Here is a 115,343-nt window from a genome sequence, read left to right on the forward strand (position 1 = left end):
GCGCAGCAACCGCGCGCGGCGGGGCAAGAGCGGAAGACGGCTGAACAGCGCGTCTTCATCAAGATCACGGCGGCGACGGAGAACGCCGGCCTGCTCGTGCAGCTGAAGCAGCTGCTTCAGCTGCATCCTGGCCCACTGGCCACGGTGCTGTTCTACGAAAGCACCGGGAAGCTGCTCGCGCTTTCAGATCGCTACAGCATCAAACCAACGCCTGACTTGCTCCATGAGATGGAGCAAATGCTGGGGCAGGATACGGTGAGGATCAGATAAACTCGATTATAAATAAAGAGAAAAACTGCAAAAGTGCAGTTTTTCTCTTCGAAAACGCTTGGTTTTGAATAAAAGGCCTGCTAAAATGCAGGCTTTTTCTTTAACACGCCAAATCCCTCATTTTTACTGAAATGCATTAATGCAGGAGCTCCATATTCTTATGCCGTTTTTATCTCGTATCGAACAGCAAAAACTCATAATCTCGTTATAGCGGGCCTATTTTGTTAATAAATAAATCCCAATGAGCCTTCTCCAATCCTTTGTCATTTTAACCTCCTTAATTAATAGAAATAAACGCCCCGATTCCATAGCGATATGGATGGGGCGTTTTTCGTAAGATGATCATCAGTTATCAGTATATTAGTAATGGGATCGTTTATCCAATCCCAGTGAGGCTGCTGCTATAATGATTGGCTGTTTCAAAATCGCCATTTTGCCTGTCGGATTTCAGCTTTTTAGGGTTAGAGAATATATTGGTGCCTGGATGAGATGATAAAATTCCGTATTGCAAAAAAACCAACATTTAGGTTTTGATTATTCATTCTTGAATTGCCTTATTAGAGGTTTTTTTATGAACATTTTATGTGACACCTGCATACACTTAGGAACACGAGAGGACAGGGAGCGGGGGCAAGGGAGGTTATCGTTGAGACGTTTACAAAATACTGACTCGCTGCTGGGCGATAAACACGCGTGTACAGCCTTAAAATTGATATTAAGCGCAGGAAGGCTGGAGGATATAACCGGCCAGGCAGCTTTTAAGAACTTATAAATGTTGAACATGGTGCAAGACGCCAGTAAAATTTTCGGCATAAAAGAGAACGCGCTGCGAACATTTGAAATCCGTAATTTCGCGCAGAAATGCGGAGGATAAATGTGCATTTTACATTTTTTAAATAGGGTCAACACGAAGCTCTTGGGAGGGAAAACGATGTCATTTGAATTAGCGGAAGCGCAGTTGTTGAAACGGGGAGTAAAACTTGAGGAGATTGCCCAAATTGTTTATAAGCTTCAATTGCCGTATCATGATGATTTGACGGTAGAACAATGCTATGATAGCGTGAAGGCGGTATTGCAAAAACGCGAGGTTCAGTATACGCTTTTTACGGGAATTGCACTTGATGAACTGGCGGAGCGAAAGCTGCTCCCTGAGCCTTTGCAATCGATTATGGAAGCGGATGAGCCGCTCTATGGCGTGGATGAGACGATGGCGCTGGGCATCACTAGCGTGTTTGGAATGATTGGGCTGACGAGCTTTGGTTATCTGGACAAGGTTAAGCCGGATTTGATCGGCAGACTGAATAATCAGGGAGATCATATTCATGTTTATTTGGATGATCTGGTCGCGGGGCTTGCTGCCGCTGCTTCGGCACGGATCGCCCATAAAAGTCAAAAGGCAACAAACTACTCCAAGGGCTGATTTATTGGTCTATAATGCGTGTTCAACAACTCTGCCCGACTTGTTGAACTTCCTCTAATTAAGTCATAAAATGCCGGAGTTTATGCGGACTCCGGCTTGTTTTTAACTCCCTTGCTCTGTTGCGGGACTTTTGAACATTATGTTATCATTACTCTATTATACGGGCTTTAGTTGAGAGGTTAGGGGGCTTTGAGTAGGGCATGTGGACCGTAATGTATATTGCTCCTACCGCTAAGATTGCGGAAATGATCAAGTCAAAACTCACAGAGGAAGGCTTTCTAGTCCAAACACGTCCTGTTAATTTATCCAAACAGCAGTTTGAAATATTGGTTCCTTCAGGGGAACTGGAAGAAGTTCAAGAAGTGTTGAATTCAATATTGCATCCATAAATGACAAGGAGACAACATTACATGTTATGTCCTTGTTTTCAGGTGCAATAGAGGATGTTCAGAAAGTCGGCTTTGTATAAAGACACCGATTGAAGTCATTCAAGGAGGAGCGACCGCGACTCAAAGACAAGCTTTCCTGCGGTATAGATTTCATCAGCTTCCGCTGATAAGAAATAGATACTATACCGACACGAAGTAGCACTGAAAGGTGCATTTCGGCATCGAAGCCGAACCTAAGCTGATGCTTACAAAGTCATGATTTGAGAGGGACGTCCCGGATACTCACGTACCCCAGGCGTACGTTGTGCTTCTCATGCAAAGCCTTGTCCAATCTTCTCGGTGCTGAAAATTGGCCTTTTTGAACACATACTAATAATAAATTAACGGCTGAAGAGGTGTAGCTGTGTTTAAAGACTTATTTCAGAAAAAAAGAAAATACGCGACCATTCCTTCAGAACGTTTGGGGAGCGACGCGAATGCTACGTCGGCGGAACGGCCGAAGCGTGAAATCCCGGAAGGTCTGATGAATAAGTGCAGCCGCTGCGGCAGCATACAATACAGCAAGGAGCTTGAAAAGAACCTTAAGGTATGTCCTTCTTGCGGCTATCATATGCGCCTCAACGCGATGGAACGGATCCGTATGACGATGGATGAAGATAGCTTCATCGAATATGATCGGGATCTGGTATCCGAAGACCCGCTTGAGTTCCCGGGATATGCGACGAAGCTTGAGCAGCAGGCCCTGAAGTCGGGATTGCGTGAAGCGGTCGTGACCGGTGAAGGAACGATTGGAGGATTTCCGGTCGTGGTTGCTGTAATGAGTTTTGATTTCTTTACGGGGAGCATGGGCTCGGCTGTAGGCGAGAAAATTACGCGCGCCATTGAAGCGGCTACAGAAAAACGCCTCCCTATCATTATTTTCTCAACATCGGGTGGGGCCCGTATGCAGGAGAGTATCCTCAGTCTGATGCAAATGGCGAAGACAAGTGCGGCTTTAGCCCGTCATCATGAGCAGGGTGGATTTTATATCTCGGTCATTACCGATCCGACTACCGGTGGGGTATCGGCCAGCTTTGCTATGCTTGGTGATATTATCATCGCTGAGCCGGGAGCTGTGTTCGGATTTGCCGGCAGAATTGTGATTGAGCAGACGATTCGTCAGAAGCTGCCGGAGGATTTCCAGACCGCGGAATTTAACCTGCAGCACGGTCAGCTGGACCTTGTTGTTCATCGGAAAGAGCTTAAGGCAATGCTGACCAAATTGATCGACTTGCACAGCGTGAAGGGAGGAGCATAAATGGCTGGAGAATTGCCTTTTGAGACACCTCTTGTGAAACTGCGCGAGAAAATTAATGAACTGAAGCAGTTTGGTCAGGAGAAGGGAATCGATTTCAGCGAAGAAGTTGCACGGCTGGAGGAACGTTACAAGCAGCTGGAGGAAGAAATATACAGCTACATATCGCCATCGCAGAAGATGCATCTGGCCAGACATCATCAGCGTCCAACCTCGTTGGACCTGATTAATCTGATCTTTGAAGATTTTATTGAACTGCATGGGGACCGTCTATTTGGGGACGATTTAGCCATAGTGGGGGGGCTGGCTAAACTGGATGGAAAAGCTGTTACGGTCGTCGGCCAGCAGCGCGGCAAGGATACGAAGGACAATATCGCCCGATTCTTCGGCAGCCCGCATCCGGAAGGGTTCCGCAAGGCGCTGAGACTGATGCATCAGGCGGAAAAGTTCGGCAGACCTGTGATCACCTTTATCGATACCAAAGGCGCTTATCCGGGCAGTACAGCGGAGGAGAGGGGACAATCCGAGGCGATCGCCCGCAACCTGCTGGAGATGGCCGGGCTTCGCGTACCTGTTATTTGCGTAGTGATTGGCGAAGGCGGCAGCGGAGGTGCTCTGGCACTGGGGGTCGGCAACCGGGTCCTGATGCTGGAGAATGCTATATATTCTGCGATCTCGCCAAACGGAGCGGCCTCGATCCTGTGGAAGGATGCCTCCAAGGCGGATATGGCTGCCGAAGCAATGAGGATTACTGCCCAGGACCTGCTGGAGATGGAAGTCATCGAAGGGATTATTCCTGAACCGCGCGGTGGTGCTCATCGTGATTATGAGACGACTGCAGCAGCGATCAAACAGGAATTGCTTGTTCAATTGCAGGAACTGTCCGTTATGAATTCGGACGAGCTGCTGGAGGATCGCTACAGAAAGTTTCGTAAAATCGGCAAATTTACGGAGCAGGCAAGAATGGAAGTCGAGCTTTCCGACTCCGATGAAGCGGCAACCGCAGAGCCTGTGCCGGAAGTCAAGCCAGAGCCGGATGAGAAACATGCCGAAGATAAGGATAAAGTTGTTATAGAATCTTCCGGTTCAGGAAATGAATAGGACAGTTATATTGTTAATATGACAAATTCCCTATACAAATCGGTTAAACTGTAGTAAATTTAGTTGTTGGAAAAGATGAATCAAAAAAGTATAGAGAGAACATTAAAACGGAGGAAACCCAAAATGCGCAAAACAAAAATCGTATGTACTATCGGTCCTTCCAGTGAATCGTTAGAAAACACCAAGAAATTAATCATGGCCGGAATGAACGTTGCTCGCCTGAACTTCTCGCATGGTGATTTCGAGGAGCATGGCAACAGAATCAAGACGATTCGCCAAGCGAGCCAAGAGTTGGGGAAAACGATCGCCATACTGCTGGACACCAAAGGTCCTGAAATTCGTACCGGTAAATTGAAAGAAGAACCAATTGAACTTGTACAAGACGAGTTCATCACTTTGACCACCGAAGAAATCCTCGGTGACAAGAACCGTATCTCCGTCACTTACAAAGAGCTTCCTGGAGATGTGAAAGTGGGTTCGACTATTCTGATCGACGATGGTCTGATCGGATTGGCCGTTGAAGAAGTTCAAGGTACGGAAATCAAATGCCGCATTGTTAATGGCGGTACGATCAAGAGCAAGAAGGGTGTTAACGTTCCAGGCGTGAACATCTCTTTGCCAGGTATTACAGAGAAAGACGCTAACGATATCAAGTTTGGGATTGAACAAGGCATCGATTTCATTGCGGCTTCCTTCGTTCGTAAAGCAAGCGACGTACTTGAAATTCGTAAACTGCTCGAAAGCTCGAACGCAGCACACATCCAGATTATCTCCAAAATTGAGAACCAGCAAGGTGTGGACAACCTGGATGAAATCCTTGAAGTGTCCGACGGCTTGATGGTAGCACGTGGTGACCTTGGCGTGGAAATTCCTGCTGAAGATGTGCCGCTCGTGCAAAAATTGATGATCGAGAAATGTAACCGCGTTGGCAAGCCAGTTATTACGGCAACGCAAATGCTCGACTCCATGCAACGCAACCCAAGACCTACTCGCGCTGAAGCAAGTGACGTAGCGAATGCAATCCTTGACGGTACAGATGCAATCATGCTTTCCGGTGAGACAGCTGCTGGTAAATATCCGGTTGAGTCTGTTCAGACGATGTCCCGCATCGCTGAGAAGGCTGAATCTGCGCTTGATTATCATGGTATTCTCGTGAAGCAAAGAATCGCTCAAGAGACTACTGTTACCGAAGCAATCAGCCAAGCTGTTACAACTTCTGCGCTTGAACTGAACGCTAAGGCAATCATTACTTCGACTGAAACGGGTTATACAGCTCGCATGGTATCGAAGTATCGTCCGCAAGCACCGATCATTGCTGTAACGACCCAAGAACAAACCTTGCGTCGCCTTGCTTTGAACTGGGGCGTTATTCCGGTTAAAGGCCATACAGCTACATCAACGGATGAAATGTTCGACAATGCTATGAAGGGCGGACTTGAATCCGGTGTCGTTGTTGATGGAGATCTCGTAGTCATTACTGCTGGAATTCCTCTGGGAAGCTCCGGTTCGACGAACCTGATCAAGGTTGGCCAAGTTCATAATTAATGGATAAGATGCACGGATATAGTGCATGGAGATAAGAAGCAATGGGACAACCGGCAACGGTGTGCCATTGCTTTTTTTTCAATAGATATCGATATATTTAAGCACAAGAGGAGGAATTATAGAGCATGTATGTAAGCGAGCTCGGCATCACGCCTAAATATTTTGAATATGATATGATGGGGATTATTTATCACTCGCATTATTTGGAGTGGTTTGAGGCCGGCCGGTTGAAATTAATCCAGGACCTGGGCTTGAGTTATTTCGAGATGGAGCAGTCCGGTTATATCTCCCCGGTTCAGGAGATGAAGGTCGAATATAAGCGGGGAGTCCGTTATGGTGAAGAGGTGCTGCTTCGCACCTGGATCAAGCAGAACGGGGGAGTTAAGACCGAATATGCTTATGAAGTGTTTAACGGTGAGGGGACATTATGCGTTGTAGGTACATCGGTCCATTATGTCGTTAGGCGCGAGGACTTTAAGCCTGTGCAATTCAAAAAAGTGTTTCCTGAATGGTATGCTGCATTTGAGAAAGCAAGCAAGTCCTGAACAATTTTGATTCTGGAGTCTCAAAACGGTAAAATATGATTCATAGGTATTTTTTGCTGAAGAAACTTGCTGGTGAAAAGGAGTTATTTATGCGCAAATGGATTGCCGTTTTGATTGTATTATTTCCAATTGTAGAGTTTTGGGGATATGCTGAGGTTGGTGGAAGGCTGGGCGTAGGCAAGACGATCTTCCTGACCGTTGCGACTTCGATCATCGGCGGCTTGATGATGCAGTTCGAAGGCAGCAAAGTGATGGCAGATGCGAAATCGCAAATGAATGGCGGACAGATTCCCGGACGCACGATGTTGGATGGAATGTGTGTGTTCTTTGGGGGGATTCTGCTGCTGATTCCCGGCTTCGTTACGGACATTATCGGGTTTACGATGGTGTTCCCGCTCACCCGTATGATCTACCGGAAGCTGCTCTTGAAATGGATAGAGAAGAAGATGAAGGATGGTTCGATCACCTTTTATCGCCGTTGACTTATCTCGGTTTCATGTATACAATATTTTAAATTGAATGTTCAAAAGTCCGGTTTTCAGCACCAAAGCGGATGAGATTCTATATCGCCAGAAAAGCTGCTGCTGAATTATAGCCGCTTATCCATGAATTTGGATGGATTGGTTTTCTTATCGAAGGCGGACTTTTTAACTATCTATATAAAATTCTACGATCGGGAGAGTAGCTTATACTAACCTGCAATTAGCGAGCCGGGAGGGTGCAAGCCGGTGCAGAACAGGATGAGCGAAGCGCACCCGGGAGATGGTCTTCTGAAGCTAAGGTGAGTAGGGAGATCCGGCTGCTGGACGTTAACCAGCCTTAAGCAGGTTGGATCAGCAGGTCCGGCACGTAGAGTGGTACCGCGGGAATATAAGTCTCTCGTCTCTTCAATAGAGATGAGGGGCTTTTTTATTTGTTATTTTGGATATAGAAATAAGGAGCTGAAGATTATGGATATGGCAAAATCAAAAGTTGCACAATGGATCTCGGAGCTGCTGGCCGATACTCCTGCACAGGAGATACTGGCGTTGCTGGAGTATCCGAAGGAGGGGGCGCTGGGGGATCTGTCCCTGCCCTGCTTCAAACTTAGCAAGAAGCTGCGGAAATCTCCGCTGCAGATTGCTGCTGAGCTGAAAGAAGCGCTGGAGCCGAAGGCAGCGGAAGGTGATTTTATCGACCGGATCGAGTCGGTGTCCGGATACTTGAATTTCTTCCTGAAGCAGAGCTACCTCGCCGGGAGCGTCGTGCATACGATTCTTAACGCAGGAGAGCGTTACGGATCTAAAGACATCGGCGCCGGGAAGACGATCGTGATCGATTTCTCCTCGCCCAATATCGCCAAGCCATTTCACGTTGGCCATCTGCGTTCAACGGTTATCGGCAATGCGCTCTATCGGATTCATTCCTTCTTAGGCTATCAATCCATCGGGATTAACCATCTGGGCGATTGGGGCACTCAGTTCGGGAAATTGATTGTCGCCTATCGGCTATGGGGCGATGAAGCACGGCTGGAGCAAGGCGCGATTGATGAGCTGCTGGGTCTGTATGTAAAGTTCCATGAGGAAGCAGAGCGTGATCCTGGTCTGGAGGATGAAGCGAGAGCCTGCTTCCTGAAGATGGAGCAAGGTGACGAGGAAGTGCTGGCCCTTTGGCAGCGCTTTGTCGATATCAGTCTGGCGGAATTCCAGAAAATATATGACCTGCTCGGTGTGGAATTCGATTATTTTACAGGGGAGAGCTTCTATAACGATAAGATGGAGCCGGTGATCCAGGAGCTGAAGGATAAACAGCTTCTGGAGGAGGATGAAGGGGCCTGGCTTGTTCGTCTCGATCAATACAACATGGCTCCGGCTTTGATGCTAAAGAAGGATGGAAGCACCCTTTACCATACTCGGGATGTGACGGCGGCGCTCTACCGTAAGCAGACCTATTCATTCGACAAGGTGTTGTATGTCACGGACTACGCCCAGAATCTGCATTTTGCCCAGTTGTTCAAGGTTGTAGGGCTGATGGGCTATGACTGGGCAGAGGACGAGATGATCCATGTTCCCTTTGGCCGAGTGACTCTGGAGGGGATGAGCTTATCGACCCGTAAAGGCAATGTCGTGAAGCTGGAGGAAGTGCTGGAGCAGACGATTAAGAAGGTTGAGGAAATTATCGAAGTCAAAAATCCGCAGCTGCAAAATAAAGATGAGGTAGCCCGTCAGGTCGGAGTTGGCGCTGTCATCTTTAATGATTTGAGTGCGAACCGGATTAAGGATATCGTCTTCTCCTGGGATAATGCGCTTAGCTTCGAGGGCGAGACGGGGCCATATGTGCAGTATTGCTATGCGAGAACCTGCAGTGTATTGCGTAAAGCGGCTGCGGATCTCCTTCCCGGCAAGAAGATGGTCGAGGCCTCACTACTGGCCGAGCAATTCGATCCCGGCAAGCTGCAGTATTCTACGGAGATTGCTATATTAAAGGAATTGGCCTTGTTCCCGGAACGGATCGTACAAGCCGCAGTCAAGCTAGAGCCGTCGATCGTTACTCGCTATTTAATTGACCTTGCCCAGGCTTTCAACCGCTTTTATCATGATTGCCCGATTCTTGTGGAAGATGAGAAGCTAAGAGCGGCTCGTCTTGCTTTGGTCAAGTGCGTGCAAATTACACTTCAAAATGGATTCCGTCTGATCGGATTGCAAGCACCGGAGGAAATGTAGCTGTATAGGGGAGACGCGCGGCATTATTGCGTTCTTCCGTTCATGATATAGTCCCTCAGCTCATGGAAGACGCCGGCTTTAATAACGGCATTAATGACGACGAGGGCGACGGGCCCGATAATAAGCCCGAGTACGCCGAACAGCTGCAAGCCGACGAACAAAGAGATCATAGTAGGCAATGGATCGAGCCCGACGCTAGTCGCCAGCACCTTGGGCTCGATCAGTTGTCTGGATACAAGAACAACTCCGTATAAAATAGAAAGCCCGATGCCCAGCGCGATGTTGCCTGTCATGAAGGCATAGACGAGCCACGGGATGAGAATCGTGCCGACGCCTAAGTAAGGCAGCAAATCGACCAGTCCGATCAGAATAGCATAAGTTACCGGTGAATCGACTCGCAGGATGAGAAGTCCGATGCAGACGACGAAGGCGGTAATCGAGATCATAATAAACTGGGCCCGCAGGTACCCGAATAACGCCATTTGCAAATTGTTCCGTATAACCCCTCCCATTTTGAACCATCCCTTAGGCATAATTCCGAGGATCATCCGCTTGTTCTTATCCCAACCGTTGCTAATGAAGAAGGCAGACAGCAGGATAATTAATAAAATCAGGCCCAGGCTGGGCAATGAGGTAATCACGTTAATGACTCCATTAAGGAAGCTGGTAATGATTCGGGAAATGGCGTTGCTAATCGTTAGCGCAGCATTATCAATATTTTTAGTGAAGGTGTCGCCGTAGCCTGGATTCCGTACGATAAAAGAATTTATTTCATTAAACAGTCTTTGCAGCTCCTCGTTCTGGCCCCAAGAGATGAACTGATCGCGCCACTCCCCGATATGCTCATTAGCGGTGTCCGCAAGATGAATCATTTCCTTAACCATACGGGTGACGGCTGCTGTAATGACGATGGCTCCGGCTGAGAAGTAGACAAGTATGGCCAGTATGACGGAAGCCCAGCGCGGCAGCTTTAAGGTCTCTTGCATCCACTGGACAAATGGATTCATGGCATAGGCGATAATCCATGCGATCAGAAAAGGGTAGATGAGCGGCAGTACCCAATAAAATGTAAGGCAAACTGCCAGCATCGCAAGACATACCCAGGCACCGCGCAGTACTCGTTTTACAACCATGTAATCCATTCGTATCCCCCCTTTTTTGGATTGGACAGGTTTTACTCTATTTCTATTTCTCTTTCAAAATTAGTATTACAGAAACAAAATTTATTGGATGATGTGACTTTTGTCGTTGCAATTCGGAAAAGATTACAAAAATTTCTTTATATGTGTGAAAAAATAATTTGATGTGTCTATAACGACTCAAGTTGTTCCCTTGCTCCTAGAAATCCAGTATGATTATTTAAAAGAGTTTTAGTGTCAGTTCCTCCCTAATATTTCATCCGCGATGCTATATTACGAAAATTTTAAACTTCAAAATTGAAAATGTTTTCAATGGTTTATTTTCCCAATTTCGTATTTGAAGGAGAGATGTACATGACAGCTACCAAAGGACTTGAGGGCATTGTCGCTGCGACTTCCTCAATCAGCTCCATACATGATGGCGTGCTGGCTTATCGAGGCATTAATATCGATGATCTGGCGGAACGGGCAAGTTTCGAAGAGACTGCTTATTTGCTCTGGTATGGGAAGCTGCCAACTCAGACCCAGCTTGCTTTTCTGCAGCAGCAGTTGAGTGATTTTGCGGCTATTCCGGAGCCATTGCTGGCTCAATTGAAGTTGTTCCCGTCCGATGCCAACACGATGGCTGTTTTGCGTACGGCCGTATCGGCACTAGCTCTATATGATGAAAATGCGAATGACATCTCCAGAGAAAGCAATCAGATTAAGGCAATTAAATTACAAGCGCAGATTCCTACAATTATTGCCGCTTTTGCCCGGATTCGCGAAGGCAAGGAGCCGCTCGCTCCATTGAAGAATGTATCGATCGCGCACAATTTTCTGTATATGATGACGGGTGAAGAACCGGATGTTGTAGCCGTCAAAGCTCTGGACCAGGCGCTTGTGCTGCACGCGGACCATGAGCTGAATGCATCAACCTTCTCGGCTCGCGTGACCATTGCGACACTCTCGGATATTTATTCGGGGATCACGGCTGCGATTGGAACCCTGAAGGGACCGCTGCACGGTGGAGCCAATGAAGCGGTGATGAAGATGCTGTCCGAAATCGGCAGCCTTGATAATGTAGAGCCTTATATTCTAAATAAGATTGCGAACAGAGAGAAGATTATGGGCTTTGGACATCGCGTATACAAGAATGGCGATCCGCGTGCCAAGCATCTACAGAAGATGTCTCGACAGCTCGGCTTGCTTAAGGGAGATTCCACCTTATTCGAGATGTCAGCAAGAATTGAAGAATTGGTAACGGGCCAAAAGGGTCTTAGACCCAATGTCGATTTCTATTCTGCTTCGGTATATACCATGCTTGGAATTCCATCCGATTTGTTTACTCCGATCTTCGCGATCAGCCGCTTGTCCGGTTGGTCTGCGCATATTCTCGAACAGCTTGACGATAACCGGATTATTCGTCCGCGCGCTGAATACACGGGTCTTATCAATCAGAAATATATTCCAATTGATCTCAGATAATGGTCTGGCGGGAAATCTTCCCGCCAGTAGTTAATACATGCCTAAATTTGGCTTCGGGAAGGTTGGATAAAGCAGGAGCAGGAGAAGTGCAGCGTATATAGTTAGTACGTGAGCACTTAAGATGTTTCCTCAGGAAACATCACTTCGTAAGCATCCGCTTAGGCCTGCGGGTTCAAGCTTCAATGCCGATATGCACCTTTTAGTGCTGCTTCCTGTTAGATATAAAATTTATTCCTTATCAACGGAAGCTGATGAAATTTTATATCGCAAGAAAACCCGCCTTTTTCATCTCGCGATCGCTTAAGCCTTGAATTGGCCAAGATTGGTTTTTTTATCAAAGAGGGACTTTTTAAACAACCTTTGTTAGAATGAGAATCAGGTGAATAGCCTGTTCATTAAATATATACGAGGAGGAACCTATAAACATGCTGCAACTTACTAAGTTTGACCTTCCAACAGAAGGAGAAAAAATCGTAATCGATAACGGCAAATTGCAAGTTCCTAACAACCCAGTTATCCCGTTCATTGAAGGGGATGGAACAGGCCGTGACATTTGGAGAGCGTCCAAGCGCGTATTGGATGCTGCGGTTGAGAAAGCATACAAAGGCGAGAAGAAGATCGCCTGGTATGAAGTTTTTGCAGGGGAAAAAGCTTTTAATACATACGGAGAATGGCTGCCGGCTGATACGCTGACTGCAATCCGTGAGTATATTGTAGCGATCAAAGGGCCGCTTACTACGCCGATCGGTGGGGGGATTCGCTCCTTGAACGTGGCGCTGCGCCAAGAGCTTGACCTGTATGTATGTCTGCGTCCTGTACGTTATTTTGACGGCGTACCTTCTCCGGTGAAGCGTCCGGAGCTGGTAGATATGGTTATTTTCCGCGAGAATACAGAGGATATTTATGCAGGCATCGAATACAAGGAAGGCTCTGAAGAAGTGAAGAAGGTGCTGAGCTTCCTGCAAAATGAGATGGGCGTTAATAAAATTCGCTTCCCTCAGACTTCGGGTATCGGTATTAAGCCGGTGTCAGAGGAAGGCTCGAAGCGATTGGTTCGCGCGGCAGTTGAATATGCGATCAAGCATAGCCGCAAGAGCGTAACGCTCGTTCACAAAGGGAACATTATGAAGTTCACAGAAGGCGCCTTTAAAAATTGGGGCTATGAAGTGGCTGAAGCCGAGTTCGGCGATAAAGTGTTCACATGGGCGGAGTATGACCGCATTAAGGAGCAATCCGGTGCAGATGCTGCCAACAAGGCGCAGGAGGATGCGCTTGCAGCTGGCAAGATCCTCATTAAGGATGCGATTGCTGATATTGCCTTGCAACAGGTATTGACGCGTCCGACTGATTTTGATGTGATCGCTACGCTGAACTTGAACGGCGACTACTTGTCCGACGCTCTGGCAGCGCAAGTAGGCGGGATTGGTATTGCTCCGGGAGCGAATATCAACTATGTAACAGGACACGCCATCTTTGAAGCTACGCACGGTACGGCTCCGAAATATGCGGATCTGGACGTGGTAAATCCGGGTTCGGTTATTTTGTCTGGCGTTATGCTGCTTGAGCATTTGGGCTGGCAGGAAGCGGCTGACCTGATCTATAACGGACTGGAGGCCTCGATCAACAACAAGACGGTAACTTATGACTTTGCCCGTCTGATGGAAGGCGCAACAGAAGTGAAATGCTCGGAATTTGCCGATCACGTCATTAAAAATATGTAATAGAATTAGGTCTGTTCAAAAAGGCCGATTTTCAACACCGTGAAGGTTGGGTAAATCCAGGGACTGGGGAAGCGGAGCGCAGGAAAAGGCTGCGTGAGCAACGGAAGGGCCCGGCTGAATTCAGGATTCGATGCCGAGCCTGCTCCCTGCTTCACTTCGGGTTAGATATAGAATTTATGAGTGAGTGATCAGCTCGGCTGATGAAAATTCTATATGGCAGAAAACCTACCTTAAGTCGCTTGTTCGCTCAACTTTAAATTAGCCCTGCTGAGGTTTTCTTATCAAAAGCGGACTTTTTGAACAACCTCTAATAAGGAGCCTGGAAGAACGCTCGTTATTCTAGTTGGTAGTCTTCAAGAGGAAGGAGTCTCCTTTGGCAGGAGGCTCCTTTTAATTATTGGCAATGATAGGTATAATAGATTGTAATAAATCTAATTTATTTTGGAAGGATGATCAAGTTGTATAAGTTTATGCTATTTCTGCATATCGTAGGCACCTTGGCGTTAGGGTTCTATCTGGTGCTGCCTTTTGTAATGGCCAAAGTTAATAAATTGTCCTCTGCCGCGCAGGAAGGGACCATGAGCGCTGTGAAATCGCTGAACACCTTCGCACAGATTGGCCTTGTCATTCAATTATTAAGTGGCGGGTATATGATCAGCAAGGGAGAATATTCCGTACCTTGGATGATCATTATTGTTATCTTGTTCCTCGGCATCGGCGCTGTAGGCGGTATTATGGGCAAACCGCTGCGTCTGGCGATCGAAGGGATCCGTGCAAATCGCAGCATTTCCGCTGAGAGCAGCAAGCTGGCTACGTTAAGCTATGTGGTAGCGCTGCTTGTACTCCTGATCAGCTTCTTCATGGTATTTAGCTCTATCATTTAATCTATCGTATTAAAATAAATTCAGTAGCTCCTGATCATCATCTACTCGATGGTGGTCGGGAGTTTTTTGTATTGTCATGCGCATAACCGCATAACCTGCTTTCCTCAGGCCATCTTAATAAAGATGGACCATAACTGAACAGAAAGGAAGCGACATATCAATATGGCTAGTAGTGGGCAGAGTAAACCAACGATGCCGCCGCAGCATCAGAATCAACAGCCTGGGTTGGAGCATAAGATGAAACCCTTGCCGGACTATGAGGGACCCTATAAAGCGGCGGGGAAGCTGATGAATAAAGTCGCCCTGATCACTGGCGCTGATAGCGGCATAGGAAGGGCGGTTGCCGTTGCTTATGCAAAAGAAGGAGCAGATATCGCCGTTGTCTATTTAAGTGAGCATGAGGATGCTGCGAAGACGAAGCGAGAGGTTGAGCAGGAAGGCAGAAAATGTTTGCTGATCCCGGGAGATATCGGCAATGAGAGCTTTGCGAAGCAGGCTGTTCTGCAAACCGTAGAGCAGCTGGGAGGACTGGACATTCTCGTAAACAATGCCGGTGAGCAGCACCCGCAGCAGGATATAGCGGCTATTACCTCCCAGCAGCTTGAGAAGACCTTCCGCACGAATGTTTTTGGCATGTTTTATCTGACACAGGCGGCGTTACCGCATATGAAAAAAGGCAGTGCGATTATTAACACGGCTTCTATAACCGCTTACAGGGGCAACCCCACGTTAATTGACTATTCGGCATCCAAGGGGGCGATCGTCAGTTTCACCCGCGCCCTGTCGATGAACATCGTGGGCAAGACCGGGGTTCGTGTCAATGCTGTGGCCCCAGGCCCGATCTGGACGCCGCTGATCCCTTCGACCTTCGATGAACAGCAAGTATCCAAGTTCGGCGGGGACACGCCGATGCAGCGCCCTGGCCAGCCGGAGGAACTCGCCCCGGCGTACGTCTATCTGGCTTGCGACGACTCCTCCTACATGAGCGGGCAAGTGCTCCACATCAACGGCGGAGAGATCGTCAACGGCTAACCGAGTGTGAAGCGAAGTAGTGAGCGTGGAGAAGAGTAATGAGTGTGGATGAGAGTAATGAGTGTGGATGAGAGTAATGAGTGTGGATGAGAGTAATGAGTTGTGGAGAAGAGTAATGAGTTGTGGAGAAGAGTAATGATTTGTGGAGAAGGCTAATGAGTGAGAGCAGAATAATGAGTAAGAGTAGAGTAATGAGCGTGAAGTAGAGTAATGAGTGTGAAGCAGAGTAATGTGTATGAAGCAAAGTAATGAGCATGAAGCAGAGTAATTGAGCGTGGAGGAGAGTAAGCGCTAGGAATTCAAAAGCCCTCTTGATAGGCTTCCGTTAAAAGAAGCTGGGTCAAGGGGGCTTAATCTTACTCGGAACAAACTCTAACGAAACAGGGTATCGCTATTTGAGCAAAAACAGGCGATTTGAAATTCTAACGAAACAGAGTATCGTTATTAAGCCAAATATACAAAATAAACCCTCGATTTGGCCTAAATAACGATATGGTGTTTCGTTAGATTAAAATCGTCACGGATTTCGAGGTAATAACGTGTTGTAGTTTCGTTAGAGGTACACCTGTCCGAGGCTGAGCTAGCGATAGAGCTTGAGCCAATTTGGGCAGAAGTGGGCCGGAAGCTGGATAGCAGCCGTGGCATCACGGAGTTGCGGCGCCGCCCCCGAGCCCGACTGCGACCCGATGCTAATTATTGTTCCGGTTGCTCGGATAGCTCATCCAGCGTCATTTCGAATCCGGGGGCAAAATGCTCCAGGAAATAGCCGATTTCCGGCAGGTTCAGCACATCCAGCTTGTCATAGAGCTGTTCCTTCGCGACGGCGAACTCCCGGTTGCCGCAGGTGAGCTCCCAGGTGCATTTTAAATAGGCATCAAGGCTGTCGGCCGCTTTGACATATTTTAATAGCTCAGCATCCGCCGGGTTCGTGTCTGTTCCATTGGGGAACAGCATGATCTGGTAGCTGCTGCGAAGCTCCGGCGGCACCATGGACAGCAAGCGCTCGCCGGCAATGCTCTCCATCTCGCGGAAGCTGCCGAGCAGCTTTGGATTATGATGCTTTACCGGGGTTGGAATATCGCCGGTGAATACCTCGGTGGCATCATGGAATAAGGCCAGTGTGGCAGCACGTTCCGCATTCAGCTGACGCTGGAACAGCTTATTGCCGATCTCACAGAGCAGGTGGGCAAGCAGGGCGACATGGAAGGAATGCTCAGCTACATTTTCTTCCGTGGTGCTTCGCATTAGGCTCCATCGTTTGATCGAGCGCAGGCGATACATATAAGCGGAAAAATGATAATTCATCAGTGATAAACCTCTCTTTTTTCAGGGAAAAGTCTGTATAATTTTGTAACCTGAAGCATGGTACTATGTTATTATAAAGCTATTGAAGAGGATAAAGCTATCGGCAGTATGCAATGATTGTAATGCTTTTGTGTCATTTTGGACAATCGAGAGGAGAGCATGGTCTATGCAACAAATTCAAGAGAGTATTTATGAATTGATTGTTGAAACTTCGACGAATTTACCCGGCGATGTACGACGGGCGATTAATCGCGGAAAAGCGCGGGAGAATCAGGCGACACGGGCCGGGCTGGCTCTGTCGACGATCTCGAAGAACATTACGATGGCCGAAGAACAAGTGTCTCCGATCTGTCAGGATACAGGGATGCCTACCTTTATTATTCATACACCGATAGGCGTCAATCAGCTTGAAATTAAAAGAGCGATCCAGGCAGCGCTGCAAAAGGCGACCAAGGAGGGCAAGCTGCGTCCGAATTCTGTGGATTCGCTGACAGGGGAAAATAGCGGCGATAATCTCGGTCCGGGCACGCCGGTGGTTCATTTTGAACAGTGGGAGAATGATTATATAGATATGCGTCTGATCCTCAAAGGCGGCGGCTGTGAGAATAAGAACATCCAATACTCGCTGCCGACAGAGCTTGAAGGACTTGGACGTGCTGGTCGAGACCTGGACGGTATCCGTAAGTGTATTTTGCACGCCGTATATCAGGCACAAGGACAAGGATGCAGCGCCGGATTCATTGGCGTTGGCATCGGTGGGGACAGAACGACGGGCTATGAACTGGCCAAACAGCAATTGTTCCGTCAAGTAGAAGATGTGAATCCGAACTCCGAACTGCAACGGTTGGAGGACTATATTTTGGATAAAGCGAATGAGCTGGGGATTGGGACAATGGGCTTTGGCGGGGAGGTTACCTTATTAGGCTGCAAGATTGGCGCGGCTAATCGCTTGCCGGCGAGCTTCTTCGTCTCGGTAGCCTACAATTGCTGGGCTTTCCGCCGTCAAGGCGTGGAGATCGATCCGGCTACAGGCGGCATCGATAAATGGATCTATGAACGGGGGAATGAGGAACCGTCTGCACCACAGACCACCGCTCAAGCAGCTGATCACGCCACAGAACAGACCGCGGCATCTCAGTCTCGTGAGATCGTGCTGCAGACTCCGATTACTGAGGAGCAAATCCGCAGCTTGCGGGTCGGCGATGTTGTTATTATTCAAGGCGAGATGCATACCGGTCGGGATGCGCTGCATAAATACTTGCTTGATCATGATGCACCGGTGGATCTTAACGGAGCGGTTATATATCACTGCGGACCGGTAATGCTTAAGGATGAAGAAGGCTGGCATGTGAAGGCGGCAGGACCGACGACAAGTATCCGTGAGGAGCCTTACCAAGCGGAGATTATCAAGAAATTTGGCATTCGCGCAGTGATCGGCAAAGGCGGAATGGGGCCGAGAACGCTCGCAGCATTGAAGGAGCATGGGGGCGTTTATTTAAATGCGATCGGCGGAGCGGCGCAATATTATGCGGAATGCTTCAAGAAGGTGAACGGTGTCGACTTCCTTGAATTTGGTGTTCCGGAAGCGATGTGGCATTTGGGAGTCGAAGGATTTGCCGCGATCGTGACGATGGACTCGCATGGTGACAGCCTGCATGCAGGTGTAGAACAAGCATCGAAGGAGAAGCTGGCTACTTTTCAAGAAGCCGTATTTAAATAGATGAAGACTTTTCGAACACGATTAACCATCATATTAATGAGTCTGATCGGCATATCGATGCTTGCGGCAGGATTGACGATGGCCCAACTTTTTAGAGACTCACATATCCGGGCGCTAGAGGAGAATATGTCCCGGGAAATTGACCTGCTGCAGAGCACATTCCAATTCAAACCCGTTGACTCGAATGAAATAGAGGAATATTACTCGGAGCAGTCGAGAAAGATCGAGAAGCTGATTGATTCCAGGGTAACCTTTATCGCTTTGGATGGAACAGTGATTGGAGATTCGGAAATGCTTCCTTTCGGGATGGACAATCATTTACAGCGTAAGGAAATCATTTCGGCGACCCAGGGAGACATTGGCAGCTCGATCCGTTACAGCGAATCAATCCGTGAGAATATGCTCTATGTTGCCAAGCATGTCACGTCCGAGGACAAAAGCTTTGATGGCTATATTCGCCTGTCGATGAGTTTGCGAACGGTGGAGCGGGATCTGAATAAAGGCTGGCTCATGATGGTGGGCGGTTTGCTGTTGTTATTCTTGGCCGCAGCTCTGGTCAGTTACCGGATATCCAAAGGATTAACGAAGCCGCTGGAGCATATTACTGTAGTGGCGAACCGGATCTCACGGCTTGATTATGATGCGAGGGTCCAATTATCGCGGCGGGATGAGATTGGGCAGCTGGGGCTGGCTATCAATCGAATGGCTGGAAGCCTGCAAGAGCAGATGAAAGTGATCCGCGATAACGAGGACTTGCTGCAGAGCGTTCTCACGAATATGGTCGGCGGTATTCTGATGGTCGAAGCGGATGGACGTGTCGCTCTTATGAACCGGGAAGCAGAGGACTTCCTGCATGTGAAGCAGGAGAAGTTCATTGGCAAGTCGTGTTTGGAGCTGAAGCGGAATCATGATTTTCAGCAGTTTATGGCTGAGGGCATAGACACGAAGGAGTACCTCAAGGAAGAACGAAACGTATATGATCCCGAACAGCGCACGCTCCAGTTCGAGCGGGTGCCGATGTTCGAGGATGATGGCAAATACCGGGGGATGCTCTTCCTGCTGCAGGATGTAACGGAAATTCGCCGACTGGAGACGATGCGAAGCCAATTTGTCGCGAACGTCTCGCATGAATTGAAGACTCCTATCGCCGCGGTGAAGGGCTTTGCTGAGACACTGCTTGCCGGTGGTGTGGAGGATAAGGAGACAGAACGATCCTTCCTGCAGATTATTTATGACGAAGGAGATCGGTTGAATCGGCTGATCGGTGATATTCTTGATCTGTCGAAGATTGAGTCCAAGCTGATTCCGCTTGAATATTCACCGATTCAGCTGAAGGAATTGATTAACCGCATATACGAGGTTTTGCTTCCAACCGCTTCGCGCAAGTCGATTACGATGAGCAACCATGTTCCCGAGCATCTGTTCCTTGAAGGGGACGAGGATCGGCTCCGGCAAATATTTATGAATCTGTTATCAAATGCGATCAGCTACACATTGGAAGGCGGCAGGATTAAGGTTGAAGCCGAAATCGTTAACGCAGCGGATGACCATGAGGAGGAGCGGGTGAGGATCTCCGTGAGCGATACGGGCATCGGGATTCCGAAGAAGGACTTGCCACGTATTTTCGAGCGCTTCTATCGCGTGGATAAGGCGAGATCGCGCAGCTCAGGCGGTACCGGACTCGGGTTATCCATCGTCAAGCATCTGGTTGATCTCCATCATGGGACGATTATGGTGGAGAGCCGGGTTGGCGAGGGAACGACCTTTATCGTCGAGCTGCCGATTACACAAAATTTAGCATAAATCTGGTACGTCGTTAATTTTTATCATTATTTTACACTGCGTTAACATTGCGGTGCTATGCTGGGCTTGTCAGGAGGAATGGAGCGGGTATGGAGCCGTTTCTCCTGGCTTTATCAGTCCGTGTGTGGGCATGTTAAGTTGTATAGTCATTTTACGAATCGATAGTAGACAGGCATTCTTGAAATATGGGGGTTAATATGACTCAACGACTGCTAGTAATTGAAGATGAACCGACGTTATCAAGGCTTCTTTCCTATAATCTGACCAATGAGGGTTATCAGGTGACAGTTGCAGAAAATGGACAACTTGGCTTTGATATTGCGGCACAAGGAGAATTTGATCTGATTCTGCTTGATCTGATGCTGCCGGGGATGAATGGGTTCGAGGTACTGGCCAAGCTGCGGCAGATGGGTGTGAAGACACCGATTATTATCCTGACCGCGAAGAACGCGGAGGAAGAGGTAGTACAAGGCTTGAAGTCTGGCGCTGACGATTATATTACCAAACCCTTTGGCGTGGCTGAGCTGCTAGCCAGGGTAGCGGCGGTGCTGAGAAGATCGACGGGAATTGAGGAGAGGGAACCGCAGCAAGATCAGGACGAAGCGAAGATCTCGCTCGGACCGTTAGCGATCTTCCCGGATAAATACGAAGTCGTATTAAATGGCGAAGCGATTACGCTAAGGCCGAAGGAATTCGAGGTTTTGCTCTACTTGGCTCGTAAGCCGGGGGTTGTGCTTACGCGGGACGATCTGATGAACTCGGTATGGGGCTTTGATTATATCGGTGGACAGCGCACGGTGGACGTTCATGTCAGCTCGTTGCGGAAGAAGCTGGAGCTTGATCCGGAATCGGTGCATATCGACTCGATTCGCGGCGTTGGATATAAGCTGGTTGTCAATAAGAAGAAGGGTGCTCTGCATGGGTAATCATTCCATGGGGCACCTCTTTTTTTGAGTCTTGAATCCTGGTTCGAGCAATTTTACATAGTTCTTAAGGATCAGTAACACTCTGCGAATTAAAGTTTATTAAAATGTAAAAAAACATGTATATACATACCATTGAGGAGTGGTTGAGCATGGGATACGATACGTTGGTAATGGAACCGCAAGTACAGGAGAGCAAGCCTGCCGAATTGCAGGGTACAAAAAATGACCAGCCAGAGGCAGCTGCGGCTGAGAAAAGTCAGATCGAGATCGCTTCGTACACGAGGAATGTTCCAGCTATATCCGATAGTACATCATGCCAGCAAGTTCTGCATATATTTCAAAATAATCCTGCTGTTCCGTGTGTAGTCCCTTGTGACGATAGTAACGTACCCACCGGATTGATCATGCGCGACAAATTCTACAAGCATCTTGCCAGCCGGTTTGCAGCAGATTTGTTCTATGATCGCCCTGCCGTTATGTTCGCGGAGAAGGAGCCGCTTATTCGCGAGAGATCCACACCTGCACGTACGCTGCTGGATGCAGCCCTGGAACGTCAGGATGCCGAATTCTACGATTGTCTGATTGTGACGAAGCAGAGGAAACTGTTCGGGGTGTTGACGACCCAGGATCTGATGCTAATCTCACGAGAATTGGAACGTATGACGGATCAGCTTCGCAGCAGTGTAATTCAGGAAAGCCAAAGTCATGTGTTGGAAATTGCCAGCTCGGTGCAGCAAGTATCTACGATCTCTCACTTAAGCCTGAGCGAATCGCAGAAGATGAGCCATCTGGCCAAGACGGGGCGTTCCGAGCTAGAGGAGTTGAAGTCTTCATTCTCTCATGTGCTGGAGATGATGAAGCAGCAGCAAGGTCTTGTAACCGAGCTGCTTGAGCAGACGGATAAAATCTCATCTTTTACAGCTTCAATCCGGGAACTTTCGGAACGCAGCAAAATACTTGCTATCAATGCATCGATCGAATCTGCACGGGCAGGTGCATATGGCCAAGGTTTTTCTGTCGTGGCAAATGAGATGCGGCAGCTAGCCCAATCGACCAAGCAATTCTCGGAGGATATCGGACATGGTCTGGATATTATTCATACCCTGATCGAGCAGACAGCATCTGCCGTGTCGTCAACTTCCTACGAGATGAGCGTAAGTAACGAGCGTGTGGGCAAGGCGGATGAGACCTTCCGTGAGCTGGCGGACTCAGCCGATGTTGCTAAGGACCGCGGCAGGGAGATGTCCGATTCCTCCGCGGAAGCGACAAGAATTACTGGGGATGTACTTCATAATCTGACCTCCCTGATGTAGAGAAAAGCCTAATTTTGATTACGAAGGATGAACAGGAATTTTTTGCGCCCATATGGATCACACTCTTTAATAATCCTGCAAAGCAGTTTTTACATTGCGTTTACATTTCCGATCATTCTCCTTTACATAAGTGAGATACAATGAAGCAATGTGAAGGTTAACTAAAGAAGGTGGATGAGATGGCAACGATAACAGCACCAAAAGCAGTATCGACAACAACAGCTATTCAAATCGAACAATTAAATTTATTTTATAATCAGTTTCAAGCTCTCAAGAATATGTCACTTGATATTCCGGAGAAGGCGATTACGGCTTTTATCGGACCGTCGGGCTGTGGGAAGTCCACGCTGCTCCGGACGTTGAACCGAATGAATGATATGATTCCCGGAACCCGGGTTGAAGGAATCGTGCGCATCGGTGGCAAAGATATATACGGTGAGGACGTAGAAGTCGAGACGCTCAGGAAGCAGGTTGGGATGGTATTTCAGCAACCGAATCCTTTTCCAAAATCGATATATGATAATGTAGCCTACGGTCCGCGTCTGCACGGAATTACGAATAAAGCCGAGCTGGATGAAATTGTGGAACAGAGCCTGCGCCAGTCTGTTTTGTGGGAAGAGGTTAAGGATTTCTTAAAGAAATCGGCCATGAGCCTGTCCGGCGGACAGCAGCAGCGTTTGTGCATCGCCAGAGCGATTGCCGTGCATCCTGACATTCTTTTGATGGATGAAGCGACTGCCGCGCTCGATCCGATCTCTACACTCAAAATTGAGGAACTGGTGCAACAGCTGAAAGATAAATACACGATAGTGATGGTCACACACAATATGCATCAGGCGGCCAGGGTATCGGATAAGACGGTATTTTTCCTGAATGGTGAGATTATTGAAGCTGATGAGACGAGCAAACTGTTCTCAACGCCGCAGGATTCTCGTACTGAGGATTACATTTCCGGCCGCTTCGGTTGACATAAGGAGGATTATGAATGATACAAAGACGAGAGTTTGATCAGAATTTGAATGAGCTCCGTGAATTGCTGCAGAAGATGGGGGAGCATGTGGAGCATGCGCTGGTTGAAGCCGTTGCTGCCTTAAAAAGTCTGGATTCCAAGCGGGCCAAGGAAATCATTGATCGCGACCGCGAGCTGAACCAGATGGAGGAGCAGGTAATGGAGATCGGCTCGCGTCTTATCGTTACGCAGCAGCCGGTAGCTAAGGATTTGCGCAGAATTTTAGTTGCTTTCCGGATCTCCAGCGATTTGGAGCGGATGGGGGATCTGGCGATTGATATCGCCAAGGTGACGATTCGTCTTGAAGGTCAGACCTTGATCAAGCCGCTTGTGGACATTCCGAAGCTTGCTGAGCTCGTTGTAGCCATGATCCAAGAGTCGCTGCAATCCTATCTGGACGAGAATACAGACCTGGCTTATAAAATGGCCAAAGACGATGATGAAGTCGATCATTTGTACAGTCAGACCATGACAGACCTATACAAGATTATTATCGATCACCCTGACTCATTGCATCAGGCTATGTCCTTGACCCTGGTTGGTCGTTATATCGAACGGATTGCCGACCATGCTACGAATATCGGAGAGAGTGCCGTATTCTTGGTGACAGGGCATCGTCCAGACCTTAATCACTAATTGTATACCATTTTTGTCGAAAAGTGCCGGATATTTCTCCGGTGCTTTCTTTTTTATTATAGGGATGCCATGTGTTAGAATATAAGGAAGGAGTATCTTGAAGGGATTGTTTATGAACACGGACTATAATGACGAGGTGTCAAATGGAAAAATTGATTCTTATTGATGGGAATAGTATTATATATCGTGCTTTCTTTGCGATGCCGCCTCTGACCAGCTCCAGTGGCGTGCATACGAATGCGGTTTATGGCTTCACGAATATGTTATTGCGCCTGCTCCAGGAGGAGCAGCCCAGCCATATTCTGGTCGCTTTTGATGCGGGCAAGGAGACGTTCCGCCACGAAGGCTATCAGGACTATAAGGGCGGTCGCGAGAAAACTCCGCCGGAGTTGTCTGAGCAATTTCCAATTATGCGCGAACTGCTGGAGAGCTTCGGAATTGCTTGGTTCGAGCTGCCGGGTTATGAGGCCGACGATATTATAGGCACGATGAGTAAGCAAGCCGAAGAAGCCGGGCACAATGTGCTGGTTGTTACCGGCGATAAGGACATGCTTCAGCTTGTCTCGGATAAAGTGAAGGTGGCGTTGACTCGTAAAGGTATCACCGAGGTTGAGCCTTACGGTGTTCAGGAGATCGAGGAGAGATATGGTCTGCGTCCGGAGCAGATTATTGATTTGAAAGGCCTCATGGGCGACGCATCGGATAACATCCCCGGGGTACCGGGCATCGGTGAGAAGACTGCTCTGAAGCTGCTTCATCAATTCGGATCCGTAGAGGAAGTCTTGGCCCGTACGGATGAATTGAAGGGGAAGATGAAGGAAAATCTGGTGAGCCATGCGGAAGATGCCCGGATGAGCAAGCAGCTGGCCACGATATTCCGCGAAGTGCCCGTCGAGCGTTCCTGGGAGGATATGGCCTTCAGCAGTGTATTAGGAGAACCGGCAGCGCAAATGCTGCGCAAGCTGGAATTCAAATCACTGCTTGAGCGTCTATCCTTTGCGCACGGCAATGAAGAAGAGGCTAAAAACGAAGGCCAGAGCCTGAAGGAAGTGCAGGTTACGATCATCAATGCTGAGACGATACAGCAGCTTGTTGGAGCGTTGCCGCAGGTACAGAATATGATGGTGGAGTCCTATGGGGAGAACCCGCATCATGCGGTATTGATGGGTGTTATTTTATCGACCGAGGATCACCATTTTTACCTGAGCCCGGAAATACTGCAGGCTGACTATGCGTCGCCAGTCATTAAATGGCTTGGAGATGAGAGCATCAAGAAGCATGGCTATGATTTGCATCGGGCAGATCTCACCTTGCATTGGCAGGGGGTTGCCTTCGGTGGAGCCGAGCATGATATTCAGCTCGCTGCCTACCTGCTGGACCCGACAAATAATGACCAGACCGTAAGCGGCCTGGCTGCGAAGTACGGTATTGGTACCGTTGCAGCAGATGAAGAGGTATACGGAAAAGGCGCCAAGTTTAAGGTTCCCGATCAAGACCGGCTTAGTCAGCATTTAGCGCGCAAGAGTGCGGCTCTATTGCAGATTTTGCCGCTGCAGAAGCAAGAACTCGAACAGGTTGAAATGAATCGCTTGTTCTATGAGCTGGAGATGCCGCTATCACGGATCCTGGCCGACATGGAGAAGCAGGGCGTAGCTGTGAACCGCGATACCCTGCTCGACTTAGGGGCCGAGTTCGAGGCACAGATTAGTACACTTATTGCCGAGATTTATGCAAGTGCGGGGTTGGAATTTAATTTGAACTCGCCGAAGCAATTAGGTGAGGTTCTGTTCGATAAGCTTCAGCTTCCAGTGATCAAGAAGACGAAGACCGGATACTCTACAGATGCCGAGGTGTTGGAGAAGCTAGCGCCTTATCATGATATCGTGCAGTATATCCTGGAATATCGTCAGCTTGCCAAGTTGCAGTCTACTTACATCGAAGGATTGCTTAAGGAAATTCATCCGAAGACGGGAAAGGTGCATACTTATTTCCGTCAGACGATCGCGGCAACCGGCCGGTTGAGCAGTCAGTTCCCGAATTTGCAGAACATTCCGATTCGTCTGGAGGAAGGGCGCAAGATCCGCAAAGCATTTGTTCCTTCAGAGGAAGGCTGGTTCATGTTATCTGCCGACTATTCTCAGATCGAGCTGCGCGTTCTTGCCCATATTTCAGGGGATAAGGGCTTGCAGGAGGCTTTCCTGCATGATATGGACATCCACACGAAAACTGCGATGGATGTATTCGGGGTATCTGCCGATCAGGTAGATGCGAATATGCGCCGTTCTGCCAAAGCGGTGAATTTCGGGATTGTGTATGGGATTAGCGATTATGGCCTCTCTCAGAATTTGAATATAACACGTAAGGAAGCGGCAAGGTTTATCGATCAATATTTTGACGCTTTCGAGGGTGTGCGTGCTTATATGGATGACATTGTGAAGGAAGCGAAGCATAATGGCTATGTAAAAACCTTGCTGGAACGCCGACGTTATTTGCCGGAGATTAATGCTTCCAACTTCAATCTGCGTTCGTTCGCAGAGCGTACAGCGATGAATACGCCAATCCAGGGAACGGCCGCGGATATTATCAAGCTGGCTATGATTCTGATGGATAATGCGCTGCGGGAACATAACTTAAAGAGCCGCATGCTGCTTCAGGTACACGATGAATTGGTATTTGAGGTTCCGCCAGACGAGGTGGAGCTAATGACAACGCTTGTCCCGGAGACGATGGAACGGGCGCTTGTCTTGTCCGTGCCGCTTAAGGCTGAGGTTAGCAGCGGTGTGAATTGGTATGAAGCAAAATGACCAGGAACCTGTTGAAATAGATGAGGTGAAATAGATTATGCCGGAATTGCCGGAGGTAGAGACGGTTAGAAGAACATTGTCGGATCTTGTTGTGGGCAAGACCATTCAGTCGGTGACGGTATCGTTGCCGCGAATTATTCAAAAGCCCGATGATATTAGACAGTTTGAGCTTGATCTTGAAGGGCATTGTATTTTGGAAATGGGTCGCCGAGGGAAGTTTTTGCGCTTTATTATGGACGGAGTGGTTCTCGTCTCTCATTTGAGAATGGAAGGACGTTACGGCTTGTATCATAGCAGCGATCCGGTTGAGAAGCACACGCATGTTATTTTCCAATTTACAGATGGAACGGAGCTTAGATATAAGGATGTGCGCCAGTTCGGAACGATGCATTTATTTGCGGCCGGAGATGAGTTTAATCACAAGCCTTTGTCTAAGCTGGGACTTGAACCGCTCGATGAGTCGTTTACGTATGAGGCTTTTCACAAGGTGATGGCTAAACGGTCGACCAAAATTAAGGTGGCGCTATTGAATCAGGAATATGTGGTCGGGCTTGGCAATATTTATGTAGATGAGGCGTTGTTCCGCGCCGGAATTCACCCTGAGACTCCCGCTTGCGAACTAAGTGATGATCTGCTTTGCAAGCTTCATACTATGATCTTGGAAACATTAAATGAAGCGGTTGAAGCTGGCGGGTCCTCCATAAAGTCCTATGTGAACGGACAGGGAGAGATGGGAATGTTCCAGCAATCGCTGCGTATTTATGGACGGAAGGATGAGTCATGCGTAGTTTGTGGTCACCCTGTCGAAAAGATGGTCGTTGGAGGCCGCGGAACGCATTATTGCCCGAAGTGTCAGCCTTTGAAGCGGACAAGCGTTAAAAAGACTAAACTCAAACATTCCACAGCTTCTTCGAATTTTAAAGTCGACGGCGAGGTGAGAGGATGAATATTGGACTAACCGGTGGGATAGCAACCGGAAAGAGCACGGTCTCTCGCATGCTTGTGTCGTTAGGAGCAGCGCTGATTGATGCCGATGTCATCGCCAGAGAAATCATGGAGCCGGGGCATCCGGTTCTGGCTAAAGTCGCAGAGCATTTTGGAGAGGATATTTTGAATCCGGACGGAACTTTGAACCGCAAGCGGCTTGGGGCAGTTGTATTCTCGAACCCGGAGCAGCGTAAAGTGCTGAATGAATTAACTCATCCGGCCATCCGCAACGAGATGGCGGCGAGAATGAAAGCGCTGGAAGCGGCTGATCCTCATCGTCTGGTCGTTTGTGATATTCCTCTCCTATATGAGTCCGGACAGGAAGGGCTTTACGAGCAGATTATGGTCGTATATGTTCCAAAGGAAGTCCAGCTGGAACGATTGATGGAACGCGATAATCTGACTATGGAACAGGCGAGTTCAAGGCTGGCAGCACAGATGGATATAGAATGGAAGAAGAGCAAAGCCGATGTTCTGATCAACAATAGTTACGGATTGGATGAGACGAAGCGTCAAATCGAGACATTTTGGCGGGAAAAGGTTTCTATATGAGGCTGCTGCGGAAGAAGAGAGTGCTGCTTTTGCTGTTTCTTGGTTTTGTTGTCATTCTGTTTTTTAATTCTGCATGGTTGTCTATGTTCTATCCGATCTATTATAAAGAAGAAATTAAGCAGCATGCGCGGGAGAATGGTCTGGATCCCTTGATTGTGGCTGCGATTATTCGAGTGGAGACGAATTTTAAAGCGGGTGCTGAATCAAAGAAGGGTGCCCTCGGAATTATGCAAATTATGCCGGATACGGCGGAGTGGGTTATTTTAAAAGCGAAGTATGACAAGGTGCCTCTTGATAAAGTCAAGAACGAGATTGATGCGAATATTCAGATCGGAACGTGGTATTTGAAGTCGTTGTCGGAGCAATTTGATGGAAATCCAATCGCTATGATTGCGGCCTATAACGCGGGACCGACCAATGTAAAAAATTGGATCAAGAGTGGAAGATGGGACGGTCAATTAGAGTCGGTGAAGGATATCCCGTTTGGAGAGACCAGGCATTATGTACAGAGGGTGACTCATTACTACAAACAATATTCCGAGATATATGATGATTTTTAAGGAAAGCCTCGGTTACAATAGATATAAGGAAAGCACTAAAAGGCTTTAGAGCCTTTCAATGCTTTCCTGAGAGCTTACTTATTTGAATTGGCCTGCCAATTGTTGTTCGGCGATAGTTACCAGACGTTTAGTAATGTAACCACCGATCGAACCGTTTTCGTAAGAAGTCAGGTTACCAGCGTATCCATCTTGTGGAAAATTAATGCCAAGCTCTTGAGCAACTTCATATTTCATTTGCTCGAGTGCGCCAGTAGCTTGTTTTACTACCAGGTTGTTAGAAGAATTTTGCGCCATTGTTGTTCACCTCCTTGCGGTTGGTAACAGTATTATGCTCCGGTATTTGAAACTTCATTACAGATTTTTTTAGTTATTTATTGGCAGTCTTTTTTGTCAGTCTTACTTGCAGGAATAACAGTTAACAGAAGCAGAAGGGAGACATTTTTGCGTGAGATGTCCGTATTGTGACTATATGGGGACGAAGGTGCTTGATTCGAGGCCAGCTAACGAGAATCGCTCGATCCGCCGCCGTCGTGAATGTGAGAAATGCAGCCGACGTTTTACTACATTTGAGATGGTGGAGGAGATGCCGCTCATCGTCATTAAGAAAGATGGCAGCCGCGAGGAATTCAATCGCGAGAAGCTGCTAAGAGGACTGATGCGTGCTTGTGAGAAAAGGCCGGTATCTGTCGAGCAATTGGAGTCAGTCGTATCCGCGGTAGAGCGTCAGATGCGCCACTCTGCGAACGCGGAAGTGGAGAGCCGTGAAATCGGCGAACTGGTCATGGAACAGCTATATCCGGTTGATGAGGTGGCTTATGTCCGATTCGCCTCGGTATATCGTCAATTCAAGGACATTAACATGTTCATGAAAGAATTGAACAGCTTGCTCTCCAAGCCTGCGAGCGAGGAGTAAGCGCAACGGGGTGCCCTCTGGCGGGAGTGGCATCGCAGGCTGGTTCGTTTCAGCTCATATTGCCGGTTCGTACATTGCTCGTACATCGGTTCGTGCTGGCGGCCGGCTACATTTTAGATGTAAAAGAGTGCAGCCTTTAAGTTCAGGCAGCACTCTTTCTTTGTGGATTTGAGTCAAGAGGCTAACGGAAATCAGTGCCGCTATTTGGTCTGAAAGGGCCGTTTTTGAATTCTAACGGAAATGGAGTCCCTTATTTGAAGTTTTTCAGCAGAATAAGGGTAGACTATACCCAAATAGGGGATCAGATTTCCGTTACAATTACAGAATCGTTGAATTCGCCAAAATAGCGGAACTAATTTCCGTTAGAGCTGGTGCATCAATGAGATACACACCACCGACGATACCAAGCGACCACACCAAGATATGACGACTCTAATCGCACCAACAATACTAATAACACAACGCTACGCCACAACGATACCAACAGCACTAACGCACTAACGGCCCTAGAGCCCCAAGGGCACAAAAAAACTAACAACCAATAAGCCCCAAGTCACTAACACCAAACAATGCCACTAACGCTACACAATGCCACTAATAGCATAGAAGCACTAAGAACACAGAAGCAGTAAGAACACAGAAGCAGTAAGAACACAGAAGCACTAAGAGCACAGAAGCACTAAGAGCACAGAAGCACTAAGAGCATAGAAGCACTAAGACACAAAAACACCTGGAGCACACAAGCCCCAAGAGCATAACAACATCAACAGCACCAACAGCCAATGGCTCCCAAGTCACTAACGCCACACAATGCCACTAATAGCTCCAAGAAGAACACAGAAGCACTAAATCACAGAAGCACCAATAGCACTAGCAACATGACTAACGACACCGCCAGCAACCAACAAGCGACCGACAAGCAACCAACAGCCCCAATAGCCCCAACAATCCGCCGCTACTAACTACACCAGCTAGACTAACCCGTATGTTCGATAACGCTGAGCCGCTGGTGAAGGCGAGCGGGTTTTGGTCCACTAATCGATGCAGAAAGATCTAACGGAAACCAGTGCCGCTATTTGGTCTAAAAGAGCCGTTTTTGAATTCTAACGGAAATGGAGTCCCTTAATTGAAGTTTTTCAGCAGAATAAGGGTAGACGTTCCCCAAATAGAGGATCAGATTTCCGTTACAATTGCAGAATCGTCGAATTTGCCAAAATAGCGGATTCAATTTCCGTTAGAGTCTGGCGCATCAATGACATCAACGGTCAACTACCCCAACTCCACTAACCCGTATGTTTGATACGCTGAGTCGCTGGTGATAACGGGACCGACAGCGCTAATAACACGACACTACCAACGAACCCTAACTAACACACCAACCCCATCTAACCCAACCTGTATGTTCGATAACGCTGAGCTCCGCTGGCGATCGCGAGCCGGTTTTCGTCAACCAATCGATGCAAAATCGATCTCGTATGCCGTCTTCTGCTTGAAAAAAAAAAAAAAATTTCTCTAGGAGTCAACGGTCCCGGTATTCGAATCGCACATATNTGTAGATCGCGAGCCCGTTTTCGTCAACCAATAGATGCAAAATCGATCTCGTATGCCGCTCGGATAGCCGTAAATGAGCTGCAAGTTCTCTAGGAGTGAACGGTCGCGGTGTTCGACGAGCGAATCGTATTATTTCTGCTTCCACCCAGTCAAGCTGTGGTGAGACCTCCAATGAAAGAAATTTGCCTACGAAAGAAAGCACCAGTTGCTTGCAGACGCCGGGATCGTCACGGATAGACAGATAAGCAATCGGAAGGAAGTACCAATCATCAAGGACAAGCAATGCCTGTTTCATGCAGAGATCCTTAAACCGGGCAACCTCCACATCTCTGGCATGGGATCGATAACCATGAATCTCGATGCAGCCCTTAACTCCTCCACCGGGCATGTACGCAAGATCCAAATAGCGATACCCGTTATTGAAGTCGCGTAGTTCATATTCAGGGTACAGGTGATCCAGATTGCCGATAGCAGGAAACCAGATCGAGCGTAAAAATTCAACAGTTCCATGTCCTAGCCCATTTTGCAATAGTTCTCTTCTTCTCGCCCCCTTCTCCTCGTGAATCTGCTGTTGTAGCCACGCCTCATAAACTGGTTCAAATAAACTCATCTTCTTTCCCCTCACCTCAAAAGTAATAAAAAAACCGCCTTAACACATGGGCTCCTAAGAGCTTTGTGTCAAAGCGGCATGTGCTTCATGTCCGACACGTATAAATTACCCTATTTTTACAGATGAATCAAGAACCTTAAGGAGCGGAAAGAAGCAGCTGGAAGAGGAACGCTCATGAGACCTGTCAAGTCCAGCGCGGTCTCTCCTTAGTCCACAATAGGCCGTGAATTGATACCAAATTATCGGCAGATTATTACGAGGCGATATCTCACTGTGCAATAACATGAATCTATCCTACAGAGAAATGGGAGGGGCTGAGCTAAGAATGCAGGACCGAATTCCGGAAGTATACCGATTAGTGGAGTTCGAGTGGCTATAATCCACCATATTTATTAATGATAAGCGAATAAAGATATCAGTTATGCAAATAATGCAGCCAGAGGGCTGTATTATTTTTTTTGCGGCAGGATGACCGCGTCTAAAGATCTAGTATAGATCCATAATTTTTACACTCCGTTTACAAAACGAAAACATGGCTTTGATAATAGGCTTCTATAATCAGAGTATACAAACAAATGAGGGGGAAACCTGAATCATGAAAAAGAGTATGTTACTGGTTTTAACGATGATATTGACTTTAACGCTGGCTGCTTGTGGTCAAGGAAGCAGTTCTAATAATAAGACAGCGAATTCTTCGGACAACTCGTCTACAGGAAATACCACGAACAGCGGCAACAAGACGGAGCTCTCCGGTTCTATCCTGGCAGTAGGCTCATCGGCATTGCAGCCACTTGTTGAACAAGCTAGCCAAAGCTTCATGGATCTGAATCCGAAGGTATCGATTCAAGTGCAAGGCGGGGGTAGTGGAACAGGGTTGACGCAAGTATCCGGAGGACAAGCGGATATCGGGAACTCCGACGTATTTGCTGCTGAGAAGTTGGAAGCAGGTCCTGCGGCAGAACTGGTTGACCATCAAGTCGCTGTAGTGGGCATGGCAACTGTAGTTAATCCGGATATTACAGTAGATAATCTGACTAAAGATCAGTTGGTTAAAATCTTCAAAGGCGAAATTACAAACTGGAAGGACCTTGGCGGCGCAGACCAAAAAATCCAAATCATCAACCGTCCATCCAGCTCCGGTACACGGGCAACCTTCGAGAAATATGCATTAGGCACGAAGACAGAAGATTTGGCTGGCGCGATTCAAGAGGATTCCTCGGGTACAGTTAAGAAGCTGGTTAAAGAAACACCAGGAGCGATCGGCTACCTTGCGCTTTCCTATCTTGACGATTCCATCAAAGCTGTGAAATACGAAGGTGTAGATCCGACTGAAGATAATGTTGCAAATGGGACTTATCCGGTATGGGCTTACGAGCACATGTACACAAAGGGTGAGCCAAATGAAATCGTGAAGGCTTTCCTGGACTACATGACTTCCGATGAAATACAAAATAAAGATGTTGTCGAGCTTGGATATATCCCGGCCAGCAAAATGCAAGTAACACGCGATATCGATGGCAACATCACTAAGTAATAATTGACAACATAATTAAAGTACTTAAGGAGGCGGATATCCTGCCTCTTTAAGTGCTGTGTAAAGGGAGAGGTCTATGAGTCAGTCCGGTGGAAAACAAAAAGTCAAACAGCATGTTATCGAAGAATGGACCGGAAAAATATTAACCTCCTTTTGTATCGTCCTGCTCGTTGTAATTATTTTCTCCATGGTATACTTTGTGGCGACAAAAGGATTAAGTGCATTTTTTCAAAATGGAATTAAAATCAGCGAAATATTCGGAACGACCTGGAAACCGGATGGAGAGCCACCTCTTTTCGGTGCTTTGCCGTTTATCATAGGCTCATTCAGCACTTCCCTGCTGGCTGCTGTCATCGCTGCTCCGCTTGGCGTCAGCGCGGCATTATTTATGGTCGAAATTATGCCTAATATCGGGAGAAAATATTTGCAGCCCGTAATCGAGCTGTTGGCTGGAATTCCTTCGGTAGTATACGGCTTCGTCGGCCTTAGCGTTATCGTCCCGTTCTACCGTACTATTTTCCCGGGTCAGGGCCTTGGCATTGCTGCGGGTGCAACGGTTTTGTCAATTATGATACTGCCTACCATTACGTCGATCGCGACCGATGCGCTCGCTTCTCTTCCGGCCGGACTGAAGGAGGGCTCTTATGCGCTTGGAGCAACCAGATGGCAGACGCTGTCGCGTACGGTCATTCCAACGACGATGCCTGCGCTTATGACAGGGATCGTGCTTGGAATGGCGCGTGCCTTCGGTGAGGCTTTGGCCGTCCAGATGGTTATCGGCAACGCACCGCATATCCCTAAATCCCTATTTGAATCGACCTCGACATTAACGAGTGTTATCACGCTCAGTATGGGCAATACAGTAATGGGCTCAATGCAAAATAATGTACTGTGGACGCTGGCGTTGATTCTGATGCTGATGACCTTCGTCTTCGTCTTTATTGTCCGTCGGCTTGAAAGGAGAGCACAGCGATGAGTGCAAGAACAAAAGATAAAGTAGCTACCGCCGTAATCGTCACTCTGGCTGGGGTTATCGTCCTTGTCATGGCCGGTTTGCTCGGCTTCATTCTGGTCCGGGGACTCGGACATGTCAGCTTCCACTTCTTGACCTCTGCACCGCAGACGATCAAGGAGGGCGGGGGGATCGGGCCGCAATTGTTCAATTCCTTATTCCTGCTTGTATTAACTATGATCATTACAGTTCCTTTAGGTCTTGGCGCAGGTATCTATATGAGTGAATACGCCAAGCCGGGGAAAATTACAGATACGATTCGTCTGATTGTTGAGGTGCTGTCTTCTTTCCCTTCGATCGTAGTTGGTTTGTTCGGTTTGCTCGTCATTGTAAATACATTTGGACTCGGCTTCTCGCTGTTCTCCGGCGCGCTGGCTCTAACCGTCTTCAATTTGCCGCTGATGGTTCGGATTACGGAACAGGGCATGTCCGGTGTCCCTGCTGCACAGAAGGAAGCAAGCCTTGCGCTTGGGGTTTCCAAATGGAAGACGATTAAATCCATTATGATGCCGATTTCGATGCCCGTGATACTGACCGGAACGATCCTTGCAGCTGGCCGGGTATTTGGCGAAGCCGCAGCTTTGTTATTTACGGCGGGAATGAGTAGTCCAAGACTGGATTTCACCAATTGGAATCCGCTGAGCCCCACTTCGCCGCTGAATCCATTCCGTCCGGCGGAGACGCTGGCTGTACACATCTGGAAGATCAATTCCGAGGGACTGGCTCCGGATGCTCCACAGATTGCTGCCGGCGCTTCCGCGGTGCTGATATTAACCGTGCTGATCTTCAACTTGCTGGCACGCTGGGTTGGTCGTCTCATGCTGAAGAAATTTACGGCTGCGAAATAGGAGGGCTTCCATGCAAAATATTGAATTGTCCACAAAAGATCTGAATGTATTCTATGGTGAGAAACATGCGGTTAAGCAAATCTCGCTCGACTTTGCCTCCAAGCAGGTTACGGCTCTGATCGGCCCTTCCGGTTGCGGTAAATCGACTTTTCTGCGCAGTCTGAACCGAATGAACGATCTGATCGAAGGATCGCGCATCACCGGCGAAATCTGGATCGGCGATGAGAATATCAATGATCCGAAGACCGACGTGGTACTGCTGCGGCAGAGGATCGGGATGGTCTGGCAGCGCCCGAATCCGTTCCACAAATCGATCTATGAGAATATCGCTTTTGGTCCGCGCTATCATGGCATTCGCGACCGCAAGAAGCTGGATCAGATTGTGGAGGAATCATTGGTTAAGGCAGCGCTGTGGGAGGAGACCAAGGATCGTCTGCATCAGTCGGCCTTGTCCTTGTCAGGCGGCCAGCAGCAGCGTCTGTGCATCGCCAGATCGATAGCGGTGAGTCCCAGCATCATCCTGATGGATGAGCCTTCCTCTGCCCTGGACCCGGTATCTTCGGCCAAGATCGAAGAATTGATCGCGGAGCTGAAGGAGGAATACTGCATTATCATCGTTACCCATAATATGCAGCAGGCCGCTCGTGTATCGGATAAGACCGCATTTTTTCTGATGGGAGAGCTCGTGGAGTATGATGAGACAAGTATGATCTTTACGAATCCATCGGACCAGCGGACGGATGATTATATATCTGGTAGATTCGGCTAATTTCGAGAACGGATAAAAGAACCCTTATTCCCGCTTAATAGCGTGGATAAGGGTTCTTTTACGGATGTGGCCTCTTTTTTGTTTTAAATGGTTAGAGTACAATAGTGATTAGGCTCTGAATGCTAGAGCAGAGAAATAACCAACAATTCATATAAGACTAATGGGAGAATAACATTGTTGTAATAGGGGCCTCCGTAAAGTCCACGCGGCTGCGGATACCCATAGTTAGCCCCGTGTCCATCCCAGTTCCAAGGATGCCCATCATGATGCCCTTGGCCTTGGCCAAGCTCATGTCCCGACCATGGATTATTGCCTTGCCATTGTCCGTCACCTGGAGAGCCGGGAAGGCTGAGGAACAATAATCCGCCATCAAGGTGGATTAGTTGGCCTTCATATGTTACGCCGTCGATCGTTTGTACCCGTACGTTGTGATTGACATATTTTTGGCCGACGCGATGCATCTGGTCTCTGAAATCTTTGACGGATTTGACAGTGTTGGGATGAGCCTCATAAATCACTTGATTTTGCCCTAATGCCATAACTAATAACCTCCACTTGGTCGTATTTCCTTCTGGCTCATCATATGTGGGAAGGACTAGGGAGGTGCCTATACATTTTAGACTATGGTCCAGTATATATTTACGACCTGAGACTGTTTAGAATAGCCGCATTTAAGTTCATACTAAGGTCTAACTCTATTGAACGAGCAGGAGATTGGATTCACATGAATGTATTGAATTGGATAGAACGAATGTTTGAACAATATGGATATTTTGTGTTATTGCTTGGGTTGCCGGTTGATTTCATCGCCTTACCGTTGCCGCCCGGTCAGACGACGTTAACGTATACAGGATACCTGGTCTACAAAGGGGTACTGGACCTGCTGCCTGCCATATTTATGGCCTATGCGGGCTCTGTCATTGGGATTACAGTGACCTATGTGCTTGGGCATCAGATTGGGGCTCCGATTATAGAACGATTCGGGAAGTGGGTGCTGGTTAAGCCAGCTCATTTGGAGAGAACGAGAAGAATCTACGAGAAATACGGCAATAAAATGCTGTTCATTAGCTTTTTTGTCCCTGGGGTCAGACAATTTTTTGGCTATTTTGTAGGCATCATTCGTATTCCGTTCCGAACCTTTGCTCTGTTTGCCTACCCTGGAGCGGCGATATGGGTGCTTGCGTTTATTGGCATCGGCAACCTGTTTGGCGAGCAGTGGCAGCGGATTTTTATGCTGGTTCAGCGCTATCTGGGCTTTTTCTTCGCCGCTCTTGGCATTATTGTGCTGACGATCCTGATCGTCCGCTGGCGTAAATGGTGGCTGAAGAAGCCTGATAATAAACCGATGCAATGATTAGCTCCGCACTAAAAATTGAAGCGTCAGACATTGTCTGGCGCTTTTTTGCGTGAGCTTGCTGTTCCCTTGGTTGGACCTGATCCCTCTTCCTTGGCTTTCACGAGTGCCAGAAATGCGAAAAGACTTGCCAAGGTTTCAAATCCTGCTCCAATAATTTCTAAATCATCAGACGTGAGCTCTTCTTCATTCATTATATTTTGCAGTCCAATCTGATTAAGAAGTTGTGTCTGCCTCCTTCTTGGCAAGCCTATCACCTGCTTTAATGGTTTTACTGTATGTTATGCAGCAGAAGCCAGGTTTGAATAGGCGGGTCAGCAAGCCATCGATCGTCTAAAGTCAAAAATATACATAAACATTTAAGTAGCCCGTTCGTTTAAGCTCATCGCTTCATAAGATGTTCTATACTCGAAAAGGGAGGTATAGACATGTCAGGTTGTGGAGAGGTTGGCGGTATCGGCGGTGTAGGCCTGTGGGGATCTACAGGCGCTATTCTGGTTTTGTTTATTCTGCTCGTCATTATTACTAGAACTTTCTTATACTAAACCTTAGCCTGGAAAACTGGTAAAGCAGGTCCTGTTGAGACAGGGCCTGCTTTTTTTAGAAATTGGACTATGGGAGTGCAGATTAGCCGTGTGAAGGGAAAATGGCTTCTAAAGCCGGACAAGGTTGTCTTTCCAAGAAGTCGGCAAGTTGATCCGGCATGTTCTTATAAATATCTTTTAGTACGGTGCCCTTATAAATATTACCGATGATCACCGGGTAGCATAGCTCTGAGATCAGTACATCGCCGTTGCCGTGCAAATGCAGTTGCTTCTTTCCTTCAATGCAGTTGGAGAAGTATACTCCGGGTTGTTCCTCAAAGCCGAGCTTCTGAGCGAAGCGGTCCATGCAAGTAAAATAAATGGTGCTGTCCTCTCTCCGATGGGCAATAAGCTCCTGAACCGCCTTCTTCAAATCTTCGCGGGCTGCAATCGCTGACCAGCCGCTATGACCCATGCTAATGCTGTTCTGGATTTCATGCGTACGAATACCAAGTGCGTATACATGGTCCGCTATCTCCGTCAGATGGTGAGTCGTCTCTTCAAACAGTAGTGTCTCCAGTACTGTATCGAAGGAAGCTTGAGCGCACAGAGCGATATTTTCTCTTATTTTCGTATATACGCTTGGATGCAGCTTGTAATAGCGAGAGAACTCTTCGGCAGTTGTGAAGTTGAAGGAGATATGGATCGTGGTTACTCCAGCCTCCTCTAATTGCTGCACACGCGTGGCGTTAAGCAGGCTGGCATTGGTGTTAAGCTGGGTCTCGATGCCATGTGCCGAGCAATAGGTGACGATGTCCAGACAGTCCTGATATTTCAAAGTTACTTCACCGCCGGACAGTCGCACTCTACGAATCGTAGGGATATCCCGGAGAATGGAGATAACCTCCTTGGCGCCAATGCATTGATTGTCATCCCGGCTATATGCGCAGCAGTAGCTGCACTTAAAATTGCAGTTGGATGTGACGCCAACCTCAAGGGCTTCCAGATCATAATGGTGCGGATTTTCTAATTCAAGGAATTTATATTTCACTCTTACCGGCTCCTAAATAGATAGATTTGGTGTCGTTAGTATAACTAACCAACCTAAGTGATTATATAGCTTATGGAGCGGATATATGTATGAGGTTTTTAATAGGGGGGACTGGGTGAAAACCCCATCTTTCAACCTATTGCGACAGGGCTAGATAAGTATAACGGATGGAGAAATATAGTTCAAATATATTATTTTTCAAAAAAATAACACATTTTCCCTGAAATCAGCTATAATAAACATGTCATCAAAATTAAAAACATTATAACCTAATACTCGTTACTGTCTTCTTTTTCCCTCTTTTTTTTCATTTAATGTCTTTTCTTCGGTTTTTTTGCGTGTTTTATTCCTATCATCTCTCTATTTATGGTTTTAGTAGGTTTAAGGGGTATATAAATCCGTATTTCGGGTTTATATAGAATTTTTGTGTCTGTGAAGAGCCGAGTTGCAAGCATCAGGAATGCAGGCATTTATTAACTATGCGCAAAAGGAGGGATCGAGCTCTTTTTAGCAAGCGAGGCAGTATGTCGGTTCGAGTCATGATTTATCCAATTTAAAAGGAGGTATTAGAATGATCAGTTCAATTCGTTTATCTCGCTCTATGACAATGAAGGCGCTTACAACACTAGGGGTTATGCTGCTCACACTAATCGTTGTATTTCTGATTGCAGACAAGGCTTCTGCCCACGGTTATATCGATGGTCCGGCGAGCCGGGGATATCTGTGTAAGACAGGACAAAATACGAATTGCGGAGCGATTCAGTATGAGCCGCAAAGTCTTGAAGCTCCAAAAGGCTTTCCGGCAGCCGGCCCAGCCGACGGGAAAATCGCCAGTGCGAATGGCGCCTTCCCTGAACTGGACCAGCAATCCGCTACACGTTGGACAAAAGTAAATATGTCTGCCGGAACAAACACTTTCCATTGGACACTGACTGCAGCCCATGCTACAACCAGTTGGAAGTATTATATCACAAAGGAGAACTGGAATCCGAATGCGGCGCTCACACGTGATTCATTCGATCTGACTCCATTCTGCTCCGTGAGTTATAATGGCACACAGCCACCGAATAGTTATTCCGACACTTGTAATGTTCCGCAACGTTCGGGATATCATGTCATCCTCGCTGTTTGGGAGATCGCCGATACGCCTAATGCATTCTATAACGTGATCGATGTTAATTTCAGCGGAACAAACCCTGGCGACAGCCAGCCGCCAACCGCTCCGGCATCTCTCACAGCTGGTAACGTTACAGCCAACACAGTAACGCTCTCCTGGGGAGCCTCCTCCGATAATGTCGGTGTAACTGGCTATAATGTATATAACGGAAACACGCTGGTAGGCTCGGTGCCTGCTTCGACGCTGAGTTATACGGTAACTGGATTGACCGCGAACACGTCCTATACGTTTAATGTGAAGGCGGTTGATGCCGCAGGCAACCAGTCGAGCGCCAGCTCCGTTACTGTGAAGACGGGTCAGGCTGCAGCCGATAAAGAAGCGCCTACTGCGCCGGGCAATTTGCACGTAATGGGGACGCCCACTGCATCCAGCGTAGATCTGATGTGGAGTGCGTCCACGGACAATGTGGGTGTTACAGGCTATCGTGTATACCAAGGGTCGAACCTGGTTGCTACCGTCTCTGGTTCGACAACTGATTATAAAGTGACCGGTCTGAATGCTAATACGTCTTATACATTCACCGTATATGCTGTAGATGCCGCAGGCAATGTATCCGCGGCCAGCAATTCGGTTCAGGCAACTACAGCAGCAGCACCTGCCGCTCAGCCGTGGGCTGCAGGTGTCTCTTATGCAACAGGAGATCTGGTAAGCTATAACGGTTCGGTCTATGAATGCCGCCAACCGCATACTTCATTGGTTGGTTGGGAGCCTACCAACGTTCCTGCTCTCTGGCTGCTGAAGGCCTAATTTCATAGATTCATATCGCATTTTGGGTTTTGGGCTGTCTTCCTTTGAGGAATCTCATAAGGAAGGCAGCTTTTTTTAGGTTGCCGAAAAATGAATGATTCAAAATTGAATATTTCAATTGTTCATAATCCGTTGTATGATGTAAAAGTTGAATTTAGGAATGGTTCAATAAAGAGCCATTTTATCATCAAAGGGGTGAGCATCATGTCGTCATTATCGCGCTCTCGTACGATTTCATATCTGATCTTTCTCGTAATTATGTGGGGGGTTAACTGGCCGTTATCCAAATTTGCCCTGGAGTACACGCCACCGCTGCTATTCGCCGGTCTTCGGACCTTAATCGGGGGTGTTCTGCTTATACTGGTAGCTATTCCTAACTACAAGAAGCTGAATCTGCGCAGGAATTGGCCGCTGTATCTGCTCTCCTCGGTGCTGAACATCGTGCTGTACTATGGATTGCAGACGATCGGGCTGCAATATTTACCGGCTGGATTATTTTCCGCCATCGTATTTCTGCAGCCTGTATTGCTTGGTGTCTTCTCGTGGTTCTGGCTGGGAGAGTCTATGTATGGGATGAAAATGGCTGGGCTGTTCCTTGGCTTCCTCGGTGTGTTCGAGATCAGCGCCGGCGGATTGGCCGGACATCCGTCGATCACCGGTGTACTGCTTGCACTGGGCAGTGCATTAAGCTGGGCTTTTGGCACCGTGTATATGAAGAAAACGACAGAACGGGTGGATATGGTCTGGATGGTGGCCTCGCAACTAACGCTGGGAGGACTGCTGCTGCTCGGAACGGGCAGTTATTTGGAGAAATGGAGCGATATTACGTGGAACATTCCTTTTATCAGCGTAATGCTCTTTATCGCTGTCTTCGTCATAGCTCTGGGCTGGCTCGTTTACTTTAAACTAATTGGTTCTGGGGAAGCGGGGAAGGTTGGTGCATTTACGTTCCTGATTCCGGTCATAGCCATTATTTGCAGTGTTATTTTCCTAGGAGAGAATGTAACTTGGAACCTGGTCGCGGGATTAGGCATGATTGTCGTCAGCATCCTGCTGGTTAATATCAGGCCCGGTGCGCTTCGGCGGACAAGCGAATAATCTCTATCCTTTGGACATTACTGGGGTTGTGGCCGATTCCAGTAGTGCCCTCCCGGTCATTCGGGGCTATATGGGGGAAGAACCTGACACAAAAGTCGGGATTGCTTTGAGGCTTGAAATTGTGCTAGAATATGCACATTAAGATGCAGGCAAGGGCAGGAGGAAGCAATGGCACAGTTAAAACGGTTTGGCTTCGGGTTGCAAGCGCTGATTGTACTTGCTGCAAACAATTCGGAACAATGCTCCAGCGCAGAGATCGCCGAACAGATTCAATGCGAACCAACTGTACTACGCAAAATTTTGGCTCAATTGGCTGAGCAGGGTATTGTAGAGGCCAGGCAGGGGCGTTCCGGAGGTTATCAATTAACGCGCAGTCCGGAACAAATTACGCTGGCTGAAGTCTATAAATCGCTCCATGAGAAGGAGCCGCAATGGGACCGGATGCTGGATACGACCGGGAACCATCTGTTTGGACAGAAGATGCATGAATCGTTCTCGAAAATTATGACCGATATCAATACACAAGTGAACCAGGTGCTGGGAACGTATACGGTAGGGGATTTCTTAGACTAAATTTTTTTGGACTAAATTGTGCTATAAATAGCACATATAGTATTCTCCTCCGGTTCTGGATGCTTTTGATATAGAGAGACTAGAAGAATTGAGATGGAGGTGAGTGCATGATGAAACTTGTCGGCCGGAGCCGTTATGCCCGTATTATAGCATCGCTGGTCACAGCGCTAATCGGAGGGATTTTGTTCAAGCTGCTGCATCTGCCTGTGCCTTGGCTGCTGGGTCCGATGCTGGCGGTGTTAGTCGGTTCTAATCTCATGGAGGACCGCTATGAATGGCCACAGCAGTTCAGAAGTATAGGCATGGTCATCGTCGGCTACACGATCGGTCTGTCTATGACGCTGACCGCGCTAAGACAGATGTCCCACCAGCTTCCCTATATGCTGCTCATGACAGTCCTGTTGCTGCTGTTATGCTCAGGTATTGCTTATATAAATTCCAGATTATCAGGCATCGACTACAATTCTGCGCTGCTTGGAAGCATTCCCGGGGGGCTTACTCAAGTGATCTCTCTCGCCGAGGAGACGGAGGGAATTAATCTTCTTGCGGTTATGATAACGCAGGTGATTCGTCTAATTATGATTATCGTCATTATTCCGCTGCTCGTGTTCAGTCCCTTCTTCGCTCACGGACATGGGGATACGACCGCTGCAATTCCTTCAACAATAGCGACAGCGACCCATAGCAGCAATCCGCTTATTATGCTCTTGTTTGCTGTTGTCTGTATTGCGGGAGCATTTTTGGGCAAGAGGATTCATTTGCCGACTCCGCTATTACTGGGGCCCGTTATTGCAACAGCCACCTTGCAGCTGCTCGGTATAACCGGTATGGCTCTGCCGGGCTGGATCATTAACACCGCACAGCTGCTAATTGGCGTAAATGTCGGTTTGATGCTGAAACCGGGCCGCATGGAGCATAAGTTCAGAACCATATCCATCGCCATAGGCTGCGGGCTCTTGCTGGTAGTTGGAGCCTGGGGCCTCAGCTTGCTGCTTGTCTATGTTCAATCCGTCTCCGGAGCGACGGCTCTCTTAAGCCTGGCTCCAGGGGGAATGGACCAGATGGGGATTATAGCTCATGAGATTGGTGCAGATTTGGCTATAGTTGCCGGATATCAATTATTTAGAACATTCTTTATTATGTTTGCCATACCGCCTTTAGTTCGTCTATTGTTCCGGATTCAGAAGAAGAAAAAAACGATTAAACAAGGAGAGATTGTATGAGCGCGTTAAACGTTGATTTCAGTAAAACGGCATTGGTTCTGATCGACTTGCAGAAGGGGATCACGAAGATGTTTGACGGTACCCAAGAGGTCGTGGATCAGGCGGCGAGACTGGTCGAGCTGTTCCGCCAAAAGGGCGGCTTTATCGCATTTGTAAAGGTGGCGTTCCATGACGGCCGCGACGCCTTGAAGCCGACGACCGATATGCCGCCGGCTCCTGCCAGGCCTATTCCGGCGGATTGGGCAGAACTTGCTCCTGAATTGGGCGTAAGCGGACAGGACTATGTCGTCACCAAACGCCAATGGGGAGCCTTTTTTGGTACAGACCTGGATCTGCAGCTTCGTCGCCGGGGTGTCGACACAATTGTCCTGTGCGGAGTATCCACAAACATCGGTGTCGAAGGAACAGCAAGAGAAGCATACCAGCATGGGTATAACCAAATCTTGATTACTGATGCGATGGCCGCTGCTTCCGAGGAAGAACATCAATTGAGCTGTAAATATATTTTCCCAAGAATCGGCAAATTGAGAACGACAGAGGAATTTATTGCGGAAGCCGGGCGTGGGGATTAATTAGTGGGTAAAGAAAATCACCGCGGATATGGAAAATGCATATCCGCGTAAGTGATTTTAATGTAAGATTTCCGGGGAAATTATTGCGCTCCAAGTAGAGCGGATTTCACAGAGCTGCCATCTGAAGTTAAGCGATACATGCCTATTACAACGGGATTAACCTGAACCAACCCTTTGCTTGCCAAATCTTTAAGGGGCTGATTTACCGAAGAAGTATCCTCACTTGCATTTGATAGTTGGGCAGCAAGCTGTATCGGAGTCTGCCACTCCGTGGTTAAGACGAGCAACACTTCCTGTTGCAGGGGAGTTAAATTCACACTGATAACCTCCTCGATCAAAGTTTTTATCTTAAATGGATAATAAATAAGTTTTATTGTATCAAAAAATAGTTTGAATTTCGAAGATTAACCGTAATCGGGCAGGATAAATCGGGTCAAAGGACTAAAACCGAAAACCGGGCAAATGACTTTATCCAGATTGAAACAAAGTATATAGTTTATGGAAGTAGAAGCAAGAGGGACAGAGGAACAATTTTTCGAAAGAAAATATTGACAGAGGAAACCCTGTTTGTTATTCTATAATAGTCTTTTACAATTATTGCGGGGAATTAGCTCAGCTGGGAGAGCGCTTCGCTGGCAGCGAAGAGGTCAGGGGTTCGAGCCCCCTATTCTCCACCAAACATCTAACACAAGCGGCGGGTAGTGCCGCCTTTTTTTATCCAATAAATATGATTCCAGAAGAAGATGTCGATCATTCGGCATCTTCTTTTTTTGTCTCTCTTAGAAAGTTGGCAGACCGGGCGACCTTTTTATCCCGAAATTGCTTAGGCGTCACGCCGGTTCTCGCATCTTCGAGCTGGAAAGTACTAGATCCGAGTAAGCAAAGGTTGTATAGCTTAGGCCATATCCGAATGGAAACAGCGGGGCAATCTCTTTTGTATCATAATAACGGTCTGATTCGTTGGCTGATGGATCAAGCGGTATCCGCAGCGCGAAATCCTTCCCATCCCAACTTTGTTCGGGATACGGAGAGTTCCGTGATACGTCCGGAGAAAGAGTTGAAAGGGTTCGATAAGGTAGCACTGCAGCCTGGCGAGAGTCAAACGGTACATTTTGAGCTCGATAAACGAGCCTTTGCATATTACAATGTTGAATTGCAGGACTGGTATGTGGAGACGGGCCGATTTGAGATTCTGGTCGGCAAATCGTCACGCGAAGTGATGCTCCAGGAATCGGTCCATATCACTTCAACCTCGGTCTGGAAACGGACTTACACTCGGGACACAACGATAGGGGATTTGCTCGAGGCCCCCAAAGGGAAGGAATTACTCGCAAAGCTTCTGCATAGTAACCCGTTAGCAGAGGGCAGAGATGCTGAATATGCGTTAAGTCTTCTCAAAGCCGCGCCGGTTCGTGGATTGATCTGGTTCAGCAATGGCGCATTCTCTGAGCGGGATCTGGAAGATTTGCTGAGGAAGCTGAATGGGAATTGATACCTGAGCATTGAACCCGAATTTACTAATATTATATAAAGGTTGCTCCTGTAACTAAACTGGTTATAGGGGCAGCTTTTTTGCCGTGGTGCATATGATCAATGTTGTTGGCAAGTTGACATGTTTTTGAGAAGAGTGTAAGAAACTTTATATCGTAAAATCCCGGGTTGTAAGAAATTAATGATTAAATATACAATAGAACATAATTTGATACTCGAAAGGATAGAAGACGATGAGAGCTGTTATTACGGTTACTGGAAAAGATACGGTAGGAATTCTAGCGCGCGTAAGCACGATGTGCGCCAAGTACAATGCGAATGTCATTGAAGTGAGCCAGACCGTGCTTCAAGATATGTTCGCCATGATAATGATGGTGGATATTGATCAAATTAATTGCGAATTGCATGAGCTGGTGGATATTATGCGCACTGAAGGTGAGCGACACGGTCTCGTCATCCAGTTGATGCATGAGGACCTGTTCAACTCCATGCACCGCATTTAGAGGAAATTCGAAAAGTCAACCGGACCTTTTGAACATGAGCTAATCCGAACTTGGAACTTAGCAGTTAGCGATATTCTAATCAAGGCTGAAGGGAATGTACCTGATGATAAACTCGAAAGAAGTATTAGAGACGATTCATATGATCCAGGATCAGCATCTGGATATCCGCACGATTACGATGGGAATTTCCCTGCTGGATTGCGCGGACCCGGATATTGAGAAGAGCTGTGACAAAGTGTATGCCAAAATAACACGACTGGCCCGCGATCTGGTCAAGACGGGGGAGGATATTGAGAAGGAATACGGGATTCCGATTATTAACAAACGCATCTCGGTAACGCCGATTTCCGTTCTGGTTGCAGCAAGCGGCGGTGATCCGGTGCTGTACGCGAAGACGCTGGACCGTGCGGCGAAGACCGTTGGCGTCAACTTTATCGGCGGATATTCGGCCCTGGTACAGAAGGGCTTTGCAGCGGGTGACCGCGCTCTGATCGAATCTATTCCACGGGCCCTGAAAGAGACGGAGCATGTATGCTCCTCTGTGAATGTCGGTTCGACCAAAGCGGGGATTAATATGGATGCGGTGGCTCTCATGGGCGATATTGTCCGGCAGTGTGCCGAACTGACCGCAGACCAGGACTGCTTCGGAGCCGCGAAGCTGGTTGTGTTTTGCAACGCGGTTGATGATAATCCGTTCATGGCGGGGGCATTCCACGGCGTCGGCGAGGGTGATGTCGTGCTTAACGTCGGCGTATCCGGCCCGGGTGTTGTACGAGCTGCGGTAGCTAATGCACCCGACGATTTCGATTTGACCCAAATCGCCGAGATTATTAAGAAGACGGCGTTCAAGATTACGCGGATGGGTCAGCTTGTAGGTACCGTGGCAAGTGAACGGCTGGGCGTTCCGTTTGGCATCGTGGATCTCTCCTTGGCTCCGACGCCGGCGATCGGTGATTCGGTGGCCCATATTCTTGAAGAGATCGGCCTGGAGTCCTGCGGCGCTTACGGAACGACAGCAGCGTTGGCGCTGCTGAACGATGCCGTGAAGAAAGGCGGCGTTATGGCTTCCTCTCGGGTCGGCGGCTTGTCGGGCGCATTTATCCCGGTGTCCGAGGATGCAGGGATGATCTCGGCGGTGCGCGAGGGGGCGCTTGGTCTGGAGAAGCTGGAGGCGATGACTGCGGTATGTTCGGTCGGACTGGATATGATCGTAATTCCTGGCGATACGCCAAGTGAAGTCATTGCTGCGCTGATTGCCGACGAAGCGGCGATTGGCATGGTCAACTCGAAGACGACGGCAGTGCGGGTAATCCCGGCGATCGGCAAAAAAGAGGGAGAAGATCTGGAATTCGGCGGACTGTTCGGAACCGGTCCGGTGATGAAGGTGAATACCTTCTCACCCTTCAAGTTCATCAAGCGCGGAGGTCAAATTCCGGCACCGCTGCAAAGCTTGAAGAATTAAACGGGTTCAGCAGACGATTTACGGATATAAAGAAGCAGGACAGGAGCAAATTTCGCTCTTGTCCTGCTATTTTTTTACTCTGATGAATCATGATCCTCCACTCTCGTACGAGACGCTAATAATTTTGGAGGTTGGAATAAGAATGCGCCGCTGCTGGTCATCTTCAATCTCTAGCAAGTCGTCAGCGACAGCAATCAAAGTGCCGCGCACAAGGGTATCATGAAGACGGATCGTCATATACTGCCCGATGACATCGTTCAACCGGTTTCTAGTATCCTGATTCGGGAAGGTAGCGAAAGCCAGGGCCTGCTCCAGGTGATCGATTCTAACGCTCAGAAGGGATAGTGAAGCTTCCAATATCTGAATGCGTTTTCGGTCCGGTAAATTGAACAATAAGCGTAGAATCCCCATCGTATATTCACCCCCTTGTCCAGAAGTATCTCTTTAATAGGAGACAAAATATCATATGTTCATAGTTTGATAGAGTTCGAACAAGCGTATATGAAAAATAAATAATTGCTGATTATACTCAGGGATTATTGTGCTTGACAGATAGATATGATTCAATCAAGTAAAGAGTTCTACTTGACCGGATGAGTGTATAAGAAATCTATTAAGCTTTCAAAAGGAGGGATATTCAATGAAACCGACATCCTCGCTCTCTATTAAACCTGATGAGATCGTCTTGCCTGCGCGTCTGCCGCTTTCCGTCTCGACCTCGCTTGGGGTTTCTCCATCATTTCAACGGCTGCATTGGCACCGGGCTTTGGAGATCAACTGGATTACAAAGGGCAGCGGCACCTATATCATAAATGGGCAGGATTATCCTTTTATTGAAGGGGATCTATTCCTGATTGATTCTCATGACCTGCACCGGGCGTATGAAGGGACCGATCTGGAGATGGTGATCATCATGTTTGAGCCTGTATTTCTCGGTTCGGAATACAAATACGATCATGATATCCTCCTTCCTTTCCGCCAAATGGGCAACCCGCTCTCCAATCATATCTCCCAGGAACACCCGGCTGCGCAGCAGCTTGGACAATATGTGATGAGAATGTATCAGGAGTACGAGGGGAAGAAGCGTTCCTATGCCTCGGCGATCCGCGGCTGGCTGCTGCTCTTCCTGACAGAGATGAATCGTTCCATCCATACCGGACAAGGCGAACAGAGCCGGGCGGTCGTGAAGCATCTGGAACAGATCAGACATGTTGTTCAGGTGATGGAAGCGAAATTGGCTCACCCATGGACCTTGAAGGAATTGGCGGATGAGGCGCATTTAAGCCCCTCGCGGTTCAGTGCCCTATTTTGCCAAATCGTAGGTACGTCGCCGATGAAATACCTGGTGCAACTGCGGATTGATCACGCCGTGGGTTTGCTGGAGCAGGATGATCTTAGCATTCTCGAAATTGCTGAAGCTAGCGGGTTCCGCAACCTTTCCAACTTCAATCGCCTGTTCCTGGGACAGACAGGAACGACGCCTTCGGTGCTGAAGCGACGGCTGCATGGCGAGGAAGGGGAATAAGCTTTTATCGCATGAGTTTATGTTTTAGTAAGATAGTATTAAAAATGAGGACTATTGCAGAAGAATGCGACAGTCCTTTTTAGTATGCTTAAGAGGAAGGAGAGATGCCAGATGAACTACTACTTGGGCGTTGACGCCGGGGGCAGCAAGACGCATGGCCTGCTCGTCAATGCGAAGGGGGAGACCCTTGGCAGAGGAGCAAGCGGGAATGGCAACCATCAGACCAATCCCCGGAATGCGGGCCGTAACATCGCATCTGCCTGCAACCAGGCGCTGCGTGAAGCAGGATTATCTGTTCACGACATTACTCATGCTTTTTTTGGATTGGCAGGAGCGGATCGGGAGGCGGATTATCGCATTCTTCGTCCCATGATCGCCGAATTGAATTTTCCCGATTACTCTATCGCGTGCGATACGATGATTGCCATGCGTGCGGGGAGTGAGCATCCCTACGGAGCGGTTATTATTAGCGGTACAGGCTTTAATGCAGCGGCCAGGAACCGCGCCGGTGAAGAATTGCAGTACGGAGGGTTTGGCTTCCTGTTCGGAGACGGACAAGGCTCCGGGCGGGATCTGGCTAACTTCGCGTTCCGTTCAGCCATCCGCGCCTGGGATCGCCGCGGCAAATCAACGCTGTTAACGGAGCTGGTATTACAGGCGAGCGGGTTTGCCAGCGTGCCGCAAATGCTGGATGCGGTTCTGGATGGGGAGTATACTCCTCCATTAGAGCTTGCCAAGCTGATGTTCGAGGCGGCGGAGCAGGGAGATGATATAGCGGCTTCTATTCTCGTGGAACAGGGTGTTGAGCTCGGCAATGCTGCGGCCGCTCTGATTGTCAGACTGGGAATGGAGCAAGAGGAATTTAATGTTGTGCTGGGAGGGAGCATCCTCTCTAAAGTGCGCACGGATATTATGCGTGATGCGATCAAGCGGCGAATCACCCTTACCGCGCCGCGGGCGACGATCACACGGATTACGATGGATCCGGTCGCCGGCGCTGTGCTTAGTGCCATGGATCGGGATGGGCAAGAGATCAGCCCGCAGGTGAAGCATAATTTAAGCCTGGTTTCTTTTTCTGATATGAAAGGAGAGGTACAGTGATGAAGACACAACATGGAATTAAGGTGGCAGTCATTGGCGGAGGTTCGTCCTATACACCTGAATTGGTGGAGGGACTGCTGAAGAGCTACGAGGAAATGCCGATTGCTGAGCTATGGCTCGTTGATATTGAGGAAGGCAAGCATAAATTAGAGATTGTTGGTAATTTGGCCAAACGGATGGTTAAGAAATCGGGCCTGCCGATTGAGGTGCATTTGACGCTGGATCGGCGTGCGGCAATTAAAGATGCTGATTTCGTCTCAACTCAGATCCGCGTAGGGTTGCTGGAAGCTAGAAAGCTTGATGAGCATATTCCGATTTCACACGGGGTGATCGGCCAGGAGACGACCGGCCCGGGAGGCATGTTCAAAGCGCTGCGTACGGTACCGGTTATTCTCGATATTTGCCGTGATATTGAAGAGCTCGCACCGAATGCCTGGATGCTCAATTTTACGAATCCGGCGGGCATGATTACGGAGGCCGTTACTAAATATTCGCGAGTGCGCTCCGTAGGTTTATGTAATTCTCCGATCAATTTCAAGAAATTTCTGGCGGAAGCCTATCAAGTGGATGAGAATCAGGTGCTGCCTGAATTCGTTGGCATTAATCATCTGCACTGGGTAACCTCGGCATTGGTTAACGGCAAGGAACGGATGCCGGAATTGTTGGCAGGCAAGGACGAGTACTCGGCTAAGAACGTGCCAACGCTGGGCTGGGATCCGGAGTTCCTGCAATCGTTGGGTGCGGTCCCAACCTACTACCTCAAGTATTATTACATGATGAATGAAATGTTCGATGAGATGAAGGAATCACTGGAGAAGAACGGAACCCGGGCCGATGTGGTCAGCCGTGTAGAGAAAGAATTGTTCGAGCTGTATGCTAACGAAGAATTGGAAGAGAAGCCGAAGCAACTGGAGCAAAGAGGCGGGGCATTCTACTCGGAAGCCGCTGTACATCTCATGAGATCACTCTATACAGGCCGCAATGATATTCAGACTTTGAACGTGGCGAACCATGGAATATTTGACTTCTTGCCGGATAACGCCAGCATTGAAGTGAACTGCGTCGTAACCTCTGAGGGACCGATTCCGCTTGTGCCGCAGAATATTCCAGAACATGTCAAAGGGCTACTGCATGCGGTGAAGACCTACGAAAGCCTGGCGATCGACGCGGCGGTCAGCGGGGATCGCGGTCTGGCTTTGCAGGCGCTGGTTCATCATCCGTTGGTACCGTCCGTCTCCGTAGCCAAGGTGCTGCTTGATGAAATGCTGGAGGCGCATCGCCGATATCTACCGAATTTCTTCTGATCCGAAAAATAAGAGAAACTGGTTTGGTTCATGGGAAGAGCCTTTTGCAGAAATTCCGCTTCAGGTATGAAGCGGTAATTAAATAAATATAGGTCGGCATCAAAAACCTGGTTGCATGATAAAGACCAGGTTTTTTCCTATTCGAAAGATACATCGACGTGAAACTTTCCCAGGAGGGAATTGACAAAAGAAGGAGGAAAAGATTATTATGAGTTAAAAGTCAATGAGTGGTGAGTCAATGAAATGACTAAGACGCGTCGCCAGCTCCAAAAGGAGCAAACGAGAAAACATTTAATAGAGACTGCCTTCAGGCAATTTGCACAGCGCGGCTTCATGACGGTCAGAACTGCCGATATTGCCCAAGCTGCGCGAGTATCCCATGGCACCGTTTTTGCCCATTTTGCAACACAGGAAGCGTTGTTTAATGCTGTCATTGAAGAATTTGGTCTGCGGATTTCAAGAAGACTTCATGAACTGGCAGTAGGCAACCATGGATTGCGGGAGGTGCTGGAAGCCCATCTCAAGGGCTTAAGGGAATTTGAAGCCCTTTATACCCGATGGGTGGTTGAGAGCCGGGTGCTTCCCGATAGCACAAGGGACACCTTTACCATGGTTCAATCGACTATCTCCTTCCACATCAGCCAGGCGGCTGAGCGGGAAATGGATACGGGCGAGCAGATCCGGTTCCCTGTACACCTGCTGTTTAATACCTGGATCGGATTGCTTCACTACTATCTGGCAAACGACGATCTTTTTGCTCCCGGAGGATCTGTATTGGATCGGTACGGCCAGGAACTGCTGGAACATTTTATGCGTTTAATCAAAGCCTGTTAGCTGGAGAAAAAGCAAGAAACCATTCAAAAGAATTCAACCCGTTTGCTTCCTTGCAGAGCAAGGCAATATTCATGGTCGTTAACAATAAGGTCTAATCCCATCTCTGACGGATGGGTGAGAGGGTGGACAGAATGAAAATCTGTGTTGCTTGCGGTATGCCAATGACAGAAGTTGCTGATTTTGCATTGAGGGATGTCGAAAAAGATTATTGCGTGCATTGTATGAGGCCCGATGGAACTATGCAGTCTTATGAAGAAAAGCTGGATTCCTTGTCCGCTTTCATCGTTAAAACTCAGGGGCTGGATCAAGGGGTCGCCCGCAATACGGCCAGAAATATGATGGCCCGGCTGCCCGCATGGAAGGTGGACGAAGCTGATGAAGGAACGGACTGATATCCTTGAAGAAATAATCCCTATGCTGGACATTGAGACGAAATTTAGAGAAATTGAGGAGTTGCTGTGTGCGAATTCCAATTTGCCGGGTCCGCGGGGAAATCTGACGCTGGCCTATAAATTTGCCGCCTGTTTTCAAAGGGAAAATCTCTCAGATGATTTACTGGACTTGCTCATGCGCTGGGTGAATATCCCGGCAGCGGAAGCTCCGGCTAATCATCCGCGGGAATATCTGCCTTTCTGCGGTATTCTGTCGCTGGGTGCCCATTACTGTTATGCCGATAAGGAGACCCAACGGCTGATCCTGCACCAGTTCAAGACCGCTATGAATGACGGGCGGTGGAGGACCAGGGAGGGGGCGGCAATGGGGCTTCAGCTTATTGCGGAGAATAATTTTCCTGCCGTAAAAGAGTACTTTATACGGTGTTATCCCGATGCAAGCGACCTTGAGAAAAGGGCGTTTGTTGCCGCTTTGGCGCATCCTCCCATTCTTCATCATCAAGAAATCGCCCGCTTCAGCTTAAAGATGAGCAGCGATATTCTGGCCGATTTTGCTGCTTCAGATCGGTTAGATCGTCGCTCAGAGCAGTTCGCTGTGTTGTCCAAAGGACTTCAGTATGCACTCAGCGTATTCGTCGCGGCGTTGCCGGAGGAAGGTTTTGCTTTATTGAAAGAGTATGCCGTCGTAAAGCATCCGGAAGTGGATAAAATTCTCCGCACCAATTTGAGCAAATCCCGGTTAACCAAAAAATACGCCCCACAGGTGGCGGAGGTTCTGGCGATCATGGAATCGCGGGGGCGTTGTTGATTTCCGTGCGATGAGCTTCCTTCATATTTCTTGATATGACGAGTAGCCTTTCATGTAGCTGGGGGTTATGTTATATTTTGTGAAGAAGTGTTTCTATCACGAACAAGGGAATTCACTAGATTTTACATTTATAAATGGGCTAGTAGGATTCGTTTGTTCAACTTATAGCACGGGTTCAGGAAGGGCGGTTGTTTCATCAAAGCGAACTTTTTGAATGACCTCTGATAGAGCAGGCAAAGGAGGGTTTACATGATCAAGCATATTGTTCTGTTCAAATTGAAAGACTCTTCACCGGAGAGCATTCGGGTGACGGAAGGAGTGCTGCGTGGATTGGAAGGAAAGGTAGAGCAATTAAGGTCGCTGGAAGTGGGAGTGGACGTTGTGAAGTCGCCTCGTTCTTACGATATTGCGTTGATTGCAACCTTTGATTCACTGGAGGATTTGCAGGGCTATCAGGTGCATCCGGAGCATAAAAAGGTGATCGAGCATATGAACGAAGTCCGCGAGAGCCAGGTAGCTGTAGATTTTGAATTCTAACAAATCGATAAGGCATGGAGGTTAGCGCATGTATTATGTGAACCGGGAGCAAATCGAACGGAGATTGGATGTTATCCCTGAGATTTTACAGGTCTGCACACTAGCGAATACGAATTCGGGAGAGCACTTGCTGGCCCGTTATGCGGAGGAGAGGGCCATTCATTTGGCCATTGAGGTTGTGACGGATGTCGGCAGTTATTTGATCGACGGCTTTATCATGAGGGATGCAAGCAGCTATGAAGATATCGTTGATATTATGATGGACGAGCAGGTCGTTGACAAGGAACTGGGCAGCATCCTGACGAAGCTGGTACGCTTGCGCCGTCCTCTCGTACAGAGTTATTTCGATTGGGACAGATCTGGCGGTCATGAGCTGGTTCAATACCTTGATGAAGCATTAACTTCATTTGCGGATAAGGTTCGCAGTTATCTGGATCGGGAAGCGATTCCTTCTTGACAGGTCGGCAAAAAAATAGGCAGTAAATTGTGACAGGCCAAGCTGCATCTGCTTATAATGACATTAATTATATAGGCATTCGCCCTTATAGCTGAAAGGAGGCTGCCTTCTGCGGGAGGAAAACGCCATATCGGTTGTTAGTGCGGGTGTACGATAAGGAGAGATGGACTATGAGTAAAGGGAACAAAGGCTGGATTTGGGGCGCTGCTATCGGTACGATCGTAGGTTCAGTTGCAGCACTGCTGTTTGCTCCGAAGGCAGGACGGGAAATGCGCAAGGATATCGCGGACGGCGCGCGTCAAGTTGGCGAGAAGACGCAAGAGGTGGCCAGCAAGGTGTCCGAGCAAGGGGCTCAATTGGTTGATAAGGTGAAGAAAACAACGGGCGATCTCATCGAAGATTTCCAGGAATGGCGTGGGAGCAAATCTGACGGGACCGTTGAAGTGCGTGTGTCATCTGTAGCGGATGACGAAGATCCTCTGCTGCTGGAGACCGCTGTAATCGGCGTGGCCGAGGATGCAGAGCAAGCGTCAGCCGCTGTAGAAGAGATTGCCGAATCCGTTGCTGAAGAAGCAGGAGATGCGGTTGAGGAAGTTGTTCAAGCAGTCAAAGATGAAGTTGAGGAAGCCTAATTTATAGCAAGCTTGAATCGAAAGTGCTTAGCGAGGATGATTGATACTTAGAAGAAGGCCTTATCACCCGACTTTGGGCAAGAGGCCTTCTTCTTTATTTTATGAAAAGGCTGTGTTGTTGATAATTCATTTACTTAATCACTACATATTCCAAATCAACCAGTCTCGCATAAGTAACAACTTGATCTGTTGTTAAGTGAAGTGATACAACGGTATGATGACCGCCACCGTTCTCGATCCAGGCCTTAACCCCATCCTGGAAGTTAGGCTTAACGTTCCAAAGAACACGGGCTACGGGAAGTTTCGGTGCCGGAATCGTCGGTTCAAATGCAGAAACCTCATTGATCAACAGTTTAAAGTGAGTGCCAAAATCAGCCATGGATACGACTACTCCGTCTCCGCTTCTACCGTCAAACACCAAACGTGCCGGAGCTTCGCGATCGCCAATGGCTAATGGAGACACGATAATTTTGGGTCTGTTGCTGGCCAGAGTCGGATCTACTTCAAGCATATGTGATTGGAGGATGGATTCTTGACCTGCCATTAATTCATAAGTGTAATCTTCCATAAAGCCGGTAGCCTTATTGTGACTCATCACTTTGAGCAGGCGATCGAGCGCTGCCGTCTTCCAATCTCCTTCACCAGCAAAGCCGTATCCGCTCGCCATCAAGCGTTGAACCGCCAGTCCGGGAAGCTGCTTCATACCATGCAGATCTTCGAAGTTTGTTGTGAAAGCATTGTAGCCGCCATGATCTAGAAATCGCTTGATAGCTATTTCATAGCTCGCCTGTACTTTGACACTTGCTTCCCAAGCATCCCTGCTGTAAGGACCGTAATCAAATTCATATAGCGCTGCATATTCCGCAAACAAAGCATCGACTTCTTCATCCGTAACTTCATTTATGTATTGCACAAGGTCGCCAATCCCATAGTAGTCGACGGTCCAACCCAATTGGATTTGCGCCTCAATCTTATCCCCTTCGGTAACGCCAACATTGCGCATGTTGTCACCAAAGCGAGCGACTTTTATGTTGAAGCTTTCGTTGAAAGCCACAGCGACGTCCATCCAATCGGCAATTTGCCGTTGTACTTCCGGGCGTTCCCAGTAACCCACTACTATTTTGTTCTGTTTCTTTAAGCGAGCATTTATAAAACCGTATTCACGATCCCCATGAGCTGCTTGGTTTAGATTCATGAAGTCCATATCCATCGTTGCCCAAGGGATGCTTTCATTATATTGCGTGGCTAAATGAAGCAGAGGCTTTTGCAAGAGCTTTGTTCCACGGATCCACATTTTAGCAGGCGAAAAGGTATGCATCCAAGTGATGACTCCGGCCACCTCGTCCCGATAATTGACTTCTTTCATGAGGCTTGTAATTTTATCCGCGCTGACAGCCAAATCCTGCAATATAAGCGGATAGGGCAGCATTCCGCTTTTATTCAAAATATCCGTCATAGTTTGAGCGTGAGTTTTAACCTCGGATAATGCTGCTTCTCCATATAAATGCTGTGATCCGACAACAAACCAGAACTGTTTTTTTGCTGCAACTGTTGACATACTCATCCTCTTTTCTAATAAATAGATGGATTCATTACTTCTGTCCGTAGTAAGCGTTTTGGCCATGTTTGCGTAAATAATGCTTATCCAGAATAGGCTGCGGCAATTCCTCCGCATATTGGTTTAGCTCTCTGGCAAATAAGTTCATTTTCGAAACCTCTTCCAACACAACACTGTTCATCAGCGCTGATTTTGCATCTTTTCCCCAGGTGAACGGGCCATGTCCCTTGAGTAAAATGCCGGGAACCGCTAAAATATCCAAGCCCCGCTGCTCGAAGGTTTCGATGATAACGCGACCTGTCTCCGCCTCGTAATCGCGTTGTATTTCCTCTTGTGTGAGGTAACGGGCACAGGGGATGGTGCCATAAAAGGTATCGGCATGTGTCGTTCCCATTACAGGAATATCAAGTCCTGCCTGAGCCCAAACCGTTGCCCAAGTGGAATGCGTGTGCACGATCGCTCCGATCTCCGGGTAATTTTTATATAATACGGCGTGAGTGGGGGTATCGGATGAAGGTCTTAAATCTCCCTCAATCACACGGCCATCCAAATCGACAACGACCATATCGCTGGCTTTCATCGTGTCATAGCTTATACCGCTGGGTTTAATCACGAACAAACCGCGCGCCCGATCGATAGCGCTTACATTTCCCCATGTATATTTAATAAGTCCATGCTTCGGCAATTCCAGATTGGCTTGAAAAACTTCCTCTTTAAGTTGCTCTAACACGTCGCTCCCTCCATTTCCTAAAATAAGCTGTCGACCGCGGCCCGCTCAATGACCAGACCTTTTTTGTATCTATCCATAAAGGTTTCGAACCCTTTTACATCGACTGGATCAGGAGGAATCTCTTGTCCATGAATCTCTTTGAACACCTTGTGATCGAGAAAATCCTCCAATCTTTCTCCATGCGCCTTGTTCACCATGTAAGAGGCCAGAATAGCCATCCCCCAAGCCCCGCCTTCACCCGCTGTCGATAAGACGGAGACAGGGACATTCATGGCGGCGGCCATTATTTTTTGGACGACTACCGGGGTCTTAAACAAGCCGCCATGACCATAAATCCGCTCAATGACCACATTTTCTTCCTTCGTCATCAGATCCATTCCGATTTTTAGGGCTCCAAAGGAAGTGAACAGTTGAATTCGCATAAAATTAGCCAAATTAAATTTGCTCTCCGGTGTGCGGACAAATAGCGGGCGGCCCTGCTCCAATCCTGTAATATGTTCTCCCGAGAAATAACCGTAGCTGAGCAAGCCGCCGCCATCCGGATCTGCTTCCAGCGCTTGATTCAGCATCAGGCTGTACAATTGGTTGGTCTCTACCTTTTGCCCGATGAGATCGGAGAACTCGCGGAATAATCCGAGCCAGGCGTTAATATCACTGGAACAGTTATTAGCATGAACCATGCCAACGGGATATCCGTTCGGAGTGGTGACTATATCGATTTCCGGGTATACCTTTGACAGCTGGTTCTCCAGTACGATCATTGCAAAAACAGATGTTCCTACAGATACATTCCCTGTGCGCTTCTTCACGCTATTCGTAGCAACCATTCCTGTTCCGGCATCCCCTTCCGGGGGACATAGCGGAATGCCTGCTTGCAGCTGGTTTGATGGGTCGATCATTTTCGCTCCCGCTGCGGATAAGACCCCAGCCTTTTCACCAGCCGTATAAACCTGGGGCAGCAGGTTTCTGAGCTTCCAAGCGTATCCCTGGCCAGCTACCAGTTCATCAAATTGTTTGATCATGGATTCCTGATAGTCGCCTATAGACTTGTCAATCGGAAACATACCCGAAGCGTCTCCGACACCCAGAGCTTTGTTTCCGGTCAACAGCCAGTGAATATATCCTGCTAACGTCGTAACAAACCGGATTTGTGCCACATGCTCTTCCTGGTTTAATATCGCCTGATAAAGATGAGCAATACTCCAGCGTTCAGGGATATTGAATTGGAACAGTTCGGTCAATTGTCTGGCTGCCCTGCCTGTTGTTGTATTACGCCAAGTCCGGAACGGAACGAGCAATTCGTGCTTGTCGTTCATAGCCATATATCCGTGCATCATGGCAGAAAAACCGATTGAACCGATGGTTCGGAGCGGGATGCCGTAGATGTGTTCGACTTGGTGCTTCATTTCGGCGTACGCCTGTTGCAGACCTGTGATAATATCCTCCAAGCTATACGTCCAATAGCCGTCCTGCAGCCGATTTTCCCATTCATAGCTTCCTGAAGCGATCGTCTGAAAGCGATGATCAATCAGTACTGCTTTGATACGTGTGGATCCGAATTCAATACCAAGCGAGGTGTCTCCTTTATCGATCGCTTGGGTAATACTGCTCCATCGATTTGAAATCAATTGGTTCACCTCTCTGACAGCGTTTTATTAAATGAATAAACGGTCCTTGTTAATTTACAGTTATAGTATGTTTTTGTACGTACATTTGTCAATATAATAATTGATATGTACATACAAGTTAAAAGATCAGATGGTCTTTATACTGCAAGTCATAGGTTTGTTGAAGGCTGGAAATACGTTTGGCTTTTTATATATTTCATAGATCATGCTATAATTTGTACATACAAATAGACCCTAGTTTTAGAAACGAAATAGCGAGCTAATGAGGAAAAAGGAGTTCATATGAAACCGAAATATCAAGCGATCATTGATGATATAAAGAGTAGAATCCTCTCAGGGGATTTCAACGTAGGTGAGCAAATTCCGACAGAGTCTGCCCTGCAGTCGATGTATTCTGTTAGCAGGCAGACGGTCCGGAAAGCTATTCTGGAGCTGACAAACGAAGGATTTTTACGCAGTGAGAAGGGATCTGGCACATATGTCAGCAGCCAATATAGATCAAAAACAGGCGGAAGCAGCAAGAAAACCATCGGTGTCATTACGACTTATATTTCCGATTACATATTTCCCTCCATCATTAGGGGGATAGAAAGCAGGATTAATGAGGATGATTATTCATTGCTCCTGGCGAGTACCAATAACAACCTTGATCGGGAGAAAAAGGCCCTGGAAATGATGCTGTCCTACGGTGTGGACGGCTTAATTGTCGAGCCCACGAAGAGTAATCTGTACAACCCCAATATTGCCTACTATTTATCGTTCAAGGAATTAGATATCCCCTACCTGATGATCAATGCTTATTATGAAGAATTGGAGGCGCCTTTTCTTTGTCTCGATGACGTGCAGTCCAGCTATCTGGCAACTAAAGAGTTAATTGCCAAGGGACATACTCAAATTGGGATTATCGCCAAGATGGATGATTTGCAAGGGAAGCATCGGATGAAGGGATATATAAAAGCGCTTGGCGAGGCTAAATTGCGTTTTGAGCCGGAGCGGGTTTTGTCGTTTGACACGGAAACGAAGCAGGGGCTCTCCATGAATCTGAAACAATATTTAATGAATAATAGAGGTGTACTTACAGCCCTTGTTTGCTATAACGACGAGGTGGGCCTGGAGGTACTCCATGTTTGCCGAGAGTTGGGGATTTCGATCCCGGAGGAGTATTCGATTATTGGTCAAGATAATTCCTATATCGCCAAAAATGCAAATATCAAGCTAACTACGTTGACCCATCCCCAAGAACAAATGGGACGTGATGCAGCTGATTGGATTATAAGCAAGCTGCAAGGGAAGAAAGAATTGCCAGACCATATTTACTATCAACCTTTGTTAATCGAAGGTGAAACCGTCTTAGAGAGATAGTACTCCATAATCCTGCTTCATCGGCTCTTTTTCTTGTGTAGAGGTGCTTTAATGCGGTCATTTGCATCCTTGTACCATCCTTGAAATTACGCTAATATTTAGGTACGCTTTATGCAAGGCAGTCATAAAGTAACGAGTAGAGAAATAATACTAATAAACAAAGGAAGCGGTATGTTCGTGCAGCAAGCCATCGCAATATTAGACTCGGGCGTCGGAGGACTCACCGTCGTCAAGGAAGTCATGAGACAGCTTCCTAGAGAAAAAATTATCTATTTTGGGGACACCGAGCGTGCTCCCTATGGTCCGCGTACACCTGAAGAAGTAAGCTCCTTCACGGAGCAGATTGTTGATTTTCTAATTCAATTTGATCCTAAAATGATTGTTATCGCCTGTAATACCGCTACTGCGGCGGCTCTGGAATATATCAAGGGAAAGGTGAATATTCCTGTAATCGGTGTAATTCATCCTGGAGCCCGCGCCGCTATCAGCGCCACCAAGACAGGGCAGATTGGAGTCATTGGTACAATAGGTACGATTCGAAGCGGAGCCTATATAACGGCTCTTAAGGAATTAAATCCAGGTGTAGAAATCGTAAGCAAGGCGTGTCCAACGCTGGCGCCTCTGGTTGAGCAGGGACGGTATAATACGCCAGAAGCCCTCGAGCTAGTGCAGGACTCTCTTACGGAGATCAGACATTATTCACTGGATTGTCTCATCCTCGGCTGTACCCATTACCCGTTCCTCAAGAAGGAGATCAGACAGGTGATGGGGCCGAGCGTCAAGCTGATCAGTTCCGCCGATGAGACGGCGCGGGAGATCAGTACTATTCTGTATCAAAAAGACAGCCTGGCGAAAGGGAATGAAATCCCGATTCATCAGTTCTTTTGCAGCGGAGACCCGGGAATTTTCCGTAAAATAGCTTTACAATGGTTGGGAGAACAAATTGAGTTAACGCCGATTGTATGGCAAGTATCGAATCCTTCTTAAACTAACAAAAAAACCTTTGGGTGGTTATAGCCATCCAAAGGTTTTTTGCTCAAAGCACCTTCAAAATCCTCAAAAAGCTATTTTGGGAGTGGGCACATTACCATCAGGGCTCCGGGATCAGCCGAGACGGAGAGGGGAGTAGAAGCAATCTGCTCTCCATCTCCAAGCGCCAGCCGGGAAAGCGAGCTGTGGACCGAAATATGCCTGCCGCGCATCATCGTCACGAAGGGAAGCCGTGTATGCTTGCCGAACAGCAGCGTTGGAAACAGCATCAGAAGCTTCAGCTTAGAGCAGTCATGAACGATGCAAATGTCCAGCATGCCGTCATCGGGTTTCGCTTCCGGGCAGATCGTCAGCCCTCCGCCATAGCTGATTACATTGTTGACCGCGGTCAGCCAGGCCGAAGAATAGTGATGAATAACCCCGTCACATTCCACAGTCAGGTCGGCTGGGCGGAAGGTGAGCAGGGTATGAAATACACCAATGACATAGGCCAATCTTCCAAAGCCTATAGCGTTGCATATCTTTTTATAACGGCTCTTATTGACATTGTCGGCCACCTCGGCATCAAAGCCGACGGCCAGTGCAGTTAATGTGCTGCGGCCCGTCGTTGAGATAAGGTCGGCAATTCTTGGCAAGCCCTGCAGCATGGTATCAACAGCAGCCGGTATCTTCTTGGGAATACCGAATCCTCGGGCGGTATCATTGCCGGAACCAGCCGGGAAGACAGCGAGCGGAATTCCGGTTGCGCGCAGCGCAGGCAAGAGACTGTGAATGGTACCGTCTCCACCCACAACACCAACTGCTTTCCATTCTACCGGAGCAGCCAGCTGCTCCTTAAGATAAGCTTGGGCTCCTTCAGCACTCTCGGTAAATTGATATTCGTAAGCTATTCCTTTATGATCAAGAATCTGACTGATTTCTCGCCAGACCCGTCTTCCTCCCCCATTGCCTGAGCGTTGATTCACGATAAATAAGTACATGATAGTTCCTCCATACGCAGGTCGTTCGATTCAGGTAGTTTCGGTTTCCCACTAGAATAGATGCGTTCCCCAAAGTTCTTATGCATTCTATGAATAATTGGCACTCGGACTTTTGAATGCGGATACATTTCATAAGTTTAAGTAGTTTAAGTGTAACAAATTAAGATTAAAAAGGAACCATTAAATTTTGAGGAGAGAGCCTATGCAATGGATCGCGATCATCACGATGCTGCTCGATCATATCGGAGCGGCGTTCTTTCCCGGAGAATTAATATGGCGTATAATTGGCCGCATCGCTTTCCCGATCTATGCCTATGCATTGGTGCAAGGCTTCCGGTATACGAAGAGCTACGGAAAGTATATGCTGCGGCTCACGATCATTGCGGTCCTGTCCCAGCTCCCTTATCAGATCGCCCTAAGCCGAAGTGGAATAAATGTCGTAGCGACGCTCCTAGTGGCTGCTTTGCTGCTGCGCTTGCTAGATCGTACGCGCCCGGGGATACGATCGATCCTGCTAATTGCAGGCTGCAGCTTGCTGGTAGAGGTTCTCCCGTTTGATTATGGGGCATATGGACTGCTTCTGGTGCTTATATTCAGATATGCGGAGAAATATCAACTGCTGTTCATGCATGTATTGCTGAACGTGATTTATTTGCTGGCATATGGCTGGGTTGTGCAAATGACGAGTATTATACCAACGCTATTCATCGTGCTTGGTCCTGCTTTATGGCACAGGCTGGAGTCGATTCGAATGCCGCGCTGGCTGTGGCGCTCTTATTATCCGCTCCATCTTCTAGTGCTGGCGGCAATTAGCTACTGGCATGTTTAACATCGGAATAGAAACGGAAAGGGGAGGAGAAAACATGGATTTATGGTCATTCGCGGATCGGATTGAACCCGCGATTGTAGAGGTGTGTGGCGGTTATCGCTATGCCGATTTCCAAGCTCAAAGCATGGAATTGATGCGGAAATATCCGCAGCTATGCCGACGAAGCATTGGCAGAAGTGTTCTTGGGCGATCGATCGACTGTTTTATCATCGGCAATGGTTCGGAACACCTGCATATGAACGGGGCGGTGCACGCGAATGAATGGATTACTACTCCGCTCCTGCTGCGATTTATGGAGGAGCTGCTGGAACACGCTGGTTCGCAGCGCTCAGAGGCGATTGCCTGTTTACTGGAGCGGGCGACGTTGTGGATCGTACCGATGGTTAATCCGGACGGGGTTGATCTGGCCCAGGACGGTGCTGCCATGGCCGACGATAGCTGGAGAAGCTGTTTGCTTGCATGGAATGAGGGCAGCGATGATTTTACAGCATGGAAGGCAAATATTCGTGGGGTCGACCTGAATGATCAGTTCCCGGCTTGCTGGGAGATAGAGCGTGAGCGCCGTCAGGTTTGCGGGCCAGCTTCCCAGGATTACAGCGGTCCTTGCCCGCTAAGTGAGCCAGAAGCCCAGGCTTTGGCGGAGCTGACGGAGACTGTGGAGTTCAGCCGTGTTCTCTCGCTCCATACTCAAGGCCGAGAGATATACTGGAACTACCGGAATCAGGAGCCGCCGGAGGCGGAGGTCTTGGCAGAGAAATTGGCAGCGGTGAGCGGTTACCGTGCTGTGAAGCTAAGTGGAAGTGATGCGGGGTATAAGGACTGGTTCATTATGCAATTCCGTCGCCCGGGCTACACAGTGGAGGCGGGAGAGGGTAAAAATCCATTGCCGCCGGAACAATTCGATTCCATCTATAAAGACCTGGCGCCACTGCTGTTTGAGTTTATCCGGGGATAGAATTCTCCCCGGATGGCCGTCAGGCCTGATTTGCATTTGTTCCTGCCAAGGCAATAAACTGGTGTAGAAGAGAGCAAACAGGGTATTCTACATAGAGGTGGTAGTCCCTGAATCCGCAGGCTAAGGAGAGCTCGCAATGAAATGGTCGAAATTGTGGTCGCTGCGGCATTGGACACATATTTTTCGGCGGGTGCCCAGGCTGCTTCAATCCCCGCAGATTCCATTGCTGGACAAGCTTCTGCTTACTGTTCCGGCACTGCTGTATTGGGTGCTGCCGGATTTTCTCCCATTTATTCCGATTGATGATCTGGCGGTCACAATGTTGTTGATGAACTGGTTCGTAGCCCGGGCAGAACGTAAATACCCATCTGTTTAAGATAAGCTCGTATCTGGCCAGAGGGTGCCCAATTACAGAAGATATATGCAGGACCCTTGCATCCAGGCCAAGGTTTCTTTACAATAGGAATATTGGCAGTATAGATAGAACATATTTGCTGAACAGGAGATGTCCCATATGAAAGTGAAAATTACCCGCAACGCGGCCAAAGTGATAAAGAAAGAAATGGACAAGGAAGAGAATAAGGATTTGGTCTTGAAGGTATTCATTACCCATGCTCATGGAGACCATGCTCATTATGGCCTCGATTTGGTCAAGCCTGACGATAAACTGACATTAGTATCGACCGATAAAGAAATTGATGTTCTTGTCGATGCGAACGAGCCGATGCTTGATGGCGTAAAGATCGACTACTTGTACCTGCCTGAAGAAGGATTCGTGATTACGAACCCGTCCATGGGCAACCACGGGGATCATTAAACCGAGTTGCTTCATGGATTCACTCTGTGATCCAAAGTGAGCTTTTTGAACTTTCTCTAAGCCATAGTTATTGAAGAAAAGAAGGGAATACATGATGGCGAATGACATTCGCATTTGCGATAAATGCAATCATATCCGCATGAAGACATTTCTGCCGAAGCTGAATAAGATGGCACCTGATGCCGACATCAAGGTCGGCTGCAAGTCTTACTGCGGGCCATGCGGCAAAAGAGCCTTCATTTACATTAACGGCCGTTATGTCAGCGGTTCGACGGAGGATGAAGTGCTGGAGAAGGCGGCACCTTTTGTGAAGAAGCCGAAAAATTAAAAGATGCTATTATTAATCTAATATGAATTTTGAAGGAGCGTCCATGGTATGATGGGCGCTCTTTTTTGCGTATCGGTAGGGGGTATCTTGCTTGTAATCAACAGAATTATCAAGTAATTTGACAGCAGTGGAGGTTGGTAGTATATTATCTTTAAATAAAGATTCTTTATTATGAGACAAATTAAATCGTACGATTTGAGTTTGTATAACAAGAATAGAAGGATTACACAACAGGAGGTTATCGCATGAACCATTTAAAAGGAATCCACCACGTTACAGCGATTACGAGCAGTGCGGAGAAGAATTATGAATTTTTCACTTATATTTTAGGGATGCGTCTCGTGAAGAAGACGGTGAACCAGGATGATATTCAGACCTACCACTTGTTCTTTGCCGATGATAAAGGAAGCGCGGGCACCGATATGACGTTCTTTGACTTCCCGGGGATCGGGCAAGGGGTGCATGGTACCGAAGAGATCTGGAAGACATCCTTCCGCGTACCGGATGACGCTGCGTTGAATTATTGGGAGCAACGGTTCAACCGCTTGCAGGTTGAGCATAGCGGCATTGAGGAGTTATTTGGCAAGAAGACTTTGTCATTCGTGGATTTTGACGATCAGAAGTATATGCTTATCTCGGATGAACATAACGTTGGGATCGGGTCCGGAACTCCTTGGCAGAAAGGGCCAATTCCGCTTGAGCATGCGATTACCGGCCTTGGGCCGATCTTCGTGCGCGTCAGTGACTTCAAATTTTTCAAAGAAGTGATGGAGAAGGTGTTATTGTTCAAAGAGATTGCAGAGGAAAATAAACTTCACTTGTTCGAAGTGGGGGAGGGCGGCAATGGCGCCCAAGTTATCGTAGAGCCTAATGATACGCTCCCTCGTTCCATCCAAGGCTATGGCACGGTTCACCACGCTGCGTTCCGCGTGGAAGACCGTGCGGTGCTGGAAGAATGGATTGAGCGTATGGCCAGCTTCAACTTCCCGACATCCGGTTACGTTAACCGCCATTTCTTTGAATCGTTGTACGCGCGAGTCGCGCCGCAAATCTTGTTCGAATTCGCTACGGACGGTCCTGGATTCATGGGTGACGAGCCATATGAGACATTAGGGGAAATTCTGTCGCTTCCGCCGTTTTTGGAGGGACGCCGCGCACAAATTGAACAACGGGTTCGACCGATTGATACGATGCGCAGCGATAAGGAATTTGTAAAGGAATAATCGCATGACGCCCTGAAAATTAAAACAAGCGGCAGCTTTGAGTAAATCAGAGCCGCCGCTTGTTGTTATAATTCAATCCTTTGTTCGCAGCCATTTGATTAAATCCTCCGTAATCACCCGGTCAGATATAGATAGGCGCTTATTTGCTTCTTCATATGGAATCCTGCACTTCTCTACGTCGGCAAGCTTGCGCGTTGCAAGATCATAGCAGGAGCCGTTATCGAAGCGGCTATCGGGGGACGGAATGTAATATAGCTTGCCATCTGTGAAAGCGCCGGAGCGAAGCACGACAAAGCGTTCCTGACCGGACAATAGGTTGTTGCCCATCATATAGTAATTTTTGGTCGTGATACCGAGTAAATGCAATAATGAAGGCGCCATATCGAGCTGACCCGCAGGCTCGTCGTAAACCGCGGCATGTTGTCCATCAGGCAGATGAATCAATAGCGGAACCTGGTTCATGATTTGACTCATATCAAGACCGGTTAAGGATTTGCCGAGAAATTGCTCATAAGGTTCCTTGTCCTGGAGCGAGTTGTCATGATCTCCATAGAAAACAAGGATCGTATCGTCCCAAATTCCTTGCTGCTTCATTCCTTCTACCAGCTCGCCCAGCGCTGCATCCACGTAATGGACAGACTGCAGATAGTCGCCAAATATTGTGCCCTTGAAATCACCGGTATCCAGCTCTTGTATGTTGGCGGGAAGCGTGTAGGGATGATGACTTGATAAAGTAATCAGGAACGAATAGAAGGGATGCGTTTCCTTGGACATCAGCTCCAGGGATTGGCGGAAGAAGGACTTGTCGCCAAGCGACCAGCCAATGGCCTCATCCATTTTGTAATCCGCTTGGCTGTAGAAATGATCATAATTCATCGCTTTATACATATTCAGACGGTTCCAAAAACTGCTTTCATAGGCGTGAAAGGCTCCGGTTTCATAGCCGTAATCCTTCAGAATACTGGGCAGTACATCATATTTATGGTCTGGAAAGCGAACAAATACCGATCCAGTAGGCAGCGGGTGCAGAGAGCTTTGCGATGAGAAATCGGCATCCGAGGTTCTGCCCTGTCCGGTTTGATGATAGAAATTGGAGTAGTACATGCTCTCCTGCATCAGACGATTGAAATTCGGCGTAATCTCCTGATCGCCGATCTTCTTGCCGATCATGAAATTCATGAAGGCCTCGGCCTGAACGACAATGATATTGCTGTCCCGGTAGGCACCGAAGGTCTCATTTGAAACAACGCGTCCTAATTTTGCCTGCTCGAACCACTGCTGTAATTCCTGCTGATCTTCAGCGCTAAGCTCCGGCTTGCCGCCAAGATGCTCCTTGGCATAGCGATAGACATCATAGTAATGGAATCCTAGCAGACCGGTAACATTATAGAGGGAAATATTCCACCAGCCGCCCTCAAATAAACCTGCGGCCCATGTCTTGGTATAATGACGGATGGGGCCGAGCGTCATAGCGAAACCCAGGATGAATATAATGAGCCCGCTGGCCAATCGGCGGACCAACACGCGTCCCCAAGACGGCTTCTTCGAATATGAATAGGTTCGAGGCTGAGTATAGAGGGAACCCGATCGCAACGGATTGCGCAGTGTATGTCGCAGTCGCCATCGGCGTATCCCGAAGAATATCCCGGCAATCAACCCCAGCAGCAGATCAGCGCACAACCAAAGATCGGATGGATGGATAAGCGAGCGGATGCTGTCCCCAAGCTCGCCGACTTGACCCGCCTGCAGCAGAACCGGGATCGTAATGAAATCACCGAAGTAACGGTAATAGATCAGATCGGCAAAGATGAGGAAGCTAAGGATAAGGTCGAGGATCCAAAGGGCGGCCAAGCGTCCGCGCCGCGGCAGCCAGAATACCCAGAACGAGATCAGCATGACCGAGCCGATAGCAATCACGTCATCCAGCCGGCTCATATCGATATATCTGGCGTGCAGGTTATTATGAAGCAGAACTAGCTTATAGAAGATTAGAAATAAAAAGACGATATAGGCAAAAAAACGGGCACGATACAAGCGTGTTAACAGGGCGCGTGGCCCCCTGTCCCGTGAATGACTCGGCATGAAATGCCAGCCTCCTTTCTAAATCGAACAAGCGGCCGCAGCAGCGTTGTCCGATCCATATTTAACAAGGAAAACCCTTCCCCCAGATTAATGTCTGGGTGGAAGGGGGCCGAGGTATTGCAGGTATTGGCACTCGATCCGACCGTTGAACAGCTTGCGGCGCTTGTCCGCCTTGCGGCCAAACTCATGCTCGAATTGCTTGGTCGGGGTAATCGCGAAGAAGGACCATGTCGGATGTTCCGCGCAAATTCGGCCGAGCTGGGAAATCAAGCGGCGGATTTCTTTCTCCTCCCCAATCCGTTCGCCGTAAGGAGGGTTCGTGATCATACATCCATAGTCGCCTTGAAGCTCGATCCTCGCCGCGGGAAGCCCCTGGAAAGTGACCTCTTTGGCAAGTCCAGCACTTTTGGCCGCCGCTTGGGCTACTTCAATCGCTTTCGGATCGATATCACTGCCGCTGATATTCAGCGGAATGTCATCGCGTACCAAGTCGATCGCTTCGTCCCGGGCGTCCTGCCACAGCTCCTGCGGAATGGCCGGCCAATTCTCTGAATTGAACGAGCGACGTAGTCCGGGAGCGATATTCCAGGCGATCATTGCCGCTTCAATCGGCAGCGTTCCTGATCCGCAGCAAGGATCATAGAAGGGGCGAGCCGGATTCTGATTCCAACGGCTGAGCAGAATAAGAGCTGCCGCCATCGTCTCCTTGAGGGGAGCTTCTGTAATCAGCTTGCGGTAACCGCGTTTATGCAGCGCAGGTCCCGTCGTGTCCAATGTCAACAGTGCAATATCATTTAGCAGGTTAACCTCAATCACATAACGGGGTCCATTCTCCTGGAACCATTCCGTGTGGTAGGATTGCTTCAGCTTCTCGACGATCGCTTTCTTGACGATGCCTTGGCTGGCAGGGACGCTGCTCAGCTGCGATTTATGGGATCTGCCCTCTACCGGGAATTCTCCATGCGCGGGAATCCAGTCCTGCCAAGGCAATGCCTTCGTGCCTTCGAACAATTCGTCAAAGGTGCGGGCCGGAAATTCTCCCATCTTGATGAGTACGCGGTCCGAGGTGCGCAGCCAGAGGTTGCAGCGGCAGATATCGATCAGGTCGCCTTTAAAAGTGACGCGCCCGTTCTCTACCTTCGTATCGGTGTAGCCCAAGTCTTTTAACTCGCGTGCCACGACGGCTTCCAGTCCCATCGGTGCAGTTGCGATCAATTCTAATTGTCTCGACATTCTCGTTAATCAACTCCGTATAAAGCTTGTAATTCCTGAACTATTTCTTGTAGGAAATGTGCAAAAACCATACAATTCAGTATAGGACAATGTCTCTCAAGTTACAAACTATTGTTGTCTGATAACAGCAATTTAACCTAGTTCGTTCAGAAGGGAGTGTGGATATATGATTACGCCTGAGCAGTACGGCGATGAATTGTATGCGGAAGACGAGGTATTAAGCAGAGTCACGCGTTCGCTTGAGGAACACGGAATTCAGGATGTCTCGATTGCGCCTGGCTATGGCAGGTTGCTGACTTTGCTGGCGAAGCTGGGCGGTGCGAAGCATGCGTTGGAGATCGGTGCCCTTGGCGGTTATAGCGGAATATGTCTGGCGAGAGGGCTTGGAGCAGATGGGCGTCTGGTGTCGCTGGAGATTAGCGAGGAGAATGCCAAGCTGGCTGGAAGCAATATGGAGATAGCCGGATATCGTCAAATAGCGGAATATATGGTTGGGCCCGCACTGGACAGTTTGGAGGTTCTGAAGCAGCGTGGAGAGAAGTTCGATTTTTTCCTGATCGATGCGGACAAAGGGAATTACCCGGCTTATCTCGAGTATGCAATTTCGCTGGCGTCACCGGGAGCGCTCATTGCCGGAGACAATACCCTGCTTAGAGGGAGAACGCTAAATACCGACAAGAACGGACCTTCGGTGATGGCCATGCGGAAATTTAATGAGCTGATCGCAACGGATGAACGCTTGATCAGCACGATGCTGCCGGCCTATGACGGCCTGGCGCTGGCGCTGGTGAAATAATCTCTATGCATGAGCCTTCGGCTTGGAATACAGCTTGGTTCTCACCCAGAGGGTATTCAACAGCAATAAAATACCGGAAATAATAAATAGCCCTTCAATGCCAATGAAGCCGGACAAAGTACCTCCGATCAGAGCGCCGAACATGTTGCCCAGAGCCAACGTACTGCTGTTGAAGCCAAAGGCCCGGCTCTCCATTCCGTCGGGGGTATAGAACCGGATCAGAGCGTTTACGCTCGGCAGAAGTCCTCCCATGAAGATACCCATCAGGAAGCGTACGATGACCAACTGCCAGACGCTCTGCACAAAGGCTTGAGGAATCAGCATCGCCGCGGCGCCAATCAGACAGAACGTCAATATGCGGTGTGCCCCGATCTTATCGCTGACCCGACCGAGTATCGGCGAGGTGATCATATTGGACATCCCGGTTACCGCGCTGACGAAGCCCGCCCAGAACGAGGCGTTCACCACGGTTCCATGTAGTTTCTCTACATATAGCGGCAGTAAAGTCATCGGGCTGATCATGGCGAACTGCAGCAGAAATGTTACAGCAAATAGAGCGGTTAGCTGCTGTGTCTTCGTTAATTCGCGCAGGCCTGCAAGCACGGAAATTTGCGGTGCTTGGGCCGCAGCTTCTTTATTGAAATTTTCGCGCACGAACAGCAGGCAAGCCAGAGAGGCAAGGAATAACAAGCTGCCGGTAATATAGAAAATCGGGCGGAATCCCACCCAATCGGCCAAAAGTCCGCCAATCAGCGGGCCAAGAATCGTACCTGCTACATTGCCGGACTGGATCGTTCCCATTGCGAAGCCCATTCTCTCCTTTGGCGCCGTTCCGGATATGAGCGATACCGCAGCCGGATTGAAGCCGGAGATCGTGCCGTTGAGCAGCCGGAGCAGGAGCAGATGCCAGGGCTGAGTAGCCAAGCCCATAAGGGCAATAACGATGGACATGCCGAATCCGGAGCGAAGGAGCATGACTTTTCTTCCATATTTATCAGCCAGCTTGCCCCACACCGGCTGAAAGATGAAGGAGGTCGCAAAGTTGGCTGCAAAGATGCTTCCGGCCCATAAGCCGATCGCATGCTCTCCGTGAACATTCAGATCTCTGGATAGGTAGAGAGACAGAAACGGAGTGATCATGGTCATTCCGGCATTAACGAGGAATGATCCAACCCAAAGCACAATGAGGTTTAATTTCCAGGTTTTCAGTTGTGCTTCACTTCCTTTCTGACTGTATTCTGGGTGTAATAAGATCATGAGCCCCAAAAGATTGTTTATCTAGTATACCACAATTGTCCAAAATCATCGGAGCAGTTGTCATATGATTGTCATGAGTTTTCCGAGTGTGATAGTTGTTACATCTAGGGAAAGAAGTCATAATGTATAATATAGAATTTTGATAATAGGAGGAGAAGTTGGTTGGCATATAACGATCGGTTTATTCGCGCATGCCGCAGGCAGGAGATCGATACGCTTCCCGTCTGGTACATGCGACAAGCAGGCAGGTATGACCCGGAATATCGCAAGATCAAAGAGAAGTACAGCTTGCTGGAGATTTGCCGTCAACCGGAGCTTGCCGCGGAGGTAACGATGATGCCAGTGCGCAAGCTTGGCGTGGATGCGGCTATTTTGTATTCGGATATTATGAACCCGGTTGCATCGTTGGGTATCGATTTTGATATCGTCAAGAATATTGGGCCGGTCATTGACAATCCGATTCGTTCAGAAGCGGATATCGACCGTCTGACTCCGATTGATGTCGAGCGTGATCTATCCCATATTTTAGAGACAATACGGATCCTTGACCGGGAGCTGGAGGTCCCGCTTATTACTTTTGCCGGGGCTCCATTTACGATTGCCAGCTACTTGATTGAAGGGCGTCCGTCCAAGAGCTACATACGTACCAAAAGTATGATGTATGGCGAGCCTGAGCTATGGGACAAGCTGATGTATAAGCTTGGAGATATGGTCATCGCCTATTTGAGAGCACATATTAATAATGGCGGCAAAGCGTTCCAGTTGTTTGATAGCTGGGTTGGCGCGCTGGCCAGACGGGATTTTGAACGATATGTATTGCCTACTATCACTCGTATTTTTGCCGAACTGTCCGATCTGGAGGTTCCAAAGATTTATTTTCCGGGCGTAAGTTCGGGGGAATTGCTGCCGGCTCTGACCGAGCTTCAGGCGGATGTAATTGGTCTTGACTGGCGCATATCAATTGAAGAGGGAAGACGCAGAACCGGAAGGAATTTTGCTGTACAAGGCAATTTGGATCCGTATGTTCTTACTGCGCCTATGCCTGTGATCAAGCAGTATGCCAAGGATATTATCGACCAGGGCATTCAGCAGCCGGGGTTTGTATTCAATCTCGGACACGGACTATTTCCTGAGGCATCGTTGGATAAGCTGCGGGAATTGACGGAATATGTACATGAATACTCACACCAGGCTATTGCCCAGCAAGAATAGATATTGGCTGTCTCAATTTAATGGATGAGGTGAACAAAAGCGTGAGTACAAAAATCGGCGTATTGGTGATGTCTTATGGCACACCGGAAAGTATGGATCAAGTAGAGACTTATTACACACATATACGGCGCGGGCATCCCCCGACTCCGGAGCAGCTTCAGGAACTGACAGAACGTTATGAGGCAATTGTTGGCGGCGTGTTCCCCCTGCGTGCGAATACAGATAAGCAGGTAGCCGCCTTGCAGGAGACGCTGGCTCAGCTGAACCAAGGTTCGGATCAGCAATTTGTCTGTTATCAGGGATTGAAGCATGCCCGTCCTTTTATCGAGGATGGCGTAGAGCAAATGGCTCGCGATGGTATTAAGCAGGCGGTCGGCATTGTACTCGCTCCGCATTATTCGGTGATGAGCATTGGCGGGTATATTAAGCGGGCTGAGGAGAAGGCGGCTGAGCTGGGCGTAAAGATGAGTTTCGTACATAGTTATCATCTGCATCCGAAGCTGATTAAGGCGTTCGCAGACCGGGTGTGTGCCAAGCTGGATCAGTTCAAAGAAGGCGGCGCTGACCGGGATCAGGTTAAAGTATTGTTCAGCGCGCATAGTCTGCCTGAACGCATCCTGAAGATGGGAGATCCGTATCAGGATCAACTGTTGGAGACAGCGGGGGCCGTAGCAGCGGAAGCCGGCGTGAATAACTGGCAATTCACATGGCAGAGTGCGGGTCGTACAGCCGATCCATGGCTGGGGCCTGACATTCTCGATACGCTTCGCAGCTTAAGCCAAGAACAGGTAGAGGATATTCTTGTGGCTCCGGTAGGATTCGTATCGGATCACCTGGAAGTGTTATATGATCTTGATATTGAAGCGAAGACGATTGCCAAGGAGTTGGATATGCGCCTCGAGCGTATCGAATCTTTGGGAACCGATCCGCTTTATATGGAGACGTTGGCTGAGTGCGTGATGAAACAAGCAACAGATTTGAAATAGATTCCTAAATCTATTGCCAAAGTAGTTTCATTAATGTAACAAACGTGAAATTATGAACCCTTCCCTGTAAAATAGGCGAAGGGTTCTATTTATTTGTAGTGCCCTGATATAATAAAATCAATGATGTCTTGAACAAATCATGTTTTCAAAGGAGTCTCATGGATGTATCCACCAAGATCTGAAAAAAATAAAAAACGAAAACAAGAGCAGGAACGCCGCTTAAGCCGTTTTTGGCTGGCGGTGAACGGCCTTCTGATCTTTATTATTATTGTGCTAGGGACTTATTACTATCTTGATTATCGTACGGTCCAGGGAAATAGCAGGAATGTAGAGCAGCAGGAGCAGACCGATCCGGGTCTGTATGAGATGCCGGATGTTTCCCAGCATGAGAATGAGCCGTCAAATGAAGGCGAGGATAGTTCCGCTCAGGCTGATTCCGCTTTGAATGCGGATGGGCAGAATGACTCATCCACGGACGGATTGCTGGACGATACGGAGCAGGGATCCGGCAACACAGTCGATGCTGATCTGAACGGCGATCTGGAGCCGACACCAGAGGAGACGGTCTCTGGCGATCAGGTATTGATCCATTTTGCCGGAGACACGATCTTCTCCGGAAATGTGGCCAAAGTCCTAGAGAAGCAGGGGTATGATTATCCTTATCAGTATGTTAAGGAGCTGTTCCAGAGTGACGACCTCACCGTGCTCAACCTGGAGACGCCAGTGACGTATGGAGGAACCGCTGCTGAAGACAAGACATTCGTATTTAAGTCCTCGCCGAAGGCGCTTGAAGAGATGGTCAAGGCCGGTGTTGATGCGGTTAATCTGGCCAACAACCATACCCTTGATCAAGGGGTGGAAGGGCTGCTGGATACGATTCAGCATTTGAAGGACAATAAGATCCGATATGTCGGTGCGGGCAGAAATAGCGATGAGGCATATGCGCCGATCTACTTCGAACGCAAAGGGATGAAGATTGCGCTTTGCGGATTTAGCCGTGTGATCCCGCAGGCAGACTGGGCTGCTACTAAGAAGAACGCCGGAGTTGCAGCCGTATATGATTCCACTCTCGCGGTGAAAGCCATTAAGGAGGCTCGCAAGAAGGCGGATCTGGTGCTAGTCGTCACTCATTGGGGCAAGGAGAGGGTGACCAAGCTGGAGGAACATCAGACGAATCTGTCCCACACCTTCATCGATGCCGGCGCTGATCTGGTCATCGGCGGTCATCCCCATGTAATGCAAGGAATTGAGAATTATAAGGGCAAATGGGTAGTGTACAGCACGGGGAATTTTATTTTTACGAAATCGAATGATCCGAAGACCTGGGAAACAGCGGTATTCTCGGCGAAATGCAGCAAGAATGGAGACTGCAAATTAAAGCTGACCCCTTATCTCACGGAGATTGGCCAGCCGGTTCCGATGAATGAGCAGGATGGGGCCAAAATGCTGAAGGACATAGAGGTTTTATCGCCGGGAATTAAGATCGATGCTTCCGGGGAAGTAAGAAAGAAATCTTGATGAGTGAACGAACATAGTGCTTATTGAAATTATCCGCCGATCTGTTTATGGGTCGGCATTTTTAATTGGAGATTTCTAGGGCTTGTAAACGGAGCGTTGACATAAGTCACAGATACTTGCAAAAAGGTAGGTTTCTATGTCACAATCGACATAGGTACGCTGAATTCCGCTCTGGATATTCGTGCGAAAGATGACAACGGGTACGAAAAGGGGCTGACAACCATTTCCTCAGGGTACAGGCCGCCTGGCGCTCGTTGTTTTTTGCTTATTTTCTGCAAATATATTTGTACATAGATTTAACCATATCAACAAATGAAAGTTCAACGGAAACGGTTTTCAGCACCGAAGCTTACGGTTCCAAGGTGCGTTTTTGCAAAATACTTTTGTGAAATGAAGCTGGAGCGAAGAGCTGAGCTGCTAAAATTCCATATTGCAAGAAAATCTTCCTTTTGATTCACGGACTCGGGGCTGCTCTTTAATTGAACGGCTGCGATCGGTTTTCTTATCAAAAGTGGACTTCCTGAACTACCTCTTAATCTAAAGGAGAAATCTATAGTGAATAAAACAATCGCTAATGTATATTGCGTAGGACGCAACTATCAACTGCATGCTGAGGAATTAGGCAATGCTGTGCCCAAGGAACCGATGATATTTATGAAGCCGTCCCATGCGGTCGTGCCAATGACGGGTGCTCGGCTTGATCTGCCACCAGATCAGGGGGAGGTTCATTATGAGACAGAACTCGTATTGCGCATCGCACGGGAATATAAGCCGGGGATGTCCGTCGATGAACTCGTTGATGTGATGGCGCTCGGCATTGATTTCACATTGCGTGATGTCCAGACTGAGCTGAAGGCCAAAGGACATCCCTGGACGGCGGCTAAGGCATTCCGCGGCTCCGCTCCGATGACCCCTTACATCGCCTTTCCGGGTACGGAAGAGACGGCGAAGGAGGACTTTATTCTGCGCAAGAATGGTGAGATTGTTCAGCGCGGCAATATCGCTAATATGATCTTTCCGCTGCAGCGAATTATCGATTTCGTGGCTGAACGTTATGGTCTGGGCGAAGGTGACCATATCTTTACGGGGACTCCGGAGGGAGTTGGCCCGGTATATCAGGGTGACCAACTTGAAATCTCCTATGGCTCCCAAGTACTTGGCAGCTGTGTGATCGGGAGCGGGCCGACAGCTTCGGGACGGTCGTAATGATAGATTGGATTATTGGGGCATTATGCGCCCTATTGATTGCCGGAGCTGCTTATTGGAAGAAGTCCTTATCTCTATCAGGGGCTGTGGCTGCTGTCATGATGGGCACGGTATATTATGCAGCCGGTAATTTATTTTGGTTCGGGATATTGATCCTCTTCTTCGTGACCTCCTCCATATTCTCCAAGCTTCGCGGCGATCGCAAGGCTGAGCTGGAGAAATCCTATGCCAAGAGCGGACGGCGTGACGCTGGCCAAGTCTTGGCAAATGGCGGGCTTGGGATGGCTGCTTGCATATTAAATGCGCTGTGGCCGAATCCGGTCTGGGGATACTTTTTTATCGGTACGATGGCTGCTGTAACAGCGGATACATGGGCTACAGAGTGGGGTGGACTAAGCAAAAGACCTCCTCGTTCCGTAGTGAACTGGAGGGTTGTTCCACCGGGAACATCCGGCGGGGTCTCTTCATTAGGCAGTATGGCAGCGCTGATTGGCGCCGGGGTTATTGGGGGGGCCGCTTGGGTGCTGCTGAGATGGACCGGAGGTATGCAGGGCGCGATGCAAGGCTTAATATCGATCGGGTTATGGAAATGGATTGTTATCGGCGGAGCGTCGGGATTTGCCGGCGCGATGGCGGATTCATTGCTGGGGGCAACGGTACAGAAGATGTTCCGCTGTGAAGTATGCGGCAAGATCGTCGAGGTTGGTGAGCATTGCGGGCGACCGACCGCAGCGGCGCGTGGATGGAGCTGGATGAATAATGATGCGGTAAATCTGATCAGCTCAGTGGCAGCTGGATTCATTGCCTGGGGATTGGGAGCTTTTTTGGCCTAGCTAGGCGTTTACCTATCAGTAATCTCGAATTAATCGAACAGAAAAGTAGGGAAATCACTTATGAATATCATGACAGTAGAGCATTTGACGAAAACCTATGGCGAGAAGGTCCTGTTCCAGGACGCTTCCTTCGGAATGGATGAGCACGATAAAATCGGTGTAATCGGGGTAAATGGGACGGGGAAATCAACATTCCTGCGCATCATTGCCGGACTTGATCAGGCCGATGAGGGCAAGGTTGCTATCAATCGGGATGTCCGGGTTGCCTATCTGGCCCAGAACCCGGAATTTGACCCTGAGCTTACGGTGCTTAGAGCGGTATTTCAGGGGGAGGATGCGCAGCTGCAGGTCGTATCAGAATATATGGAGGCCATGGAGCTGCTGGAAATGCTGCCAGGTGACCAGGGGCTTGCGGAGCGTGTAACCCGATTAACGCAGGAGATGGATCGGACCTCGGCTTGGAATCTGGAGAATGAGGCCAAGACAGTTCTATCCAAGCTTGGGATTACCGATTTCAGCCAGAAGATCGGTAGTATGTCCGGCGGCCAGCGGAAGCGGGTAGCCTTAGCGTCCGCGTTAATCATTCCTTCGGAGCTGCTGATTATGGATGAGCCTACGAACCATCTCGATAATGATACGGTCGGCTGGCTAGAATCCTTCTTGCAGAAGCGCCGCGGTGCTCTTTTGCTGATTACGCATGATCGGTATTTCCTTGATCGGGTCTGCAATGTCATGCTGGAGCTGGATCATGGGCGTCTGTTCCGTTATGAAGCGAACTACAGCCGTTTTCTGGAGCTGAAGAGCGAACGGGAGGAGCGGGAGGCAGCATCGGAGCAGAAGCGGCAAAATCTGCTGCGCACCGAGCTGGCCTGGATTCGCCGCGGTGCGAAGGCACGCTCCACGAAGCAGCGGGCGAGAATTGAGCGCTTTGAGAAGCTGCAGTCGCAGGTGACGGAATATAAGAGTGACTCTGTAGATATTTCCGTCGCTTCCACCCGGCTGGGGCGCAAAATTCTCGAGATCAGCGATTTGAGCAAATCCTTCGGGGAGCGCCAGTTAATCTACGGCTTGAATTATACGGCAGTGCCCGGAGACCGTGTCGGGATTATCGGTCTGAACGGAAGCGGCAAATCGACGCTGCTCAACATGATTGCCGGGCGTATTCAGCCTGATGCGGGTGAGATTGAGCTTGGTACGACGGTCAAGCTGGGCTACTATACACAGGAGCATCAGGAAATGGACGGTAAGATGCGTGTCCTTGATTATATTAAGGAAGAAGCAGAGCTTGTAACTACGGCGGATGGTTCGCGCATTAGCGCCAGCCAAATGCTGGAGCGCTTCCTATTCACGGGCGCGATGCAATGGACGCCGATCGAGAAGCTGTCCGGCGGAGAGAGAAGGCGGCTCTATCTGCTACGCGTGCTGATGAGCGCGCCAAACGTTCTGCTGCTGGACGAACCCACCAATGATTTGGATATTCAGACCTTGACTGTATTGGAAGCCTATCTGGATGAATTCCCGGGTGCTGTATTCACAGTATCTCATGACCGTTATTTCCTTGACCGTACCGTAGATAAGATTATGGCCTTTGAAGGCGATGGAAAAGTAGCTGTTCACGTTGGGGATTATAGTGACTATCAGGAGCGTGTACAGCGTGGTGACCTTGGCGGCGGCCACGATGCGGAGCCGGAGCGTGGCGGATCAGGCAAAGGCGGCAATCAAGGCAGCGGCAGCGGTGGGAATGTGAGCCGGAATGGCAGCGGCAGCCTAAACGGAGCGGCTGCTCAGGATGAGGCTGCTGGAACCGATGGCCGTGCTGCGCGCACGGAGCGGCTCAAGTTCAGCTACAACGAACAGCGCGAGTATGAAGCGATCGATGGGAAGATCGAGGCGACAGAAGCGCGGCTGACTGAGATTAGCGTGGAAATGGAGCAAGCCGCTAGTGATGCAGCAAGGCTTCAGGAACTGATGCAGGAGCAACAGACGGCAGAAGCAGAGCTGGAGCATTTGATCGAGCGTTGGACCTATCTGAACGAGCTTGCTGAGAAGATCGAGAGCCAGCGTAATCAATAGATTAAGCCTGGCGTTGCTTGGCTTGTAACCTAGGCCCTGTAAACCGCGCAATTCGTAGTAAAAAATATAACTTCGCGATTGTGATGGTGGGTTGCTGTCCAGCGAGGGCATTGCCTTTACCAGCTCAAAACTTGCATTTTTGCAGGTTTTGAGCTGTTTTGCTATGGATGAATACGCACCGGGTAAAAAGACGCCCCTGTCCCATTTATACTGGGGTTAGAGGCGTCTTATTTATATCTATCGCTATAGATCGCGGCGCAATCACGCTTACTCTGTAACGTAGGCAGCGAGCAGTTTGGCTGTATTAATAACCGCTTGTTTATGCGTCCGTTCCATGGCATGGGAGGCATGAACGCCCGGCCCGATCAGAGCGGCGCGGATGTTATTGCCGGCGCGCAGGGCAGCGGAAGCGTCCGAGCCGTAATGCGGATAAATATCAACCGCGTACGGGATTTCAAGCTGCTTGGCCAGCTCGATCAATCGGCCAGTCATATCGTAATCATAAGGGCCGCTGGAATCCTTGGCGCAGATCGACACATCGGTCTCCTTGCAGCTGAGATCATCGCCCATTGCCCCCATATCAACGGCAACCATCTCATTGATGCCCTCCGGCAGCCAAGCTGCACCATGACCGACTTCTTCATAATTGGAGAGGAGGAATACGAGGTCGTGCTTTGGCATCCAGCCTTCGCGCCTGCTCGATTCGATCAGTCCAAACAGAGCGGCAACGCTGGCTTTGTCATCCAGATGACGGGATTTTACATATCCGCTTGGCGTAATGACGGCCCGGGAATCGAAGGAGATGAAGTCTCCCACGGAAATCCCAAGCTTCAAAACATCCTCTTTATTCTCCACCCGTTCATCGATGCGAACCTCCATATTGGCTTCTTCCCGCTTGTAGGTACGGGCATCATCGTATACATGTACGGAAGGGTGCTGGGATAGAATCGTTCCGGTATATTTCTTGCCATCACGAGTATGAATGATACAGTATTCGTTCTCGATGCTGTTCATCAAGAAGCCGCCAACCGAGGTTAGCTTCAGCGTTCCGGTCGAGGTAATCGAGCGGACCATTGCTCCAAGCGTGTCAATATGCGCGCTCAGCGCGATGCGGCGGGACGAATCGCTGCCCTTCAAGGTGAGCAAAGCGCCGCCTTTCTCATTCAGGGAGAAAGGGACACCTAACGATTCGGCTTCAGCGCGGACAAGCCCGATGGCTTCATGTGTATACCCGGTCGGGCTTGGCGTATCTAGCAATCTTTTTAAGAGATCCAAAATATAAGCTTCATTGGGCTTTATATTCATATTTACAATCCTCCATCGTTCAATCAAGTGCTGTCAGCTTGAGACTGTGCGATTCAGTTCGCAAGTCTACTTATGGTTCATTTCCCAGATGAGAGAAATGGCCGATTAGCTGTTGGTTGTAGGCTGTTCTTCAGCAGGCAATTCTTCCGGCTTTGCTTCCGGAAAAACATAGCCTGTAGCTTCCTGAATATGTACAAGCTTGGCATTCAGTGTTTTGACTTGCTTCTGCAGGCGGTAGCCGCGGAAAATGCCGAAGGAACCAACGATTATGCCGCCGAGCAGCGTACAACCAAGGATAAGCAGAATTTTCGGCAGGCTTACCGTTCCAAACAGTAGGTTCACATCGACCATGTCCACATTAATTACAGCAAAGACAGCAGTAATCAACGCAAATATCAAAGCGAGAATAAGAGACCATTGGATTTTCATGAGGGAACACCTCCTTCTTATTGACAGTATAAAATCCCTCTCCCACAAGGGGCAAGGGATTTTTTGGCGATGTTATGTGAGGAGGGGCCAAACGGCTATTATTTCGTCAGCTCTTCCATTTGTTTGATAACATCTTCGAACACGCTCATCGCTTCGCGGATTGGCTGAGGAGACGACATGTCGACTCCGGCTTTGCTCAGAATGTTAATGGAGTAATCGCTGCCCCCGCTCTTCAGGAAGCCGAGATACTTATCGACCGCAGGCTTGCCTTCATCAAGAATTTTCTTGGAAAAGCTGGTAGCTGCGGAGAAGCCGGTCGCATATTTGTACACATAGAAGCTGGTGTAGAAATGCGGAATCCGTGCCCATTCCATCTCGATATCTTGATCGACCTTCATTTCATTGCCATGATATTTCACATTGAGATCGTAGTAGATGGACGACAATTCTTGCGGTGTCAATGACTCACCAGCCTCAGCACGCTCATGCACAATCTTCTCGAACTCGGCGAACATGGTCTGACGGAAGATCGTCGTACGGAACTGATCCGCATAATAGGTCAGCAGATAGAGCTTTTGCTTCGGATCGGTGGACTTCTTCAGCAAGTAATCCATCAGTAATGCTTCATTCGTCGTCGAAGCCACTTCGGCCAGGAAGATGGTGTACTGCGCATCCCGGTATTTCAGAGCTTCGTCTGAGAAATAGGAGTGTAGGGCATGACCCATCTCATGCGCCAGGGTGAACATGCTGTTCAGGTTGTCCTTGTGGTTAAGCAGAACATATGGATGTGTGCCGTAGGCGCCCCAACTATACGCGCCGGTCCGTTTGCCTTCGTTCTCATATACATCGATCCAGCGGTGCTCAAAGCCTTGGCGCAGCACTTGAAGGTATTCCTCGCCAAGCGGCTTCAACCCATCAAGAACGGTCTGCTTGGCCTCATCATAAGTGATATCCCATTTATATTCTTCGACTAGTGGAGCGAACAAATCGTACATATGCAGTTCATCCACGCCCAGCAGCTTCTTGCGCAGCTTCATGTAACGGTGCAGAAGCGGAAGGCTCTCATGGATGGTGTCGATAAGATTGGTGTAAACCTCTTTGGGAATATTGTCACCATGCAGATACATTTCCAGCACGGAAGGGTATTTGCGAACGCGGGAATAGAACATATTCTTGTTCACATTCGCACTAAGGGTAGCGGCAATCGTATTCTTTTGCTTGGCATAAGTCTCATAGACGGCCTTAAAGGCACGGCGGCGGACATCCCGGTTCGGGTTCTCCAAATATTGAATATAGCTGCCATGGGTAAGCGGAACTTCCTTGCCGTTCTCATCCTCGATGTTCGGGAATTTCATATCGGCGTTGTTGATCATGCCAAAAATGCTTTGCGGCGCCTGAGACAGATTGCCAACCTGAGCAAGCAGCGCTTCTTCAGTCTTGCTAAGAACATGGGCTTTCTCGCGTTTGATCTCTTGGAGCGTGAACTTATAGTCGGCCAGCTCAGGGCTATCGATTAGCGCATCTAGCTCCTTCTCAGGAAGGGACAGAATTTCAGGAGTGATGAAGGATAATGCCTCGCTCACCTCAACGCTTAATTTCTTGGCTTTTTGCAGCAGTGCCTGATATGTAGGATTGGTAGTGTCTTCATCGTGATGAAGATGAGCATACACGTATAGACGCTCAAGCTTGAGAGAAATGTCATCCTCGAGTACGAACACTTCCTTGATGACTTGCGGAGTGTTTAATTTGCCTTCGTATTCCGACGTCTTCTTCTTTAATTCCTTTAATTCATTGTAGGATGCGTCCCAGGACTGCTGGCCTGTGAACAGGTCATTAAGCTCCCAAGTATTGTTTGCCTCAACTGCGGATCGTTTTGGTAATGTGCTCATTGGTATCCTCCTCTGTTTTGGATGAGATGAAGTTGCAGATGCTGGTTGTTGAAAAGCGGTGTTAGCGAAAATTCCGGAGAACAGCAGGCAGCCGGATAGCAAGAGAGGAAGTATGGAATGTTGGTTCAAGTTGGGAGTACCCTCCTATTCAGAGGTAGTTCAAAAGAGTGCTGAAAATCGGGCTTTTTGAACATACACTGTTAATTTATAGGAGTTAGTATATCCTCACTTGGTGAGTTCTATTTGCCGGCAGCTATCCTTCGGAACTTTGAATCAACCCAGATTCCAAAAACTGTAAACGATTAAAATAAAGGCTGCCACGATCATGAATATAGAGGTGATGGCAAGTCCGCGTTTCAGTTTGGGCGGGATGGAATTTTTGTTTAAAATCACTACAAGCCCAAGACAGAATGCGCAAATAATGAAGATTAGATAAGTGCTCTCCATGAAAATACTCGCTTTCTACATATTTTAGAATCGCAGCCGCCAGTTGGGGGCCGCGATTGCATACCAGTTAAAAGTGTCTTCGGACAGGCCTTCTAGACGAGCTTGAAAGCGTCCATAATCTCTTTCCATTCCTCTTCCCGGTCTACGAAGTCCTCCTTCGGGAACCGGTCAGCAGCCCATTTCATGAGGGCGGGGCGGCTTAGAAATGTATGTGTTTCCTCGCCCCATTGGTCCGAAATCTCACGCAGAATAATATACTTGCCTTGCACCTCTACAGTCATCATATTCCATTTGTCGCGTTTGTATATTTGATGTTTTTTTATCATTATGACTCTCCGATCTGTACATCATTTGTGACGATAAATTGCTTATGATTTTTATCATCTTGAAGTGGAACATTTTTATGAAAATGATAACGTACTATATGAAGGAAAGCAAATAAAAAAGGGGCTTGTCCGGATAGAATTAAAAGATTTTTTAGCAAAATGACACGTTGCATTGTTTATGGGCATAGAGTATAATATGGTTATTCGTCAATGATGGCGATTATTTTTAGGAGGTTGTTCATTTGAAAGGTACAGTTAAATGGTTTAACGCAGAGAAAGGCTATGGCTTTATTCAAGTAGAAGGCGGCGAAGACGTATTCGTACATTTCTCCGCAATCCAAGGCGACGGATTCAAAACTTTGGACGAAGGCCAAGCCGTTGAGTTCGAAATCACTGAGGGCAACCGTGGTCCTCAAGCTGCTAACGTAATCAAATTATAAGATCTATTCCGTTTAACGGATCACTTATAAAGTTTGGTTCCAAGCGCGATAATGAAAGACACAGCTCTAATTAGGGCTGTGTTTTTTTGCGTTTGAAGCCTGGTGAAGATGCTGGCAATTTGCCTGCTTCCTTACAGCAGCAAGCGGCGCCTCGATATCGACACTTGTAACATGCCTCCGATGGCGAGGCGCCGGGTTTTGTGTATAATGCGCAGTTGCGCAGATAATCTCAAGTGGACTATGTTTCTAACCGAAACTACAGGGCGCTGTTGAGATGAAATCACGGGCACTTCAAGTTTAACGAAAACGTGGGCGTGATTGACTCAGACCCGGGCACTTCAAGTTTAACGAAACTACAGAGCGTTATTGGCCTAAAATCAAGGGCATTTTAAATCTAGCGAAACTACAGAACGTTATTTACTCAAAAAACAGGCTTTTGGTCGGTTTTTAGCCCAAATAGCGATACACAGTTTCGTTACAATTTTCAGGAGCTCTTTTTAGCTCGAATAGCGATACTACGTTTCGTTAGAGAACGGCGGGGTACGAAGGGGAGCAGGAAAATAGCTAAGCGAGTTGAATTCCCGGAAATTACTGGGGAAAGCCCAATGTCAGAAATACCAGCAGGAACAGAAGGACCGGGGATATCAGCAAGGTCGGCAGTAACGGCAGCAACGGCACATCAGCAGAACAGTAATATCGTCAAATCGGCAGTATCGGCAAGATCAGCAAACCCCCAATATCAGCGATCGGAATTTCGGCAACATCAGTAATATCAGGTAGACCCGGAATATCAGCAGCAACGGCTCATCAACAGAACGGTAATATCGTCGAATCGGCAGTATCGGCCAAATCAGCAAGATTCCCAATATCAGCGACCGGAATATCAGCAACATCAGTAATATCAGCTAGACTCGGAATATCGACAATACAGCAGTAACGGCAAAGTCCAGCAATACCAGCAACATAAGCAACATGGGCCAGCCCAACTGAACTGCACAAAACAATTGTTAAACCGATACAGAATAATGTACCGGATAATGTTTTTATATACATACAGTAACTTTTAAAATTGGCGACAAGCTGTTGTCACCAATGGTTTGATATATTTGGATGGAACGGGGGACAGGATCAGCGATGAAACGGATGGATCGAATGATGGCTATTGTGCTGGCGCTGCAGCATCAGACGGAAACGGCGCAATCGCTTGCCGATAAGCTGGAGGTGTCAAAGCGGACGATTCTGCGCGATGTACAGGCCTTGTCTGAGATCGGGGTCCCGATCTGCGCGGTGAGCGGTCCTGGCGGTGGATACCGCTTGATGGAAGGGTACAGACTGCCCCCGCTGCAGCTGGATACGGAGGAAGCGCTGGTCCTGCTGCTTGCTTTGAACGGGATGACGAAGTACAGCGACAGCTCGTTTCAACAAGCCAGATGGACAGTGAGGGACAAGATCCGTTCCGTATTGCCGGAGCATACTTTAGGACAAATTACTCCTTTGCTGGGGCATGTAGAAATGGAGGTGCCGGATCGGCGTTATAAAACGCCATATTTAAGCGAGCTGATGAAGTATGCGGCGGAAGGGCGATGGTTATTAACGCTGTATCGTTCGCAGAATCACAGTCGGCAACTGAATATTCGTCCGCTGCGAGTGTATGCAGCTCACGGGTTCTGGTACTGTGAAGCGTACTCTTCCCAGCATGGGGAAGTGCGTACCTTTCGGGTGGACCGCTTCGTAGAAGTGGAGGCCTCCAACATGCCGGAGTCTGAAGTGGAACAAGAGCTTGATTCGCTGAGTTCGTCTAAGGGGGCGGCAGTGCTTGAGCAGTCTGTACATATATATGCGAAGCTCACCTATCGCGGGGCGTTGTTGGCAGAGCAAGATCCTCATATGGGGCATCTGGTCAAGCAGACTGGGGATGAGGAATGGGAGGTTGCCTTTGATTGCCCGGCATCGGAATGGAACTGGGCGGTGGATTTTTTCTATTATATCGGGCTTGATGCCGAAGTGTTGGAGCCTATACGGCTTCAGGAAGAGCTCCGTGTGAGAGCGGAGCAGCTGGTACGAAAATATTCAGGCAATGACTGACTGCCGGGAAATCTCAAAGGAATAAAAGAAATAGAGGAGGCTGGTAATTTGAAAAATGAAAGCAGATCTGTATTGGAGCGCAGCAAGGATTTTATCTATAAAAATGCAAGATTGCTGGATCGGGTGCGGTTCGCGTATCATTTCGAAAATGGCTCCAAGGCGGATATATTGTGTGCTTTACAGGCTTATCAGAACGAGGATGGCGGCTTTGGGAACGCCCTGGAGCCGGATATGCGCTGTCCGCATAGTCAGCCTGTGACCACGGAGACAGCTCTGCTAATCATCCAGGAGGTCGGCGGGTTTGACAGCAATGTAATGCTGGACGGTATCCTGTCCTATTTGCAGGGAATAAGCCTATCTGGAGGCGGTCTGCCGCGGGCTACAATGGCTGTGAACGATTATCCGCATGCTCCTTGGTGGACAACAGAACAAGACGATATTCCGTCGCTAAATCCTACAGGAAGCATTATGGGCCTCCTGCTCGGACAATCCGCGCGCACTGCATTTCAAACAGAACGATGGTTCCAGGAGCATGTGAGCTTTATATGGCGCTGTCTGGAGGAATCTTCGGCAGGCCCCGGTGATTATCATGATGCAATGCAATGGATTTCCTTCCTGGAGACGGTACCAGGAGAGCGGGAGCGGACGGCAAAATACAAAGGAATCCTTGATGAGTGGTTAACCGGATCGAAAGGTATAGAGAAGAACGTCGATGCCGAAGGATACGTCCATAAGATTCTCGATTACGCGAAAACGCCGGACAGTTATGCTTACCGGCTTCTCCAGCCCGCTGATATCGAGCGGCATCTGGATTGGTTAATGGCCGATCAGCAAGCTGACGGGGGCTGGAATATCAACTTTCCGGCAGTCAGTCCGGCCGGCGAGCAGGAATGGCGCGGTTCGATAACCGTAGACCGATTAATCACGTTAAAGTCGTATGGGCGATTGGTGTAAAGCAATAAGACAAGGCAAGCTATCTAATAATTGTGCTGGACCGAGCATCGGGTATCGAGTATCGAGCTAAGCTGTGCTGAGGAGTAAGTAGGGAATCGACAGTTTTACATTCAGTTTTAAGCGGAAACGCTCGGTGCTTTCGTAGCCCGATGTCTGCGGTTACGGATTTTTGGGTGTCATCGGAACCGAACACCGGAGAGTGTAATCTCGGTAAACCGTGGATTATTTACGAATCACATCGATATTAGCCCGGGTGAACCAAGCGTATTTTCCCCCTATGCCCGGCTCATCTCCCTCAGGAAGATCTATAAAGTACGGATGATCTATCCCTTCAACAATCATGAATCCTAAAAAGCAGTCTGTTCTCCCACAGGGAGCGCAGGCTGCTTTTTTCAATGTAAAAGAGTTAACCCTTCTTTGAAGAGCCGATAGACTGATTTGCACGGATGGCGGCCGGATCGCGGTGAAGATAGCGGGTTGCAAATCCGACGCAAGCGATGAGAGCAAATGTCATGGCAATCAGGTAGAAGCGCTGGCGGCCGAACTGCTCAAATACGATTCCGCCCAAGGTGCCGCTGAGCAGACCGGAAGCGCTGGACCATGCAATTGTGAACAAGGCCATCCCGGTCGCCCGGTATTCATCGGGAATCAGGCGGGTAAGCATCCGAATCGCTGTAACATAGAAAATGCCAAAGGAGAAGCTATGCATGAATTGGATCGCGATAATCGCATAGGCCGATCCCGTTAGGCTGACGAGCAGGAATCGGGTTGCAAATACTAGACTGGCAAAAATAAGCAGCGGCAGCTCCTTAAATCGGTCACCATAAATGCTTAGAAACAGAAAGATCGGTATTTCCGAGCAGGATGAAGCGAGCTGAGCCCAGCCGATTAAATTTTCTCCGGCTCCCAGATCTTTCAGCGTAATAGTTAGGAAGGCATCGTTCATACGTGCCGAGATAGCCAGGCAGAAGACGCAGCCAAAGAACCATAGCAGCTCCTTCTGGCGCAGGATAGACCAGATTCCGGACATGTTCATTTTTGCCACGGGGCTGCTCTGATCCTGAATGAACAACGTAATAAGCAGTGCAATGCCAGCTATAGCCATAGTAACCCACATCGTCCTGGAGGCGCCGATTACCGATAGCACATACCCGATGACGAGAGCAAAGCAGGCGTAGCCGATAGAGCCGAAGATGCGAACGGTAATAAAGCTCTTGCCATGCTGCTTGGCAGCATTAATCGCAATCGTATCGGACAGTGGGAAGACAGGATAGAAGAAGAAATAGAACATCGTAATCATCAGCATAATCATAGAAAAAGAGGTTGAAATCGAAAGGATGTAAGACATGATGATTTGACCTATTAACAGAATGCACATGATTTTTTTGACGGTTCTATATTTATCACTGGCGATACTCCATAGGAGATTGGCTATGAGAGAAATCATGGGTCCCAGTGCGTACAAGACCCCGATTTGGCTGTTCGAAAATCCGAGCTTGGCATAGAAGAGCGGAAAATAGGTGCTGACCAGCACCATCGTTCCATATATGGTAAAGGAGAAAGCGCGCATCGATGACAGATTGGGCCGAGATAATGAAGACGATTCCATATAGTGATGACGACCTCGTTTCGGTGGTGTTATACAGCAGCCTGATGATGCCAGCCAAGTCTGCAATATAGTCAACGCTAGTATATCATAACCCGTCGGAAAAAGAGGGGAGATTATTATCTCCGTTCATTTTTAAAATAAATCGTTAACATGTAATATTAAGCAGGATATTCGGTTGGTCGGTTGGGTGCTGTCGGCTCTAAGACTGACTGAACAGAACATCGGCATATTCAGCAGAGACTGTGAAGGAGGATTGCTGCCGCTCAGGAAAGCCACGCACGTGGAAACAGCGGTCATACTTTACAGACTTATACAGCAGCCGTAACCTCATCCCGAACGAAATCACTGAATAGATAATAGGGTTCAACAGGAAGAGACGGCTTGGAGCGATCCAGCTGTCTTTTTTATGATATGTATTTTTTGAGCTTAGCTAAGAGAATGCTCAGGGGGAGCAGCTTGTACCCGCAACCGAAGTACAGGATTGACAAACCCAAATCATTGGTTAAATTTGATATTTGGATGTAAACGCTGTCTTTTGGCGCAAAAAAAACACATTCAGGTGTTGTCACCAGTCAGTGTCGAAAAGCACCGAGGCTTATGCGGCGCGGAATGAGAAGGCTCATAAACCACATATTTACGTTTGCCTCCCTCCTCGTTATCGTTAAATTCGTAAGCGCTAGCAATCCTGCAGGATTCGCAAACGACATCATGATGAGCAGCACTCGAAACGCATCTAAGAAATCATACTGAAAGGGGTGATCCTATGCAAAACACCAAAGCTGCTGTTTCAGGAGAGATTATGTTAAAGCCCGGGAAGAACGGCGCCGGCAAGAGCCTTTGGAAGAGAATCATCCAGAACTGGGAGCTGTACATCTTTATTGCGCCCGCATTTTTATACTTTCTTATTTTTTCATACGGGCCGATGTATGGCATTCAGATTGCGTTTAAAAACTTCATTCCTACCAAAGGCATTACGGGAAGTCCGTGGGTTGGATTCGATCATTTTGAACGATTCTTCCATTCATACTATTTTTGGGATTTGCTGTGGAACACACTGAGTATCAGCTTGTATGAACTGGCCGTCGGATTTCCAATCCCGATCATTTTGGCTTTAGCCTTTAATGAGATCAGAAACGGCTTTTTCAAAAAGCTGGCCCAGACGGTGACTTATGCGCCGCACTTCATTTCTGTCGTGGTAATGGCCGGGATGATTATTGCATTTCTGTCTCCGTCCACGGGGATTATCATCCATCTGATCGAAGGGCTCGGGCTGCAAGCGCCAGCTTTTCTGACGGATCCACGATGGTTCAAGACGATATATGTCCTGTCGGGCGTATGGCAGAGTACGGGCTGGGGAACAATCATTTACTTGGCAGCGCTGTCCGGCGTGGACCCCGGGCTCCATGAAGCAGCGATTATCGACGGAGCTTCGCGGTTTCAACGCATCCGTCACATTAATATACCAACATTGCTCCCAACGATGACCATTTTGCTTATTTTGAACATGGGAAGCTTGCTGGGGGTAGGCTTCGAGAAGATCCTGCTGCTGCAAAATCCGTTGAATATGACATCTTCGGACGTAATTTCCACCTTCGTGTACCGCTCCGGGCTCGTGGATGCGCAGTACAGCTTCTCAACAGCGATCGGCTTATTCAACTCGGTGATCAACTGCATACTGCTGATTACTGTGAATCAGATTGTACGCCGTACCAGCGAGAACAGTTTGTGGTAGGAGGAGGGGCATGAATGCTATCAGGTGTAAGAGAGACGAAAAGAGACAAAATATTTGTGGTCTGCAACTACTTATTTGTAATCTTTGCTTTTTTAATTGTGCTGTATCCTTTGGTCTATATGCTCAGCGCCTCAATCAGCGATCCGAAATTTGTTGCTTCCGGGGAGATGTGGCTGTGGCCTAGAGGAATTACTTTTGACGGTTATAAACGCGTATTCCAGAATTCGAGCATCTGGATCGGCTATAAAAATACCATCTTATATACTCTAGTGGGCACGACGATTAATCTGATTGTTACGCTGCCCGCCGCATACGCCTTAAGCCGCAAGGATTTTATCGGACGCAACTTCTTTATGGGGATGTTCATGGTCACCATGTTCTTCAGTGGAGGTTTGGTGCCTTCATACCTGCTGGTTAAACAGCTTGGCATGATCAATTCGATGTGGGCCATCCTTATCCCGGCATCCGCATCGATCTGGAATATTATTGTCTCACGGACCTTCTTCCAGAGCTCTATTCCCAAAGAGCTGCAGGATGCGGCTCAAGTTGACGGGTGTACGAATATGCGGCTGTTTCTGAAAATTATCCTGCCGTTATCGATGCCGATCGTAGCTGTTATGGCTCTGTTCTACGGTGTTGGTCACTGGAACAGCTATTTCTCGGCGATGATCTATCTGAATGATTCAGCGAAATATCCGCTTCAGCTTGTCTTGCGGCAGATCCTGGTGCTCCAGGAGATGTCTGCACAGGGCGGCGGAGTGATCGACTCTTCCACAGCTACAGCGATGAATACCAAGGCGGAGATTGCCGCTCTGGTTAAATATGCAGTCATCATTGTAGCTACGCTGCCCGTAATTGTTGTCTATCCATTCTTACAGCGTTATTTCGTTCAGGGGGTTATGATTGGCTCCGTCAAGGGCTGATCTTGGTAAATGAAATAATATTATAGAAGGAGCAATGACATAATGAAAAAAAATGCAAGGTTATCATCCATCATTCTTTGCCTCGCTTTATTTGCTGGTTTACTGGCGGCCTGTGGCGGTTCATCCAAAGATCCATCCAATGGCGCGTCCAATAATAAAACGGATTCGGCTAATCAAAATGCAACTGCTGCTAATGGAGTCAAAAAAGAGGGGTTCCCGATCGTGGATGAACCGCTCACGCTCTCATTGATGTCGCAGGATGCAGGGGTGGCCGATTGGAATAACATGCCTGTCCTGCAAGAGATGGAAAAGCTGACCGGAATCAAACTAACCTATCAGCTTGCGCCGATCGATAGCTTTGCGACCAAGAAGAATCTTGTGTTTGCCAGCGCAGACCTGCCGGATGTATTCTACGCTGCGGACCTTAAGCCAGCGGAGCAAGTCACCTATGGATCGCAAGGGGTACTTATTCCTCTGGAAAAATATATCGATGAAGGGTACGCGCCTAACATCAAGGCGATATTTGATGAGCATCCCGAGATTCGCAGATCGTTCACCACACCGGACGGGCATATCTACGCACTCCCTTATGTTGATTTGGCCGCAGTGTGGTACCGCAGCCCGATGTGGTATAACGGTAAATTTCTGGAAGCTCTCAATGTAACCGAGTTGCCGAAGACTACGGAAGAACTATATAACTACTTGAAGCGCGTTAAGGAAGAAGATCCTAACGGCAATGGAAAGAAGGATGAAATTCCGCTGACCTCTGTTAAACTGGATGATTTGCGCATGTATTTCCTCGGTTTCTGGGGGATGTATGATGAGAAAATCTATAACGATGATAACGGCAAGGTTCACTATTCACCGCAGGAAGAAGGCTACAAGGGCTATTTAACGTTCCTGAACCGTCTCTGGAATGAAGAACTGCTGGATCATGAGACATTCTCCCAAACGCCGGATCAGAAGAAAGCCAAGGGAGTGAACAATCAGATAGCGGTGTTCAATGATTATTTCCCTTACTTTACGCTCGGCGGAGAGCCTAGCGGCGATAACCCGTTGATGACTCCGGTGAAGAGCGAGATCGAAGGTTCGCCGGTATACGGCAAGCACCCGGGGATTTCTACCAACGGTACGTTTGCAATTACGAGCAAGAACCCGAATCCGGAAGCCACGATGCGCTGGATCGATTACCAATACAGCTATGAAGGTGCTACCTTGTTCTCTCAAGGCCCTGAGGATCTGCTGTGGAAATATACAAACAAGGATACACATGAGAAAGAATGGCTGCCTGTTCCAGGAGGCAAGGATCGCGAGGAATACCGCGGCACGCTGACTCCAAACTTTGGCATTCTGACGCCGGGGATGAACTCAAGTGAGTTGACAAAAGGATTAAAGAGCGATTTTGATACCTGGATTGATAATGAAAATGCCGAGAAGCTGGTTCCGATCGGCAGAGCCCCGTTCCCTAACGTATATTTGACGAATGAGGAGCAGAGCGAAGCGACCGCCTTGTTCTCTGATCTGGATACGTACGTACAGCAGATGGAGGCGAAGTTCGTAACAGGGCAGGAGCCGCTGTCCAACTGGGATAAGTATGTGCAACAAATCAAGAAGATGGGCGCAGACCGCATCGTTGAATTGTATCAGGCTGCCTATGACCGTTAATCGGTGCGAAAAACCGCTTAATCAATAACAAAGAGTATATGGAGCAGGACGGAATTGGCAGCTAAAAAACATGAAAGCCAACATATCCCGGTGTAATAACCGGATGTTGGCTTTCACCATTATTTGGCGTCTAATTCGGGCTCCGGCGGAAGATCCTCAAGATCTGAAAACAGTTTGCGGTATTGGCCCGGTGTGTAGCCTGTCTCTTTTTTAAACTTGCGGATGAAGTTCGGCGAATCAAGGTAACCGACCCTTTGAATTATACTTTTGATCGGATCATTGGTCATCTTGAGCTGATATTTTACTTCTTCAATCCTTTTTTGCCACACATATTGGATAAAGTTGAGTCCGACCTTCTCTTTGAAGGTGCGGCTGGCATGCGAAGGTGAAATGCCGAATTCAAAGGCGACCGTCTCCAGGCTCAGGGTATTGTCCATATAATGCTGATCAATATAGGCAACGATGCGGTCCATGATCGACTGCTCTTCCTTATGATGCTTCTGCTCGACCTGTTGGCAGATCTCTGAAGCGAGTTCCAGCAGACCGTCCTCGAGCTCGCCCAAGGAGTTGCTGTACAGCAGATTAGGTGCAAGCTCCTGCATCAGGTTGTAGTGATAACCCGGTTCAGTAGCTGTTCTAAGGATTGTATTCAGCAGATCAAAGCAGATGCAGCGGATATACAATGCCGAGAGCCCGGATGATTGCAGGCTGGCGAAGGAAGAGCGGATGATTTGCGACGCAACATCATAGCTGCCTTGCTTGAGGCTCTGCGATAGCTTGAGCAGATTGTTGCTCGGAATCCAGAACGTATGATCTGGCGTATCGGATAGTTTATCGAAATAGTTAACCGAGCCGCGATCGGTGGACACCCGCATTTCAAAGGCCGAGCAAGCTTCAATATAGGACTGATTCAGCTGGTCCGGACCGGAATAAGAGGTGCCGACCCCGATTGTTGGAACGATATCGAAGCTGTCCAGCAGGTTGCTGCGTACCGCCTCGCTGATCAGTCGTATATGGGCGAACTCGGCGGACTCATCGTCAAGATCGAAATTGATGATCAGACCGATCTGATCCATCCGTGACAGTTCAACGCCATATCCGTGGGCAGCCAGTTCCGGGAATTCAATTTGTGTCAGCAGTCCGATCATTTCCTGATGCTCCTGTATGCCGTTTTGCTCGTCTTCATCCCAGCCGATCACCATTACGAAGAAATGGGAGCGGTTGAATTCAAGATCAAAAGCCTCGCGCAGCTCTGGGGTAAGGCTTTGAGCGCTTCCATATTTGAGCAGCATCGACAGAAAATGATGGCGGGCGAAAGGTTCCTGCAGATCAACTCTAGAACTGTATTCCTGCAAGGCCGTGCGGATTCGATCCAGCTCGTTGCCAAAGCTGCTGTTGCCCAAGGTGGAACTGGAATTGGCGGCGGCAAAATGGGCCAGCACTGAGATGGGCTGATACTGCATTCTGGCCAGGACGAGTGCGATCGCTATGCCAACGATAACAACGATGGAGAAGAGCATGCCCATGAAGCTGCGCACATGCAGGACACTGCTGAAGAATTGGGAGCTTGGCATGATCGTTACATAGGTCCATCCGTTGGCTTCGGATTTGACGGATACAATCGAATGGGCTTGGCCGTTGACGATGCGGTCCTCAATCCCAGGTGTCAGATCGCTAAGCAGCGCCCTTGTATCAGAGTTGGTCAGGTCTTCTCCTTGACGGTTATTGACGAGAATATTTCCTTCATTATCAAGAATGTATGTTTGGCCTTTGTAGCTTCCCAGGATCGAGTCTACCAGGCTGGTCAGTTCGGATTCATTGATTAAATACATGACTGTGGCATGCGGAGTAGGACTGTTAGGCGTAATTGGGATTAAATAAGCCAGCATCGATTTCTCCATCCCGTTGGGATTGCTGACGATGTCGGCCGGCCGGATCGTTGGATATTTAGTCATATTCAGGTCATAAAAGAGGGTCGTCTCATCCCAGCTTGTGAAACGGAGGTTGTCGGTGAATACATTCAGGTCATTCAAGCCTTTGCTGGAGTATATTTTATCATCCTTGTGAAAATACAAATATATTTCTCCGATGATAGAGCTCGTTGCTTTGTATTGATCAAGGGCCTGAATGGATTCACGGCTGGTGACCGGATCATGAACCTGATAGTTGGTAAGTCTTCTGTCATAAGAGATGCGGGTAGCAATTTCGCCCAGTTCTTTCATCCGGCCATCGATAACTACATTGGCTTGAGTTAATTGGGCAAGGCGGGATTGTTCGATTTCCATGCGCAGACTGGTGACCGCATTTCTATAAATCAGTACGGTCATAAATATTAAGGGAATCAGCAGTATGAACAAATAAGACCAGATGTACTTCAGAAATAGCTTGGATTTAAAATAGTTGACTCTCAAGGATTCCGCCCCCTAATAGCTGATCACTCACTATGTCTCTGTATTGATAACAATGATACCAACAAATTCTTTATTTGGACATAGAGGAGGTTACAAAAACAACAGCCTTAGCGGCGGCGGACCTGGATGGCATAGCACTAAAAGTAGAAGGACGGAGGAATAACATGAGTGATAACAAAGGGTCAGCAGATGAATTCGAATCCGTTGTAGAACAAGGAGTTCATAACTACAGCAGCGAAGCAAGCTGGGTGAAGCCTGAGGACCCGCTGCTGCTTGAACGTCTGGAGTGGTTCAAGGATCAGAAGCTTGGCCTGATGATGCATTGGGGTCCTTATTCCCAGCTTGGTCTGGTAGAATCCTGGGCGCTGAGCGATGAGGATCAGGAATGGTCGCGCAATGAGATTGACTGGGATTTTGATGCAGAAGAGCTTAAGCGGGAGTATTTCGCCTTGAACAAGACGTTTAATCCGCTGCGATTTCAGCCTGAACAGTGGGCGAGCCTCGCTGCTGATAACGGATTCAAATATTTGAATTTTACGACGAAGCATCATGACGGGTTCTGTATGTGGGATACGCGTACGACCGGATACCGTATTACAGGTCCGGATTGTCCGTTCCATACTCATAAGTATGCCGATATTACGAAGCAACTGTTTAATGCCTTCCGCGCTAGAGGGCTAGGCATCTCCGCTTATTTCTCCAAAGCGGATTGGCATACGCCGTATTACTGGGCGCCAGGTATACGCCCGGGAACGACCACATCGCGCGGTCCAACCTACGATCCGAAGGAATATCCGTGGTTGTGGGAACAGTTTGTCCGGTTCACGCATGAGCAAATTATGGAGCTGGTGACGAATTACGGTCGAATAGACGTGTTATGGCTTGATGCCGGATGGGTGAATGATTACCGCGATCAGAATATCCGTTTGGGCGAGGTCGTGGAGAAGGCGCGGCAGATTCAACCGTGGCTGCTATCCGCGGATCGCACGGTGGGAGGTCCTTATGAGAATCTGATTACACCGGAGCAGACCCTGCCGGAACAAGCGCTTCATGTACCTTGGGAGAGCTGCATCACGATGGGGTCGGCCTTCTCATTCCGCTATGAAGATCATTATAAATCGGTGCGAGAGTTGATCCATCTGCTGGTAGAGATCGTGGCCAAAGGCGGCAATTTGGCTCTAAATGTCGGCCCTCAGCCGGATGGAAGGATATCGAAAACGGCGATTTCCCGTATTCGGGGAATGGGGGACTGGCTGAAGGTATACGGTGAAGCGATTTATGGAACGCGCATTTGTGAGCCTTATTCGATCGGGAACCTTCAGTTTACGCAAAAGGCAGATCAAGTGTATGCCTTCCACCTGTACAAGGATGAAGCGGCGGCGGTACCGCAGGAGATTGTGCTTCCGCTGCGTAAAGAGGTCAACCGGATCGACTTGCTGGGCAGCTGTGACAAGCTGGAGTTCCGCCGTACTGAGCAGGGTGTCGCGGTCCGTCTGCCGGATGCGGAGGCAGGCGGCAAGGCCCCGATCGCCCATGTTTTTCGGATTCAATAATAGAAACCGGATGGATGTTCATAAATTTGATAATGGAATGAATCGGAAGGGTGATGACCTAATGCAGCAATGGTTTGAGGATGCTAAGCTGGGCATTTTTATCCACTATGGCATTTACGCGGTAGAGGGTGTAGCGGAATCATGGTCTTTTTATAACGGGAGAATATCGTATGAGCAATATATGAAGCAGTTGGGGGGCTTCACCGCCTCGCGTTTTAATGCTGAGGAGTGGGTGGATCTGATTGAGAAGTCCGGCGCCAAATATGCCGTATTAACGACCAAGCATCATGACGGGGTAGCGCTGTTCGATACGCAATATAGCGATCTGAATGTGGTGAAGCGCACACCGGCGGGGCGCGACTTGATCAAGGAGTATGCGGAGGCGATGCATAAGAAGGGGCTGCGGGTCGGAATGTACTATTCGCTGATCGACTGGTCGCATCCGGATTATCCAAGCGTATATGAAGGCGGCAAGATGCCGGAGGATTTGAGCAAGGTCAATCGCTTCTCCAGCCCGCTGGACGGTGTGCAGGATGCAGAGAAATGGCAGAAGTTCCTCGAATTTAATAATAATCAGCTCAAAGAAATATTAACGAATTATGGAAAGGTGGATTTGCTCTGGTTCGATGGGGACTGGGAACGTAGCGCCGCGCAGTGGAACCTGCCGGAATTCAAGCATTATCTGAAGTCCTTTAACCCGGATTTGATCATCAATTCACGGCTTCAAGGCCACGGCGATTATAAGACACCGGAGCAGGGACTGCCGATCACGAGACCCGAAGGGCCATGGGAGTTTTGCACGACGATCAACAGCTCCTGGGGGTATGTGCCGACAGACAATAACTATAAGACATTGAGCCAGATTATTCGCATGTTCTGCGATTGCATCTCCATGGGCGGAAATATGCTGCTGGATATTGGTCCTCGAGAGGATGGGACGATCGACCAGAGACAGGTGGATGTATTGCTTGGCCTTGGCGAATGGATACGCACGCATGAGGAGGCGGTCTATGGTACCGTAGAAGGCATTATGACGCGATATTACCTGGGAGGGAGCACGTTGTCCAAGGACAGGAAGACGTTGTACCTGTTTGTGTACGATGAGCCGAGGGAAAATGTATGCTTGAAGGGGCTGTGCAACAAGATCAGGAAAATTACGGTGCTCCATTCGGGAAAAGAGCTGACGCATGACATTCATGGCGGTGTGCCTTGGTTCAACATCCCGGGAACGACCTGGATTCATCTGACGCCGGAGGATACCCATGAGCAGGTAACTGTGCTGAAGCTGGAATTTGATGAGGCAATTGAAATGTACGGGGGCTCCGGAGCTGTCGTTACACATAACTGAGGAGGGAATAGGTATGAATCTTAGTGGAGTACCGGAGCCGAGGATCGAATATGCGCCGAAGCATTATATTTGTCAGCGGGCTGAGGGGGCGCTCAGTCTGGATGGAAGGCTCGACAAGCCGTTCTGGCAGAAAGCGGAGTGGACCGAGGATTTTGTAGATATTGAAGGCGACCTCCGTCCGAGACCGGCCAAGCAGACCCGCGTAAAAATGCTGTGGGACGATGACTATTTCTATTTTGGGGCGGAGCTGATCGAGGACCAGATTTGGGCCACGCTGACGGAACGTGATTCGGTCATCTTCTATGATAATGACTTCGAAATTTTCATTGATCCCGATGGGGATACACATCAGTATTATGAATTCGAGATCAATGCTTTAAATACGGTATGGGATTTGCTGCTGGTCAAGCCTTATCGGGATGGAGGGCCGCCAGTGAATGGCTGGGATATCGCTGGGCTGAAAACAGCGGTTTATATCGATGGGGGGCTTAATCGTCCGGATGCCGAGAACCGGAAGTGGAGTGTGGAGGTAGCGATTCCGTGGAAAATCCTGAAGGAATGCGCACCGGAGACTCGTGCGCCGATCGCAGGCGAATTCTGGCGCGTCAACTTCTCCCGCGTAGAATGGCAGACGGAAGTGAAGAACGGGGAGTACAGCAAGGTGCTCCAGCCGGAGACAGGCAAGCCGTTTCCTGAGGATAACTGGGTGTGGTCCCCGATGGGAATTATCAATATGCATTATCCTGAGCTTTGGGGATATGTTGTATTTGCCGATATCAATGGACCAAGTGCATTTGTTCTGCCGCAGGATGAGCGGATCAAATGGGAACTGCGCAGGTTGTATTATCGCCAGCGAAATTATTACGAACAGCATGGTGAATTTACGAAGGAGCTTGGCTTGCTGCTTGGTGAGGATGCATGGAGCATCTCTCCAATGATAGAAACGACGCGGAGCCTGTTCCAGCTAACGGCCCCATCAACGGATGGCAAGACGATGTACTGTATTCGCGAAGATGGAAAAGCGTGGAAGGAGTGAACGGGAGAAATGACGAACCAGACTTCTGTATTTTCATTGGATTCTAAGACGATGGAGCTAATAGAACGCAAGCTGCGCGTGAAGCGGGAAATGGCCCGTGCCAAGGAGCATGAGCTGTTCGATGTTTTTGAACAGGACTTGACTGAGGAAGAAGCGTGGGCACTTAAGTATTTATACGCTTATATGCCTGTGAATGATATGGCGGATTATAATAGCGATTTATTCCTGAGCTATGTGCGGCAGTCGCTGGAAATCCGCAAGACAATGCCTTGGGGGAGCCGGGTGCCGGACCATCTATTCTTGCATTTTGTATTGCCTTATCGGGTGAATACGGAGAATATCGAGGATTCCCGGGGCATCTTGCATCAAGAATTGAAGGAGCGCACGAGCTCGCTGTCCATGACCGATGCGATCCTGGAGACGAACTATTGGTGCCATGAGAAGGCGACCTATATCGGCAGCGATTTGCGCACAATCGCGCCGCTGTCGCTGATTCGAAATGCGCGCGGACGCTGCGGCGAGGAGTCGACGCTTGCGGTAGCTGCTCTCCGCAGCATCGGTATCCCGGCTCGCCAGGTATATACGCCGCGCTGGGCGCATTGCGACAGCAACCATGCTTGGGTGGAAGCGTGGGCCGATGGGACCTGGTACTATATCGGAGCTTGCGAGCCCGAGGCCCGCTTGAACCAGGGCTGGTTCAGCCCGCCTGCCCGGAGGGCGATGCTGATCAATACGCGGATTTATGCCGATTATCCCGGACCCGAAGACATTACGCTGGCCAACGAATGGTTCACGGAAATCAATTTGCTTGAAAATTATGCTCCAACGCGTACGATTACTGTCTCTGTTAAAGACGAGGAAGGTCGGCCTGTGAACGAAGCGCAGGTGCGCTTTGAGCTATATAATACCGCTGAATTTTACCCGATTGCTACGATCCCGACCAATGAACTAGGAGAAACCGTCTTTAAGACGGGCCTTGGCGATCTGTTCATTCGAGCAGTTAAGAACGGGATATGGGGCGAGCAAAAGATAACGGTTGCCGATAGCGACCGTATCGAGATGGTTCTGGATCAGACGGAACAGCCATCCGGAACGCATGACCTGGATATGGTGCCCCCGCCAGAGCGGGAAGGTGAGGCCGTCCAGGCATTAAGCGAGGAACGCATTCAGCAGCATAACCGCCGTCTGGAAGCAGGAACGAAGATTCGCACATCGTTTGAGGATACGTTTATGACCGAAGCGGCCGCATCGGAACTGGCTGCAGAGGCAGGACTGCCTGCGGATCGGGTATGGGATGTTTTGTGTAAAGCGCGCGGCAACAGCCATGAGATCGCTGCTTTTCTGCGCGAGCAATCGAGAGAGTTTGGAGAGTGGCCGCTGCGTCTGCTTGAGAGCCTGAATGAGAAGGATCTGGTGGATACCTTCCGAAATACGCTGACGGATCATTTACAGGCATCTTTGGCGGTACGCGGGGGGCTTGCGGAGGATGTGTTTACGCAGTATGTATTATGTCCGCGAGTGCTGCATGAAATGATCGTTCCATATAAGCGTTTCTTCCGGGAAACATTCACGAGCGAAGAAGCAGCAGCGTTCAAGGCTGATCCAGCCGTGCTGGCCCGCCGTCTTGACGGGCCATACAGTCGGCGCGAGGATCTGCCGAACCTGAAGGGCAAAGGTAATCCCGTGGGTACCTTCAAGCTCATGGCTGGCGACCCAATCTCACTGGATATATTATTCGTCGCCATTTGCCGCAGCTTGGGGATTCCGGCGCGGCTGCATCCAAGCGAGCTGAAGCCACAATATTGGGTCGACGGGGTTTGGGTAGATGCTGTTCTGGATGCAGCGGCTCCACGAGCTGAAACGGCTAAATCCTGGGGTTGGATCAGATTGCTTAAGGATGCTTCAGCTTCTGCGGATACTCCGGAGGCTGCGTATTTTGGGAATTTCTCATTTGCACGGCTGGAGCAGGGGGTATATAAGACGCTTCTCTTCGCCGAGGGGAAGAAGGATGTATACGATCAGCCTTTTGAGGTGGAACCGGGCTCATACCGAATGACAACGGGGGTACGCTTGAAGGATGGAGCGGTGCAGGTACGCTTCACTTATTTCCAGGTGCGTGCCGAAGAGGAGACGGATGTGGTGTTAACATTCCGACACGCGGAGCATGAAATTCCGGTACTGGGGACGATGGATCGCCAAGCGGTGCTGACGAAGCTGGATGGTGCCAGCTGTCAGCTCGCCGAGCTGATCGGTGATCGCGGGGCGCTGGTTGCCTGGATCGAACCGGAACGCGAACCAACCAAGCACCTGTTCCGTGAAATCGGAGAATTGACTGCCGCCTTCACAGAGCTTGATGCTCCTATCGTATTGATCATCGGCGATGCCGAGTGGAGCGCCTCCTTTGATCCGGCAGATTATCCACAGCTGCCGAAATCGACTCTGTTTATCCGCGATGCTTCTTATGCTGCTTTGTCGGACATCATCTCGCAGTCCCCGGCACATGAAGCGGGCTTCCCGCATTTGTTCGTGCTGGATGGAGCAGATCAGATCCGTTACACGGCCTCGGGATACAAGATTGGTACCGGGAAGGAAGCCTTGCAAGTGCTATCAGCGATTCGGCAATAAATTTTGTGAATGGAGTGAAGAAAAGATGACCAAGCGCAGCTACATCGTCGCCGGTTATGCCGTCGATGCTCATCTCCCCGATATTACTCAAGAAGATCTGGCAAAGCTGACTCACCTTAACATCGCTTTTGGTCAGGTAGTTGATCAGCGGATTTCGACCGCTCATCTACGCAATCTGGGAATGCTGCCGAAGATCAAAAGCCAATATCCTCATTTAAGCATTTTGTTATCGGTCGGTGGCTGGAGTGCTGGCGGGTTTTCGGAAGCCGCTGCGACTGAGGCTGGGAGATTACAGATGGCCGATTCGGCGGTACGTATCTTGACGGAGTACCCGTTGGACGGGATAGATCTGGATTGGGAATATCCTTGTTATAGTGAAGCCGGAATTGCTTCCAGCCCGGCGGATAAGACGAATTTTACATTGCTGCTTAAGACAATGCGGGAAGCGCTTGACGCCAAAGGGGCAGAGGATGGTCGCCATTATATGCTAACTATCGCTGCCGGGGCTGACCAATATTATGTGGACGGCACCGAGATGGATCAGGTACAGCAATACCTTGATTTTGTACAGTTAATGACCTATGATATGCGCGGCGGTTTTCAGGTATTGACCGGACATCATACGAATTTGTATACGTCGACAGGGGATTTATTCCGTATTAGTACGGATGCCTCGGTAAACCTGTTCCTGCGCGCTGGCGTGCCGAGGGAGAAGATTGTAATCGGGGCTGCTTTTTATTCTCGTTTGTGGAATCAGGTGCCTGGCCGCAACCAGGGTCTTCATCAAATGGCCGGCACGACGGGCGGGTACGGTCCGGATTATACGGCCTTGGTCAAGGACTACATCAACAAGAACGGTTACACTCGTTATTGGGATGAAGAAGCATTGGCGCCCTATCTATTCAATGGATCGAGCTTCATATCCTATGAGGATGAACAGTCGATCGGGCATAAATGCACCTATGTGAAGGAAAACGGACTTGCAGGCGTCATGTTCTGGGAATATAGCTGCGACAACACGCATCGTTTGCTGGATGCGATGTATCGCGGGCTCTAATACTTATCTTACAGTAGGAGAAGGGGCCGCAGTGGCGGCCCTTTAACGGTATTACTCGTTACTCATGCTCATCTGATAACTGAGAAGGCTGAGGGTTAACGGCATGATCTGCATGTTGGGGATATATCCTGATTACAGGTATGCTTGCTGCCCGCGGCCTTCTTTTTTGTGCGGGGGTTTTATTCATAACACATCAATTTGTTCATCTCAGGCATCCCGTCTTGGGACCTCGACGCTTGATCAGCAGTTCTAACGAAACTTGGTATCGCTATTTAGGGGAAAAAGCCCTCTTTTGAAATTTAACGAAACAGTGTATCGCTATTAGAGTAAATTAGCAGCCAGAAGCCAAGATTTCTCTTAAATAACGATATGGTGTTTCGTTAGATTTAATTGACTACTGGTTTTGAGAAAATAACGATCGGTAGTTTCATTAGAAATTTTTTGGAAGGGAGCTTGCCTATGTGATTGTAATGAAAACTATCGATAAACCCTCCGGAGTTGTGTTACCCTATAGCTATAGCAAATCACGTGGCAGAATTTAGGTGAATGGGACGCTGAGTTGATTGTGGATAGCATTTGGTATTTTTCAATGAAAGTGTGGTAACCGGAGGCAATGAAGGATATTAAAATTATCGATGTGGCCAAGCGGGCGAATGTATCGCCGGCCACAGTGTCACGCGTATTGAACGGGAGCAAGCTGGTGAATGCCAAGACAGAACAGCGGGTCATGCAGGTCATCCGCGAGATGGAGTATATCCCTAACAATATGGGCAAGCAGCTGCGCAGCCGCAAGACGATGACACTAGCGGTTGTAGTCTCGGATGTACTCGTCTCTTACTATGCGGAGATTATTAAAGGGATCGAGAACATGGCGAATTCTCTCCATTATCGAGTGCTGATCTGCGATGCTCAGAACCAGAGGGCGAAGGAGCTGGAGTTCCTTTCTTTTCTGGTCAATCATACGGTAGACGCTCTAATTATGGTCACTCCCAGTCTCTCCGATGAGGAGCTAAGCTCTTATGCAGAGGAGGGCTACCGCCTTGCTGTAATCGGGCGGGAGGTAGGACATCCGTTGATTCCTTGCTCTTTTACAGACAACATTACGTTGGCCAGGGATGTTATACTCCATTTGACCGAACAAGGACATCGTAAGATTGCCTTTTTGAGTGGTTACTCTGAAGCTACCGACAGCATTAAACGGTTGGAAGGATTCATCCAGGCTCTTGGAGAGGCAGGTATTCCATTTGAACAGGGTTTGGTCGAGAACGGCGATTTCTCGGAGGATGGCGGATATGAGGCGTTCAAAAGACTAAGGAGTCAGCGTGAGGATTTCACCGCTGTATTTGCTGCTAATGATGAGATGGCGCTTGGCGTGTATAAAGCCTGTGCCGAGCTGAGGCTATCAATCCCTGAGCAATTGGCCGTTGTAGGTGTAGACAATATTCGTCTGACGAACTATGTTGTGCCCAGAATCAGCTCGATGGAGCAGCCTCTATATATGATGGGTTCGGTGCTGGCTGAGAAACTAATTGATCAGATTAATGACAACAGGTTAGCCGATCAGAGGCTTTTTGTCTTGAATGCAGAGCTGATTGTTAAGGAATCATCGCTTTGGAAGATATCGGATTGATATTAAGACGTCATATTTCAAAATAAATACATAAAGATGGAGCTATCTCAATTTAGGGATAGCTTTATTTTTTGCGCGATAAAGTTTATAAGTAAAACATGCCTATATTTTTATATATGACATACTATTTATTGATTATTCGATCAATGTTGTGTATTATATATTTATCTCTTAGGAATACATATCCAAATAACTGTTATTTAGGATATATATACTTCGATAAGAGTGTCATATTTAGTAAAGTTAGCATTCGGAAATGGAGGGAACCTGTGATTGAACTGACATCTCGTCAATTGGAAATAATCGATATCGTGAAGAAGAGGGCTCCGATCACCGGTGAACAAATAGCGGAGAGCCTGAATCTGAGCAGGCCGACGATTCGAAGCGACCTCTCCATTCTGGTCATGCTTGAATATATCGATGCGAAACCGAAGGTAGGTTATTTCCCCGGTAAGAAGGCTGCGGCCCGGTTATCAGGAGGATATTTACTGAAGGAGACCAAGGTCAAGGATATCCAGAGCAATCCGATTATTATCCGTGAGGCTACGACAATTCAAGATGCTGTTGTGACCCTTTTCCTGCAGGATGTGGGCACTCTTATGATCTGTGATGCTGACGGCAAGCTAGCCGGAGTTGCGTCACGCAAGGATTTTCTTAAGGTAACGTTAGGGAATCCTGCTGCAGTATCGATGCCAGTAAGTATGGTCATGACCAGGCAGTCCAAGGTAGTCACTGTGTCTCCTGAAGACTCGGTGCTCGATGCAGCACATAAGATGATTTTCTATGAAGTAGATAGCTTACCTGTTGTCGTTCAGAGTGAGATGGGGCAGGAAGGTACGGGACCTGACTTGGTGGGTAGATTGACCAAAGCCTCAATCATTAAATTTATATTAGAAGTAGAAGCCAATGGATAATGGGTGAAACCGGGGGGAAGAAGGAGAATGGAGCAAGCTTCGCATTATGTTACGATTGTCTCTGATTCGATCGGGGATACGGCGGATGCCGTCGTGCAGGCTGTCATACATCAGTTTCAGAATCAGCGCGTTACAATTCGCCGTTACGGCAATGTAAGAAGCGAGGATGAACTGCGAAAGCTGATGGAGGAGACGGCCCCGCTCAACGGATTCGTCGCCTATACTCTTGTTCAACCCGAGCTGCGGGAGATGATTCGGGAAGAAGCTGTCCGCCTGGACCTGAGGATTGTCGATATTATGGGGCCGATGATGCAGGCATTTATCGATACCTTCGATGATTCGCCGCAGGAGCGGCCGGGTCTGTTGCATCAGCTTGACGATAAGTATTTTCGCAGAATGGAGGCGATTGAATTTACGGTCGCCTGCGATGATGGACGCGATCTTGGAGCGATGCTGAAGGCGGATATCGTGCTGCTCGGGATGTCGCGGACCTCGAAGACACCGCTTAGTATTTTTCTGGCGCACCGGGGCAAGAAGGTGGTTAATTATGCGGTTGTTCCGGAGGTTGGACCGCCGCAGGAACTGCTTAGTCTTCCTTCTAACCGGGTGATTGGATTGACGATGAAGCCGGAGTATATGTTGAAGATTCGCTCCGAGCGGCTCAAGATGCTAGGGTTGCCTGAGGGCTCCCAATACGCCAGTCTGGAGCGGATTCGCGAAGAGACGGAATATGCGATGGCACTGTATGCCAAGCTGGGCTGCCCGGTCATTGACATTACGAACAAAGCAATTGAGGAGACCGCCGGGGTTATTATGGGGCATATTTCAGATTCACCGGAAGATGAATTAGGAAATTAATCAAAGGGTTTATATTGATCTAATCGTTATTAACTGGGGGGAAATCAAATGGAACGGGAATTAGCTTTGGAGATCGTACGTGTAACTGAAATGGGGGCTTTATCCTCCGCGTGCTTCATTGGCAGAGGTGATAAGAATGCTGCTGACCAAGCTGCTACCACAGCTATTCGTTCCATGTTCGATTCCGTATCGATTGACGGGACGGTGGTCATCGGTGAAGGGGAGATGGATGATGCACCGATGCTCTATATCGGCGAGAAGGTCGGGAACAAGCAAGGACCTTCCGTAGATGTAGCGGTAGATCCGTTGGAGGGGACCGAGGTAGTTGCCCGCGGTCTGGAGAATGCGCAATCTGTTATCGCGATTGCGGATAGAGGGAGCCTTTTGCACGCGCCTGACATTTATATGGAGAAGCTGGCTTGTGGTCCGCAGTTGGCCGGCAAGCTTAGCCTTGAAGATCCGGTAGATGTTACTTTACAGAAAGCCAGTCAGATTACGGGCAAGGCGATATCCGAGCTTAAGATTATGGTGCTTGACCGGGAACGTCATCAAGGCTTGATCAACAGTCTGCGTCAGGCTGGCGTGCGTGTGAAGCTGCTCGATCATGGCGATATAGCGGGAGCGATAGCTACTGCATTGCCTGACAATGAAGTGGATCTATACATGGGCTCCGGTGGAGCGCCCGAAGGGGTGCTGGCCGCAGCCGCTCTCAAATGTCTTGGCGGGGAGATGCAGGGCCGACTCCTGCCTCAGGGGCCGTTCGAGCTGCAGCGTTGTCATATGATGGGGCTGGACGATCCGCTGCGGGTCCTGCACATGGAGGATATGGTCGGTACCGGCGATGTGATCTTCGCAGCAACCGGCGTAAGTACCGGTGAATTTCTGACCGGGGTACGATTTATCGGCAATGACCGGGCCGAGACCCATTCGGTCATTATGCGGGCACAAAGCCGCACGATCCGGTATATCCGCAGCATTCATTATCTGCCAAGCAAGGGGATTGATTTGGATGCGGGCTTCAGACATGCCGAGGCCATGTAGCAACAAGCGGCCGATTCCGGTCGGAGTATCTTTTCCAACTTTTCCAATGTAGTTGTTATTTTGTTATAACTCCGTTTATTTGCGGAGGAGCTTGACTATCCTAGTCAGGTTCCTCCGATTTTTTTTGCTCTAACGAAACAGGGTATCGTTATTCGTGGTCAAAAGGGTCGTTCCTAAATCTAACGAAACAGGGTAACGCTATTGGAGGCAATTGAAGGCTGAAAGTCAGAATATTGTTGAAATAACGCTATGGTGTTTCGTTAAAATATTTTTGTTGGTGTTTTTGTGGAAATAACGATCTGTAGTTTCGTTAGAATAAAAGCAAAAGTCCGAACCGCAGCAAGATTCCGGTGAGCAGTGTAAGATCGCAGGTAGTACAGGCTTCGGGTGAACTGTGCAACATCGCAGGTAGTCCAAGGCCCACGGTGAATTGCTGTAACGCCGCAGGTAGTACAGGCTTCGGGTGAACTGTGCAATATCGTAAGTAGTCCAAGGCCCACGGTGAATTGCTGTAACGCCGCAGGTAGTACAGGCTTCGGGTGAACTGTGCAATATCGTAAGTAGTCCAGGCTCCTGGTGAGCAGTGTAAGATCGCAGGTAGTACAGGCTTCGGGTGAACTGTGCAACATCGCAGGTAGTCCAAGGCCCACGGTGAATTGCTGTAACGCCGCAGGTAGTCTAGGCTTCGGGTGAACTGTGCAACATCGCAGGTAGTCCAAGGCCCACGGTGAATTGCTGTAACGCCGCAGGTAGTCCAGGCTCCTTGGTGAACTGTGCAACATCGTAAGTAGTCCAGGCTTCGAGTGAACTGTGCAACATCGCAGGTAGTCCAGGCTTCGGGTGAACTGTACAACATCGCAAGTAGTCTAGGCTTCGGGTGAACTGTGCAACATCGCAGGTAGTCCAAGGCCCAAGGTGAATTGCTGTAACGCCGCAGGTGGTCTAGGCTCCTGGTGAACTACGCAACGTCGAGGTAGCCCAAATTCCCTGTTAAGCTGCTGTAATCGTAGGGTAGTGGCTTTTTGGGCCGACATTGGGCCGACATAAGTAGGCAAATCGAGTCTGTGAATGCTGGTTTCTTCGTATAGCACGAAATTTATCTAAAAGTTAAAGCATGTGATTTAGTTTATTTGTACATTAAGATGGAACATATTATAATTAGAATGGTTTTTAGTATGCAGATGGACCGTGTTAGATCTATCAACGTTGTGGAGGCAGGCCATTGATTGAACTTGAGCAGGACCGTAACCAGTTCCCGCGCGAGCCGCTAAGGCTAATGAGCCGGGTGTATAAGTTTATACTTCCCGATGTGCGCAAGGAATTGGAAGGTTGGAGGAAGGTCGCAGGGGAGATTCCTGATCCAGAGCTGAGAAAGCAGGCGCTGGCCAGCATTCAGACAAAGGAATTTCATTGTCAGGGTGGGGCAGTATATGCAGCGGCGAATTTGCCGAAACGACATATTTTAATTCCATTGATTGTTGCTTTTCAAACGATCAGCGATTATTTAGATAATTTATGTGATCGAAGTACTTCAATGAATGCTGATGATTTTCGTTTATTGCATCAAAGCATGCTGGACGCAGTGAATCCGAGGACTGAGCTTGAAGATTATTATGCTTTGCGTGAAGAAAAGGATGATGGAGGGTATTTGCACCAGCTTGTCCAGACTTGCCGGGACAATATTGCTTTACTGCCGGGATATCTTGCGGCAAAGCCCTATATCCAGGATCTCGTCGGGTTGTACACTGATCTTCAGGTTTACAAGCATATTAAGCCGAGTCTTCGTGAAGATGCCCTCATCCAGTGGTGGGATCAACACAAGGAACGTACCCCTCATTTACAGTGGAATGAATTTGCTGCCGCCACTGGCTCGACATTAGGGGTATTTATGCTTTTTCTGGCAGCGAGTAACAAGGAGTTGGATCAAGGCAGCGCCGAGACGATTCGCGATGCTTACTTCCCGCATGTTTGTGGTCTACATATTATGCTTGATTATTTGATTGATCAGGAGGAAGATGAGATTGGCGGGGATCTGAATTTCTGCAGTTACTATGACAGCAAGGAAATAATGCTGCAGCGGATAGCCTACATTGTAGAAGGTGCTCGCCATGACATTAAGAAGCTTCCTGCATCGTCATTTCACCGAATGATTATCGAAGGATTGCTGGCCCTGTATTTATCAGATCCTAAGGTGAGCCAGCAGCAGGAAATCTATGATGTTTCTAAGCGTTTGATGAAAAGGAGCCCGCTGATGAGGCTGTTCTTCTTCGCCAATAGCAAGTGGATCCGCAAACGCCTGTAATTTACGCATTTAAAAGTTGTTTAAAGTTTTATTAATTATTAGGAGGAAATCATCATGTCAGCAGTTAAAAAAATCGCAGTCCTTACCAGTGGTGGAGATTCCCAGGGCATGAACGCGGCTGTACGCGCCGTTGTACGCAGTGGATTGTATTATGGCTTGGAAGTATTCGGAGTTCAAAGAGGGTATCAAGGTCTCTTGAATAATGATATTTTCTCCATGGATATTCGCAGCGTCGGTGATATTATTCAACGCGGTGGCACGATTCTTCAATCGGCTCGCTGTCTGGAATTCAGAACGCCTGAAGGTCAGCAGAAGGGTGCGCAAATTTTACGCGATCGCGGCATCGACGGCCTGGTCGTTATCGGCGGCGACGGCTCCTATCAAGGCGCAGAGAAACTAAGCAAGCTGGGCATTAAGACGATGGGCTTGCCAGGTACGATCGATAATGATATTTCTTTCACCGACTATACCATCGGCTTTGATACTGCGGTAGGGATTGTCGTTGATGCTGTCAACAAACTGCGTGACACGATGTCTTCCCATGAACGGGCTTCGGTCGTTGAAGTGATGGGTCGTCATTCTGGCGACATTGCTCTTTATTCCGGCCTGGCTTCTGGGGCTGAGACGATCCTTGTTCCTGAAGTACCATTCGACCTGAACGAAGTAGCAGACCGGATGCGACAGAACTTTGACAACGGCAAGAGACATAGTATCGTCATCGTTGCTGAAGGTGTGGGCAAAGGCGAAGAAGTGGTTGAAGCAATCAAGAAGCGCCAGCCATCCTTGGAGCCGCGTGCAACGGTGCTTGGACATATCCAACGTGGCGGATGCCCGACTCCATTCGACCGCAACCTGGCGAGCAGACTTGGTGATTTCGCTGTACGCAGCCTGATTGCTGGTGAATCGAACAAAGCCTGCGGTATGATCGGCGGAGAGATGGTACTGACTGACATCGAGAAAGTGGTAGCGACCAAAAAGCCGTTCGATATGAAAATGTACGAACTGGCTTCCCGTTTGTCTCAATAAGGGAGCATAGAGCTACTACTTAATTAAAAAACACGAGGTTCCTTATACGGAATCTCGTGTTTTTTTGCTTATCCCACTTCTAACGAAACAGACAATCGTTATTCGGAGCAAAATGGACCATAAAAAAAACTAACGAAACAGGATATCGTAATTTAGCTAAATTTGCAGAGTTAGACCCTTGTTTCGCCTAAATAACGATATGGAGTTTCGTTAGAGTAAAAAGGGCCTCATATTCGATCTAATAGCGTATCACAGTTTCGTTAGAGCAAGCGGCCCCGTTTTCGATCTATAGCGTGTCACAGTTTCGTTAGAGCAAAGAGCCTCATATTCGATCTAATAGCGTATCACAGTTTCGTTAGAGCAAGCGGCCCCGTTTTCGAGCTAATAGCGTGTCACAGTTTCGTTAGAGCAAGCGGCCCCGTTTTCGAGCTAATAGCGCATCACAGTTTCGTTAGAGCAAAGAGCCTCATTTTCGATCTAATAGCGTGTCACAGTTTCGTTAGAGCAAAGGGCCAAATTTTTGTGCCAATAGCTCATTACAGTTTCATTTGTCCCTTGCCGAAGAGGGCGATGCCGGTTAGAGCGGGCAAAGGGAAATCGACTGCCGCAATCGCATCGTTTCAACTGGTTTACCACAAGTGTCAAAAAAATCGGCTGCTACTTGCGCAATAGAAGTACCGCACCTATTTACTCAGGTTTCTTTTGGAGAAGTGAATCGATGGCGGCGAGGATGGCCTCGGTGGAGGGAAGCCCCTTCTCCGCAAAGGCGATCCGGCCTTCCAGATCGATAACGAATACGGTTCGCTGCTGGGTCAGGAAGCCGAGCGATTTGCCCACTCCATAGAGACGGCGGATGGATCCGCCTTCATCTACAACGAGCGGGAAGCGGTAGCCTTGCTTGGCCGCAAATTTCTCATGGCTGTCCTTGGAGGCGGAATTTACCCCTAGTACTGCGGCCCCTCTCTCGGCATATTCCGACTCGGAATCGCGTACGGCACAGAGCTGCTTCGTACATCCCGGTGTCTCGTCCATCGGATAAAAAATAAGTACAATCGGTTTCTGTCCAAGCAGATTTGTAAGATCGATGGTGCCTTGTGTGCTGTCCGCCCGGAAGAGGGGGGCTTGTTCACCCGGTTTCAGCATAGAGAACACTCCTTCATGATCAATGTGATTGTTCAACTTGCATTACTTGTTGGGCAATTCTTCGCTGTACGACATAGAGACGATGAAGCAAAAGCACAGCTGCGGCAGCCAGTCCGGAGATCAGACCGATCCAGTAGCCGTAAGGACCGAGAGTTGTATACTGGGCCAGAACGATTCCAAGCGGCAAACCGATGACCCAATAGGCTAGCAGACTGATCCAGAAGGCCGGATTCACATCCTTATATCCGCGCAATGCCCCTTGAGTAGGCGTGGCGATAGCGTCGGAGATCTGGAAGAATACAGCGTAGACCAAAAAATGAGTAATCAGGGCAATAACAGCCTTATCACTGGAGTACAGCCCTGCGACACCGTTGCGGAACAGCATCAGCAGCATAGCGGTAATAAGCGATAATCCGATCGCCGTGCCGATCCCGATGACAGCGTATTGCTTCGCATCCTTGAGCCGGGCTGCTCCCGTCTCGAAGCCGACCAGAATGGTAAGCGCCAGACAGATGCTCAACGGAAGCATATACAGGGTAGAAGCAAAGTTGTTGGCCGCTTGATGGGCGGCGATTGTCAGCGTGTCGAAGCGGCTCATTAATAATGTAACCGCCGCAAAAACCGCTGTCTCGAAGAACATCGAGAAACCAATCGGCACGCCGAGCTTCATCAGTTCCTTCCACTTCTCCAGCGAAATATGATGCAGCTTGCCGAATACCCGGTATGAAGCGAAGGGCTGTGCCTTATGCGCGATCCAAAGAGCGATCAGAAAGATGCACCAATACGTAAAGGCCGAGGCTATTCCCGAACCGATCCCGCCCAACCGCGGAAAACCGAGCCGTCCAAAGATAAGCAAATATCCAGCACCGATATTCAAGGGCAGGGAGATCAGGGATATAACCATGGACACACGGGTTTGTCCCAAAGCATCGATAAATGAACGGATGACTATGTAGCCAAATAAGGGCAGAATACCCGTTGATATCGATACGAGATAATAAAATGCGACATGATGCACCTTGGGCTCTAATCCCATTTTATTCAATATAGGAGAAATTAGAAATCCCCCAATAATAAGCACCACGATGCCGACCGCGGCTGCAAGCCACAGAGCTTGCATGACATTGTAGCCAACCTTGTCCGGTTTGCCTCCTCCGATAAGCTGGGATACGATCGGAGTGATCCCCATCAGCACGCCGCTTAAGCCAGTCTGGACTGGAATCCAGAGGCTTGCGCCGATGGCGGTTCCCGCCAGGTCGGCTGGACTGGCGTGACCGGACATGATCGTATCGAAGAAAGTCATCAATGACATCGTAATTTGCGTAACCAGAATCGGGACCAGAATATGCAGGAACTGCATATATTTTTGCTTTAATGTAAAAGTTTCCTTCATGCTCAAGACTCCATTTCATGACAGCAAGCGCTAAGTAAGGTAGTGATGATAACTCTTATGGATTGTTGAAAGCGCAAAAAACCGTTTCCTCTGCTATCAAGCAAAAGAAACGGCTTGGTGATGCAGTTACATTCATTTTAATGAAGAAATGCCGAATTTTGATGCTCACAGATGCTGTACTGGATAATTTCCATCGCATCTTCCGGTTCCAAAATGGTCAGACCATCGCGGAGGATGATCATGGAGTTAAGCTCCTTTTGATCCAAGAAAGGCAGCATATCCGGAAACCATTTTCTAACAATTTGTGCCAGTTTTACCGTTTCCATTTCCACTTCAATCACCCTTTCCTCCTAGAATCATTCTGGTTACGAATCATTCGAAATCGGAAAAGCACGAGCTTGTGAAATCAGGTAAAGCGAAGGCAAAAAGATTTATAAAATTATCTAAGGAACCGTTTGACATTATTATAGCACATTGCTGAAAAATTGGAACGGCGTGAGCCGTAGACCTGTGTCTGTTCAGCGTCTGCGGAAGGAGCCCATAACGCCTGTCGTTTCCACAATATTGACGAAGGCGGAAGGATCGGTCTGTTTAATAATTTCTTTTAATTCGGTAAGCTCGTACATGGTCGTAACGGTCATCAGCATATCTTTCTCTTTATGGGAGAAGGCCCCTTCGGTCTTAATTTTCGTAACTCCCCGCGGACGAGCCAGAAGCTGCTTCAATAACTCTTCAGTCTTATCGGTTACAATGAACAGCGTAACTTTATTATGGCTAACATGAATCATATCTAGTACTTTGCCGGTTAAATAAATGGACACCATCGAAGCGAGGGCCAAATTCCAGTTGCCGTTGAGGTAACCCATCGCCAAGATGACGA

At 48.6% G+C, this 115,343-nt stretch carries 108 protein-coding genes, 1 tRNA gene, 1 pseudogene and 1 other annotated feature (1 of these 111 cut by a window edge); of the genes and pseudogenes, 82 read left to right on the forward strand and 28 right to left on the reverse strand.

Features of this window, described 5'->3' with window-relative positions; all coding sequences use genetic code 11:
• The 9 genes from BN1360_RS13125 to argS form a co-directional block, all read left to right on the forward strand.
• On the forward strand, positions 1-270 hold a 270-nt coding region (locus tag BN1360_RS13125), incomplete at its 5' end, for a hypothetical protein (RefSeq protein WP_148466572.1).
• A 931-nt stretch (positions 271-1,201) separates the two neighbouring features.
• The gene (locus BN1360_RS13130) at positions 1,202-1,690 is read left to right on the forward strand and encodes a phosphatidylglycerophosphatase A family protein (RefSeq protein WP_068780312.1); all 489 of its coding nucleotides are present in this window, start codon (positions 1,202-1,204) and stop codon (positions 1,688-1,690) included.
• A gap of 200 nt (positions 1,691-1,890) precedes the next feature.
• The gene (locus BN1360_RS13135) at positions 1,891-2,079 is read left to right on the forward strand and encodes a glutamate decarboxylase (RefSeq protein WP_068780313.1); all 189 of its coding nucleotides are present in this window, start codon (positions 1,891-1,893) and stop codon (positions 2,077-2,079) included.
• Between the two features lie 403 nt (positions 2,080-2,482).
• Positions 2,483-3,376, forward strand: a complete 894-nt coding sequence (accD, locus tag BN1360_RS13140; RefSeq protein ID WP_068780314.1) for an acetyl-CoA carboxylase, carboxyltransferase subunit beta — start codon at positions 2,483-2,485, stop codon at positions 3,374-3,376.
• A complete protein-coding gene (locus tag BN1360_RS13145; RefSeq protein WP_082790058.1) occupies positions 3,377-4,474 on the forward strand; it encodes an acetyl-CoA carboxylase carboxyltransferase subunit alpha in 1,098 nt (365 codons plus the stop codon).
• Between the two features lie 123 nt (positions 4,475-4,597).
• Positions 4,598-6,019 carry a pyruvate kinase gene (gene pyk / locus BN1360_RS13150; RefSeq protein WP_068780315.1) on the forward strand — a complete coding sequence of 474 codons (1,422 nt, stop codon included), beginning with the start codon at positions 4,598-4,600 and terminating at the stop codon, positions 6,017-6,019.
• A 125-nt stretch (positions 6,020-6,144) separates the two neighbouring features.
• The gene (locus BN1360_RS13155) at positions 6,145-6,564 is read left to right on the forward strand and encodes an acyl-CoA thioesterase (RefSeq protein WP_068780316.1); all 420 of its coding nucleotides are present in this window, start codon (positions 6,145-6,147) and stop codon (positions 6,562-6,564) included.
• A gap of 89 nt (positions 6,565-6,653) precedes the next feature.
• The gene (locus BN1360_RS13160) at positions 6,654-7,046 is read left to right on the forward strand and encodes an FxsA family protein (protein ID WP_068780501.1); all 393 of its coding nucleotides are present in this window, start codon (positions 6,654-6,656) and stop codon (positions 7,044-7,046) included.
• A gap of 178 nt (positions 7,047-7,224) precedes the next feature.
• Positions 7,225-7,454: a binding site (T-box leader), on the forward strand.
• Positions 7,455-7,514: 60 nt separating this feature from the next.
• Entirely contained in the window at positions 7,515-9,266 is a 1,752-nt protein-coding gene (gene argS / locus BN1360_RS13165) for an arginine--tRNA ligase (protein WP_068780317.1), read from the forward strand.
• A gap of 23 nt (positions 9,267-9,289) precedes the next feature.
• On the opposite strand, the gene ytvI is transcribed toward argS, so the two are convergent.
• Complete coding sequence (ytvI, locus tag BN1360_RS13170; protein WP_068780318.1) at positions 9,290-10,408, reverse strand: sporulation integral membrane protein YtvI; 1,119 nt, start codon at positions 10,406-10,408, stop codon at positions 9,290-9,292.
• A 351-nt stretch (positions 10,409-10,759) separates the two neighbouring features.
• Here ytvI and BN1360_RS13175 point away from each other — a divergent pair, with 351 nt between their 5' ends.
• From BN1360_RS13175 to BN1360_RS13190, 4 genes are all read left to right on the forward strand, one after another.
• Positions 10,760-11,872 (forward strand): citrate/2-methylcitrate synthase, encoded by a 1,113-nt coding sequence (locus tag BN1360_RS13175; protein ID WP_068780319.1) that lies wholly within the window; start codon positions 10,760-10,762, stop codon positions 11,870-11,872.
• A gap of 425 nt (positions 11,873-12,297) precedes the next feature.
• Entirely contained in the window at positions 12,298-13,593 is a 1,296-nt protein-coding gene (gene icd, locus BN1360_RS13180) for an NADP-dependent isocitrate dehydrogenase (protein ID WP_068780320.1), read from the forward strand.
• 458 nt (positions 13,594-14,051) lie between these two features.
• On the forward strand, positions 14,052-14,477 hold the full coding sequence (locus BN1360_RS13185) for a hypothetical protein (RefSeq protein ID WP_068780321.1): 426 nt from the start codon (positions 14,052-14,054) through the stop codon (positions 14,475-14,477).
• A gap of 162 nt (positions 14,478-14,639) precedes the next feature.
• Positions 14,640-15,509 carry an SDR family oxidoreductase gene (locus tag BN1360_RS13190; protein WP_068780322.1) on the forward strand — a complete coding sequence of 290 codons (870 nt, stop codon included), beginning with the start codon at positions 14,640-14,642 and terminating at the stop codon, positions 15,507-15,509.
• 693 nt (positions 15,510-16,202) lie between these two features.
• On the opposite strand, the gene yfbR is transcribed toward BN1360_RS13190, so the two are convergent.
• The gene (gene yfbR / locus BN1360_RS13195; protein WP_068780323.1) at positions 16,203-16,814 is read right to left on the reverse strand and encodes a 5'-deoxynucleotidase; all 612 of its coding nucleotides are present in this window, start codon (positions 16,812-16,814) and stop codon (positions 16,203-16,205) included.
• A 166-nt stretch (positions 16,815-16,980) separates the two neighbouring features.
• On the opposite strand from yfbR, the gene BN1360_RS13200 reads away from it, so the two are divergent.
• From BN1360_RS13200 to BN1360_RS13245, 10 genes are all read left to right on the forward strand, one after another.
• On the forward strand, positions 16,981-18,534 hold the full coding sequence (locus BN1360_RS13200; protein WP_068780324.1) for a fumarate hydratase: 1,554 nt from the start codon (positions 16,981-16,983) through the stop codon (positions 18,532-18,534).
• Positions 18,535-20,337: a two-component system histidine kinase PnpS gene (gene pnpS / locus BN1360_RS13205; protein WP_068780325.1), complete on the forward strand. Its 1,803-nt coding sequence runs from the start codon at positions 18,535-18,537 to the stop codon at positions 20,335-20,337. It begins immediately after the preceding gene.
• A 197-nt stretch (positions 20,338-20,534) separates the two neighbouring features.
• A complete protein-coding gene (locus BN1360_RS13210) occupies positions 20,535-21,263 on the forward strand; it encodes a response regulator transcription factor (protein WP_068780326.1) in 729 nt (242 codons plus the stop codon).
• A gap of 149 nt (positions 21,264-21,412) precedes the next feature.
• Positions 21,413-22,576, forward strand: a complete 1,164-nt coding sequence (locus tag BN1360_RS13215) for a methyl-accepting chemotaxis protein (RefSeq protein WP_068780327.1) — start codon at positions 21,413-21,415, stop codon at positions 22,574-22,576.
• Positions 22,577-22,755: 179 nt separating this feature from the next.
• Positions 22,756-23,544: a phosphate ABC transporter ATP-binding protein PstB gene (gene pstB / locus BN1360_RS13220; protein WP_068780328.1), complete on the forward strand. Its 789-nt coding sequence runs from the start codon at positions 22,756-22,758 to the stop codon at positions 23,542-23,544.
• Positions 23,545-23,561: 17 nt separating this feature from the next.
• A complete protein-coding gene (gene phoU / locus BN1360_RS13225; protein ID WP_068780329.1) occupies positions 23,562-24,221 on the forward strand; it encodes a phosphate signaling complex protein PhoU in 660 nt (219 codons plus the stop codon).
• Positions 24,222-24,364: 143 nt separating this feature from the next.
• Positions 24,365-27,025: a DNA polymerase I gene (gene polA / locus BN1360_RS13230; RefSeq protein ID WP_068780330.1), complete on the forward strand. Its 2,661-nt coding sequence runs from the start codon at positions 24,365-24,367 to the stop codon at positions 27,023-27,025.
• Positions 27,026-27,062: 37 nt separating this feature from the next.
• Entirely contained in the window at positions 27,063-27,971 is a 909-nt protein-coding gene (gene mutM, locus BN1360_RS13235) for a DNA-formamidopyrimidine glycosylase (RefSeq protein ID WP_082790060.1), read from the forward strand.
• A complete protein-coding gene (gene coaE, locus BN1360_RS13240) occupies positions 27,968-28,564 on the forward strand; it encodes a dephospho-CoA kinase (RefSeq protein ID WP_068780331.1) in 597 nt (198 codons plus the stop codon). The genes mutM and coaE overlap by 4 nt, the downstream gene beginning before the upstream one ends.
• Complete coding sequence (locus BN1360_RS13245; RefSeq protein WP_068780332.1) at positions 28,561-29,124, forward strand: lytic transglycosylase domain-containing protein; 564 nt, start codon at positions 28,561-28,563, stop codon at positions 29,122-29,124. The genes coaE and BN1360_RS13245 overlap by 4 nt, the downstream gene beginning before the upstream one ends.
• Positions 29,125-29,202: 78 nt before the next feature.
• On the opposite strand, the gene BN1360_RS13250 is transcribed toward BN1360_RS13245, so the two are convergent.
• Entirely contained in the window at positions 29,203-29,418 is a 216-nt protein-coding gene (locus tag BN1360_RS13250; RefSeq protein WP_068780333.1) for an alpha/beta-type small acid-soluble spore protein, read from the reverse strand.
• Positions 29,419-29,569: 151 nt separating this feature from the next.
• Between BN1360_RS13250 and nrdR the strand changes: the two genes are divergently transcribed.
• On the forward strand, positions 29,570-30,037 hold the full coding sequence (nrdR, locus tag BN1360_RS13255; protein ID WP_068780334.1) for a transcriptional regulator NrdR: 468 nt from the start codon (positions 29,570-29,572) through the stop codon (positions 30,035-30,037).
• 1,519 nt (positions 30,038-31,556) lie between these two features.
• Here nrdR and BN1360_RS13260 read toward each other — a convergent pair.
• The gene (locus tag BN1360_RS13260) at positions 31,557-32,198 is read right to left on the reverse strand and encodes a transcriptional regulator (protein ID WP_068780335.1); all 642 of its coding nucleotides are present in this window, start codon (positions 32,196-32,198) and stop codon (positions 31,557-31,559) included.
• 595 nt (positions 32,199-32,793) lie between these two features.
• Between BN1360_RS13260 and BN1360_RS13265 the strand changes: the two genes are divergently transcribed.
• The 4 genes from BN1360_RS13265 (at position 32,794) to pstB (BN1360_RS13280) (ending at position 36,361) form a co-directional block, all read left to right on the forward strand.
• Positions 32,794-33,732: a phosphate ABC transporter substrate-binding protein gene (locus BN1360_RS13265; protein ID WP_179016109.1), complete on the forward strand. Its 939-nt coding sequence runs from the start codon at positions 32,794-32,796 to the stop codon at positions 33,730-33,732.
• A 76-nt stretch (positions 33,733-33,808) separates the two neighbouring features.
• Positions 33,809-34,708: a phosphate ABC transporter permease subunit PstC gene (gene pstC, locus BN1360_RS13270; RefSeq protein WP_068780337.1), complete on the forward strand. Its 900-nt coding sequence runs from the start codon at positions 33,809-33,811 to the stop codon at positions 34,706-34,708.
• Positions 34,705-35,592, forward strand: coding sequence for a phosphate ABC transporter permease PstA (gene pstA, locus BN1360_RS13275; protein ID WP_068780338.1), 888 nt, complete (start codon positions 34,705-34,707; stop codon positions 35,590-35,592). Before pstC ends, pstA begins: the two co-directional genes overlap by 4 nt.
• Before the next feature lie 10 nt (positions 35,593-35,602).
• Complete coding sequence (gene pstB / locus BN1360_RS13280; protein ID WP_068780339.1) at positions 35,603-36,361, forward strand: phosphate ABC transporter ATP-binding protein PstB; 759 nt, start codon at positions 35,603-35,605, stop codon at positions 36,359-36,361.
• Between the two features lie 122 nt (positions 36,362-36,483).
• Here the strand turns inward: pstB (BN1360_RS13280) and BN1360_RS25945 are convergent, their stop codons facing one another.
• A complete protein-coding gene (locus BN1360_RS25945) occupies positions 36,484-36,900 on the reverse strand; it encodes a hypothetical protein (RefSeq protein WP_068780340.1) in 417 nt (138 codons plus the stop codon).
• Between the two features lie 185 nt (positions 36,901-37,085).
• Here BN1360_RS25945 and BN1360_RS13290 point away from each other — a divergent pair, with 185 nt between their 5' ends.
• Positions 37,086-37,715, forward strand: a complete 630-nt coding sequence (locus BN1360_RS13290; RefSeq protein WP_068780341.1) for a DedA family protein — start codon at positions 37,086-37,088, stop codon at positions 37,713-37,715.
• Positions 37,716-37,741: 26 nt separating this feature from the next.
• Here the strand turns inward: BN1360_RS13290 and BN1360_RS13295 are convergent, their stop codons facing one another.
• On the reverse strand, positions 37,742-37,909 hold the full coding sequence (locus tag BN1360_RS13295) for a hypothetical protein (RefSeq protein ID WP_179016110.1): 168 nt from the start codon (positions 37,907-37,909) through the stop codon (positions 37,742-37,744).
• A 234-nt stretch (positions 37,910-38,143) separates the two neighbouring features.
• Between BN1360_RS13295 and BN1360_RS25950 the strand changes: the two genes are divergently transcribed.
• On the forward strand, positions 38,144-38,260 hold the full coding sequence (locus tag BN1360_RS25950) for a YjcZ family sporulation protein (RefSeq protein WP_218653054.1): 117 nt from the start codon (positions 38,144-38,146) through the stop codon (positions 38,258-38,260).
• An 82-nt stretch (positions 38,261-38,342) separates the two neighbouring features.
• On the opposite strand, the gene BN1360_RS13300 is transcribed toward BN1360_RS25950, so the two are convergent.
• Complete coding sequence (locus BN1360_RS13300; RefSeq protein WP_068780343.1) at positions 38,343-39,290, reverse strand: radical SAM protein; 948 nt, start codon at positions 39,288-39,290, stop codon at positions 38,343-38,345.
• A 571-nt stretch (positions 39,291-39,861) separates the two neighbouring features.
• Here BN1360_RS13300 and BN1360_RS13305 point away from each other — a divergent pair.
• The 6 genes and pseudogenes from BN1360_RS13305 (at position 39,862) to BN1360_RS13325 (ending at position 44,680) form a co-directional block, all read left to right on the forward strand.
• On the forward strand, positions 39,862-41,214 hold the full coding sequence (locus tag BN1360_RS13305; protein ID WP_082790061.1) for a lytic polysaccharide monooxygenase: 1,353 nt from the start codon (positions 39,862-39,864) through the stop codon (positions 41,212-41,214).
• A 204-nt stretch (positions 41,215-41,418) separates the two neighbouring features.
• A complete protein-coding gene (locus BN1360_RS13310) occupies positions 41,419-42,312 on the forward strand; it encodes a DMT family transporter (protein WP_068780503.1) in 894 nt (297 codons plus the stop codon).
• A 168-nt stretch (positions 42,313-42,480) separates the two neighbouring features.
• The gene (locus tag BN1360_RS13315; RefSeq protein ID WP_068780344.1) at positions 42,481-42,885 is read left to right on the forward strand and encodes an RrF2 family transcriptional regulator; all 405 of its coding nucleotides are present in this window, start codon (positions 42,481-42,483) and stop codon (positions 42,883-42,885) included.
• Between the two features lie 103 nt (positions 42,886-42,988).
• Positions 42,989-43,087: pseudogene (locus BN1360_RS26410) on the forward strand (hypothetical protein); the annotation flags it as partial.
• Positions 43,041-44,108 carry an AbrB family transcriptional regulator gene (locus BN1360_RS13320; protein ID WP_372776276.1) on the forward strand — a complete coding sequence of 356 codons (1,068 nt, stop codon included), beginning with the start codon at positions 43,041-43,043 and terminating at the stop codon, positions 44,106-44,108. The pseudogene BN1360_RS26410 and the gene BN1360_RS13320, both read left to right, overlap by 47 nt.
• Complete coding sequence (locus BN1360_RS13325; RefSeq protein WP_068780346.1) at positions 44,105-44,680, forward strand: hydrolase; 576 nt, start codon at positions 44,105-44,107, stop codon at positions 44,678-44,680. Before BN1360_RS13320 ends, BN1360_RS13325 begins: the two co-directional genes overlap by 4 nt.
• An 80-nt stretch (positions 44,681-44,760) precedes the next feature.
• On the opposite strand, the gene BN1360_RS13330 is transcribed toward BN1360_RS13325, so the two are convergent.
• Positions 44,761-44,997 (reverse strand): hypothetical protein, encoded by a 237-nt coding sequence (locus tag BN1360_RS13330; RefSeq protein ID WP_068780347.1) that lies wholly within the window; start codon positions 44,995-44,997, stop codon positions 44,761-44,763.
• A gap of 284 nt (positions 44,998-45,281) precedes the next feature.
• Between BN1360_RS13330 and BN1360_RS13335 the strand changes: the two genes are divergently transcribed.
• The 4 genes from BN1360_RS13335 to BN1360_RS13350 all read left to right on the forward strand — a co-directional run bounded on the left by BN1360_RS13335 (position 45,282) and on the right by BN1360_RS13350 (position 48,136).
• Positions 45,282-45,357: transfer RNA gene (locus tag BN1360_RS13335), tRNA-Ala, on the forward strand.
• A 290-nt stretch (positions 45,358-45,647) separates the two neighbouring features.
• Complete coding sequence (locus tag BN1360_RS13340; RefSeq protein WP_372776265.1) at positions 45,648-46,172, forward strand: fibronectin type III-like domain-contianing protein; 525 nt, start codon at positions 45,648-45,650, stop codon at positions 46,170-46,172.
• A gap of 232 nt (positions 46,173-46,404) precedes the next feature.
• Positions 46,405-46,674 carry an ACT domain-containing protein gene (locus BN1360_RS13345; protein ID WP_068780349.1) on the forward strand — a complete coding sequence of 90 codons (270 nt, stop codon included), beginning with the start codon at positions 46,405-46,407 and terminating at the stop codon, positions 46,672-46,674.
• A gap of 106 nt (positions 46,675-46,780) precedes the next feature.
• Positions 46,781-48,136: a PFL family protein gene (locus tag BN1360_RS13350; protein WP_229521124.1), complete on the forward strand. Its 1,356-nt coding sequence runs from the start codon at positions 46,781-46,783 to the stop codon at positions 48,134-48,136.
• An 87-nt stretch (positions 48,137-48,223) separates the two neighbouring features.
• Here the strand turns inward: BN1360_RS13350 and BN1360_RS13355 are convergent, their stop codons facing one another.
• Positions 48,224-48,547: a hypothetical protein gene (locus tag BN1360_RS13355; RefSeq protein WP_068780351.1), complete on the reverse strand. Its 324-nt coding sequence runs from the start codon at positions 48,545-48,547 to the stop codon at positions 48,224-48,226.
• 229 nt (positions 48,548-48,776) lie between these two features.
• Here BN1360_RS13355 and BN1360_RS13360 point away from each other — a divergent pair, with 229 nt between their 5' ends.
• The 9 genes from BN1360_RS13360 (at position 48,777) to BN1360_RS13400 (ending at position 55,726) form a co-directional block, all read left to right on the forward strand.
• On the forward strand, positions 48,777-49,661 hold the full coding sequence (locus BN1360_RS13360; protein ID WP_068780352.1) for an AraC family transcriptional regulator: 885 nt from the start codon (positions 48,777-48,779) through the stop codon (positions 49,659-49,661).
• A gap of 111 nt (positions 49,662-49,772) precedes the next feature.
• Positions 49,773-50,762 (forward strand): N-acetylglucosamine kinase, encoded by a 990-nt coding sequence (locus BN1360_RS13365; RefSeq protein ID WP_068780353.1) that lies wholly within the window; start codon positions 49,773-49,775, stop codon positions 50,760-50,762.
• On the forward strand, positions 50,762-52,066 hold the full coding sequence (locus tag BN1360_RS13370; RefSeq protein ID WP_068780354.1) for a 6-phospho-beta-glucosidase: 1,305 nt from the start codon (positions 50,762-50,764) through the stop codon (positions 52,064-52,066). Before BN1360_RS13365 ends, BN1360_RS13370 begins: the two co-directional genes overlap by 1 nt.
• 243 nt (positions 52,067-52,309) lie before the next feature.
• A complete protein-coding gene (locus tag BN1360_RS13375; RefSeq protein ID WP_068780355.1) occupies positions 52,310-52,900 on the forward strand; it encodes a TetR/AcrR family transcriptional regulator in 591 nt (196 codons plus the stop codon).
• A gap of 131 nt (positions 52,901-53,031) precedes the next feature.
• The gene (locus BN1360_RS13380; RefSeq protein ID WP_068780356.1) at positions 53,032-53,292 is read left to right on the forward strand and encodes a zinc ribbon domain-containing protein; all 261 of its coding nucleotides are present in this window, start codon (positions 53,032-53,034) and stop codon (positions 53,290-53,292) included.
• Positions 53,276-54,100, forward strand: a complete 825-nt coding sequence (locus BN1360_RS13385; RefSeq protein ID WP_068780357.1) for a hypothetical protein — start codon at positions 53,276-53,278, stop codon at positions 54,098-54,100. The genes BN1360_RS13380 and BN1360_RS13385 overlap by 17 nt, the downstream gene beginning before the upstream one ends.
• Before the next feature lie 249 nt (positions 54,101-54,349).
• Positions 54,350-54,637: a Dabb family protein gene (locus BN1360_RS13390; RefSeq protein ID WP_068780358.1), complete on the forward strand. Its 288-nt coding sequence runs from the start codon at positions 54,350-54,352 to the stop codon at positions 54,635-54,637.
• Between the two features lie 28 nt (positions 54,638-54,665).
• Positions 54,666-55,094 carry a DUF86 domain-containing protein gene (locus BN1360_RS13395; RefSeq protein WP_068780359.1) on the forward strand — a complete coding sequence of 143 codons (429 nt, stop codon included), beginning with the start codon at positions 54,666-54,668 and terminating at the stop codon, positions 55,092-55,094.
• A gap of 170 nt (positions 55,095-55,264) precedes the next feature.
• Positions 55,265-55,726 (forward strand): YtxH domain-containing protein, encoded by a 462-nt coding sequence (locus BN1360_RS13400; RefSeq protein ID WP_068780360.1) that lies wholly within the window; start codon positions 55,265-55,267, stop codon positions 55,724-55,726.
• Between the two features lie 130 nt (positions 55,727-55,856).
• Here BN1360_RS13400 and araA read toward each other — a convergent pair whose 3' ends face one another.
• The 3 genes from araA to BN1360_RS13415 are packed head-to-tail and all read right to left on the reverse strand — an operon-like array spanning position 55,857 to position 59,639.
• A complete protein-coding gene (gene araA, locus BN1360_RS13405) occupies positions 55,857-57,284 on the reverse strand; it encodes an L-arabinose isomerase (RefSeq protein WP_068780361.1) in 1,428 nt (475 codons plus the stop codon).
• A 34-nt stretch (positions 57,285-57,318) separates the two neighbouring features.
• Positions 57,319-58,014, reverse strand: a complete 696-nt coding sequence (locus BN1360_RS13410) for an L-ribulose-5-phosphate 4-epimerase (protein WP_068780362.1) — start codon at positions 58,012-58,014, stop codon at positions 57,319-57,321.
• Between the two features lie 17 nt (positions 58,015-58,031).
• Positions 58,032-59,639 carry a xylulokinase gene (locus BN1360_RS13415; protein ID WP_420707931.1) on the reverse strand — a complete coding sequence of 536 codons (1,608 nt, stop codon included), beginning with the start codon at positions 59,637-59,639 and terminating at the stop codon, positions 58,032-58,034.
• Between the two features lie 285 nt (positions 59,640-59,924).
• On the opposite strand from BN1360_RS13415, the gene BN1360_RS13420 reads away from it, so the two are divergent.
• Both BN1360_RS13420 and racE read left to right on the forward strand, forming a co-directional pair.
• Positions 59,925-61,004 (forward strand): GntR family transcriptional regulator, encoded by a 1,080-nt coding sequence (locus tag BN1360_RS13420; protein WP_068780364.1) that lies wholly within the window; start codon positions 59,925-59,927, stop codon positions 61,002-61,004.
• Between the two features lie 171 nt (positions 61,005-61,175).
• The gene (gene racE / locus BN1360_RS13425) at positions 61,176-61,991 is read left to right on the forward strand and encodes a glutamate racemase (protein WP_179016120.1); all 816 of its coding nucleotides are present in this window, start codon (positions 61,176-61,178) and stop codon (positions 61,989-61,991) included.
• Positions 61,992-62,068: 77 nt separating this feature from the next.
• Here racE and BN1360_RS13430 read toward each other — a convergent pair whose 3' ends face one another.
• The gene (locus tag BN1360_RS13430; RefSeq protein ID WP_068780365.1) at positions 62,069-62,974 is read right to left on the reverse strand and encodes a diacylglycerol/lipid kinase family protein; all 906 of its coding nucleotides are present in this window, start codon (positions 62,972-62,974) and stop codon (positions 62,069-62,071) included.
• Between the two features lie 202 nt (positions 62,975-63,176).
• Here BN1360_RS13430 and BN1360_RS13435 point away from each other — a divergent pair, with 202 nt between their 5' ends.
• From BN1360_RS13435 to BN1360_RS13460, 6 genes are all read left to right on the forward strand, one after another.
• Entirely contained in the window at positions 63,177-63,803 is a 627-nt protein-coding gene (locus BN1360_RS13435; RefSeq protein ID WP_068780366.1) for a TraX family protein, read from the forward strand.
• A 34-nt stretch (positions 63,804-63,837) separates the two neighbouring features.
• Positions 63,838-64,758, forward strand: coding sequence for a M14 family metallopeptidase (locus BN1360_RS13440; RefSeq protein ID WP_068780367.1), 921 nt, complete (start codon positions 63,838-63,840; stop codon positions 64,756-64,758).
• Between the two features lie 136 nt (positions 64,759-64,894).
• Positions 64,895-65,134 (forward strand): YkvA family protein, encoded by a 240-nt coding sequence (locus tag BN1360_RS13445; RefSeq protein WP_068780368.1) that lies wholly within the window; start codon positions 64,895-64,897, stop codon positions 65,132-65,134.
• Between the two features lie 138 nt (positions 65,135-65,272).
• The gene (locus BN1360_RS13450) at positions 65,273-65,575 is read left to right on the forward strand and encodes a heme biosynthesis protein HemY (RefSeq protein WP_068780369.1); all 303 of its coding nucleotides are present in this window, start codon (positions 65,273-65,275) and stop codon (positions 65,573-65,575) included.
• Between the two features lie 94 nt (positions 65,576-65,669).
• Positions 65,670-65,903, forward strand: coding sequence for a DUF1450 domain-containing protein (locus BN1360_RS13455; RefSeq protein WP_068780505.1), 234 nt, complete (start codon positions 65,670-65,672; stop codon positions 65,901-65,903).
• 245 nt (positions 65,904-66,148) lie between these two features.
• Entirely contained in the window at positions 66,149-67,126 is a 978-nt protein-coding gene (locus BN1360_RS13460) for a ring-cleaving dioxygenase (RefSeq protein WP_068780370.1), read from the forward strand.
• Positions 67,127-67,198: 72 nt separating this feature from the next.
• Here the strand turns inward: BN1360_RS13460 and BN1360_RS13465 are convergent, their stop codons facing one another.
• Positions 67,199-69,208 carry an LTA synthase family protein gene (locus tag BN1360_RS13465; protein WP_068780371.1) on the reverse strand — a complete coding sequence of 670 codons (2,010 nt, stop codon included), beginning with the start codon at positions 69,206-69,208 and terminating at the stop codon, positions 67,199-67,201.
• A gap of 87 nt (positions 69,209-69,295) precedes the next feature.
• Positions 69,296-70,441 (reverse strand): THUMP domain-containing class I SAM-dependent RNA methyltransferase, encoded by a 1,146-nt coding sequence (locus tag BN1360_RS13470; RefSeq protein WP_068780372.1) that lies wholly within the window; start codon positions 70,439-70,441, stop codon positions 69,296-69,298.
• Between the two features lie 166 nt (positions 70,442-70,607).
• On the opposite strand from BN1360_RS13470, the gene BN1360_RS13475 reads away from it, so the two are divergent.
• Positions 70,608-71,237: a class I SAM-dependent methyltransferase gene (locus BN1360_RS13475; protein ID WP_068780373.1), complete on the forward strand. Its 630-nt coding sequence runs from the start codon at positions 70,608-70,610 to the stop codon at positions 71,235-71,237.
• Between the two features lie 3 nt (positions 71,238-71,240).
• Here BN1360_RS13475 and BN1360_RS13480 read toward each other — a convergent pair whose 3' ends face one another.
• Positions 71,241-72,494, reverse strand: coding sequence for an MFS transporter (locus tag BN1360_RS13480; protein WP_068780374.1), 1,254 nt, complete (start codon positions 72,492-72,494; stop codon positions 71,241-71,243).
• Between the two features lie 162 nt (positions 72,495-72,656).
• Between BN1360_RS13480 and hemE the strand changes: the two genes are divergently transcribed.
• From hemE to BN1360_RS13510, 6 genes are all read left to right on the forward strand, one after another.
• Positions 72,657-73,706 carry a uroporphyrinogen decarboxylase gene (hemE, locus tag BN1360_RS13485; protein WP_068780375.1) on the forward strand — a complete coding sequence of 350 codons (1,050 nt, stop codon included), beginning with the start codon at positions 72,657-72,659 and terminating at the stop codon, positions 73,704-73,706.
• Positions 73,707-73,747: 41 nt separating this feature from the next.
• Complete coding sequence (hemH, locus tag BN1360_RS13490) at positions 73,748-74,692, forward strand: ferrochelatase (protein ID WP_148466575.1); 945 nt, start codon at positions 73,748-73,750, stop codon at positions 74,690-74,692.
• Positions 74,693-74,854: 162 nt separating this feature from the next.
• Complete coding sequence (locus BN1360_RS13495; RefSeq protein WP_068780377.1) at positions 74,855-76,210, forward strand: CapA family protein; 1,356 nt, start codon at positions 74,855-74,857, stop codon at positions 76,208-76,210.
• A gap of 555 nt (positions 76,211-76,765) precedes the next feature.
• Positions 76,766-77,416: a fumarylacetoacetate hydrolase family protein gene (locus tag BN1360_RS13500; protein ID WP_068780379.1), complete on the forward strand. Its 651-nt coding sequence runs from the start codon at positions 76,766-76,768 to the stop codon at positions 77,414-77,416.
• A gap of 2 nt (positions 77,417-77,418) precedes the next feature.
• Positions 77,419-78,249: a DUF92 domain-containing protein gene (locus BN1360_RS13505; protein WP_068780506.1), complete on the forward strand. Its 831-nt coding sequence runs from the start codon at positions 77,419-77,421 to the stop codon at positions 78,247-78,249.
• A 60-nt stretch (positions 78,250-78,309) separates the two neighbouring features.
• Positions 78,310-80,322 (forward strand): ABC-F family ATP-binding cassette domain-containing protein, encoded by a 2,013-nt coding sequence (locus tag BN1360_RS13510; RefSeq protein WP_068780380.1) that lies wholly within the window; start codon positions 78,310-78,312, stop codon positions 80,320-80,322.
• Positions 80,323-80,589: 267 nt separating this feature from the next.
• Here BN1360_RS13510 and BN1360_RS13515 read toward each other — a convergent pair whose 3' ends face one another.
• The 4 genes from BN1360_RS13515 to BN1360_RS13530 all read right to left on the reverse strand — a co-directional run bounded on the left by BN1360_RS13515 (position 80,590) and on the right by BN1360_RS13530 (position 84,718).
• Positions 80,590-81,627 (reverse strand): M42 family metallopeptidase, encoded by a 1,038-nt coding sequence (locus tag BN1360_RS13515; protein ID WP_068780381.1) that lies wholly within the window; start codon positions 81,625-81,627, stop codon positions 80,590-80,592.
• 105 nt (positions 81,628-81,732) lie between these two features.
• Positions 81,733-82,056, reverse strand: coding sequence for a LapA family protein (locus BN1360_RS13520; protein ID WP_068780382.1), 324 nt, complete (start codon positions 82,054-82,056; stop codon positions 81,733-81,735).
• Positions 82,057-82,154: 98 nt separating this feature from the next.
• Positions 82,155-83,945 carry an oligoendopeptidase F gene (gene pepF / locus BN1360_RS13525; RefSeq protein ID WP_068780383.1) on the reverse strand — a complete coding sequence of 597 codons (1,791 nt, stop codon included), beginning with the start codon at positions 83,943-83,945 and terminating at the stop codon, positions 82,155-82,157.
• A gap of 539 nt (positions 83,946-84,484) precedes the next feature.
• On the reverse strand, positions 84,485-84,718 hold the full coding sequence (locus tag BN1360_RS13530) for a hypothetical protein (protein WP_068780384.1): 234 nt from the start codon (positions 84,716-84,718) through the stop codon (positions 84,485-84,487).
• Between the two features lie 242 nt (positions 84,719-84,960).
• Between BN1360_RS13530 and BN1360_RS13535 the strand changes: the two genes are divergently transcribed.
• Both BN1360_RS13535 and BN1360_RS13540 read left to right on the forward strand, forming a co-directional pair.
• Complete coding sequence (locus tag BN1360_RS13535; protein ID WP_068780385.1) at positions 84,961-85,158, forward strand: cold shock domain-containing protein; 198 nt, start codon at positions 84,961-84,963, stop codon at positions 85,156-85,158.
• A gap of 605 nt (positions 85,159-85,763) precedes the next feature.
• On the forward strand, positions 85,764-85,928 hold the full coding sequence (locus BN1360_RS13540; RefSeq protein WP_157259349.1) for a hypothetical protein: 165 nt from the start codon (positions 85,764-85,766) through the stop codon (positions 85,926-85,928).
• Positions 85,929-85,965: 37 nt separating this feature from the next.
• On the opposite strand, the gene BN1360_RS13545 is transcribed toward BN1360_RS13540, so the two are convergent.
• Entirely contained in the window at positions 85,966-86,211 is a 246-nt protein-coding gene (locus BN1360_RS13545) for a hypothetical protein (protein ID WP_148466576.1), read from the reverse strand.
• 81 nt (positions 86,212-86,292) lie between these two features.
• Here BN1360_RS13545 and BN1360_RS13550 point away from each other — a divergent pair, with 81 nt between their 5' ends.
• A complete protein-coding gene (locus BN1360_RS13550; protein ID WP_068780386.1) occupies positions 86,293-87,243 on the forward strand; it encodes a helix-turn-helix transcriptional regulator in 951 nt (316 codons plus the stop codon).
• A gap of 48 nt (positions 87,244-87,291) precedes the next feature.
• A complete protein-coding gene (locus BN1360_RS13555; protein WP_229520999.1) occupies positions 87,292-88,197 on the forward strand; it encodes a hypothetical protein in 906 nt (301 codons plus the stop codon).
• A 406-nt stretch (positions 88,198-88,603) separates the two neighbouring features.
• Here the strand turns inward: BN1360_RS13555 and BN1360_RS13560 are convergent, their stop codons facing one another.
• Positions 88,604-89,806, reverse strand: coding sequence for an MFS transporter (locus tag BN1360_RS13560; protein ID WP_068780388.1), 1,203 nt, complete (start codon positions 89,804-89,806; stop codon positions 88,604-88,606).
• A 763-nt stretch (positions 89,807-90,569) separates the two neighbouring features.
• Here BN1360_RS13560 and BN1360_RS13565 point away from each other — a divergent pair.
• From BN1360_RS13565 to BN1360_RS13575, 3 genes are read left to right on the forward strand one after another with little or no spacing between them, the layout of a single operon-like run.
• On the forward strand, positions 90,570-91,538 hold the full coding sequence (locus tag BN1360_RS13565; protein ID WP_068780389.1) for an ABC transporter permease: 969 nt from the start codon (positions 90,570-90,572) through the stop codon (positions 91,536-91,538).
• Between the two features lie 14 nt (positions 91,539-91,552).
• Positions 91,553-92,461, forward strand: coding sequence for a carbohydrate ABC transporter permease (locus BN1360_RS13570; RefSeq protein ID WP_068780390.1), 909 nt, complete (start codon positions 91,553-91,555; stop codon positions 92,459-92,461).
• Positions 92,462-92,503: 42 nt separating this feature from the next.
• On the forward strand, positions 92,504-94,126 hold the full coding sequence (locus BN1360_RS13575) for an extracellular solute-binding protein (RefSeq protein ID WP_068780391.1): 1,623 nt from the start codon (positions 92,504-92,506) through the stop codon (positions 94,124-94,126).
• A gap of 119 nt (positions 94,127-94,245) precedes the next feature.
• Here the strand turns inward: BN1360_RS13575 and BN1360_RS13580 are convergent, their stop codons facing one another.
• Entirely contained in the window at positions 94,246-96,537 is a 2,292-nt protein-coding gene (locus tag BN1360_RS13580) for a helix-turn-helix domain-containing protein (protein ID WP_068780392.1), read from the reverse strand.
• A gap of 164 nt (positions 96,538-96,701) precedes the next feature.
• Here BN1360_RS13580 and BN1360_RS13585 point away from each other — a divergent pair, with 164 nt between their 5' ends.
• The 9 genes from BN1360_RS13585 (at position 96,702) to glpX (ending at position 108,599) form a co-directional block, all read left to right on the forward strand.
• A complete protein-coding gene (locus BN1360_RS13585; protein ID WP_068780393.1) occupies positions 96,702-98,090 on the forward strand; it encodes an alpha-L-fucosidase in 1,389 nt (462 codons plus the stop codon).
• Between the two features lie 61 nt (positions 98,091-98,151).
• The gene (locus tag BN1360_RS13590) at positions 98,152-99,438 is read left to right on the forward strand and encodes an alpha-L-fucosidase (protein ID WP_068780507.1); all 1,287 of its coding nucleotides are present in this window, start codon (positions 98,152-98,154) and stop codon (positions 99,436-99,438) included.
• A 13-nt stretch (positions 99,439-99,451) separates the two neighbouring features.
• Entirely contained in the window at positions 99,452-100,474 is a 1,023-nt protein-coding gene (locus BN1360_RS13595) for a carbohydrate-binding family 9-like protein (protein WP_068780394.1), read from the forward strand.
• Positions 100,475-100,483: 9 nt separating this feature from the next.
• Positions 100,484-103,099 (forward strand): transglutaminase domain-containing protein, encoded by a 2,616-nt coding sequence (locus tag BN1360_RS13600; protein WP_068780395.1) that lies wholly within the window; start codon positions 100,484-100,486, stop codon positions 103,097-103,099.
• A gap of 25 nt (positions 103,100-103,124) precedes the next feature.
• The gene (locus BN1360_RS13605; RefSeq protein ID WP_068780396.1) at positions 103,125-104,156 is read left to right on the forward strand and encodes a glycoside hydrolase family 18 protein; all 1,032 of its coding nucleotides are present in this window, start codon (positions 103,125-103,127) and stop codon (positions 104,154-104,156) included.
• A 613-nt stretch (positions 104,157-104,769) separates the two neighbouring features.
• Complete coding sequence (locus tag BN1360_RS13610; protein ID WP_068780397.1) at positions 104,770-105,786, forward strand: LacI family DNA-binding transcriptional regulator; 1,017 nt, start codon at positions 104,770-104,772, stop codon at positions 105,784-105,786.
• 269 nt (positions 105,787-106,055) lie between these two features.
• Positions 106,056-106,700, forward strand: a complete 645-nt coding sequence (locus BN1360_RS13615) for a helix-turn-helix transcriptional regulator (protein WP_068780398.1) — start codon at positions 106,056-106,058, stop codon at positions 106,698-106,700.
• Positions 106,701-106,727: 27 nt separating this feature from the next.
• A complete protein-coding gene (locus BN1360_RS13620) occupies positions 106,728-107,558 on the forward strand; it encodes a pyruvate, water dikinase regulatory protein (protein ID WP_068780399.1) in 831 nt (276 codons plus the stop codon).
• A 48-nt stretch (positions 107,559-107,606) separates the two neighbouring features.
• On the forward strand, positions 107,607-108,599 hold the full coding sequence (glpX, locus tag BN1360_RS13625) for a class II fructose-bisphosphatase (protein WP_068780400.1): 993 nt from the start codon (positions 107,607-107,609) through the stop codon (positions 108,597-108,599).
• Between the two features lie 678 nt (positions 108,600-109,277).
• Here the strand turns inward: glpX and BN1360_RS13630 are convergent.
• Positions 109,278-109,418, reverse strand: a complete 141-nt coding sequence (locus BN1360_RS13630; RefSeq protein ID WP_195714261.1) for a hypothetical protein — start codon at positions 109,416-109,418, stop codon at positions 109,278-109,280.
• Positions 109,419-109,821: 403 nt separating this feature from the next.
• Between BN1360_RS13630 and BN1360_RS13635 the strand changes: the two genes are divergently transcribed.
• Together BN1360_RS13635 and pfkA are read left to right on the forward strand one after the other, a co-directional pair.
• A complete protein-coding gene (locus BN1360_RS13635) occupies positions 109,822-110,901 on the forward strand; it encodes a tetraprenyl-beta-curcumene synthase family protein (protein WP_082790063.1) in 1,080 nt (359 codons plus the stop codon).
• Between the two features lie 54 nt (positions 110,902-110,955).
• Complete coding sequence (gene pfkA / locus BN1360_RS13640) at positions 110,956-111,927, forward strand: 6-phosphofructokinase (protein WP_068780401.1); 972 nt, start codon at positions 110,956-110,958, stop codon at positions 111,925-111,927.
• A 687-nt stretch (positions 111,928-112,614) separates the two neighbouring features.
• Here pfkA and BN1360_RS13645 read toward each other — a convergent pair.
• The 4 genes from BN1360_RS13645 to BN1360_RS13660 form a co-directional block, all read right to left on the reverse strand.
• Positions 112,615-113,070, reverse strand: coding sequence for a peroxiredoxin (locus tag BN1360_RS13645; RefSeq protein ID WP_068780402.1), 456 nt, complete (start codon positions 113,068-113,070; stop codon positions 112,615-112,617).
• A gap of 19 nt (positions 113,071-113,089) precedes the next feature.
• On the reverse strand, positions 113,090-114,463 hold the full coding sequence (locus BN1360_RS13650; protein ID WP_068780403.1) for an MATE family efflux transporter: 1,374 nt from the start codon (positions 114,461-114,463) through the stop codon (positions 113,090-113,092).
• A gap of 137 nt (positions 114,464-114,600) precedes the next feature.
• Positions 114,601-114,795, reverse strand: coding sequence for a hypothetical protein (locus BN1360_RS13655; RefSeq protein WP_068780509.1), 195 nt, complete (start codon positions 114,793-114,795; stop codon positions 114,601-114,603).
• Between the two features lie 186 nt (positions 114,796-114,981).
• Positions 114,982-115,343, reverse strand: partial view of a YitT family protein gene (locus tag BN1360_RS13660; protein WP_068780404.1) — the 3' portion only. Its footprint extends 460 nt past the window's final position; the window shows 362 of its 822 coding nt (coding positions 461-822); its start codon lies off the right edge, out of view — the gene reads right to left on this strand; its stop codon occupies positions 114,982-114,984.

Source organism: Paenibacillus sp. GM2 (assembly GCF_900069005.2).
Lineage (GTDB): Bacteria > Bacillota > Bacilli > Paenibacillales > Paenibacillaceae > Fontibacillus.

Coding starts and splice junctions, on each gene's coding strand:
- BN1360_RS13130 (WP_068780312.1), top strand. CDS start 1,202: ATGTCATTTGAATTAGCGGAAGCGCAGTTGTTGAAACGGGGAGTAAAA.
- BN1360_RS13135 (WP_068780313.1), top strand. CDS start 1,891: ATGTGGACCGTAATGTATATTGCTCCTACCGCTAAGATTGCGGAAATG.
- BN1360_RS13145 (WP_082790058.1), top strand. CDS start 3,377: ATGGCTGGAGAATTGCCTTTTGAGACACCTCTTGTGAAACTGCGCGAG.
- pyk (WP_068780315.1), top strand. CDS start 4,598: ATGCGCAAAACAAAAATCGTATGTACTATCGGTCCTTCCAGTGAATCG.
- BN1360_RS13155 (WP_068780316.1), top strand. CDS start 6,145: ATGTATGTAAGCGAGCTCGGCATCACGCCTAAATATTTTGAATATGAT.
- BN1360_RS13160 (WP_068780501.1), top strand. CDS start 6,654: ATGCGCAAATGGATTGCCGTTTTGATTGTATTATTTCCAATTGTAGAG.
- argS (WP_068780317.1), top strand. CDS start 7,515: ATGGATATGGCAAAATCAAAAGTTGCACAATGGATCTCGGAGCTGCTG.
- ytvI (WP_068780318.1), bottom strand. CDS start 10,408: ATGGATTACATGGTTGTAAAACGAGTACTGCGCGGTGCCTGGGTATGT.
- BN1360_RS13175 (WP_068780319.1), top strand. CDS start 10,760: ATGACAGCTACCAAAGGACTTGAGGGCATTGTCGCTGCGACTTCCTCA.
- icd (WP_068780320.1), top strand. CDS start 12,298: ATGCTGCAACTTACTAAGTTTGACCTTCCAACAGAAGGAGAAAAAATC.
- BN1360_RS13190 (WP_068780322.1), top strand. CDS start 14,640: ATGGCTAGTAGTGGGCAGAGTAAACCAACGATGCCGCCGCAGCATCAG.
- yfbR (WP_068780323.1), bottom strand. CDS start 16,814: ATGAATTATCATTTTTCCGCTTATATGTATCGCCTGCGCTCGATCAAA.
- BN1360_RS13200 (WP_068780324.1), top strand. CDS start 16,981: ATGCAACAAATTCAAGAGAGTATTTATGAATTGATTGTTGAAACTTCG.
- pnpS (WP_068780325.1), top strand. CDS start 18,535: ATGAAGACTTTTCGAACACGATTAACCATCATATTAATGAGTCTGATC.
- BN1360_RS13210 (WP_068780326.1), top strand. CDS start 20,535: ATGACTCAACGACTGCTAGTAATTGAAGATGAACCGACGTTATCAAGG.
- BN1360_RS13215 (WP_068780327.1), top strand. CDS start 21,413: ATGGGATACGATACGTTGGTAATGGAACCGCAAGTACAGGAGAGCAAG.
- pstB (WP_068780328.1), top strand. CDS start 22,756: ATGGCAACGATAACAGCACCAAAAGCAGTATCGACAACAACAGCTATT.
- phoU (WP_068780329.1), top strand. CDS start 23,562: ATGATACAAAGACGAGAGTTTGATCAGAATTTGAATGAGCTCCGTGAA.
- polA (WP_068780330.1), top strand. CDS start 24,365: ATGGAAAAATTGATTCTTATTGATGGGAATAGTATTATATATCGTGCT.
- mutM (WP_082790060.1), top strand. CDS start 27,063: ATGCCGGAATTGCCGGAGGTAGAGACGGTTAGAAGAACATTGTCGGAT.
- coaE (WP_068780331.1), top strand. CDS start 27,968: ATGAATATTGGACTAACCGGTGGGATAGCAACCGGAAAGAGCACGGTC.
- BN1360_RS13245 (WP_068780332.1), top strand. CDS start 28,561: ATGAGGCTGCTGCGGAAGAAGAGAGTGCTGCTTTTGCTGTTTCTTGGT.
- BN1360_RS13250 (WP_068780333.1), bottom strand. CDS start 29,418: ATGGCGCAAAATTCTTCTAACAACCTGGTAGTAAAACAAGCTACTGGC.
- BN1360_RS13265 (WP_179016109.1), top strand. CDS start 32,794: ATGAAAAAGAGTATGTTACTGGTTTTAACGATGATATTGACTTTAACG.
- pstC (WP_068780337.1), top strand. CDS start 33,809: ATGAGTCAGTCCGGTGGAAAACAAAAAGTCAAACAGCATGTTATCGAA.
- pstA (WP_068780338.1), top strand. CDS start 34,705: ATGAGTGCAAGAACAAAAGATAAAGTAGCTACCGCCGTAATCGTCACT.
- pstB (WP_068780339.1), top strand. CDS start 35,603: ATGCAAAATATTGAATTGTCCACAAAAGATCTGAATGTATTCTATGGT.
- BN1360_RS25945 (WP_068780340.1), bottom strand. CDS start 36,900: ATGGCATTAGGGCAAAATCAAGTGATTTATGAGGCTCATCCCAACACT.
- BN1360_RS13290 (WP_068780341.1), top strand. CDS start 37,086: ATGAATGTATTGAATTGGATAGAACGAATGTTTGAACAATATGGATAT.
- BN1360_RS13295 (WP_179016110.1), bottom strand. CDS start 37,909: ATGAATGAAGAAGAGCTCACGTCTGATGATTTAGAAATTATTGGAGCA.
- BN1360_RS25950 (WP_218653054.1), top strand. CDS start 38,144: ATGTCAGGTTGTGGAGAGGTTGGCGGTATCGGCGGTGTAGGCCTGTGG.
- BN1360_RS13305 (WP_082790061.1), top strand. CDS start 39,862: ATGATCAGTTCAATTCGTTTATCTCGCTCTATGACAATGAAGGCGCTT.
- BN1360_RS13310 (WP_068780503.1), top strand. CDS start 41,419: ATGTCGTCATTATCGCGCTCTCGTACGATTTCATATCTGATCTTTCTC.
- BN1360_RS13315 (WP_068780344.1), top strand. CDS start 42,481: ATGGCACAGTTAAAACGGTTTGGCTTCGGGTTGCAAGCGCTGATTGTA.
- BN1360_RS13325 (WP_068780346.1), top strand. CDS start 44,105: ATGAGCGCGTTAAACGTTGATTTCAGTAAAACGGCATTGGTTCTGATC.
- BN1360_RS13340 (WP_372776265.1), top strand. CDS start 45,648: ATGGATCAAGCGGTATCCGCAGCGCGAAATCCTTCCCATCCCAACTTT.
- BN1360_RS13345 (WP_068780349.1), top strand. CDS start 46,405: ATGAGAGCTGTTATTACGGTTACTGGAAAAGATACGGTAGGAATTCTA.
- BN1360_RS13355 (WP_068780351.1), bottom strand. CDS start 48,547: ATGGGGATTCTACGCTTATTGTTCAATTTACCGGACCGAAAACGCATT.
- BN1360_RS13360 (WP_068780352.1), top strand. CDS start 48,777: ATGAAACCGACATCCTCGCTCTCTATTAAACCTGATGAGATCGTCTTG.
- BN1360_RS13365 (WP_068780353.1), top strand. CDS start 49,773: ATGAACTACTACTTGGGCGTTGACGCCGGGGGCAGCAAGACGCATGGC.
- BN1360_RS13370 (WP_068780354.1), top strand. CDS start 50,762: ATGAAGACACAACATGGAATTAAGGTGGCAGTCATTGGCGGAGGTTCG.
- BN1360_RS13375 (WP_068780355.1), top strand. CDS start 52,310: ATGACTAAGACGCGTCGCCAGCTCCAAAAGGAGCAAACGAGAAAACAT.
- BN1360_RS13380 (WP_068780356.1), top strand. CDS start 53,032: ATGAAAATCTGTGTTGCTTGCGGTATGCCAATGACAGAAGTTGCTGAT.
- BN1360_RS13385 (WP_068780357.1), top strand. CDS start 53,276: ATGAAGGAACGGACTGATATCCTTGAAGAAATAATCCCTATGCTGGAC.
- BN1360_RS13390 (WP_068780358.1), top strand. CDS start 54,350: ATGATCAAGCATATTGTTCTGTTCAAATTGAAAGACTCTTCACCGGAG.
- BN1360_RS13395 (WP_068780359.1), top strand. CDS start 54,666: ATGTATTATGTGAACCGGGAGCAAATCGAACGGAGATTGGATGTTATC.
- BN1360_RS13400 (WP_068780360.1), top strand. CDS start 55,265: ATGAGTAAAGGGAACAAAGGCTGGATTTGGGGCGCTGCTATCGGTACG.
- araA (WP_068780361.1), bottom strand. CDS start 57,284: ATGTCAACAGTTGCAGCAAAAAAACAGTTCTGGTTTGTTGTCGGATCA.
- BN1360_RS13420 (WP_068780364.1), top strand. CDS start 59,925: ATGAAACCGAAATATCAAGCGATCATTGATGATATAAAGAGTAGAATC.
- racE (WP_179016120.1), top strand. CDS start 61,176: ATGTTCGTGCAGCAAGCCATCGCAATATTAGACTCGGGCGTCGGAGGA.
- BN1360_RS13430 (WP_068780365.1), bottom strand. CDS start 62,974: ATGTACTTATTTATCGTGAATCAACGCTCAGGCAATGGGGGAGGAAGA.
- BN1360_RS13435 (WP_068780366.1), top strand. CDS start 63,177: ATGCAATGGATCGCGATCATCACGATGCTGCTCGATCATATCGGAGCG.
- BN1360_RS13440 (WP_068780367.1), top strand. CDS start 63,838: ATGGATTTATGGTCATTCGCGGATCGGATTGAACCCGCGATTGTAGAG.
- BN1360_RS13445 (WP_068780368.1), top strand. CDS start 64,895: ATGAAATGGTCGAAATTGTGGTCGCTGCGGCATTGGACACATATTTTT.
- BN1360_RS13450 (WP_068780369.1), top strand. CDS start 65,273: ATGAAAGTGAAAATTACCCGCAACGCGGCCAAAGTGATAAAGAAAGAA.
- BN1360_RS13455 (WP_068780505.1), top strand. CDS start 65,670: ATGGCGAATGACATTCGCATTTGCGATAAATGCAATCATATCCGCATG.
- BN1360_RS13460 (WP_068780370.1), top strand. CDS start 66,149: ATGAACCATTTAAAAGGAATCCACCACGTTACAGCGATTACGAGCAGT.
- BN1360_RS13465 (WP_068780371.1), bottom strand. CDS start 69,208: ATGCCGAGTCATTCACGGGACAGGGGGCCACGCGCCCTGTTAACACGC.
- BN1360_RS13470 (WP_068780372.1), bottom strand. CDS start 70,441: ATGTCGAGACAATTAGAATTGATCGCAACTGCACCGATGGGACTGGAA.
- BN1360_RS13475 (WP_068780373.1), top strand. CDS start 70,608: ATGATTACGCCTGAGCAGTACGGCGATGAATTGTATGCGGAAGACGAG.
- BN1360_RS13480 (WP_068780374.1), bottom strand. CDS start 72,494: ATGATCTTATTACACCCAGAATACAGTCAGAAAGGAAGTGAAGCACAA.
- BN1360_RS13495 (WP_068780377.1), top strand. CDS start 74,855: ATGTATCCACCAAGATCTGAAAAAAATAAAAAACGAAAACAAGAGCAG.
- BN1360_RS13510 (WP_068780380.1), top strand. CDS start 78,310: ATGAATATCATGACAGTAGAGCATTTGACGAAAACCTATGGCGAGAAG.
- BN1360_RS13515 (WP_068780381.1), bottom strand. CDS start 81,627: ATGAATATAAAGCCCAATGAAGCTTATATTTTGGATCTCTTAAAAAGA.
- BN1360_RS13520 (WP_068780382.1), bottom strand. CDS start 82,056: ATGAAAATCCAATGGTCTCTTATTCTCGCTTTGATATTTGCGTTGATT.
- pepF (WP_068780383.1), bottom strand. CDS start 83,945: ATGAGCACATTACCAAAACGATCCGCAGTTGAGGCAAACAATACTTGG.
- BN1360_RS13530 (WP_068780384.1), bottom strand. CDS start 84,718: ATGATAAAAAAACATCAAATATACAAACGCGACAAATGGAATATGATG.
- BN1360_RS13540 (WP_157259349.1), top strand. CDS start 85,764: ATGTCAGAAATACCAGCAGGAACAGAAGGACCGGGGATATCAGCAAGG.
- BN1360_RS13545 (WP_148466576.1), bottom strand. CDS start 86,211: ATGTATATAAAAACATTATCCGGTACATTATTCTGTATCGGTTTAACA.
- BN1360_RS13550 (WP_068780386.1), top strand. CDS start 86,293: ATGAAACGGATGGATCGAATGATGGCTATTGTGCTGGCGCTGCAGCAT.
- BN1360_RS13560 (WP_068780388.1), bottom strand. CDS start 89,806: ATGGAATCGTCTTCATTATCTCGGCCCAATCTGTCATCGATGCGCGCT.
- BN1360_RS13565 (WP_068780389.1), top strand. CDS start 90,570: ATGCAAAACACCAAAGCTGCTGTTTCAGGAGAGATTATGTTAAAGCCC.
- BN1360_RS13570 (WP_068780390.1), top strand. CDS start 91,553: ATGCTATCAGGTGTAAGAGAGACGAAAAGAGACAAAATATTTGTGGTC.
- BN1360_RS13575 (WP_068780391.1), top strand. CDS start 92,504: ATGAAAAAAAATGCAAGGTTATCATCCATCATTCTTTGCCTCGCTTTA.
- BN1360_RS13585 (WP_068780393.1), top strand. CDS start 96,702: ATGAGTGATAACAAAGGGTCAGCAGATGAATTCGAATCCGTTGTAGAA.
- BN1360_RS13590 (WP_068780507.1), top strand. CDS start 98,152: ATGCAGCAATGGTTTGAGGATGCTAAGCTGGGCATTTTTATCCACTAT.
- BN1360_RS13595 (WP_068780394.1), top strand. CDS start 99,452: ATGAATCTTAGTGGAGTACCGGAGCCGAGGATCGAATATGCGCCGAAG.
- BN1360_RS13600 (WP_068780395.1), top strand. CDS start 100,484: ATGACGAACCAGACTTCTGTATTTTCATTGGATTCTAAGACGATGGAG.
- BN1360_RS13605 (WP_068780396.1), top strand. CDS start 103,125: ATGACCAAGCGCAGCTACATCGTCGCCGGTTATGCCGTCGATGCTCAT.
- BN1360_RS13610 (WP_068780397.1), top strand. CDS start 104,770: ATGAAGGATATTAAAATTATCGATGTGGCCAAGCGGGCGAATGTATCG.
- BN1360_RS13620 (WP_068780399.1), top strand. CDS start 106,728: ATGGAGCAAGCTTCGCATTATGTTACGATTGTCTCTGATTCGATCGGG.
- glpX (WP_068780400.1), top strand. CDS start 107,607: ATGGAACGGGAATTAGCTTTGGAGATCGTACGTGTAACTGAAATGGGG.
- BN1360_RS13630 (WP_195714261.1), bottom strand. CDS start 109,418: ATGTTGCACAGTTCACTCGAAGCCTGGACTACTTACGATGTTGCACAG.
- pfkA (WP_068780401.1), top strand. CDS start 110,956: ATGTCAGCAGTTAAAAAAATCGCAGTCCTTACCAGTGGTGGAGATTCC.
- BN1360_RS13645 (WP_068780402.1), bottom strand. CDS start 113,070: ATGCTGAAACCGGGTGAACAAGCCCCCCTCTTCCGGGCGGACAGCACA.
- BN1360_RS13650 (WP_068780403.1), bottom strand. CDS start 114,463: ATGAAGGAAACTTTTACATTAAAGCAAAAATATATGCAGTTCCTGCAT.